The organism is Mesorhizobium sp. M1428 (assembly GCF_040317515.1).
Classification (GTDB): domain Bacteria; phylum Pseudomonadota; class Alphaproteobacteria; order Rhizobiales; family Rhizobiaceae; genus Mesorhizobium.
In genome coordinates this window covers 1-115,343 of the sequence record NZ_JAMYKT010000016.1, presented here as the reverse complement: position 1 = coordinate 115,343, position 115,343 = coordinate 1, and the positions used below count along the sequence as shown (strand labels likewise).

General features: G+C 61.1%; 100 protein-coding genes, 1 tRNA gene and 7 pseudogenes (1 of these 108 running past the window's edge). 54 read left to right on the top strand and 54 right to left on the bottom strand.

Annotated features, from left to right (window positions below; genetic code table 11):
• Nucleotides 1-251, bottom strand: the 5' end (the start) of a protein-coding gene (locus tag NKG60_RS22105) for an Nramp family divalent metal transporter (protein WP_352669684.1). The gene continues 1,117 nt to the left of window position 1, outside the view; the window shows 251 of its 1,368 coding nt (coding positions 1-251); its start codon is at nucleotides 249-251; its stop codon lies off the left edge, out of view.
• A gap of 236 nt (nucleotides 252-487) precedes the next feature.
• Between NKG60_RS22105 and mntR the strand changes: the two genes are divergently transcribed.
• The 3 genes from mntR (at nucleotide 488) to NKG60_RS22090 (ending at nucleotide 3,502) form a co-directional block, all read left to right on the top strand.
• The gene (gene mntR / locus NKG60_RS22100; RefSeq protein WP_352669641.1) at nucleotides 488-943 is read left to right on the top strand and encodes a manganese-binding transcriptional regulator MntR; all 456 of its coding nucleotides are present in this window, start codon (nucleotides 488-490) and stop codon (nucleotides 941-943) included.
• Between the two features lie 223 nt (nucleotides 944-1,166).
• Nucleotides 1,167-2,084, top strand: coding sequence for a KPN_02809 family neutral zinc metallopeptidase (gene ypfJ / locus NKG60_RS22095; protein WP_352669643.1), 918 nt, complete (start codon nucleotides 1,167-1,169; stop codon nucleotides 2,082-2,084).
• Between the two features lie 149 nt (nucleotides 2,085-2,233).
• The gene (locus tag NKG60_RS22090; protein WP_352669646.1) at nucleotides 2,234-3,502 is read left to right on the top strand and encodes a TCR/Tet family MFS transporter; all 1,269 of its coding nucleotides are present in this window, start codon (nucleotides 2,234-2,236) and stop codon (nucleotides 3,500-3,502) included.
• A 55-nt stretch (nucleotides 3,503-3,557) separates the two neighbouring features.
• Here the strand turns inward: NKG60_RS22090 and carA are convergent, their stop codons facing one another.
• Nucleotides 3,558-4,775 (bottom strand): glutamine-hydrolyzing carbamoyl-phosphate synthase small subunit, encoded by a 1,218-nt coding sequence (gene carA, locus NKG60_RS22085; RefSeq protein ID WP_352669649.1) that lies wholly within the window; start codon nucleotides 4,773-4,775, stop codon nucleotides 3,558-3,560.
• A gap of 320 nt (nucleotides 4,776-5,095) precedes the next feature.
• On the opposite strand from carA, the gene NKG60_RS22080 reads away from it, so the two are divergent.
• Nucleotides 5,096-5,545 carry a GatB/YqeY domain-containing protein gene (locus NKG60_RS22080; protein ID WP_023678304.1) on the top strand — a complete coding sequence of 150 codons (450 nt, stop codon included), beginning with the start codon at nucleotides 5,096-5,098 and terminating at the stop codon, nucleotides 5,543-5,545.
• A 52-nt stretch (nucleotides 5,546-5,597) separates the two neighbouring features.
• Nucleotides 5,598-6,155 (top strand): GNAT family N-acetyltransferase, encoded by a 558-nt coding sequence (locus NKG60_RS22075; RefSeq protein WP_352669652.1) that lies wholly within the window; start codon nucleotides 5,598-5,600, stop codon nucleotides 6,153-6,155.
• A 2-nt stretch (nucleotides 6,156-6,157) separates the two neighbouring features.
• Here the strand turns inward: NKG60_RS22075 and NKG60_RS22070 are convergent, their stop codons facing one another.
• The 3 genes from NKG60_RS22070 to NKG60_RS22060 all read right to left on the bottom strand — a co-directional run bounded on the left by NKG60_RS22070 (nucleotide 6,158) and on the right by NKG60_RS22060 (nucleotide 9,477).
• Nucleotides 6,158-7,339, bottom strand: coding sequence for an MFS transporter (locus tag NKG60_RS22070; protein ID WP_352669654.1), 1,182 nt, complete (start codon nucleotides 7,337-7,339; stop codon nucleotides 6,158-6,160).
• A 128-nt stretch (nucleotides 7,340-7,467) separates the two neighbouring features.
• Nucleotides 7,468-7,677: a DUF2061 domain-containing protein gene (locus tag NKG60_RS22065; RefSeq protein ID WP_292658743.1), complete on the bottom strand. Its 210-nt coding sequence runs from the start codon at nucleotides 7,675-7,677 to the stop codon at nucleotides 7,468-7,470.
• A 135-nt stretch (nucleotides 7,678-7,812) separates the two neighbouring features.
• Complete coding sequence (locus NKG60_RS22060) at nucleotides 7,813-9,477, bottom strand: Na/Pi cotransporter family protein (RefSeq protein WP_352669657.1); 1,665 nt, start codon at nucleotides 9,475-9,477, stop codon at nucleotides 7,813-7,815.
• A 378-nt stretch (nucleotides 9,478-9,855) separates the two neighbouring features.
• On the opposite strand from NKG60_RS22060, the gene NKG60_RS22055 reads away from it, so the two are divergent.
• The 5 genes from NKG60_RS22055 to NKG60_RS22035 all read left to right on the top strand — a co-directional run bounded on the left by NKG60_RS22055 (nucleotide 9,856) and on the right by NKG60_RS22035 (nucleotide 15,728).
• The gene (locus tag NKG60_RS22055) at nucleotides 9,856-10,245 is read left to right on the top strand and encodes an RcnB family protein (RefSeq protein WP_352669659.1); all 390 of its coding nucleotides are present in this window, start codon (nucleotides 9,856-9,858) and stop codon (nucleotides 10,243-10,245) included.
• A 158-nt stretch (nucleotides 10,246-10,403) separates the two neighbouring features.
• Nucleotides 10,404-12,350, top strand: a complete 1,947-nt coding sequence (gene dnaG / locus NKG60_RS22050) for a DNA primase (protein ID WP_352669661.1) — start codon at nucleotides 10,404-10,406, stop codon at nucleotides 12,348-12,350.
• A 374-nt stretch (nucleotides 12,351-12,724) separates the two neighbouring features.
• On the top strand, nucleotides 12,725-14,746 hold the full coding sequence (gene rpoD, locus NKG60_RS22045; protein ID WP_352466688.1) for an RNA polymerase sigma factor RpoD: 2,022 nt from the start codon (nucleotides 12,725-12,727) through the stop codon (nucleotides 14,744-14,746).
• Between the two features lie 206 nt (nucleotides 14,747-14,952).
• Complete coding sequence (locus NKG60_RS22040; RefSeq protein ID WP_352669663.1) at nucleotides 14,953-15,246, top strand: GYD domain-containing protein; 294 nt, start codon at nucleotides 14,953-14,955, stop codon at nucleotides 15,244-15,246.
• Nucleotides 15,247-15,347: 101 nt separating this feature from the next.
• The gene (locus NKG60_RS22035; protein WP_352669666.1) at nucleotides 15,348-15,728 is read left to right on the top strand and encodes a thiol-disulfide oxidoreductase DCC family protein; all 381 of its coding nucleotides are present in this window, start codon (nucleotides 15,348-15,350) and stop codon (nucleotides 15,726-15,728) included.
• 58 nt (nucleotides 15,729-15,786) lie between these two features.
• Here NKG60_RS22035 and NKG60_RS22030 read toward each other — a convergent pair whose 3' ends face one another.
• Complete coding sequence (locus NKG60_RS22030) at nucleotides 15,787-16,017, bottom strand: DUF2798 domain-containing protein (protein ID WP_352669686.1); 231 nt, start codon at nucleotides 16,015-16,017, stop codon at nucleotides 15,787-15,789.
• 301 nt (nucleotides 16,018-16,318) lie between these two features.
• Here NKG60_RS22030 and NKG60_RS22025 point away from each other — a divergent pair, with 301 nt between their 5' ends.
• Both NKG60_RS22025 and NKG60_RS22020 read left to right on the top strand, forming a co-directional pair.
• Nucleotides 16,319-16,999, top strand: a complete 681-nt coding sequence (locus NKG60_RS22025; RefSeq protein ID WP_352669669.1) for a PadR family transcriptional regulator — start codon at nucleotides 16,319-16,321, stop codon at nucleotides 16,997-16,999.
• Between the two features lie 113 nt (nucleotides 17,000-17,112).
• On the top strand, nucleotides 17,113-17,403 hold the full coding sequence (locus NKG60_RS22020; protein ID WP_023678291.1) for an HlyU family transcriptional regulator: 291 nt from the start codon (nucleotides 17,113-17,115) through the stop codon (nucleotides 17,401-17,403).
• A gap of 8 nt (nucleotides 17,404-17,411) precedes the next feature.
• Here NKG60_RS22020 and NKG60_RS22015 read toward each other — a convergent pair whose 3' ends face one another.
• The 3 genes from NKG60_RS22015 to NKG60_RS22005 form a co-directional block, all read right to left on the bottom strand.
• Complete coding sequence (locus tag NKG60_RS22015; RefSeq protein ID WP_352669672.1) at nucleotides 17,412-19,988, bottom strand: polynucleotide kinase-phosphatase; 2,577 nt, start codon at nucleotides 19,986-19,988, stop codon at nucleotides 17,412-17,414.
• Nucleotides 19,985-21,367 (bottom strand): 3' terminal RNA ribose 2'-O-methyltransferase Hen1, encoded by a 1,383-nt coding sequence (locus NKG60_RS22010; RefSeq protein WP_352669689.1) that lies wholly within the window; start codon nucleotides 21,365-21,367, stop codon nucleotides 19,985-19,987. Before NKG60_RS22010 ends, NKG60_RS22015 begins: the two co-directional genes overlap by 4 nt.
• A 130-nt stretch (nucleotides 21,368-21,497) precedes the next feature.
• On the bottom strand, nucleotides 21,498-22,142 hold the full coding sequence (locus tag NKG60_RS22005) for an FMN-dependent NADH-azoreductase (RefSeq protein ID WP_352669673.1): 645 nt from the start codon (nucleotides 22,140-22,142) through the stop codon (nucleotides 21,498-21,500).
• 110 nt (nucleotides 22,143-22,252) lie between these two features.
• On the opposite strand from NKG60_RS22005, the gene NKG60_RS22000 reads away from it, so the two are divergent.
• Nucleotides 22,253-23,209, top strand: coding sequence for a LysR family transcriptional regulator (locus NKG60_RS22000; protein WP_352975546.1), 957 nt, complete (start codon nucleotides 22,253-22,255; stop codon nucleotides 23,207-23,209).
• Here NKG60_RS22000 and NKG60_RS21995 read toward each other — a convergent pair.
• Nucleotides 23,142-23,768 (bottom strand): TetR/AcrR family transcriptional regulator, encoded by a 627-nt coding sequence (locus NKG60_RS21995; RefSeq protein WP_352975544.1) that lies wholly within the window; start codon nucleotides 23,766-23,768, stop codon nucleotides 23,142-23,144. The genes NKG60_RS22000 and NKG60_RS21995 overlap by 68 nt on opposite strands.
• Nucleotides 23,769-23,834: 66 nt before the next feature.
• Between NKG60_RS21995 and NKG60_RS21990 the strand changes: the two genes are divergently transcribed.
• Entirely contained in the window at nucleotides 23,835-24,260 is a 426-nt protein-coding gene (locus NKG60_RS21990; protein WP_352669675.1) for a VOC family protein, read from the top strand.
• On the opposite strand, the gene NKG60_RS21985 is transcribed toward NKG60_RS21990, so the two are convergent.
• The gene (locus tag NKG60_RS21985) at nucleotides 24,257-25,207 is read right to left on the bottom strand and encodes a S1C family serine protease (protein WP_352669676.1); all 951 of its coding nucleotides are present in this window, start codon (nucleotides 25,205-25,207) and stop codon (nucleotides 24,257-24,259) included. The two genes, NKG60_RS21990 and NKG60_RS21985, sit on opposite strands and share 4 nt — an antisense overlap.
• 169 nt (nucleotides 25,208-25,376) lie before the next feature.
• On the opposite strand from NKG60_RS21985, the gene NKG60_RS21980 reads away from it, so the two are divergent.
• From NKG60_RS21980 to NKG60_RS21970, 3 genes are all read left to right on the top strand, one after another.
• Nucleotides 25,377-26,246 carry a S1C family serine protease gene (locus tag NKG60_RS21980; protein WP_292658775.1) on the top strand — a complete coding sequence of 290 codons (870 nt, stop codon included), beginning with the start codon at nucleotides 25,377-25,379 and terminating at the stop codon, nucleotides 26,244-26,246.
• A 7-nt stretch (nucleotides 26,247-26,253) separates the two neighbouring features.
• Complete coding sequence (locus NKG60_RS21975) at nucleotides 26,254-26,889, top strand: helix-turn-helix transcriptional regulator (RefSeq protein ID WP_352669677.1); 636 nt, start codon at nucleotides 26,254-26,256, stop codon at nucleotides 26,887-26,889.
• A 116-nt stretch (nucleotides 26,890-27,005) separates the two neighbouring features.
• Nucleotides 27,006-27,872 carry an SDR family oxidoreductase gene (locus NKG60_RS21970; RefSeq protein WP_352669678.1) on the top strand — a complete coding sequence of 289 codons (867 nt, stop codon included), beginning with the start codon at nucleotides 27,006-27,008 and terminating at the stop codon, nucleotides 27,870-27,872.
• A gap of 55 nt (nucleotides 27,873-27,927) precedes the next feature.
• Here the strand turns inward: NKG60_RS21970 and NKG60_RS21965 are convergent, their stop codons facing one another.
• Nucleotides 27,928-28,443: a TIGR00645 family protein gene (locus NKG60_RS21965; RefSeq protein WP_352671271.1), complete on the bottom strand. Its 516-nt coding sequence runs from the start codon at nucleotides 28,441-28,443 to the stop codon at nucleotides 27,928-27,930.
• Nucleotides 28,444-28,683: 240 nt separating this feature from the next.
• On the bottom strand, nucleotides 28,684-29,943 hold the full coding sequence (locus NKG60_RS21960) for an OmpA family protein (protein WP_352875454.1): 1,260 nt from the start codon (nucleotides 29,941-29,943) through the stop codon (nucleotides 28,684-28,686).
• Here NKG60_RS21960 and NKG60_RS21955 point away from each other — a divergent pair.
• The 3 genes from NKG60_RS21955 to NKG60_RS21945 all read left to right on the top strand — a co-directional run bounded on the left by NKG60_RS21955 (nucleotide 29,929) and on the right by NKG60_RS21945 (nucleotide 32,187).
• Entirely contained in the window at nucleotides 29,929-30,864 is a 936-nt protein-coding gene (locus NKG60_RS21955; protein ID WP_352875455.1) for a hypothetical protein, read from the top strand. The two genes, NKG60_RS21960 and NKG60_RS21955, sit on opposite strands and share 15 nt — an antisense overlap.
• 292 nt (nucleotides 30,865-31,156) lie before the next feature.
• Complete coding sequence (locus tag NKG60_RS21950) at nucleotides 31,157-31,603, top strand: YcgN family cysteine cluster protein (RefSeq protein WP_023678278.1); 447 nt, start codon at nucleotides 31,157-31,159, stop codon at nucleotides 31,601-31,603.
• Between the two features lie 224 nt (nucleotides 31,604-31,827).
• On the top strand, nucleotides 31,828-32,187 hold the full coding sequence (locus NKG60_RS21945) for a hypothetical protein (protein ID WP_023678277.1): 360 nt from the start codon (nucleotides 31,828-31,830) through the stop codon (nucleotides 32,185-32,187).
• Nucleotides 32,188-32,318: 131 nt separating this feature from the next.
• Here the strand turns inward: NKG60_RS21945 and NKG60_RS21940 are convergent, their stop codons facing one another.
• Nucleotides 32,319-33,029, bottom strand: a complete 711-nt coding sequence (locus NKG60_RS21940) for an SIMPL domain-containing protein (RefSeq protein ID WP_352671264.1) — start codon at nucleotides 33,027-33,029, stop codon at nucleotides 32,319-32,321.
• A gap of 178 nt (nucleotides 33,030-33,207) precedes the next feature.
• Between NKG60_RS21940 and NKG60_RS21935 the strand changes: the two genes are divergently transcribed.
• Nucleotides 33,208-33,283, top strand: a tRNA-Ile gene (locus NKG60_RS21935).
• A 21-nt stretch (nucleotides 33,284-33,304) separates the two neighbouring features.
• On the opposite strand, the gene NKG60_RS21930 is transcribed toward NKG60_RS21935, so the two are convergent.
• The 4 genes from NKG60_RS21930 to NKG60_RS21915 all read right to left on the bottom strand — a co-directional run bounded on the left by NKG60_RS21930 (nucleotide 33,305) and on the right by NKG60_RS21915 (nucleotide 39,444).
• On the bottom strand, nucleotides 33,305-34,522 hold the full coding sequence (locus NKG60_RS21930; RefSeq protein ID WP_352566044.1) for a tyrosine-type recombinase/integrase: 1,218 nt from the start codon (nucleotides 34,520-34,522) through the stop codon (nucleotides 33,305-33,307).
• 670 nt (nucleotides 34,523-35,192) lie between these two features.
• On the bottom strand, nucleotides 35,193-36,506 hold the full coding sequence (locus NKG60_RS21925) for an HlyD family type I secretion periplasmic adaptor subunit (protein WP_352566043.1): 1,314 nt from the start codon (nucleotides 36,504-36,506) through the stop codon (nucleotides 35,193-35,195).
• Nucleotides 36,484-38,256, bottom strand: coding sequence for a type I secretion system permease/ATPase (locus NKG60_RS21920; protein ID WP_352671274.1), 1,773 nt, complete (start codon nucleotides 38,254-38,256; stop codon nucleotides 36,484-36,486). Before NKG60_RS21920 ends, NKG60_RS21925 begins: the two co-directional genes overlap by 23 nt.
• A gap of 396 nt (nucleotides 38,257-38,652) precedes the next feature.
• Nucleotides 38,653-39,444: a calcium-binding protein gene (locus tag NKG60_RS21915; protein ID WP_352450736.1), complete on the bottom strand. Its 792-nt coding sequence runs from the start codon at nucleotides 39,442-39,444 to the stop codon at nucleotides 38,653-38,655.
• Between the two features lie 436 nt (nucleotides 39,445-39,880).
• On the opposite strand from NKG60_RS21915, the pseudogene NKG60_RS21910 reads away from it, so the two are divergent.
• A pseudogene (locus tag NKG60_RS21910) lies at nucleotides 39,881-40,309 on the top strand (transposase domain-containing protein); the annotation flags it as partial.
• A 29-nt stretch (nucleotides 40,310-40,338) separates the two neighbouring features.
• On the opposite strand, the pseudogene NKG60_RS21905 reads toward NKG60_RS21910, so the two are convergent.
• From NKG60_RS21905 to NKG60_RS21865, 9 genes and pseudogenes are all read right to left on the bottom strand, one after another.
• A pseudogene (locus tag NKG60_RS21905) lies at nucleotides 40,339-40,605 on the bottom strand (hypothetical protein); the annotation flags it as partial.
• 31 nt (nucleotides 40,606-40,636) lie between these two features.
• Nucleotides 40,637-41,587, bottom strand: coding sequence for a LysR family transcriptional regulator (locus NKG60_RS21900; protein ID WP_352975539.1), 951 nt, complete (start codon nucleotides 41,585-41,587; stop codon nucleotides 40,637-40,639).
• 67 nt (nucleotides 41,588-41,654) lie between these two features.
• A complete protein-coding gene (locus tag NKG60_RS21895) occupies nucleotides 41,655-42,443 on the bottom strand; it encodes an ABC transporter permease (protein WP_352450738.1) in 789 nt (262 codons plus the stop codon).
• Nucleotides 42,444-42,446: 3 nt separating this feature from the next.
• Nucleotides 42,447-43,358 carry a nodulation factor ABC transporter ATP-binding protein NodI gene (gene nodI / locus NKG60_RS21890; protein WP_352457037.1) on the bottom strand — a complete coding sequence of 304 codons (912 nt, stop codon included), beginning with the start codon at nucleotides 43,356-43,358 and terminating at the stop codon, nucleotides 42,447-42,449.
• A 55-nt stretch (nucleotides 43,359-43,413) separates the two neighbouring features.
• Nucleotides 43,414-43,647: pseudogene (locus tag NKG60_RS21885) on the bottom strand (carbamoyltransferase N-terminal domain-containing protein); the annotation flags it as partial.
• 35 nt (nucleotides 43,648-43,682) lie between these two features.
• On the bottom strand, nucleotides 43,683-44,279 hold the full coding sequence (gene nodS, locus NKG60_RS21880; protein ID WP_352450799.1) for a nodulation methyltransferase NodS: 597 nt from the start codon (nucleotides 44,277-44,279) through the stop codon (nucleotides 43,683-43,685).
• Nucleotides 44,280-44,359: 80 nt separating this feature from the next.
• Nucleotides 44,360-45,685, bottom strand: coding sequence for a chitooligosaccharide synthase NodC (nodC, locus tag NKG60_RS21875; RefSeq protein ID WP_352457036.1), 1,326 nt, complete (start codon nucleotides 45,683-45,685; stop codon nucleotides 44,360-44,362).
• 14 nt (nucleotides 45,686-45,699) lie between these two features.
• On the bottom strand, nucleotides 45,700-46,359 hold the full coding sequence (gene nodB / locus NKG60_RS21870) for a chitooligosaccharide deacetylase NodB (protein WP_352457035.1): 660 nt from the start codon (nucleotides 46,357-46,359) through the stop codon (nucleotides 45,700-45,702).
• On the bottom strand, nucleotides 46,356-46,949 hold the full coding sequence (locus tag NKG60_RS21865; protein WP_352483781.1) for a NodA family N-acyltransferase: 594 nt from the start codon (nucleotides 46,947-46,949) through the stop codon (nucleotides 46,356-46,358). The genes nodB and NKG60_RS21865 overlap by 4 nt, the downstream gene beginning before the upstream one ends.
• Before the next feature lie 266 nt (nucleotides 46,950-47,215).
• On the opposite strand from NKG60_RS21865, the gene NKG60_RS21860 reads away from it, so the two are divergent.
• Complete coding sequence (locus NKG60_RS21860) at nucleotides 47,216-48,145, top strand: LysR family transcriptional regulator (protein ID WP_352591353.1); 930 nt, start codon at nucleotides 47,216-47,218, stop codon at nucleotides 48,143-48,145.
• A 307-nt stretch (nucleotides 48,146-48,452) separates the two neighbouring features.
• On the opposite strand, the gene NKG60_RS21855 is transcribed toward NKG60_RS21860, so the two are convergent.
• The 4 genes from NKG60_RS21855 to NKG60_RS21840 all read right to left on the bottom strand — a co-directional run bounded on the left by NKG60_RS21855 (nucleotide 48,453) and on the right by NKG60_RS21840 (nucleotide 51,626).
• Entirely contained in the window at nucleotides 48,453-48,638 is a 186-nt protein-coding gene (locus NKG60_RS21855) for a hypothetical protein (protein ID WP_352591356.1), read from the bottom strand.
• Between the two features lie 61 nt (nucleotides 48,639-48,699).
• The gene (locus tag NKG60_RS21850; protein ID WP_023678260.1) at nucleotides 48,700-49,731 is read right to left on the bottom strand and encodes a LacI family DNA-binding transcriptional regulator; all 1,032 of its coding nucleotides are present in this window, start codon (nucleotides 49,729-49,731) and stop codon (nucleotides 48,700-48,702) included.
• 302 nt (nucleotides 49,732-50,033) lie between these two features.
• Complete coding sequence (locus NKG60_RS21845; protein ID WP_352591359.1) at nucleotides 50,034-51,362, bottom strand: dicarboxylate/amino acid:cation symporter; 1,329 nt, start codon at nucleotides 51,360-51,362, stop codon at nucleotides 50,034-50,036.
• 54 nt (nucleotides 51,363-51,416) lie between these two features.
• Nucleotides 51,417-51,626 (bottom strand): hypothetical protein, encoded by a 210-nt coding sequence (locus NKG60_RS21840; RefSeq protein WP_156937379.1) that lies wholly within the window; start codon nucleotides 51,624-51,626, stop codon nucleotides 51,417-51,419.
• Nucleotides 51,627-51,899: 273 nt separating this feature from the next.
• Here NKG60_RS21840 and NKG60_RS21835 point away from each other — a divergent pair, with 273 nt between their 5' ends.
• The 4 genes from NKG60_RS21835 to NKG60_RS21820 all read left to right on the top strand — a co-directional run bounded on the left by NKG60_RS21835 (nucleotide 51,900) and on the right by NKG60_RS21820 (nucleotide 56,648).
• Nucleotides 51,900-52,115, top strand: coding sequence for a hypothetical protein (locus NKG60_RS21835; protein WP_352591362.1), 216 nt, complete (start codon nucleotides 51,900-51,902; stop codon nucleotides 52,113-52,115).
• A gap of 253 nt (nucleotides 52,116-52,368) precedes the next feature.
• Nucleotides 52,369-54,141: a nif-specific transcriptional activator NifA gene (gene nifA / locus NKG60_RS21830; RefSeq protein WP_502912322.1), complete on the top strand. Its 1,773-nt coding sequence runs from the start codon at nucleotides 52,369-52,371 to the stop codon at nucleotides 54,139-54,141.
• Between the two features lie 235 nt (nucleotides 54,142-54,376).
• Complete coding sequence (gene hisC / locus NKG60_RS21825; RefSeq protein WP_023678255.1) at nucleotides 54,377-55,516, top strand: histidinol-phosphate transaminase; 1,140 nt, start codon at nucleotides 54,377-54,379, stop codon at nucleotides 55,514-55,516.
• A 91-nt stretch (nucleotides 55,517-55,607) separates the two neighbouring features.
• The gene (locus tag NKG60_RS21820) at nucleotides 55,608-56,648 is read left to right on the top strand and encodes an LLM class flavin-dependent oxidoreductase (RefSeq protein WP_352975535.1); all 1,041 of its coding nucleotides are present in this window, start codon (nucleotides 55,608-55,610) and stop codon (nucleotides 56,646-56,648) included.
• A 607-nt stretch (nucleotides 56,649-57,255) separates the two neighbouring features.
• Here NKG60_RS21820 and NKG60_RS21815 read toward each other — a convergent pair.
• The 17 genes from NKG60_RS21815 to NKG60_RS21735 form a co-directional block, all read right to left on the bottom strand.
• On the bottom strand, nucleotides 57,256-59,151 hold the full coding sequence (locus NKG60_RS21815; RefSeq protein ID WP_352975533.1) for an ABC transporter ATP-binding protein: 1,896 nt from the start codon (nucleotides 59,149-59,151) through the stop codon (nucleotides 57,256-57,258).
• The gene (locus NKG60_RS21810) at nucleotides 59,151-61,019 is read right to left on the bottom strand and encodes an ABC transporter ATP-binding protein (protein WP_352975531.1); all 1,869 of its coding nucleotides are present in this window, start codon (nucleotides 61,017-61,019) and stop codon (nucleotides 59,151-59,153) included. Before NKG60_RS21810 ends, NKG60_RS21815 begins: the two co-directional genes overlap by 1 nt.
• Before the next feature lie 73 nt (nucleotides 61,020-61,092).
• Nucleotides 61,093-61,998: an SIR2 family NAD-dependent protein deacylase gene (locus NKG60_RS21805; protein ID WP_352975529.1), complete on the bottom strand. Its 906-nt coding sequence runs from the start codon at nucleotides 61,996-61,998 to the stop codon at nucleotides 61,093-61,095.
• A 38-nt stretch (nucleotides 61,999-62,036) separates the two neighbouring features.
• Nucleotides 62,037-62,249, bottom strand: coding sequence for a putative nitrogen fixation protein NifT (gene nifT, locus NKG60_RS21800; RefSeq protein WP_023678250.1), 213 nt, complete (start codon nucleotides 62,247-62,249; stop codon nucleotides 62,037-62,039).
• Nucleotides 62,246-62,566 (bottom strand): nitrogen fixation protein NifZ, encoded by a 321-nt coding sequence (locus NKG60_RS21795; RefSeq protein WP_352450751.1) that lies wholly within the window; start codon nucleotides 62,564-62,566, stop codon nucleotides 62,246-62,248. The genes nifT and NKG60_RS21795 overlap by 4 nt, the downstream gene beginning before the upstream one ends.
• Nucleotides 62,567-62,665: 99 nt before the next feature.
• The gene (locus NKG60_RS32310) at nucleotides 62,666-62,860 is read right to left on the bottom strand and encodes a 4Fe-4S dicluster domain-containing protein (protein WP_023678248.1); all 195 of its coding nucleotides are present in this window, start codon (nucleotides 62,858-62,860) and stop codon (nucleotides 62,666-62,668) included.
• 32 nt (nucleotides 62,861-62,892) lie between these two features.
• Nucleotides 62,893-64,371 (bottom strand): nitrogenase cofactor biosynthesis protein NifB, encoded by a 1,479-nt coding sequence (gene nifB, locus NKG60_RS21785; protein ID WP_352975526.1) that lies wholly within the window; start codon nucleotides 64,369-64,371, stop codon nucleotides 62,893-62,895.
• A gap of 238 nt (nucleotides 64,372-64,609) precedes the next feature.
• Nucleotides 64,610-66,373, bottom strand: a complete 1,764-nt coding sequence (nifA, locus tag NKG60_RS21780; protein WP_352975524.1) for a nif-specific transcriptional activator NifA — start codon at nucleotides 66,371-66,373, stop codon at nucleotides 64,610-64,612.
• A gap of 176 nt (nucleotides 66,374-66,549) precedes the next feature.
• A complete protein-coding gene (locus NKG60_RS21775) occupies nucleotides 66,550-66,849 on the bottom strand; it encodes a ferredoxin family protein (RefSeq protein ID WP_352457020.1) in 300 nt (99 codons plus the stop codon).
• Nucleotides 66,850-66,860: 11 nt separating this feature from the next.
• Nucleotides 66,861-68,168: an FAD-binding protein gene (locus tag NKG60_RS21770; RefSeq protein WP_352975570.1), complete on the bottom strand. Its 1,308-nt coding sequence runs from the start codon at nucleotides 68,166-68,168 to the stop codon at nucleotides 66,861-66,863.
• Nucleotides 68,169-68,177: 9 nt separating this feature from the next.
• Nucleotides 68,178-69,287 (bottom strand): electron transfer flavoprotein subunit alpha/FixB family protein, encoded by a 1,110-nt coding sequence (locus NKG60_RS21765; protein WP_352975521.1) that lies wholly within the window; start codon nucleotides 69,285-69,287, stop codon nucleotides 68,178-68,180.
• Between the two features lie 18 nt (nucleotides 69,288-69,305).
• Nucleotides 69,306-70,157: an electron transfer flavoprotein subunit beta/FixA family protein gene (locus NKG60_RS21760; protein ID WP_352975519.1), complete on the bottom strand. Its 852-nt coding sequence runs from the start codon at nucleotides 70,155-70,157 to the stop codon at nucleotides 69,306-69,308.
• 188 nt (nucleotides 70,158-70,345) lie between these two features.
• Entirely contained in the window at nucleotides 70,346-70,726 is a 381-nt protein-coding gene (nifW, locus tag NKG60_RS21755) for a nitrogenase stabilizing/protective protein NifW (protein ID WP_352503026.1), read from the bottom strand.
• The gene (gene nifV, locus NKG60_RS21750) at nucleotides 70,723-71,931 is read right to left on the bottom strand and encodes a homocitrate synthase (protein WP_352975516.1); all 1,209 of its coding nucleotides are present in this window, start codon (nucleotides 71,929-71,931) and stop codon (nucleotides 70,723-70,725) included. Before nifV ends, nifW begins: the two co-directional genes overlap by 4 nt.
• A complete protein-coding gene (gene nifS, locus NKG60_RS21745; RefSeq protein ID WP_352975514.1) occupies nucleotides 71,928-73,145 on the bottom strand; it encodes a cysteine desulfurase NifS in 1,218 nt (405 codons plus the stop codon). Before nifS ends, nifV begins: the two co-directional genes overlap by 4 nt.
• Entirely contained in the window at nucleotides 73,096-73,341 is a 246-nt protein-coding gene (locus NKG60_RS21740; protein ID WP_352503029.1) for a NifU family protein, read from the bottom strand. Before NKG60_RS21740 ends, nifS begins: the two co-directional genes overlap by 50 nt.
• 264 nt (nucleotides 73,342-73,605) lie before the next feature.
• Complete coding sequence (locus NKG60_RS21735; protein WP_023678237.1) at nucleotides 73,606-73,926, bottom strand: HesB/IscA family protein; 321 nt, start codon at nucleotides 73,924-73,926, stop codon at nucleotides 73,606-73,608.
• Nucleotides 73,927-74,514: 588 nt separating this feature from the next.
• On the opposite strand from NKG60_RS21735, the gene hemP reads away from it, so the two are divergent.
• Nucleotides 74,515-74,619: a hemin uptake protein HemP gene (hemP, locus tag NKG60_RS21730; protein ID WP_352975512.1), complete on the top strand. Its 105-nt coding sequence runs from the start codon at nucleotides 74,515-74,517 to the stop codon at nucleotides 74,617-74,619.
• A 32-nt stretch (nucleotides 74,620-74,651) separates the two neighbouring features.
• The gene (locus tag NKG60_RS21725) at nucleotides 74,652-75,719 is read left to right on the top strand and encodes a hemin-degrading factor (protein ID WP_352975510.1); all 1,068 of its coding nucleotides are present in this window, start codon (nucleotides 74,652-74,654) and stop codon (nucleotides 75,717-75,719) included.
• Here NKG60_RS21725 and NKG60_RS21720 read toward each other — a convergent pair.
• Both NKG60_RS21720 and NKG60_RS21715 read right to left on the bottom strand, forming a co-directional pair.
• Complete coding sequence (locus NKG60_RS21720) at nucleotides 75,704-75,781, bottom strand: hypothetical protein (protein ID WP_352594714.1); 78 nt, start codon at nucleotides 75,779-75,781, stop codon at nucleotides 75,704-75,706. The genes NKG60_RS21725 and NKG60_RS21720 overlap by 16 nt on opposite strands.
• A gap of 67 nt (nucleotides 75,782-75,848) precedes the next feature.
• Nucleotides 75,849-76,061, bottom strand: a complete 213-nt coding sequence (locus tag NKG60_RS21715; RefSeq protein WP_352975509.1) for a hypothetical protein — start codon at nucleotides 76,059-76,061, stop codon at nucleotides 75,849-75,851.
• Nucleotides 76,062-76,581: 520 nt separating this feature from the next.
• Here NKG60_RS21715 and NKG60_RS21710 point away from each other — a divergent pair.
• The 9 genes and pseudogenes from NKG60_RS21710 (at nucleotide 76,582) to NKG60_RS21670 (ending at nucleotide 85,637) form a co-directional block, all read left to right on the top strand.
• Nucleotides 76,582-77,799, top strand: a complete 1,218-nt coding sequence (locus NKG60_RS21710) for a cytochrome P450 (protein WP_352494971.1) — start codon at nucleotides 76,582-76,584, stop codon at nucleotides 77,797-77,799.
• A 40-nt stretch (nucleotides 77,800-77,839) separates the two neighbouring features.
• Nucleotides 77,840-78,040: a ferredoxin gene (locus tag NKG60_RS21705; RefSeq protein ID WP_352491466.1), complete on the top strand. Its 201-nt coding sequence runs from the start codon at nucleotides 77,840-77,842 to the stop codon at nucleotides 78,038-78,040.
• Between the two features lie 323 nt (nucleotides 78,041-78,363).
• Nucleotides 78,364-78,975, top strand: coding sequence for a nitrogen fixation protein NifQ (locus tag NKG60_RS21700; protein WP_352517095.1), 612 nt, complete (start codon nucleotides 78,364-78,366; stop codon nucleotides 78,973-78,975).
• 854 nt (nucleotides 78,976-79,829) lie between these two features.
• Nucleotides 79,830-81,263 carry a hypothetical protein gene (locus tag NKG60_RS21695; RefSeq protein ID WP_352517096.1) on the top strand — a complete coding sequence of 478 codons (1,434 nt, stop codon included), beginning with the start codon at nucleotides 79,830-79,832 and terminating at the stop codon, nucleotides 81,261-81,263.
• A complete protein-coding gene (locus tag NKG60_RS21690; protein ID WP_352517088.1) occupies nucleotides 81,256-82,074 on the top strand; it encodes a hypothetical protein in 819 nt (272 codons plus the stop codon). The genes NKG60_RS21695 and NKG60_RS21690 overlap by 8 nt, the downstream gene beginning before the upstream one ends.
• On the top strand, nucleotides 82,074-83,387 hold the full coding sequence (locus tag NKG60_RS21685) for a coiled-coil domain-containing protein (RefSeq protein ID WP_352975508.1): 1,314 nt from the start codon (nucleotides 82,074-82,076) through the stop codon (nucleotides 83,385-83,387). Before NKG60_RS21690 ends, NKG60_RS21685 begins: the two co-directional genes overlap by 1 nt.
• A complete protein-coding gene (locus NKG60_RS21680; RefSeq protein WP_352517090.1) occupies nucleotides 83,384-84,424 on the top strand; it encodes an OmpA family protein in 1,041 nt (346 codons plus the stop codon). Before NKG60_RS21685 ends, NKG60_RS21680 begins: the two co-directional genes overlap by 4 nt.
• A 58-nt stretch (nucleotides 84,425-84,482) precedes the next feature.
• Nucleotides 84,483-84,629, top strand: a pseudogene (locus tag NKG60_RS21675) (DUF4236 domain-containing protein); the annotation flags it as partial.
• Nucleotides 84,630-84,755: 126 nt separating this feature from the next.
• On the top strand, nucleotides 84,756-85,637 hold the full coding sequence (locus NKG60_RS21670) for a hypothetical protein (protein WP_352975577.1): 882 nt from the start codon (nucleotides 84,756-84,758) through the stop codon (nucleotides 85,635-85,637).
• Nucleotides 85,638-85,666: 29 nt separating this feature from the next.
• Here the strand turns inward: NKG60_RS21670 and NKG60_RS21665 are convergent, their stop codons facing one another.
• A complete protein-coding gene (locus NKG60_RS21665; protein WP_352975507.1) occupies nucleotides 85,667-86,494 on the bottom strand; it encodes a thermonuclease family protein in 828 nt (275 codons plus the stop codon).
• Between the two features lie 538 nt (nucleotides 86,495-87,032).
• Here NKG60_RS21665 and NKG60_RS21660 point away from each other — a divergent pair.
• The 5 genes from NKG60_RS21660 (at nucleotide 87,033) to NKG60_RS21640 (ending at nucleotide 98,547) form a co-directional block, all read left to right on the top strand.
• Nucleotides 87,033-92,621, top strand: a complete 5,589-nt coding sequence (locus NKG60_RS21660) for a DUF3320 domain-containing protein (RefSeq protein ID WP_352975506.1) — start codon at nucleotides 87,033-87,035, stop codon at nucleotides 92,619-92,621.
• A gap of 70 nt (nucleotides 92,622-92,691) precedes the next feature.
• Nucleotides 92,692-93,951, top strand: a complete 1,260-nt coding sequence (locus tag NKG60_RS21655; RefSeq protein WP_352517742.1) for a metallophosphoesterase family protein — start codon at nucleotides 92,692-92,694, stop codon at nucleotides 93,949-93,951.
• Nucleotides 93,948-97,418: an ATP-binding protein gene (locus NKG60_RS21650; protein ID WP_352975503.1), complete on the top strand. Its 3,471-nt coding sequence runs from the start codon at nucleotides 93,948-93,950 to the stop codon at nucleotides 97,416-97,418. The genes NKG60_RS21655 and NKG60_RS21650 overlap by 4 nt, the downstream gene beginning before the upstream one ends.
• Before the next feature lie 278 nt (nucleotides 97,419-97,696).
• Nucleotides 97,697-98,311 carry a hypothetical protein gene (locus NKG60_RS21645; RefSeq protein ID WP_352975502.1) on the top strand — a complete coding sequence of 205 codons (615 nt, stop codon included), beginning with the start codon at nucleotides 97,697-97,699 and terminating at the stop codon, nucleotides 98,309-98,311.
• A complete protein-coding gene (locus tag NKG60_RS21640; protein WP_352517740.1) occupies nucleotides 98,311-98,547 on the top strand; it encodes a hypothetical protein in 237 nt (78 codons plus the stop codon). Before NKG60_RS21645 ends, NKG60_RS21640 begins: the two co-directional genes overlap by 1 nt.
• A 742-nt stretch (nucleotides 98,548-99,289) precedes the next feature.
• Here the strand turns inward: NKG60_RS21640 and NKG60_RS21635 are convergent.
• The 3 genes from NKG60_RS21635 to NKG60_RS21625 all read right to left on the bottom strand — a co-directional run bounded on the left by NKG60_RS21635 (nucleotide 99,290) and on the right by NKG60_RS21625 (nucleotide 102,611).
• Nucleotides 99,290-100,516, bottom strand: coding sequence for an MFS transporter (locus NKG60_RS21635; RefSeq protein ID WP_352975501.1), 1,227 nt, complete (start codon nucleotides 100,514-100,516; stop codon nucleotides 99,290-99,292).
• A gap of 57 nt (nucleotides 100,517-100,573) precedes the next feature.
• Nucleotides 100,574-102,010: an RNA polymerase factor sigma-54 gene (rpoN, locus tag NKG60_RS21630; protein ID WP_352975499.1), complete on the bottom strand. Its 1,437-nt coding sequence runs from the start codon at nucleotides 102,008-102,010 to the stop codon at nucleotides 100,574-100,576.
• A gap of 67 nt (nucleotides 102,011-102,077) precedes the next feature.
• Nucleotides 102,078-102,611, bottom strand: a complete 534-nt coding sequence (locus NKG60_RS21625) for a peroxiredoxin (protein ID WP_352975498.1) — start codon at nucleotides 102,609-102,611, stop codon at nucleotides 102,078-102,080.
• 1,678 nt (nucleotides 102,612-104,289) lie between these two features.
• On the opposite strand from NKG60_RS21625, the gene NKG60_RS21620 reads away from it, so the two are divergent.
• The 11 genes and pseudogenes from NKG60_RS21620 to NKG60_RS21570 all read left to right on the top strand — a co-directional run.
• Nucleotides 104,290-105,492: a cytochrome P450 gene (locus NKG60_RS21620; RefSeq protein ID WP_352975496.1), complete on the top strand. Its 1,203-nt coding sequence runs from the start codon at nucleotides 104,290-104,292 to the stop codon at nucleotides 105,490-105,492.
• Between the two features lie 94 nt (nucleotides 105,493-105,586).
• Entirely contained in the window at nucleotides 105,587-106,876 is a 1,290-nt protein-coding gene (locus NKG60_RS21615) for a cytochrome P450 (protein ID WP_352975567.1), read from the top strand.
• Nucleotides 106,860-107,003, top strand: a pseudogene (locus tag NKG60_RS21610) (ferredoxin); the annotation flags it as partial. The gene NKG60_RS21615 and the pseudogene NKG60_RS21610, both read left to right, overlap by 17 nt.
• Before the next feature lie 168 nt (nucleotides 107,004-107,171).
• Nucleotides 107,172-108,014, top strand: coding sequence for an SDR family oxidoreductase (locus NKG60_RS21605; RefSeq protein ID WP_352975564.1), 843 nt, complete (start codon nucleotides 107,172-107,174; stop codon nucleotides 108,012-108,014).
• The gene (locus tag NKG60_RS21600) at nucleotides 108,014-109,357 is read left to right on the top strand and encodes a cytochrome P450 (protein ID WP_352975495.1); all 1,344 of its coding nucleotides are present in this window, start codon (nucleotides 108,014-108,016) and stop codon (nucleotides 109,355-109,357) included. The genes NKG60_RS21605 and NKG60_RS21600 overlap by 1 nt, the downstream gene beginning before the upstream one ends.
• Before the next feature lie 154 nt (nucleotides 109,358-109,511).
• The gene (locus NKG60_RS21595; RefSeq protein WP_352975562.1) at nucleotides 109,512-110,504 is read left to right on the top strand and encodes a polyprenyl synthetase family protein; all 993 of its coding nucleotides are present in this window, start codon (nucleotides 109,512-109,514) and stop codon (nucleotides 110,502-110,504) included.
• Nucleotides 110,505-110,651: 147 nt separating this feature from the next.
• Nucleotides 110,652-112,202: a hypothetical protein gene (locus tag NKG60_RS21590; protein WP_352975492.1), complete on the top strand. Its 1,551-nt coding sequence runs from the start codon at nucleotides 110,652-110,654 to the stop codon at nucleotides 112,200-112,202.
• The gene (locus NKG60_RS21585; RefSeq protein WP_352975490.1) at nucleotides 112,199-113,101 is read left to right on the top strand and encodes a terpene synthase family protein; all 903 of its coding nucleotides are present in this window, start codon (nucleotides 112,199-112,201) and stop codon (nucleotides 113,099-113,101) included. Before NKG60_RS21590 ends, NKG60_RS21585 begins: the two co-directional genes overlap by 4 nt.
• An 85-nt stretch (nucleotides 113,102-113,186) precedes the next feature.
• A complete protein-coding gene (gene fni / locus NKG60_RS21580) occupies nucleotides 113,187-114,236 on the top strand; it encodes a type 2 isopentenyl-diphosphate Delta-isomerase (RefSeq protein WP_352975489.1) in 1,050 nt (349 codons plus the stop codon).
• Nucleotides 114,237-114,778: 542 nt separating this feature from the next.
• Nucleotides 114,779-114,973: pseudogene (locus tag NKG60_RS21575) on the top strand (transposase); the annotation flags it as partial.
• Nucleotides 114,974-115,047: 74 nt separating this feature from the next.
• Nucleotides 115,048-115,343 (top strand): annotated as a pseudogene (locus NKG60_RS21570) (IS110 family transposase); the annotation flags it as partial.

Genomic DNA, 115,343 nt, shown 5'->3' with positions numbered 1-115,343 from the left:
ATGATGAACAGCAGCGTGTAACCGAACTGGGCCCCGCCGGCGAGGTCGGTCGCCCAATTGCCCGGATCCATGTAGCCGACCGAAACCATGTAGCCCGGCCCCATGAAGGCGAACAGCCGGCGAAGCCAGATCCCCGAGTGCGGCACCGCGATCGTGGCGTTGACTTCGCGAAGGCTGGGCTGCTCGCCGTCCTCCGGGCGGGCAAATCGCCACATGGACCGGGGGGCTGAGGTGGCTTCGGCTTCCGACATGAACTGGCTTTCCACTGGAGCGATCGACATTCTCTCCTTATGTATGCCACGGCTGAACATTATGCAATATGCTATATTTCATTGTCTGAGCTTTTTCGTGTAGCCGCTTGGCCGTGAGGCCGGCACGGCAGTGAACGCCGGTTGCGCCGACCACCGAATGGAAATAAACGGCCAGAACCAATAGGGTTCTGTGCTATGACTGCAATGCCGATTCAAACTGCCGGGAGGAGCGCGTATTGGCGCTGAAGAAAAGACCGGTTCCTCGCGAAAAGCCGCTGCCTGAAGCAGAAATTCACTCGGAAGGCTTCCGGCAGACGCGTGAAGCGCGCCGCAGCGCGCTGGTCGAGGATTATGTCGAGCTCATAGCCGACCTGATCGAGGACGGCAACGAGGCGCGCCAGGTCGACATCGCGGCACGGCTCGGCGTCGCCCAGCCGACGGTAGCGAAAATGCTGACGCGGCTGTGCGCCGACGGGCTGGTTTCCCGGAAACCCTATCGCGGCGTGTTCCTGACCGATGCCGGCCGCAAGGTTGCGGAAGAGAGCCGCATTCGCCACCAGACGGTCGAGGCCTTCCTGCGCTCGCTCGGCGTCAGCGCCGAGACGGCGCGCATCGACGCCGAAGGCATCGAGCACCATGTCAGCGCCGAGACGCTCGAAGCCTTTCGCAAGGCAATAATCGCAGCCCGCTGAAAAGCACGGCCAACGCATCTCGTCGCGCCACTCGCTTCTCACGGGTAGGGTGAACGGCACAGACCTTGCGATGTCTCGGCCAGAGCAAACAAGCGTCAGCAAGCATTGCTTGTTCGCACGAAAAATACTGTGACTTGGCGTAACCGTTGAGATAATTGTTGTCGTGTCCGATCGAACCGCGACACGGCCCGATCGGCCGGAAACTTGCATCACGGGTGTTGCCATGCTCTGGAAGGGCCGTCGTCAGAGTGACAATGTCGAGGACGAGCGCGGCCAGAGCGGCGGGCTTGGTGGCGGGCCGGGGCAGTTTCGCATCCCGATCGGCGGTCGCGCCGGCGGCGGCGGCATGTCGGGCATCATCATCGTAGGGTTGATTTTCCTGGCAGGGTGGTATTTCGGCTTCGACCCGAGCCAGATCCTCGATAACAGCGGCTTGCAGCCCGGCGGCGGCGAGATCACCGACAATAGCGGCGAGCAAGGCGGCGGTACCGGTGCGCCGGCATCCGACGAGATGAAGCAGTTCGTGTCGACCGTGCTGGCCGAAACCGAGGATACCTGGACCGGTATTTTCCAGTCCGAGGGCCTGACCTATCAGGATCCAAAACTGGTCCTGTTCAGCGGCCGGATTCGCTCTGCCTGCGGTTCTGCCTCGTCGGCGGCCGGGCCGTTCTACTGTCCCAACGATCGCAAGGTCTATCTCGACACCACCTTCTTCCAGCAGCTCGATCAGCAGTTCGGCGCGTCCGGCGATTTTGCACAGGCCTATGTGATCGCGCATGAGGTCGGCCATCACGTGCAGAACCTCGTCGGCATCCTGCCCAAATTCAACCAGATGCGGCAGAATATGAGCGAAGCCGACGCCAACCACATGTCGGTGCAGGTCGAGCTGCAGGCCGACTGCTTTGCCGGCATCTGGGCACATTTCACCGGTCAGAAGGGCATCTTGGAACAGGGCGACATGGCGGAGGCACTGAACGCCGCCAAGCAGATCGGCGACGACACGTTGCAGAAGAAGATGCAGGGCTACGTCGTGCCGGAAAGCTTCAACCATGGCACGTCGCAGCAGCGGCAGACCTGGCTGGCGCGAGGCTTCCAGAACGGCAAGCTTTCGGACTGCGACACGTTCAACAACCCGATCTGAGCTGACGGTTTCTCGTAATCCGAGAGACTGGATCGCAGTCAGGGGATGTCAGGATGAAAACACTCTGCCCGTTCCCTCATTGTTCCCAGCGATGTGCTCGCCTATAAGGTGTGTTCCCGTTCGCTCGGGCGGCCCGAGGAGATACCATCATGATAGACCCCAAAACCGCCAGGCGGGGCCTTGCGCTTGTTTTCACCACCCTGCTGCTCGACATCATCGGCTTCGGCATCATTATGCCGGTGCTGCCGGCCTATCTCAGGGAATTGACCGGCGTCGGCATCAGTGAGGCGGCCATCGAGGGCGGCTGGCTGTTTTTCGTCTATGCGGCGATGCAGTTCGTTTTCGCACCAGTGATGGGCGGGTTGAGCGACCGGTTCGGACGGCGGCCTATCCTGCTTGCCTCGGTGCTGACGTTCGCTATCGACAATCTGATCTGCGCTATCGCCTGGTCCTATCCGATGCTGTTCATCGGCCGCGTGCTGGCCGGCGTTTCTGGCGCCAGCTATTCCACGACATCGGCGTTTATCGCCGACATCTCGACCGACGAAAACCGTGCGAAGAATTTCGGGCTGCTCGGCATCGCTTTCGGTGTCGGCTTCGTCATCGGGCCGGTTCTGGGCGGGTTGCTCGGCACGTTCGGGCCACGTGTGCCGTTCTATTTCGCTGCCGGGCTTGCTTTCGCAAACTTTCTGATCGCGCTGTTTCTGTTGCCGGAAACGCTTGATAACAAGCACCGTCGCCGCTTCGAGTGGAAACGCGCGAACCCGGTCGGCACGCTCGTCCAGATGCGCAACTACGAAGGTATCGGCTGGATTGGACTTGTCTTCTTTCTGATGACGCTTGGGCACATGATGTATCCCGCCGTCTGGTCGTTCGTCTCCAGTTATCGCTATGGCTGGAGCGAACAACAGATCGGCTTCTCGCTCGGCGCCTTCGGCCTGTGCGGGGCGATCGTCATGGCGACAGTCCTGCCGCGTGTGATCCCTAAACTTGGCGAGTGGAAGACGGCGGTAATCGGTCTGGCATTTACCGCACTCAGCGCCTTCGGCTACGCCTTCGCGTCACAAGGCTGGATGATCTACGCGGTGATCGTCGTCGGATGTCTCGAGGCGTTGGCCGACCCGCCGCTCAGAAGCCTGGCGGCCGCCAAGGTGCCACCTTCCGCCCAGGGCGAACTCCAGGGCGCGATGACCTCGATCTTCTCGATCACCTCGATCATCACACCGCTGCTTTATACGGCGATCTTTTCCTGGTTCACGGGGTCGAGCGCGCCCGTAGTTTTCGGCGGTGCCCCGTATCTGCTCGGCGCGATTTTCCTCACGCTGGCGCTCGTCGTCTTCGTCACCAGGGTGGCCAAGCCGACGCCGAAGGAAGTCAAACGCATGCACGCGCAGGAAGCGGTGACCGACGGGGCTTGATCGGCGCCGGGAGCCCGGCCGGCGCCGTCAGTCAAATCCGTTGGTTACGCATGCGCTAGACACGCTCGGCCAGTGCCGGCTCGCCGCGCTTTTCGCGGATGAGATTGACGAAGCGGCGAAACAGATAGTGCGAATCCTGCGGGCCGGGCGAGGCTTCGGGATGATGCTGGACCGAGAAGACTGGCCTGCCGGTGAGCGCAATGCCGCAATTCGAACCGTCGAACAACGAGACATGCGTTTCCTCGACACCGCTCGGCAACGAGTCGGCGTCGACGGCAAAGCCATGGTTCATCGAGACGATCTCGACCTTGCCGGTGGTGTGGTCCTTGACGGGATGATTGGCGCCGTGGTGGCCCTGATGCATTTTTGCGGTCTTGCCGCCCAGCGCCAGCGCCAGCATCTGGTGGCCGAGGCAGATGCCGAACAGCGGGATTTCGGTCTTCAACAGATCCTGGATGACCGGAACGGCGTAGTCACCGGTGGCTTCCGGATCGCCTGGGCCGTTGGATAGAAAAATGCCGTCGGGCCGCATCGCTAGGATCTCCTCGGCGCCGGTTTTTGCCGGCACCACGGTGACCTTGGCGCCGAGGCCGGCCAGCAGGCGCAATATATTGCGTTTGACGCCGTAGTCGACGGCAACGACGTGCATCGACGGATCGGCCTGTTCGCCAAAGCCCTCGTTCCAGACCCAGGGCGTCTCGCGCCAGACCGAGGACTGGCCGGAGGTGACCTCCTTGGCGAGATCAAGCCCGATGAGCCCCGACCATGCGGCGGCGCGGCGCTTGAGGTCATCGACGTCGAAGATACCGTCGGGCGCGTGCGCGATGACGGCGTTGGGCATACCCTTTTCGCGGATCAGCGCGGTCAGCGCCCGCGTGTCGATGCCTGAAAGTGCGACGATGCCGCGCTTCTTCAGCCACTGGTCGAGACCGGTTCCGGCGCGGTAATTCGACGGGTTGGTGACATCGGCCTTGAACACGGCGCCGACGGCACCGGCGCGGGCCAGCGGATTGAGGTCCTCGATGTCTTCGTCATTGGTGCCGATATTGCCGATATGCGGGAAGGTGAAGGTGACGATCTGGCCGGCATAGGACGGGTCGGTGAGTATCTCCTGATAGCCGGTCAGCGCAGTGTTGAAGCAGACCTCGGCGACGGCGGAGCCGGCGGCGCCCAGACCGCGACCCTCGATGACGGTGCCGTCGGCCAGCACCAGCAGGGCTGTCGGCCTCTCGGTGGCCCAAGGGGGGGTCGATGCGGCGGTCATCGTTGCCATGGCGGCACTCCTAAAGGCTGCGCCCCTCAATCGGCGCAACAAAAGGCGCGAAGCGGCAATCTCACAGCCTCGGCGCGCTAACTTTTCACTTGTGCATGTCGTTGCCCAAAACCGCTACGCACTTTTGGGCGACGTGCACTAGAATTCAATTCATGCAAGGCCCAGTACATAGGGGAAGGCGCCAAGGCGGTCAATGATGCCGCACCGTGCGAGCCTGGATTTATTTCGTCGAATAATATCAGCGGTTTGCCGGACGCTATCGAGTTTGCCTTGAGCTATCGGCATGACTATTGTCCGCCGCATTCGAAGGAGAAAGCACCATGCGAGGAAAAATCGCCGAATCCCTGAAGAGCGCGATGAAGGCGCAGGACAAGCGCCGGCTGCCGACATTGCGGCTGATCCAGGCGGCCATTCATGATCGCGATATCGCCAATCGCGGCGCCGGCAAGGAGCCGGCCAGCGACGACGAAATCCTGCAGATCCTTGCCAAGATGGTGAAGCAACGCGAGGAATCGGCCAAGGCCTTCGATGACGGCAAGCGACCGGAGCTTGCAGCGCAGGAGCGCGACGAGATGGCCATCATTCGCGACTTCCTGCCGACGCAACTGGGCCAGGCCGAGACGGAAAGCGCCGTCCGTTCCGCCATCGCCGAGACCGGCGCCAGCGGTGTCAAGGACATGGGCAAGGTGATGGCGGCGCTCAAGGAGAAATATGCCGGGCAGATGGATTTTTCCAAGGCGAGCGGCATCGTCAAGAGCCTGCTTCAGTAAGCTGCGGAAGGGCCTTGCCGTCGCGCCCGCAATCCGGCAAAAGCTCGCGCCCGTGATCGAACTCGTCAAACCGGCGTTTGAACACCTGCCGTCCTACAAGGCGGCCCTCGAGCGCGGCTGGTCGCCGGACAATGTGCGGCTGCTCGACGCGACGCGCGAGCAGCTTGCGGCTATAGAAAAGGATCCAGCGACTTTCCTTGCCGATCTCGACGATCCTGATGGCAAGGGACCGCCGATCACCTTGCCGGACGGTTCGACGGTGCCGCGGCTGCCCGGATTCCGGCGCTGGATCTGGGACGAGGAAGTCGCAGGCTCGATCGGCTTGCGCTGGCAACCCGGCACCGCGGCGCTGCCGTCGCACGTGCTCGGTCACATCGGCTATGCGGTGGTGCCGTGGAAACGGGGACGCGGCTATGCGACCGAGGCGCTGCGGCTGATGCTGGTGGAGGCGAGGGCGGTTGGCCTGCCCTTCGTCGAAATCACCTGCAAGCCACACAATGTGCCCTCGCAGAAGGTCGTTCTGGCCAATGGCGGCCGGCTCGTCGGGCATTTCTTCGAGGATGCTTCCTACGGCGGTGCGGAAAGCCTGCGCTACCGGATTGATCTATAGCCCTATTCGGCGGCAGCCGGCAGCGGCGGCGCAGCCCGGCTTCGCCATTCCCAGACATGCGAAGCAAGCGCAACCGCGACCGCGACCAGCATGGCGATCGCGCCAACCACCGGCAGGCTACGATAGCCATAGCCGGCATTGAGCATGGCTGCGCCAAGCGATGCGGCGAGTGCGATGCCGACATTGAAGCCCGACGGAATGAGTGACGAGGCGAGGTTGGAGGCGTCCGCGGTCCAGGTCAGGATGCGGGTCTGGATCGGCGTGCCGATGGCAAAGTTGAGGCCGCCCCAGACGAAGATCGCTATCACCATCGGCAGCGGGTAAGGGCTGACAGCGTAGATCAAGGCGAGCATTGCCGCTTGCAGGAAAAGCATGGCGATAAGCGACGGCATCAGCTTCCAGTCGGCGAGCCGCCCGCCGACGAAGACGCCGATCGTTGCGCCGACCCCATTGAGCAGGAGCACCCAAGGTACCCATTTCTCGTCGAGGCCGGTGATCTCGAGCAGCGTCGGCGTGATGTAGGTGAACAGGCCGAACTGGCCGATCATCAGCATCAGCATAATAATGAGCGAGGTCCAGACCTGCTGGCGTGCGAGCACGCGGACCTCGCTGCCAAGGCTCGCTGACGGGCTCGACGATCCCGTCTTGCGCGGCAGCAAGGCGCCGATTGCCGCGAAGGCCACCACGCCGAGAGCGCACATCACCCAGAATGTCGCGCGCCATCCCCAGATGTTGCCGATTGCCGTGCCGGCCGGAACGCCGATGACATTCGATACGGTGAGGCCGGACAGGATCAGCGCCACCGCCATGCCGCGCTGGTCTTCGCGCACGAGGCCGACGGCCACCACCATGGCAACGCCGAAATAGGCGCCATGCGCCACGGCCACGGCTATCCGCAACAGCAGCATCGAGGCGAAGTCGGGCGCCAGCGCGCAGGCGGCCTGGCCGATGGTGAAGGCTGCAGTCAGTCCAAGCAGCAGGGCCTTGCGGGAGAACCTTTTGGTGGCGAGCGCCAGCAGCGGGCCGCCGACTGCAATGCCGCCGGCATAGCCGGAAACGAGATAACCGGCGGTCGGGATCGCGACGCCAAGGCCACCGGCCACCTGCGGCAGCACGCCGGCGATGACGAATTCGGTGGTGCCGAAGGCGAAGGCGGCAATGAACAGGGCAATGAGGGGGAGCATGGCGGAAAGGCGATCCTCGGATAAGGTCGCCTCAAACCACGGATGAGGGCAGCGGGCAATCCAGAAATTGTCGACGCCGCTTTAGCTTTTCTTGATCGCCGGTCAGGCGCCCGCCGCTAAGACAAGAGCTAGGCGGCTGCCTTCCTCCCGTAAGGAATTTTCAGCCACGCCCGTTCGTGAAGATAGTAGAGCAGCGACTTGGTGACGACCTCGGTCAGGCCGATGGCCGCGGCGAGCTTGATGCTTCCGGTCACGACGAGCGAAATGATCATCGTGTCGATGGTACCGGTGATGCGCCAGGAAAGCGCTTTGGCGAAGCTGCGCGAATGGGTGTCCATCGACTTTCCTCCCGGTAGATATTGGACGACCCTTTAGCCGACAGACGGGAAGCGGCGCAAAGATAATTTTTGCGCCTTGGCCCACAGCAATTTTCATAGGCGATGTTCTGAAGCTACCCGGCCTGTGGATGCAATCTATCCAGCCTTCAGCCGCGAACCGGTGAGCAGGCCGCGCTCTTCAAGCACGGGATAGGCCATCGAGGCGAGCAGCGAGTTAATCTGCTTGAGGTCGCGAATGGTGTCGAGATGGATGGAACTGGTCTCGACACTCTTGGCGGTGCCGTCGCGCAGCCGCACGAAATGGCTCTGGCTGGTTTCCTTCTCGCGGTCGCGCAGCCGGTCCTTTTCCAGCACCAACTGGCGAGCGGTCTCCGGATCGCGGGACACCAGCACGTTGAAGGCTAGCCTGGCATTGGCAAGCACCAGGGCATGGAAGGCGCAAAGCTCGCGCCAGCCTTCCGGCGTGAACTCCAGTCCGCGCTCGAATTTCTTCTTCACGTGGACCAGCATGTTGCGCACGATGATGTCGCCGACCTGCTCCAGCTTGACGCAGGCGCCGATCAACTCCTGGCAACGCAGGGCCTCGTCCTCGCTCAGCGGGTTCTTGGTGACCTTGGCGAGATAGAGCTTGATCGCCGCGTGCTTCCTGTCGACACGGTCGTCGAGTGCGGCCAGCGCGCCGATCTTGTCGGCATCGGCGCTCTCATAGAGCTCGATGATCCGTTTCAGCATGATCTCGACCGTCTCGCAGACCCGTACCACCTCGCGGGTGGCGTTGGCCAATGCCTGGCTGGGCACGTCGAGCGCACTTTCGTTGAGCGCCGAAAGCTCGACGACGTCGAGCGCATTGGCGGGCTGCGGCTTGGTGCCCAACGCCACGGTTCTTTCCGAGGCACGATAGACCAGGCTCGCCAGCGGCAGGCCGGCGATCAGGATCAGGATGTTGAAGACGATGTGGGCATTGACGATCTGCTCCGGCACGGTGCTGCCCAAGAAGGCGACCGGCGGCTTGAACGTCAGGAACAGGATCAGCATGATCAGCGAACCCATGCCGCGCATCAGGAGATTGCCGATCGGAACGATACGAACGCCGGGTTCTGCGTTGCGGGTTAGAAGCGGCGCGATGATCGAAGAGCCGAGATTGACGCCGAGCACCAGCACGATACCGAGTTCGGGCGGGATGAAGCCGCGGCCGGCCAGCGTCACCATCAGCAGCACCGCGGCGATCGAGGAATGGAACAGCCAGGTGACCAACGCCGCCAGAAGATAGGCGGTGACCGGATCGCCGGAGAAGTAGTCGACGATGAGCGGCATCAGCGTGCTCTGGCGCAGCGGCTCCGATGCCTGGCCGATCATCTCCAGCGACAGAAGCAGCAGGCCGATGCCGACCAGGATGCGGCCGAACTGGCGCCAGTCGCGCCGCTCGGTGGCCATGAACATGACGGTGCCGGCGACCAGGCAGACCGGCACCAGCAGCGACAGATCGAAGGTAAGCAGCTTGACCACGAGCGCCGAGCCGATCTCGGCGCCGCGCACCGCAAGCTGGCCCGACATGCCGCTGACAATGCCGGAGCCGGCGAATGAGCCGACCAGCAAGGTGACGGCGGTCGAGCTTTGCAGTGCGACCGCCAGGCCGCAGCCGGCCAGAACCGCCATGAACGGATTGCGCATGGTGGCGCGCAGCTTGTGGCGCAGCACATCGCCATAGGCGCGCTCGACGCCGGTCTTCACCAGACGGGTGGCAAACAGCATTAGTGCCACCGCACCGGCAAGGTGCAGCAAAACGACGGAGCCACTCATGCCAGGCCCCGCAACGCGACAGGTGCCAGCGACGCGGGCGCGGTGAAGTCAAAGGGGCAAAGGTGGGCGCGAATCGTGGACATTGCAGAGGTTGATGTTACTCCGATTTATTTTAGCCGAATAATAAATTTTGCCCGGCTTGGACGAGTGTTGCCACGCGACGGGGCGTGTCGGAAATGGATGGCTGACAAAATGGTTGCATTGCCGGCTGGGCTGCGGAGGGTCACGCAGCCCAGGCGGAGTGATCGCTTTAAAGGTAGTACTCAATTAGGCGGCCTAAATATAAGTAATCATTACGAAAACGTAATCTGTGTGTTCAGTTTCGGTTCATCCTTCCGGCTCCTGTCCGTAGGCATCGACAACCAAGGAGTACCCGCCATGAAACGCATCGTTCTTTCCGCCATTGCCTTCTCGATGCTGGCTGCAACCACCTTGCAGGGCCAGGCTGCACCTCTGAACACACCAAACGCGCCGCAGTCGAACTACAGCCAGGTCGACTGGCAAAAGCCCGGCAGGCATGTCGAGGTGAACAAGCATGTCGACGTGAACAAGCGCGTCATAGTGAAGAAGAAGGTCGTGGTGAAGCGCAGCCATTGGCGCAACGGCCAGAGATATTCGAGCTGGAAACGTCACCAGCCGATCCGCGACTATCGCCACTATGGCCTGCGCCGTCCGGGTCCCGGCCAGGAATGGATACGGGTCGGCAACGACTATCTGCTGGTGAGCGTTCTCTCCGGGCTGATCTTCGGCGCCATCGCCGCGCAGTGAGCCCGGAACGGCTGACGGGCGCTGCGCCGGCTTAGATCGAGAAGGCGGCCCGCGGGCCGCCTTCTCTTTTTGGCCTGTGAAAACCGGGTATGGTCGCCATTAGGAGTCGTCGGACTTCGCCCGTGTGATTATATGGAGGCCAAACGAGCTGTCCCCCAATGCGCTTTCCGCCTGCTTTCCTTGACGAGATCCGCGACCGCGTACCGATTTCTTCAGTGATCGGCCAGCGCGTCGCGTGGGACAGGAAGAAGACCAACGCGCCGCGAGGCGATTATTGGGCGTGCTGTCCGTTCCATGGCGAGAAGAGCCCATCCTTCCATTGCGAGGACAAGAAGGGCCGCTATCACTGTTTCGGCTGCTCAGTTTCTGGCGATCATTTCAAGTTCTTGACCGAACTCGATGGGATGAGCTTTCCAGAGGCAGTCGAGAAGATCGCCGACATGGCCGGCGTGCCGATGCCGGTTCGCGATGCCCAGGAGGAGCGGCGCGAAAAGGAACGCGCCAGCCTGACCGATGTCATGGAGATGGCGACGGTGTTCTTCCAGGAGCGGCTGCAGGGACCGGAAGGGGCAAAGGCCCGCGCCTACCTGCGCGACCGGGGGCTGACACCGGCGACGCAGCAGTCCTTCCGCCTCGGCTATGCCGCGGACAGCCGCAACACGCTGAAGGAGCACCTTGCCGCCAAGGGTGTCCCCAAGACCGACATCGAGGCGTGCGGGCTGGTGCGCCATGGCGACGACGTCCCGGTTTCCTACGATTGGTTCCGCGACCGCATCATGTTCCCGATCCCGGATTCCAGGGGCAAGATCATCGCCTTCGGGGGGCGGGCGCTGGCGCCGGATGCGCTGGCCAAATACATGAACTCGCCCGATACGGAGCTCTTCCACAAGGGCAACGTGCTCTACAATTTCGCCCGCGCTCGCAAAGCGCTGGCCAAGGGCGGCACCGTCATTGCCGTCGAAGGCTACATGGATGTGATCGCGCTGGCGCAGGCCGGCTTCGAGAATGTCGTGGCGCCGCTCGGCACTGCGCTGACCGAAAACCAGCTCGAACTTCTATGGCGCATGGCCGGCGAGCCGGTGCTGTGCTTCGACGGCGACCACGCCGGGTTGAAGGCAGCGTGGCGCGCCGCCGACATGGCGCTGCCGACGGTCCAGGCTGGCCGCTCCGTGCGCTTCGCCCTGCTACCGGAGGGCAAGGATCCCGACGATCTGGTCAAGGGTGATGGACCGGATGCGTTCCGGGCCGTGCTTTCCGAGGCACGGCCGCTGGCCGACCTCTTGTGGATGCGCGAGACCGCCGGCGGCATCTTCGACACGCCGGAACGGCGGGCGGAGCTCGAAAAGACACTGCGCGAACTGACCAGCCGCATCCGCGACGAGAGCCTTCGCTATCACTACCAACAGGAAATGCGCGAGCGGGTACAGAGCTTCTTCGGGGCCCAGCGCGGACGCCAGGGACGTCAGGACGGACGGCCAGGTGAGCGCTTCCCGGGCAGGGTCTCCGCACCGGGCGGACAGTTTGCGCGCGGCGGCAATGCCGGTGGGCGCACCGCGATCACCGAAAGCCTCGGCCGCTCGGCGCTGGTCAAACGCGGTAGCGAGGGCATGTCGGTGCGCGAGGCGACGATCATTGCGGCCCTCGTCAACCATCCCGTGCTGATCGACGAGAATTTCGCCCATGTCGAGTTCCTCGATCTCGCCAACTCCGATCTGAAGCGGCTGCATGCGTCCATCCTCGACGCCATGGCGCATGATATGGCAAACGACCGCAACGCAGTGATCGCGACGATCGAGCGGGCTGGCTGCGGTGAGATATGGCAGCGCGCGGTGGCGCTGATCAAACGTGCGCGGCAATGGCCGGCCCTGGAAACGGCAGCACTCGACGATGCTCGCGATGCGTTCAGCCAAGCTCTCCACTTGCAGCGCAGCGCGCGCACCTTACATAAGGAGCTGAAGCAGGCGGAAGCAGCGCTCGCCAGCGATCCCACGGACGAAAATTACCGGCACCTGGTCGAAATCCAGGCGCAATTTCGTGATGTGCAGGCAACGGAAGCGCTGATCGAAGGGTTTGGCGTATCGTCGGGCAGAGCTGGGCGCGTTTAGATCGAAGCCTCCAGAAGACTGAAATGTAAGGACGTGCTTGCGCGTTGAATCAAGCGTGCGGTGCTCTAAGTCGGGTAATTGATTCGCTTTTTTCATGCGAATCATGCGAGAGGCGCTTGACCTTCCGACAGAATGGCGGAATCAGGTCGATTCGAAACGTTAACCCGCCCCGGCATCGACGGGAATGCAGCGATGTAAGGTACTGATCACTGGACAGGCAGTCAGCTTGCCACAGATATCAGGGTTAATCTGGACTTAACGAGAGATGCAGTTACTGGCCCGGTAAAGCGCGTTCTGGAAGGAGCGCATCCAATTTGACCGGACCGGCAGCTTACGCGGCTTTGATACTCAGCCGCTTGGAGAAAATAAAGACTATGGCGACAAAAGAAAAGGAAGAAGTCGAGACCGAACGCGAGGCCGCGACTGATGGCCCTCTGCTCGACCTTTCCGACGATGCTGTCAAGAAGATGATCAAGGCCGCCAAGAAGCGCGGCTATGTCACCATGGACGAGCTGAATTCGGTGCTGCCCTCGGAGGAAGTGACTTCCGAGCAGATCGAGGACACGATGGCCATGCTTTCCGACATGGGCATCAATGTGGTCGAGGACGACGAGCAGGGCGAGGAGCCCGAAGCCGCCGATACCGCCGCTGATGCCGAGGAAGATGCCAACGAGCTGGCCGAGCAGACCGGCACCGCCGTCGCCGCCACCACGACCAAGAAAGAGCCGACCGACCGCACCGACGATCCGGTCCGCATGTATCTGCGCGAGATGGGCTCGGTCGAGCTTCTGTCGCGCGAGGGCGAAATCGCGATCGCCAAGCGCATCGAGGCCGGCCGCGAGACGATGATCGCGGGCCTGTGCGAAAGCCCGCTGACTTTCCAGGCCATCATCATCTGGCGTGACGAGCTCAACGAATCGAAGATCCTGCTGCGCGAGATCATCGACCTCGAGGCGACCTATGCCGGGCCGGAGGCCAAGCAGGCGCCGGTTGTCGAGCGTATCGAGGAAGCCAAGACCGAGGAAAAGTCGCGCCGTTCGCGCGAGGACGAGGACGACATCACCAATGTCGGCGGCGACACCCGTGGCCTGGTGGACGACGACGAAGAAGACGATGACGAGGCGAGCCTGTCGCTGGCGGCGATGGAAGCGGAACTGCGCCCGCAGGTGATGGAGACGCTCGACGTCATTGCCGACACCTACAAGAAACTGCGCAAGCTGCAGGACCAGCAGGTCGAGAACCGGCTGGCCGCCGCCGGCACGCTGTCGCCCAGCCAGGACCGCCGGCTGAAGGAGCTGAAGGACCAGCTGATCAAGGCGGTGAAGTCGCTGTCCTTGAACACGGCGCGCATCGAGGCGCTGGTCGAGCAGCTCTACGACATCAACAAGCGCCTGGTGCAGAACGAAGGCAAGCTGCTCAGGCTGGCCGAAAGCTATGGCGTGCGCCGCGAGGAATTCCTCAGGGAATATCAGGGCTCGGAGCTCGATCCGAACTGGACCCGCTCGATCGGCAATTTGACCTCGCGCGGCTGGAAGGAATTCACCAAGAACGAGAAGGACGCCATCCGCGACCTGCGCGCCGAGATCCAGAACCTCGCCACCGAGACGGCGATTTCGATCCAGGAATTCCGCAAGATCGTCAACCAGGTACAGAAGGGCGAGCGCGAAGCCGCAATCGCCAAGAAGGAAATGGTCGAGGCCAATCTGCGCCTCGTCATCTCCATCGCCAAGAAATACACCAATCGCGGCCTGCAGTTCCTCGACCTGATCCAGGAAGGCAATATCGGCCTGATGAAGGCGGTCGACAAATTCGAATACCGCCGCGGCTACAAGTTCTCGACGTACGCGACATGGTGGATCCGGCAGGCGATCACCCGTTCGATCGCCGACCAGGCGCGCACCATCCGCATTCCGGTGCACATGATCGAAACGATCAACAAGATCGTGCGCACCTCGCGCCAGATGCTGCATGAGATCGGCCGTGAGCCGACGCCGGAAGAACTGGCGGAAAAGCTCGCCATGCCGCTGGAAAAAGTGCGCAAGGTGCTGAAGATCGCCAAGGAGCCGATCTCGCTCGAAACGCCGGTCGGCGACGAGGAGGATTCGCATCTCGGCGATTTCATCGAGGACAAGATGGCGATCCTGCCGATCGACGCAGCGATCCAGGCCAATTTGCGCGAGACGACGACGCGCGTATTGGCCTCGCTGACGCCGCGCGAAGAGCGCGTGCTCAGAATGCGCTTCGGCATCGGCATGAACACCGACCACACGCTTGAAGAGGTCGGCCAGCAGTTCTCGGTCACCCGCGAGCGCATCCGTCAGATCGAAGCCAAGGCGCTGCGCAAGCTCAAGCACCCGAGCCGCTCGCGCAAGCTGCGCAGCTTCCTGGACAGTTGAGGCCGGTGACGGATAAGCAGTTCAAAGGGCGCCGGTGGCGCCCTTTTCCGTTTTGGCATAGGCGATCACGATTGGACGCGCCGCTCTTGCGGGTCGTGCCCTACGAGAGGATAATTCCGCGACGGACGCATTCTCTGGGCGACAAACCCGGATGCCCGCCCCGGCGGTTGGACGCCGTGCTCCGCGGCACCGGAGGGAGGTGTGCCATGACAACTTACATCGTGCTGATCAACTGGACGGACCAAGGCGCCAAAAACGTGCGCGAGTCGCCGAAGCGGCTCGATGCCGCCAAGAAGCTGCTGGGAGACATGGGCGGGTCCTTCAAGGCATTTTATCTCACCATGGGGGATTGCGACATGGTGGCCGTGCTCGAAGCGCCCGACGATGCCGTCCTGGCTCGCTTCTCGCTGATGCTGGCGGCGGGCGGAAACGTCAGGACGCGGACTCTCAAGGCTTTCCCGGAGGATGCCTATCGCGAGATCATCACCTCGCTCGGGTAAGTTGCGCTCCAGGCCTGGCTGGCCATTTCGCGGGTTTCGTGTTGCGTTGCGGCGCAATGGCGTTTGCCGGATAGTCGGTGCGCGTCCCTCTGGTTCGAAACATGAGCAAGCCGCTGCTGACCGTCTGGTATAATACGCGCTGTCCGGTCTGTGATGCCGGTATCAGCCGGCAGAAGCGGCGGCTGATCGAGGCAGTCAAGGCCGGGCGGATCGAATTTCGCGACATCAATGCCGAACCGACGGCGCTGGCCCGCTACGGCATAAGGCTGGAGGATATCCGGCGCCGGCTGCATGCGACCGACGCCGGTGGCAAATTGCTGGTCGGCGCCGATGTTGCCGTTGCGGTGTGGCTGATAACGCCGGGCGAGGGCTGGTTGGCGACGCTGTTCGGCAATCCTGCCGCACTGCCTTTGACGCGCTATGCCTATGATCGTTTCGCCGATCTGCTCTACGCCTGGAATCGGCGTGAAGGCCGCTGGTAACGGTGCACGTTCACTTGGCAAAGGCCCGGAGATTGTTTCCGGGCCTTCGCATGGGCCGCTATTGAGCCGCCGGCTCGCAAAGCCAGCCAACGATGTGGCGCACCGCCGGCAGCACCAGCAGCAGCGTCGGAAATGCCACCAGCCAGGACAGGGCCCAGGCCGTCAGCCATGTGGCCGGCAGATCGGGCTGGAAGCCAAGGCTTTTCAGCGTCGAGATAAACGACACGATGAACGTCATTAGCAACGACAGCACCAGCGGGCTGACGATGGCGGCATAGTGCGCTGGCAGCTTTCTGCGCGAGGTTTTTCACAATCATCTGGGATTTTCCCTGAAGCATCCGGTCCGTCGCCTGGCATCCATTCGCCGGTCTTCGGCGTAACTGCCCGGAACGACCGGGGGTGGATGCGTTGCTTCACGTCAGACGCTTACGGAGTGGTGTTCGGCCCTCACGCGCTTCCTAGCCGCGCTTGCCGGCGAAAATCAATCCTGCCGGGCGCTATTTCCAGATACATCGTAAGATATATCTTGACTGGGTCGCTGTGGATGTCTAATTGAGATATATCTTAAGACATAACTCAAGGAGCAGACGATGCACAAAGGCAATCATTTCGGGCGTCATCGTTTCGGCGAACACGCCGAGCGCGTTTTCATGCATATGGCCGGCAAGTTCGGCGGACGCGGCGGCTTCAGACCGTTCGGGAATGGCATGAGAGGCGGCGGACGCGGCGGGCCGGGCGACATGTTCCGCGCCGGGCGCATGCTGGCCGACGGCGACCTCAAGCTGATCACGCTGTCGCTGCTGGCCGAGGCGCCGCGGCACGGCTACGACATCATCAAGGCGCTGGAGGAGCGCACCAGCGGCTTCTACAGCCCGAGCCCCGGCGTGGTCTACCCGACGCTGACCTTCCTGGAAGAGGCCGGCTATGCCGTTTCTGCGGCGGAAGGCAACAAGAAGGTGTTTTCGATCACCGAGGCAGGGCAGGCGCACCTCAACGAAAATCGCGAGATGATCGACCACGTGCTCGACCATCTCGAGCGCTTCGGCCGCAAGATGGCTAAGGCGCGCGACTGGTTCGGCTGGAACGATGACGGCGACGGTGGCCGGCGCGGCCGCGGCCGCTCGGAAAAGCGCGACGAGTTTCGCGCCGTGCGCCACCGGCTGCGCGCCGCGCTCGGCGAAATCGTCGATGCACCTGAAGCAAAGCAGACCGAGGCAATCAGCATATTGGAAGCTGCCGCAGAGGCCTTGGAAGCGTTGTCGCGCGACTGACCTCTGGCCGCCATGCCAGTTGCGGCCCTTGCCCGCTCGGCCAAGGACCGGTACTGAAAATCATCCTGCACCGCGCTATGTGGTGCAGGATGATTGCCGTTGGAGGATACCCCATGTCTTTTCTGAAGCGTCTTTTTGGCGGAGGCAACGAAGCCGCCGAGCCAAAGACAGCGGCACCGGCAAAGCAGATCGAGCACAAGGGATTTTTGATCAGCGCCACGCCCTACAAGGCGGAGGGCCAGTACCAGACCTGCGGCGTGGTTTCAAAGGAGATCGACGGCGTGATGAAGGAGCACAAATTCATCCGCGCCGACCGCTTCGCCGGGCTTGATGACGCTGTCGACATCTCGATCAAAAAGGGCATCCAGCTGGTCGATGAGCAAGGCGAGAAGATCTTCGGGTAGATCGGCTACTACAGCCTTGGGTCGATTGGCTCGCTTTCCAACGCCAGCACGCCGAAGACACACTCGTGAACCCGGCGAAGCGGCTGCCTGGCGACAAATCGCGTTAGCGCTTCGTGACCAAGCGCGAATTCTCTGAGCGCCAGGCTGCGCTTGCCGGCCAGGCCGCGTTCTCGGAGGCGGACGAGATTGTCGGGCGCATCATATTCGGGACCATAGATGATGCGCAAATATTCCGGGCCGCGGACCTTCAGCGCCGGCTGGATGAGCCCCTTCTTGCCACGGCTGACGAAGTCGCGTGGTTTGACCACCATGCCTTCGCCGCCCGAGCCAGTCAGCGCCTCCCACCAGGCGACGGCCTCGGCACACGCGCTGCCGTTGGCCAGATCAACCATACGCCATCGAGTCGGCGTGACCACGCCGCCACGGGCAGCCAGACGGTCCGCGAGCGACATGTGCCAGACATGGTCCTGGTCGAACCAGACACGGCCCTCGCTGGCCAGCAGGTGGAAAGGCGCGGCCTTAAGGTCCTCGACGCCCGAAACTGGCCATACGTAGGGCGCCCAGGCGGTGGCGTATTTGGCTGCGCGGGCGGCACGGTCTTCAAGGCGTGCGTTCAGGCCGGCTGCATCGACGCCGCGCGCCATCGCACGGGCCAGCGCCTCACGGCTGGCTTTGAATCCGGCGGCAGAAGATATCGCCACCGGCGCATATTGGCTTTCGATCAGACTGCCGGCCTTGGCTGACCAAGGCATTATCTCGGCGTCCAGCAGCAGCCAGTCGCTGTTCAATTGCTTCCACAGGTCCGCCGCGTCGACCTCAGTGCGAAGACGGGCGAGCAGGTCCTCCGTCATGGCACTGTCGTTGAAAAAGGAGCGTCCGGTGCGGGTCCAGATTGCGCCGGTTTCGTCGCCCGGGATTCCGAAGCGGCTGCGTGCCGCCTGCGCGTTCCGGCAGAGCGCGATCAGTGCCCGGGAACCCATGTGCTTCTCCTCGCACACGACCTGGGCAACGCCACGCTCGCGGAAATAAGCGAAGGCATCCTCCGGACGTTCCAGCCAGCCGTCCTGGCTGCTGGTCTCGGACGGCGACATGGTCGGCGGCAGATAGACCAGCCATTGCGGCGAGAGCGCGAAGCGGCTCATCACCTCCAGTGCCGCCGACGCGTTCTCCTCGGCCACGACAATCCGGCCCCTCAGTCCGGTCTCGATCCAACGGCGACCGGAGACGTCCTGATAATCGAGCACGCCGTCGGCGTCGGCCTGCGCCGATTTGTCCTGACCGAGCCCGCCCAGCGGACGTATCGGCTCCGACCAGGTCTGGATTGCCGGCACCTCGACCAGTTCGCGTTCCGGCCAGCGCAAGGCCGTCAGCTTGCCGCCGAATACGCATCCGGTGTCGATGCACAGGGTGTTGTTGACCCATTCAGCCGATAGCGTGGGCGTATGTCCATAGATAATGGCCGTCTTGCCACGATAGGCCGCGGCCCAGTCGGCGCGGACGGGCAGCCCGAACTCGTCGGTCTCGCCTGTGGTCTCGCCATACAGAGCGAACTCGCGCACGGCGCCGGAACCGCGTCCGATCATCTCTTCCTTGAGGCCGGCATGGGCGACAGCGAGGCCTCCGCCATCGAGCCAGACATGGCTGCGCAGGCCGTCCAGAAAGGCGGGCAGCGCCTCGCGCAAGCCTCGGTCCTGTGCACTTAGCTGGTCGATAGTCTGCTGGAGGCCGTGGGCGACCGTGACCTTGCGGCCTTCTAGCCAGCGGCTGAGTTTGCGTTCATGGTTGCCCTGGACACAGTAAGCCGTTCCAGCCGCGACCATGCTCATGGCGATGCGCAGTACGTCGGGCGAGTTGGGGCCGCGATCGACGAGGTCGCCGACAAAGACGATCTTGCGGCCCTCTGGTGGAACCACGGTGACCGTTCGGTCGCCCTGATGCTCGGACCAGGCGATGCTGTAGCCCAATCGAGCGAGCAGGATATGAAGCTCATCTGAACAGCCGTGGATGTCGCCAATGATGTCGAACGGGCCATGGTCGTCGCGCTTGTCGGTCCACAGCGGCTGTCGCGACACCTCGGCAGCGTCGATGCCGGCCTCGCTGGTAAGCTTCCAGACCTGGCGGAAGCCCTCGCGTTGCAGGCCGCCAAGACCCTTGCGGATCTCGGTTGTCATGCGCTGGACGACCCCGGCGCCAAACGGCCGGTCGGCTCGCACCGCATTGCGGGCGACGCACACCTCGACGCCTGGATCGAGGACCACGGCGACGGGCAAAGCGTGCCACTTGCGCGCCAGCTCAATCCAGGCCTTGCGGTCGGCGGCTCGCACATTGGTGGCGTCGATGACGGCTAGTCTGCGGTGTTTAAGCCGTTTGTCGGCTATTTCGCGAACCAGATCGAAGGCATCCGCAGAGACGTCCTGGTCGGTTTCGTCGTCGGAGATCAGCGCCCGGCACTGGTCTGAGGAAATAATCTCGGTCGTCAGGAAATGCTTGGCGGCGAAAGTCGACTTGCCCGATCCGGTCGAGCCGATCAGCACGACGAGGGCGAAGTCAGGAATGGTGAGGTTGGTCTTGTCGGGTTCTCTCATCGAGTGAACACCGCCATCTGTGTGGGGGCGCCGAGGGTCGGGTCCTCGGCTCCGATACCGCTGAAGGTGGCCGAATAGCCATAGATCTCGCCGATTTTGGCCGCCCAGGCTTGGAACTGAGCCCGGCTCCATTCGAAACGGTGATCGGGATGGCGAAATGCGCCAGGGACCAGTCTTGGAAACAGAGCGTTGTAGTCCGCATTCGGAGTGGTCACGATGACGGATTTGGGCGCCGTCTCACCGAAAACGATGCGTTCGACCAGGGGCAGCCTGTCCTCGTCGAGATGCTCGATGACCTCGACCAGAACGGCGACATCGGCTGCGGCCCAGCGGCTGTCCCGGTAGGTCAGCGATCCATGCAGCAGCGTGACCCGGCCCTCGGGCGGCCCGCCGAATTCGTTCAGCTTGAGACGCTTTGCAGCCCATTCCAGTTCGCGTACCGCCGGATCCAGCCCGAACAGCTTATGAACCCATCGCTCGCGCACAAGCCGATCGAGCAGCTTGCCTTCGCCGCATCCCAAGTCCGCAACCGAGGCTGCTCCCGTCGTCCGGATGGCCTGGACCACAGCTTCCATGCGCAGATCGTTGAGCCGGATCGGCGTCTCCAGCGCTTCCTCGGGCGTAACGCGCCGCTCGGCAGGTTCTGCCTCGCCGGCCGTCTCGGGAGCCAGCCGCTCCAGGGCGATGCGGGCCAAAGCCCTGCGATTGCCAAGATAGCGCCGCACGATCAGGTCTTTGGCCGGATGGTTTTCCAGCCAGCCCTCTCCCTTGGACAGCAGCTTGTCGATCTCTGCTTCGCCGACCCAGTAATGCTTGGCATCGTCCATCACCGGGATCAGCACATAGAGGTGATTCAACAAGGCGCTGAGCCGGCCCGTGCCGGTCAGCTTCAGATGGCCATATCGGGGCTCGCCTGCAGCACCCCCGATTCCTTCGATTGGCGTCAGATCGACTGTCCAGCCCAAGGATTCGAACAAACTTCGAACCAGAACCTCACCGCCGCGCATTGGCAGTGGCGTAACCACGGCTTCCAGCGGCAGTTCGCTGTCGGCTAGTTCCTGGCGCTCCTTCGATATACCGGTCGTCGCCGTCCGCAGCATTTTGTTCAGCGCCACCGACAGGAAGGATGATGCAGCGTAAGGCCGGTCGTTCACATATTGGTCGAGCAAGCCTTCCGCCAGGCCCTTCCCCCGCACCAGCCCCACCGGGTCGACGTCGAGCAGGAGTGCAGCCTCGCAACGGTCTTCGTTTGCCTCGGGATAGAACAGCCAAGCCTTGCCGAAAGACAGGTCGGTCTCGTGCAGACGATCCGGATGCTTGTGCAGCAAGAAACCGAGATCGGTGGCCGGACGGTGCGTTGTGGCAACAGACAGGAACATCCGCGACCGATAGCGCAGACAAGCGGAATAACCAATGGCGGTTGTGTGGCCCACCACAGGCTGTCGCTAACGAGAAACAAGGACAGGCGCCGGGCGCCTGCCCTTGTACAATTCAGACGCTGCTGACGCTTTACGCCGCGATGGCGACACGCTCGGCATTACCGGTCGCGGCCACAATGGCGTCGACCTTGGCCGAGGCCTTGGCCAGCGCTGCTCCCACCGCATCGGCGCCCATCCCGACTCCTTCAATGCGGATGACCTCGACATCGGTCATGCCGAGGAAGCCGAGCACGCTGCGCAGGTAGGGAATGGCGTGATCGAACTGCACGGCCGCACCTTCGGAATAGATGCCGCCCGAAGCCAGCACGACATAGACCTTTTTGCCGGTGACGAGGCCCTTAGGGCCGTTCTCGCCATAGGCAAAGCTCCTGCCGGAACGGGCAATGTGATCGACCCAGGACTTCAGCGTCGAGGAGATGTTGAAGTTGATGAAGCCGGTGGCGAGAATCACCGTATCGGCGGCGAACAGTTCATCCAGCACGACATCGGAAACGCCAACGACTTCAGCCTGGCGCGAGGTGCGCGCTTCGGCCGGCGTGTAGATGCCGGTCGCATAATCGGCATCGATGTGCGGCAACGGATTGGCGACGAGGTCGCGCACGACAAGCGTGTTCGACGGATCGGCGGCAACAAGCTTTTCAGCGAATTCAGTAGCAATACGGGTCGAGTGTGAGGCAGCGCCGCGCGGGCTCGATGTGACAAGAAGGATAGACATAATGGGGTCTCCAGGGTTGGATCAAAATCTCCCGGCAAATATGTGTGCGCAGACCCATTTGAAAAACTGGTATATTTTGTATATTATCCATCTAAATTGTGGATTGAACGATGCAACCGAACCCGACGCTTGACCAACTGCAGATCCTGGTTGCGGTGGCCGAGACCGGCAGCTTCTCGGCCGCCGGGCGCAAATTGAACCGCGCGCAATCGGTGATCAGCTACGCCATCGCCAACCTCGAAGCGCAGCTCGGGCTGAAGCTGTTCGAGCGCGAGGGCACGCGTGAACCGCAACTGACCGATGTCGGCAAGGCGACGTTGGAAGATGCGCGACGCATGGTCGGCGTGCTGCAACGCATCCGCTCGCGTGTCGACGGATACCGGCAGGGATTGGAGGCGGAAGTTACGCTGTCGGTCGATGTGACGCTACCGTCGCCGGTGCTGGTTCGGGTGCTAAAGGCATTCGAGGCGCAGTTCCCGGCAGTGGCGCTGCGTCTGCATATCGGCTCGCTTGGCCTGATCCTCGATCATGTTGTCGGCGGACAGGCCGATCTCGGCATCGGGGGGCTTCTGGGTGAGACGGACGTGAATCTGCTTCGCATCGGCTTCATCTCCCTGGTGCCAGCCGCAGCGCCTGATCACCCGCTCGCGCTGCTGCCGGGACCAGTGGCACTAGAGGATGTCCGCGAACATATCCAACTGGTCGTCTCGGATCAGTCCGAGCGTACGCGCGGGCGTGACTATGGCGTCTTCGCCTACCGCACCTGGCGGCTGACGGATGTGCGCACCAAGCACGTGCTGATGCGCGAGGGGCTGGGCTGGGGCGGGCTGCCGCGATGGCTGATTGCCGATGATCTGGCGAACGGCCGGCTTGTCGAACTCGATCTCGAGCCTTACAGCGAAGTCCGCTCGCCGCTCTATGCCATGCACCGCCCCGATCGTAGCCCGAAACCGGCGGCCGCCTGGCTGATCGACCAGTTCAAGCGCCAGCTCGGCTGCTTCAACGAGTTCGAGCCGGGTGAGATGCCTGCGGAGGAGCCGGAGACAGGCCGTCGATCAGCGCCATGAGAACGGCGCGATAGTCCTCGATCGATGCTCCAGCTTCAATGGCGAGTGCTGCGCGGTCGAAGGCGGCGGCGAGCAAAGCGGTCAGTGCTTCTACAGGCAGTCTCGTCATGGAATGCGAGCGCATCGCGGCAACAAGGCCCTCGCGCAGCGAACGATTGCCATGGCGGTTGTCAATCACATCCATGGCGGCGCGGCCGAGCACGGCCGGGCCATCAAGCAGCAAGAGCCGCGTGCGGCCAGGGGCACGCATGGCGGCAAGATAGGCATCCGAGCCGGCAATCAGCGCATCGCGGGCAAATAGCGAAGGCGGCGACGCGCGTTCGATCTCTTCCGAGACGGCTTGCGCCTCCTGTTCGACCACAGCGGCAAACAATGCCTGCTTGTCGGCAAAGTGATGATAGAGCGCGCCGCGCGTGACGCCGGCAGCGGCGACGATCTCTGGTGTGCCGGTCTCGGCATAGGATTTGTCGGTGAACAGTTTGCGAGCCGCGGCGATGAGCTCGGCGCGCGTCGCCGCGGTGCGATCACGGTTGGAGCGACGAGCAGATCCCTGTTGCATACATTCAGCCTGTATGTTAATGCCATTTACATGCAGACTGTATGTTATTCGCCGGGAGAAGGAAAGATGAGGACGACGAGCTATTATCCGGTGCTGATGACGAGCGACGTTGCCGGCACGGCAGCCTTTTATGTTGCGCATTTCGGCTTCAAGCCGCTGTTTGAGGCCGACTGGTACGTACATCTGCGCTCAGCCGAAGACCGCCGCGTCAACCTCGGCATCGTCCGGGGCGATCATGAGACGATCCCGGAGGAAGGGCGGGGCCGCACATCTGGCCTGCTGATCAACTTCGAGGTCAGGGATCCGGATGCCGTCTATGAGCGGATCATCGCCGCCGGCCTGCCGATCCTGCGAACGCTGCGCGACGAACCCTTCGGCCAGCGTCATTTCATCACCAGGGATCCCAACGGCGTGCTGATCGACGTGATCAGGCCGATCCCGCCTAGCCCAGAATTCCTGGCGCAATATGCGCAGGGTGCTGCGGCGGGCTAACTTGCCCGCGCCAACGGCATTACCGTGACCTGAGTAATGCCGGAGCGGCGCACCACCGTGCATAGTGTCTCGCGGCCGATGCGCTCGGCGTCGAGCATGCGCACCAGATCGTCGACGCCGGTGACCGGGCGGCCGTCGATGGCGGCAATAATATCGCCTTCCCTGAGGCCGGCTTTGTCCGCCGGGCTGTTCTTCTCGACACTGCGCAGGCGCACCGCCGTGCTGCTCGATACTTGCGACAAAAGGGCTGCGCGGCGCGGCAGGTTGGTGGTATCGGCGGAAACGCCGATGAAGGCACGGCGCACGCGGCCGAAGCGGATGATTTCCGAGATGACGAAATTGGCCGTGTTGGAGGCAACCGCGAAGGCGATGCCTTGCGCACCGTGGATCATCGCGGTGTTAACGCCGATCACCTCGCCGGCCGAAGACACCAGCGGTCCGCCGGAATTGCCGGGGTTGAGCGCGGCGTCGGTCTGAATGACGTCGTCGATCAGCCGGCCGGTGGCGGCACGCATCGAGCGGCCGAGCGCTGAGACAACGCCGGTGGTGACGGTCCATTCGAAGCCGAGCGGGTTGCCGATGGCAATTGCAATCTGGCCGCGCCTCAACCGCTTGGAATCGCCAAGCGGCGCAACGTCGGCAAAGTTGCCGTCGGCGCGCACCAGCGCAATGTCGGTGTCGGGATCGCGGCCGAGCACGCGGCCTTCCCTGGAGGCGCCGTCCGGCATTGATACGCGCACGCTGCGCGCATCGCCGACGACGTGGAAGTTGGTGACGACCAGCCCGTCCGGCGCGATGACGAAGCCTGAGCCATGGCCGCCCGGGCCACCGACGCGCTCGATGCGGCAGACGGCGGGCCCGATACGGTCGACGGCGTCGGCGACCGTCGCCGAATAGGCGTCGAGAAGGCCATCGTCATATTGCAATTGCTGGGCGGGCAGGGCCATCTGAGGGCTCCGTTTTGAACAAGATGAACAATGCCTATATGTGCGGAGCGGCCAGACCGGCCGCGACCTGACCAGATGGCCAGTCAAACGCCCAACTAGCCGTCAGGCGAGTATCCGCCAACGCCCTGCCGGGCGATATCTGGGTCACGAAGAACCCAGGAGATAAATCATGAGCGATTTCAATCTGAGCACGTTTTCCGACGCCATTGCCGACATCGCGGCAGCCGCGGCCCCAGCGACGGCCAGCTTCGCGACGCATCACCGGACGTCAACTGCTTTCCACTGGCGGGACGGCTATTTCGTCACTGCCGAGGAGGCGGTCGAGGCCGGCGAGGAGATCGAGCTGACGTTTTCTTCGGGCGAAGCCGTCAAGTCCGAACTGGTCGGCCGCGACCCGTCCACCGGAACGGCCGTTTTGAAGCCGGCCGGCGCGCCGAGCGTGCCGTCGCTGGTAAAGGCGGATGCGGTGCGGCCGGGCAACCTGGCGGTCGTGGCGGGCAATAGCGACGGCACCTCGCTCGCTACCTTCGGCACGGTCGGCGAGGTCGGCCCGGCCTGGCGTTCAATGCGCGGCGGCACGATCGACCGGCGCATCAACCTTGCCGTCAATGCCGGCGGCCGTTTCGAGGGCGGCCCTGTGCTCGACGCCAAGGGCGGACTGATCGGCATGCTGCTGTTCGGGCCGCGCCGGCGGGCGCTGGTCATGCCTTACGAAACGATCGAACGGGCAGTCACGACGCTGCGCGAGAAGGGTCATGTGGCGCGCGGCTATCTTGGCGCCGGCCTGCATCCGGTCCGCAATGGTGATACACAGGGCGCCATGGTGATGAGCCTGGACGATAACGGGCCGGCGAAAGCAGCCGGTCTCAGCCTCGGCGACATCATCGTATCGTGGAACGCAGAGACGGTGCATGGCCCGCGCGAGCTGATCCGCAAGCTCGGGCCGGACAGCGCCGGTGCCTTGGTGACACTCGGCGTGGTGCGCGGCGGCGAGAACCGTGAGGTTTCCCTGACCATCGGTGAAAAGCCACTGAGCTGAGGGATAGATGGTAAGCGGTGAGGTCGCTGGCAGACGGCTGACGGTGCTGATCGCGCTCGGTGACGCCGAGCGCGCGCGAAGTCTGTCCGCCGTTCTCGCCGCGACCGATGATCTGCGGCCGGTTCTGGCGGGCGAAGCCGACGGGCGTGACGCGGCGGATGTCGCCATCGTCGATGATCATGGGGCGCAAGGCGGGCTCGTCGACGCGGCGATGCCTCGCGTGTTGCTATCGTCGCGAGCGGCCCGCGAACGGCCGGCCGATACAGTGTTTGCCGTGCTGCCCGTGCAAGCGGACGAATTGCTGATCGCCGCCGCCGCGCGGCTGGCGGCTGCGGGCTACCGGATTTCGCGTGACAGCCATGCTCTATCCGATCGGCATCACGATTTGACCTTCCACGACAGCGGCCGGTTCGAGGAGGAACCGGCCGACGAGCAGATCGTCCGGCCGATGCTTTCGCCGCGCGAAGGCGAGGTGCTGGCGCTGCTGGCCGAAGGCGCGCCCAACAAGGTCATCGCGCGGCGGCTGAACATCTCCGTGCACACGGCGAAGTTCCACGTCGCGGCGATCCTGACGAAGCTCGGTGCCGCCAACCGCACCGATGCGATTGCCATCGCCATGCGGCAGGGTCTGGTGCTGGTCTAGCTCTGATTGCCTCAAGGCCGACGCAGCGTAACCCGCATCCGGTGGGTTTGGCCTTGCGCGGCGCTTCTCGGCCGCGCAAGGATCGTCTCTTTTTGATGTTGCAGGGAGGCGCAAGGATGTCGCTCAAGGGAAAGACGCTTTTCATCTCCGGCGGGTCGCGCGGCATCGGCCTGGCGATTGCGTTGCGCGCCGCGCGCGACGGCGCCAATGTGACGATCGCGGCCAAGACCGCCGAGCCACATCCGAAGCTGCCCGGGACGATCTACACGGCGGCGCAGGAGATCGAGCAGGCCGGCGGCAAGGCGCTGCCGGTGCTGTGCGACATTCGGGATGAAGCACAGGTCGCCGAAGCCGTCGCCAAGACCGTGGAGAGGTTCGGCGGCATCGACATCTGCATCAACAACGCCAGTGCCATCCAACTCGCCGGCACGCTGGAGACTGATATGAAGCGCTACGATCTGATGCACCAGATCAATACGCGCGGCACTTTTCTCGTCTCCAAAATGTGCATTCCGCACTTGAGGTTGGCGGAAAATCCTCACATCCTGAATCTGGCGCCGCCGCTCGACATGAAGGCCAAGTGGTTCAAGAACCATGTCGCCTACACGATGGCGAAGTTCGGCATGTCGATGTGCACGCTGGGCATGAGCGCCGAGTTCGCCAGGGAAGGCATCGCGGTCAATTCGCTATGGCCGATCTCAACCATCGACACGGCGGCGGTGCGCAACCTCCTGGGCGGAGCGACGGTGGCGGCGATGAGCCGTTCGCCCGACATCATGGCCGATGCCGCACACGCTATCCTGGTCAGGCCCTCGCGCGAGGCAACCGGCAATTTCTACATCGACGAAGAAGTGCTGCGTGCGGAGGGCGTCAGCGATTTCTCGGCCTATGCGCCGGGCGCGACTGGCCCGCTCGCCGGCGACTTTTTTGTGCCGGACGAGGTGTTCGGCCGGACAGATACCAAAATCAAAGGTATCTACTGACCGAAAGTATCTAGCTACAGAAGTATCTCTCAAAAAGACCGGCACAGACGCGTGCTTATTCCTCGGCTTTCTTGGCTTTGCCAAGACCCATCAGCCGGTCGATATAGGCAAGCATCAGTGCCGAGAGAACGAAGGCCAGATGAATGACGGTCAGCCACATCAGCTGGTCGGTCGTGTAGGAGACCGAGTTCAGGAACACCTGCAAGAGGTGGATCGAGGAGATCGCTACGATTGTCGAGGCGACCTTGACCTTCAGCGAGCCGACATCGATCGTGCCCAGCCAATGCACCTTGCCGTCATTTTCATCGAAGCGGCTGACGAAGTTTTCGTAACCCGAGATGATCACCATCACCACCAGTGAGGCGACCAGCGCGGCATCGATGAGGCCGAGCATTTTCAGGATGATGTCGGTGTCATCGAGCGTGAAGGCCACGGGAACGAACTCGAACAGCTTCTTGCCGAAGGACACGGCATAGATGGCAAGCGCCGCGCCCAGTCCGAGATAGAAGGCGACCAGCAGCCAGCGCGAGGCGAGAATGATCGATTCGATGGCGAGTTCGAGGCGCTTCATGCGGCGGTTCGGGCTCCGTTGTCGGAGTGCCGTATTTCGGGCAGGCTGCGGCGGTTTGCAAGGTTGCAAAAAAACGAAACCCCGCCGGGGAGGGGAACCGGCGGGGCTCGTGTGTCCCGCGGGAGTCGGGACAGGGCAGGGAACGCCCTTGCCAGAATCTGGGATGGGTAACCGCGCGTTTCAAGATTGATGACCGCGCGATTCAATAGTTGATCAAATCGCGCGGTTTCACATTCCGGTTTATTGGGCGCTGGCCACCGGCGCCACCAGCGGGGTAATCCGGCGGATGGCGACGCGGCGGTTCTCGCGGTTGGGTCCCGACGTGTTGACCTTGAGATACTCCTCGCCATAGCCCTGCGTCGTCAGGTTCTCCGGCGGGATGCCAAACGCGTTGGTCAAGGCTTCGGCGACCGCCTCGGCGCGGCGGTCGGACAGAGCAAGGTTCGCTTCCGGTGTGCCGACAGCGTCGGTATGGCCCTCGATCAGGAAGCTCTCGGCCGGGTTTTTCTTCAGCAGCTTGTCCATGGCGTTGGCAACACCCTCCAGCTTCTGGACTTCGGTGTCGGAAATCGAGGCCGAACCGAATTCGAAGTTGAGCGTGTCGAGGTCGATGCGGCGGGCGATGTCGCGCACGCGGGCCGAGCGTTTGACCTCGTCGATCGAATAGAGGCGCTGGACCCTCTCGACCGGCGGACGTTCGAGGAAGGTGTAGTAGTCGTCCGGATCCTCGACCTCCTCGGAATCCAGAATGTATTCCTCCTGCGGGATGGTAAGGCGCATCGGCGGCAGGTCGTCGCCCGGGTCGCGCCAGTCTGCATCATAGTCATAGTTCCGCTCGTCAACATAGCTCAGCACATATTCGCGGCCGTCGGGCGCGATGCGTGAACGCTGGATGACGTCGCCGTAGCGGTTGCGGATAGTGACGATCCGGACACCATTGTCACGCTCGACGATTTCCCGGGTGCGATCGCCCGACAGGTCCTCATAATAGACATTCCTGGCGCCACGATGCATGCGCGGGGCATCGCTGCTTTCGACGAACGTCTGGTTGTTGAACTGGAGGATGACGCGGTCGCCGAATTCCCTGACGACGTTGGCACCCTGGGGACGCGGACGGCGGCGAACATCCTCGATGTCGGGCGCACGCTCGACACGCTTGCCCTTTTCCTCCGTCACCGGAACGATCTTTTCAGGCTTGATCGCCTGCTGGGCCGCCTTGTCGTCGGTAGGTGGCGGTCCCTCCTCGACCGGAGCCGGCTTCGGGGCTTCCACCTGGTTCTCGCCCTGCTGGGCGGGCTGGTTGCCCTGCTGCTTACCGGCATTTTGGCCGCGCTCTTTGCCACCCTTGCGCTTGCGCAAGACATCCTTCTGGCTGTCCAGAACAGGTGCCTCGTTCGGATTGGCCTGGGCTTCACCCTGGACCGGATTTTCACCCTGGACCGGCGCCGCCTGGCCAGTCGAAGGCTGTTCGCCGGTTGAGGGCTGTTGCTCTCCTGTCACCGGCTGTTCGCCGACAGGCCTCTTGCCACGTTTCTTGATCTTGTCCTGGGGCTGTTCGCCCTGGACGGGAGCGGCCTGCTGCTCGGTCGGAGCCGGTTGGGCCTGTGGGGTCGCTTCCTTATTGGTCGGCGCCGGCTGGCCTTCCGGCTCCGTGGCGGGTCCGGTCAATTCAGCAGGCTTCTTGCGCTTGCCCGGCTTTTGTCCCGGCTCGACAGTCGGAGCCTGTTCTGCCGGGGCGGCCTCGATCTGCTGGTTCTGTCTTTGCTTCTTCTTGCGCGGATTGACGTTGGGCTGGTTGTCGTTTGCCGGCGCTGCCTGCTCGGCCGGTTGTTCCGATGGGGCTGCTTCGATCTGCTGCTGATTGCGCCGCTTCTTGCGGGGCTGTTCGGTCTCGGCCGGAGCGATCTGCTCGGTGGGAGATTCCGTTTGCTGCTGCTGATTGCGCCGCTTCTTGCGGGGTTGCTCGGTCTCGGCCGGAGCGATCTGCTCGGTGGGAGCAGATTCCGTTTGCTGCTGTTGGTTGCGCCGCTTCTTGCGGGGCTGCTCGGTCTCGGCCGGAGCGATCTGCTCGGCCGGAGCGGATTCTGTTTGCTGCTGCTGATTGCGCCGCTTCTTGCGGGGTTGCTCGGTCTCGGCCGGAGCGATCTGCTCGGTGGGAGCGGATTCTGTTTGCTGCTGCTGATTGCGCCGCTTCTTGCGGGGCTGCTCGGACTCGGCTGGAGCCGCCTGCTCGGCCGGAGCGGATTCCGTTTGCTGCTGCTGGTCGCGCTTCTTCTTTTTGGGCTGCTCTGCCTGCTGGCTTTGCGCGCAGGCCTCCGCCGACTCGCCCTCGGCGCAATTCGATTGCACTGGGATGAGCGGCGCTGCGGTGCGTTGCACGGGGCTGAATGCGGCATTGCCTTGCAGCGGGAACGCGCCTAACGGCGCGGACGCCATCAACAGGCCAAGCGCAGTGCCTGCCAGAATCCGTGGTTTCATCATAAACACTCCTTGTGGCGTCCCATCCCTGCCCAAACTTTCAGCAACCATGTTTGGTTCCTGTTTGTAGGTTCTAGCTGTGGCACAGGGCGATTGACCGGCGTTTTGAAGGCGACTTCATGTCATTCGTATGGTCCTGGCATATATTCCGGCGTATGGTCCCGGCGTATCGTTCGGACCAGGGTGCACGGTTACAGTGCTTGACCTTGAAGCGTCCGAGGGCCACATGCCGACGATGGAAAAGCCGTTCTGGAAAACCAAGACGCTCGAGGCGATGACCCCGGCCGAGTGGGAATCACTCTGCGACGGCTGCGGCAAATGCTGCCTGTCCAAACTCGAAGACGAGGACACCGGAGAGATATATTGGACCAGCGTCGGCTGCCGGCTGTTCGACGCTGGAAGCTGCCGCTGCTCCGACTATGCCAACCGGCTGGCGCGTGTTCCGGATTGCGTCGGGCTGACGCCGCAGAATGTGCGCACCATCAGCTGGCTGCCCAAGACCTGCGCTTACCGGCTGGTTGCCGAGGGTCGCGATCTCTATTGGTGGCACAGGCTGGTGTCGGGAAGCGACGAGACCGTGCACGAGGCCGGCATCTCGATGCGCGGCCGGGTCAGCGCCAGCGAGACCGACCTTGCCGAGCCGGACGACTATTTCGACCATATGCTCGCGGACGAGCCTTAGGATTTCCTCCGGTAACGAAGACCGGGGACCATGGCAAACGGTACGTTCCCCATTTGCCCTGCATAGAACGGTTCCAGAAACGCAGAGACTAAACGGCTGGCCAATTCTTGCCGCATGAACGGGGGATGAATAGCCGGTTCGCAAAAAATTCAGACAGGCAGGTGCATTCTCCTCCCATCGGTTCGACGAAAACGGGTGGAAACCCTCAACAAGGAGAGAAGACAATGTTCAACACCATCAAGACTGCGGCTCTTTCGGCTCTTGTCGGCCTTGGCACGCTTGCTGCCATCCCCGCTCATGCTGACAGCATCTATCTCGGCTTCGGCAACAACCAGGATCCGCGCGTCGGCGTCTATACCGGCGACGAGGATGATGGTTACTATCGCGAACACCGCCGTCATGGCGGCTGGCGCCGGTCCTGTTCGCCGGAGCGTGCCATCGACAAGGCCGAACGCATGGGCCTGCACCGCGCCCGCATCATCGACATCAACCGCCGCACGGTCAAGGTTGCCGGCCGCCAGTATGGCGATCGCGTCGTGATCGTATTCGCCAACGAGCGCGGCTGTCCGATCATCTATCGCTAAGCCCGTCGGAGCTTTGCGGCCGGCGATCTTTCAGCCGGTAGAGTAGCGGAGTCCCTTTCCGCCAGAACGGAAGGGCGCGGCTCGAAAACCCCGGAGGATCGATCCTCCGGGGTTTTTCATGCGATCGACGACTACTTCAGTTCGAAAGTCACCGTCACCTGCGCGGTGTAGGAATTTTCGCCGGCTTGCACCGGGACCGACGCGCCAGCGGCATCGAATGCCTTGGCGTTGATCGGCATCGGTGGCGGTGCGAAATTCTGGTCGGTGATTTCCAGGACCCGGCCGATGCCGACGCCCGCCGCTTCGGCCAGCGTCTTGGCCTTGGCCATCGCATTGGCGACGGCCTTCTTGCGGGCCTCGGTGACGGCTGCCACCGGATCGTCGTTGGAGAAGGAAATGCCGCCGCCCTGGTTGACGCCGAGCGACACCGCCTTGTCGAGAATGTCGCCGGTCTTGTCGATGTCGCGGATGCGCACCGACAGCGTGTTGGTCACCTGATAGGCGACAAGCTCGGCCTCCTGGCTGCCGTCGGGCTTGTTGGTGTAGTTATACCGCGGGTTGATCTGGAGGCCCGCGGTCTGCAGGTCGCGCTCCTTGATGCCGGACGATTTCATCGCAGCGATCACCGCGGCCATGGCGTCATTATTGGCATCGAGCGCCGCACGTGCCGTTTTGGCTTCGCGCATGACGCTGAGCGTCAGCAGAGCCAGATCGGGTGCTATCGCCGCCTCGCCTTCACCGGTGACGACGATACGCGGTGGCGGTGGCGAATCGGCGCCGGCCGCGATCGCTGGAAATGCGATTGCGGCGGCAATCGCCAGGGGCAAAATACGTCTGGTCATGAAATCTCCTCGATCTGCGATCCCAAGACAGCCGAGTGGGGCGTCCGGTGGGCGACGTGCAATAGGTTATCAATATGGGCTGATTTGGGCGATCTCTGCCAGCCCCTGGAACGTCTGCTCGGAAAGCCCCAGGGAAAGCCTTGTGCGGTTCAGGGAAAAACACTAATCCAGCGCCGTGGGGCCTGTAGCTCAATGGTTAGAGCCGGCGGCTCATAACCGCTTGGTTGGGGGTTCGAGTCCCTCCGGGCCCACCATTGGATTTTGTGGCCGTTGATTTAATTGGATTTTTTGGCCATTTTTGTCCCACCTCTTTCAACCCCCTCAGAAAGTGGGACAATTTTGTTCTCTTTTCGATCGATAACCAGCAGGTATTTCGCCGCTCTCGCTACCTTCCGGCGACGCGCTTTCTTGATGTAGTGGTCGGGCTGCTGGTACGTAGTCCACCCATATATCGCCTTCAGCTGCTCGTGCGTCGCGCCGTTCTCAGCGGCGATCGTCGCGCCGGCCTTCCGAATTCCATGAGCACTGCAGTGCGGCAGCTCAGCTTGATCACACCACTGGCGCATCTTGTTGCCCAGACCGTTCTCCGAGAACGGGCGACCATACTCATTGACCAGGAAGGTCATCTGGTCGGAGGGCGTGTGCTCAAGTTCCGCCTCTAGTTCGGGCAGAAGCGGGAGCTCCACCAACACCGCATCCTTGTTACGACTGGTCTTCCCAGGCTTAATTCTGATCCACTTCTCCCACTGCTCGGTCTCCTCGTTGTAGACGAGCGTGATGTGCTGTCGACCGAAGATCGCGACGTCGGACAACCGCAGGCCAGTAAACATGAAGATCGAGAGCGCACGTCTGGCTGCGGTACCCAGCGGATGCCGCTTCTCATATTGAACGATCTCCGACACGTCCCATGGGTGCCAGCCGTCGCCGCTCTTTAGCCGTCTGATGCCGCGGGCGGGATTGGAGTCGACGCCCGGAATCTCTGTGTCCTTTGCCCACTCAAACATCGCGCTGATGGCTTTTACGATATTGTTTGCCGCGCCCAGGGCGTCGAGCCTGGTGTCCCTGATCTCCTTAACATGAGACCGTTTCATACCGGCGAATGGCAGAGATCCCTTGGTGGGATACTGAGGATCCGGGTCACCTTCGAGGGGATGAGGTAATTCGCATACGCGCTCCAGAATTGCTCGTCGGCGCGCCATAGTGTCTTGGGTGATTTCCGTGCCGCCCCGACGGTAATACTCCTGGCAAAGCCACAGTAACGTGCCTTTCTTCGCTGGCTCGGAAGGCTTGGGGAGGCGCCGGCAAATCTCGGGAAGAGTGCCGGGCCGAACATAAGAGACCTCGGCGCGTGCGCAGCGCAGTTCCTCGAGGAACTCGTCGCTGCCGGTCGGTTCACGGAGCCGGACCTTCTTCCGACCCGGTGCGCGAAAATAGTACCGATCATTGCCGTGGCGATCAGTGTCCTTCACTACGCCCTTAAGATCGATTTTCACGGGCTCATCCGTCATGTTCGTGGTTTTCGATCCCAAGGATTGTCTAGTGGCGGCGAATCTTCGTCAAGCTTTGGTGCTCCTCCGATTTGGCGGTGAGGGAGCTTTCGAAAGGCCAATACAAGTTCCTCGACGTCCCAAACAATGCGCCCCTTGCTCGGCATTCGTGGCTGCGGCATCCGGCCGTCCTGGACCATTTCATCAAAGGTCGTTGAGCTTACGCCGATGAACGTCGCAGCCTGCTCGCGATTGATTCCTACCGGCGGGAGCGAGGGCGGCAAGACGCTCGGGGTGCGTAGCATCGGTTTAGCGCGTTGAAAGCGCGTTTTTGACGCCTGCCTGTCTTCCTATGTACCTGTCCGAATATTGCAGACGCTCAATCATGTCCTAGCCCTGTGCTTGCAGGCTCACCCTAGGTCTCCAGACCTAGGATCGCTCAAGACACCGGACTCTTTTCCAGCCTTTGTGTACGATGATGGGTATCTTAATGCGCTCGAGGCCAAGAACTGAATGGTCGGCGACTTGGAAGGGCAAAATGACCGCGGAACCACGAATCTGAGTCAGAGGCGGAATCCAACTGAGGAAAGCATGGCTGTGTTTTCAGACGGTTATGACTCTCATGCATGCGTAACAACCAACAAGAATACAAACAAAATATTTCTGTGGATTACTTTCATTCCTCATGGAATGCGCGACTGATTTGGTCCGACAGCGGCTTCACAAAATAAGAAAGCGCCGTACGCTCGCCCGTCTGGATCATCGCTTCGGCCGGCATGCCGGGCACGAGCGTCAGGTCCTTGAGCTTCGTCAGTTCCGCATGCGGAACCGACAGACGCACCAGGTAATACGAAACTCCGTTTTTTTCGTCCGTCGCCAGATCGGCTGCGATCCGGCTGACATATCCGTTCAATACCGGCGTGGTCCTCAGATTGAAGGCTGACATGCGCAGCACGGCCTTGTGACCAAGCTGGATTTGGTCGATGTCCTTCGGGGTGATTCGTGCTTCAAGCGCAAGATCGTCGCCTTCCGGCACGATTAGCATAATCGGATCGGCGGGCGTGATCACTCCTCCGACCGTATGAACTGCGAGTTGTTGAATGGCGCCTGACTGCGGCGCGACAATATCGATCCGTCGCAGTTCCTGTTCAGCCGCCACCTTGCGCTCAACATACTCCCCAACCTGCGCCTGAACCTCTCTGAGCTCCTGGCCGACTTCCGTCTTGAAATCCGGATCGATCTGCAGGATCTGGAGGCGCGTTTCGGCTATGCGGGCTGCCGTCTGTGCCTGATGTGCAATCTTCTCACCGCGTTCGCCGCCGAAAGTGGCAACCTGCGTCTTCAGGCTGTTCAAGCGTTGGTCCGAGACAATGCCTTGGTCGCGCAGCCCACTCAGGGCAGCAATTTCCTTTTGGAGAATCTCGGTGCTTTTCTCAGAAGCGATTTCCTGCGCCTTGAGCCCCTCGATCTCGTGCTCATATTGAGTGATGCGTTCCGCTAGCTGCGCCTGCCTTCCGTCGCGGGATTGTCTGCGGAATTCGAACAGCCGCGTCTCGCCATGTACTGCCGAAGCTACGTCCGGAACATCTCTGCGGGCGAGCAGCCAGTCCGGGAAGGCGATCTCCGCCAGATCGTCACGCTCAGCTTCGAGTCGTGCCAGGTTGGCGGCCAGCTCATCGAGCCGCTTGGTGACTACAGCGAGAGTGGCGCGCGTCTGGGTGGCGTCGAGCCGCATGAGGATGTCGCCGGCTTTTACTTTATCACCTTCGCTCACCAGGATTTCTCCCACCACCCCGCCGGTCGGGTGCTGCACCTTCTTCACATAGGAATCGACGACAAAGTGTCCGGACGCGACAACCGCACCGGAGAGATTCGTGAAGGCCGCCCAGGCTCCGGCTCCTCCAACAAAGATCACGCTCGCCAGAAGGCCCGCCACCAAGTGCCGGCGAATGGAGCTGGAAACGTCATTATTCTGATGAATGCCGGCCACCGGGATCCTCCATGTCAGCGCGCTCTCCCACGTTATCCTGTGTAGACTCGATGGCGTTGACGCCAGCGCCTGGTGCCATCGCTGCCCTCTTCAAGACTTTGGAAAGCGCTTCATCACGCGCACCGAATGCTCGCTGCCGTCCACCTTCCATGACCAACACAAAATCCACGGCGCGGATGGCGCTCGGCCGATGGGCGACGACAACCGCAATGCCCTTGCGCCCGCGCACGGAGGCGATCGCCTTGACGACCGCAGCCTCGCCTTCCGCATCGAGATTGGCATTGGGTTCATCCAGCACAACAAGGAAAGGGTCTCGATAAAGAGCACGGGCAAGACCGATACGCTGGCGCTGCCCGGCGGAAAGTGCCGATCCGGCCTCACCAATCGGAGTTTCGTAGCCGTGCTCAAATCGGAGGATCAGTTCGTGCGTGCCCGCTGCTTTCGCCGCGGTGACAATAGCCTCAGGGTCAGGATTATCTTCAAAACGAGCGATGTTTTCGGCAATGGTGCCGTCGAACAGTTCAACACCTTGCGGCAGATAGCCGATATGACGGCCTAGCGCTTCCCGGTCCCATTGATCGAGGCTTGCGCTGTCGATGCGAACCTTTCCGGCGACCGGCGTCCATGCGCCGACGATGGCGCGCGAGAGTGTCGACTTGCCCGAACCCGATGCACCGATGATCCCGAGTGCGCTTCCCGCCTGAACGGCAAACGCAAGGCCGGTCACGGTCGGCTTCCTTTCGCCGGGCGGAACGATTGTCACGCCTTCGAGGCGGAGTTCGCGTTCAGGTGCAGGCATTGGCATAACAGGAGCGGTTTCAGGAACCTTTCCCAGGAGGTCCTCCAGCCGCGCCCAACCCTCGCGCGCCATGAGGAAGGGTTTCCAGCTTGAAATGGCCAGATCGACCGGAGCCAGCGCACGCCCCATCATGATCGAACTGGCAATCATGACCCCGGCCGTAGCCTCCTGCCTGATCACAAGGTACGCGCCGACGGCAAGAATGGCCGATTGCAGCAGCACGCGCAGCGACTTTGAAATGGCACCCAGCCCACCTGCCACGTCCCCGGCTTTCCGGCTGGCGGCCAGATACTTGGCATTGGCCTTGTGCCATCGGGCAGCGATCCGCTTTCCGAGACCGAGAGCTTGCACGACCTCGGCATTGCAACGCGCTGCTTGCAGTAGACCATTGCGTGCCATGTTGTGGGCAATGGTATCGCGTATCGGTCGTTGCGAGAGAGTGTTGGCAAGAAGTGTCAGAGATGTGAGACCGATCGCCCCGACAAGTGCCGTCATGCCGATCCAGAAATGAAAGAGGAAGCAAATGCCAAGATAAAGCAGCATCCATGGCAGATCGAAGAACGCTGTCGGGCCGTTTCCACCTAAGAATCCGCGAACATTGTCGAGATCGCGTAGCGGCTGCAAGCCGTCGCCCGGCATGCGCGTTGAAAGCGGAAGGCGAACGATCGCATCGTGAACGCGTCCGGAAAACTGTTCATCGAAACGCTCGCCAATCCGCAGCAGCACGCGCGCGCGCAAAATGTCGAGCAGGCACTGGAACGCATAAAGCCCTGTAGCAAGCACGACGAGCCCCACTAGCGTCGATACGCTGCCACTTGCCAGAACGCGGTCGTAGACCTGAAGCATGAACAGCGGCGAGATCAGCGCAAGCACGTTCACCACGCCGCTGATCAACAGAATTCCCCAAATAGCGGAACTCAGAGGGAAAGGTCTCAAAGCTGAATCCTTCAAGGAATGGTTACTCACGTAGGTCTCCGTGAGGATCTGGCGACCCAGCTCCCCATATTGCTCCCCGAGCGGCGACCGACTGCATCCGCTCGCTGCTTCAGGATCAGTGCTCCCGCCGAATATGTTTGGTTTGGCATCTAATGGAGCGGGTCAACAACAACACCGTCCGGCTGAAGGTTTGGAAGGGCAACGTCATCGTGGCCGGCCGCAAGGGCCCGAACAGGCTTCCGCCTCCACGCCTTCAGGGAGATTTCGGTGTACGACCAGCGCGACGTGCAGGGCTTCGTCAAGCTGTACACGCTGCGACTGCTCCCGGGCGCCCCGGCCCATCGCACGTAGCGGAAACGGAAAGCGCCCGCCCCCGGGGGGCGGGGCGGTGTTCCGTATGGGTTTTCTGGATCAAACGAAGGTGAAGTCCGACGCGGTCAGGCCTAGGTCGGCCACGGTGACCACACCGCCCAGGTGGACGAACTCATGCGCGCTGTTGTCGGCGGTGACATAGGCCAGAGTTGCGACTCTGTCGGTGTAGCTGCTTTGGTAGACAATGATGTCGCCGGCGTGCTCGCCGGAGATCGCACTCGCGGCTTCAGAAGCAGAGTTGAAAGATTCGCCAGTGATTACCACGACGTGTTCGCCGTTCGCACCCGAGGCCGCACCACTGTAGAAGCTGCTCACCGGGTAGCCGGACTGTATGCTGGCGTTGTTGACGAAGTTCGCGCCAAAACCGTCATTGTAGAGGCCCACCGCATCGAAGGCGAACTTGTCCTCCGCCGGGTTGAAATCGGTGATAGTGGTAATGTCCGACTTCGACCCGACAACCCCAGGCACCGGATTGTGGAACTGGAACACGAACGTGTCACTGTCGGTGCCCCCGGTCAACGTGTCCTGGCCGTCACCCACGTAGAGGACATCCTGGCCGGGACCGCCGCTGAGCCTGTCATTGTCCTCACCGGAGACGCGCGGGTTGAAGCGGCCGTTGTCGCCGGAGAGATCGTCCCAGCCATCTCCGCCGAAGATGCGGTCGTTACCCTTGCCGCCGATGAGTCGGTCACTGTCCGGGCCACCCGAGATCTCGTCGTTGCCGCCACGACCGTCAATCCAGTCACCGCCCTGGAAACCCTCCATCCAATCGTCAAGCTCGGTGCCGATGAGTGTTTCGGCACCCGGGCCACCCTCGATAATCTTTGCCATCGAAAATACTCCTAATGATGCACCCTGCCTGACGCGTTCATATTGCTCATCGGATAATTAGAGAAATCGATTGCTTGGATAGACACACATTTACGAAATGGATGCATTCACGTTCACTTCGCCCTTCTGCTGAGCAGTTGCGGGCTCGCTGGCGGCGGGGACGCTGGTCGCCCAAGCAATCGATGAAGATTCGACACTCAAACCGGGACCAGGACGAACTTCGTAACGGGGCCGTCCTGGTTGGGCCCCAAACTTCTCTCTGTTTGCTCGACGTCGGCATACCCGCACCGTGAGCGCTGGACGAGGACAAGTTCCGCTGGCGGAGAACGGCGTGATCGGCTTGCCGCGCCGAAACTGATGGCGCTCGTCGAAGGCATGGACTGGACACGCGTTCGAGCCGAACGGCGACGGCGTCCGGCCGGAAGGCGGTGGCGAAGTGACTCAGGCGCAAAAGGCGGGCTTCAGGCCGTGCACAATAAGCTTCTGTCGGCGTCATGACGAGAAGCGCTTCGGCCCGTCCCCACGAAATCGATACGCTCAAGGCGATGTTCGTCGCCATGGCGGCGGAGAAGGCCGAACTGCAACAACTCCGGAGCGAAACACTCAAGGCCGAGATCGTCCGGATGGCGACACTCAACGAGCCTGCCCAGGAGCGGATCGCCGACCTTCATGGGATCGTCAAGCAGCTGGAGCGCGCCGCTTCGGTCGCAGCTCCGAGAAGCTCGAACGTGACCAGCAGGCCTTCGCCTTCGACGAAATCCAGACCGGGCTCGGCGCGATTGAGTCCGAGCTCGAGGCCGCAAGACCGACAGGCGAGCCGCGACGTGCTGCGCGACCGCGCAAGGCGTTCCCGGCGCATCTGGAGCGGGTCGAGATCGTCATCCAGCCCGAGCCATGGGGGAAGAAGCGCTCCCGCAGCCAATCGTCCAGTCCGTCAAACGCGGTCGGCCGCACAGGCTTGCGAAACGGAACAGTCCCGCCCTCGCTTAGATACCGAGGCACCGTGTTGCGCGCGCACCCGAATTCTTTCGCCCGTCGGTTCATTCCCCAGCCAAGCTCATGCAGCCGCAGCATCGCTGCCACCTGTTCATGCTGCAGGATCTGCTCTCCCTGCATCGTTCTCGACAATGCAGGAATCGCCCAATCCCAATCGCCATCCATGCCTCCTCTCATAACCGAGGGAGTCAGTTTCTCAATTCGGCCGACAACTGAGACGTCCGGTGCTCTTAGGCGGGGTAATCATACGAGATGCCTCCTGCAACATCATTTCCCGCATCCATAGGCTTGCCGGATCATTATTGTGAAGCGCAGGCCATTGGACGGCCTCCGTGAATGCGGCAGGAAGTGGCGGCGGAAGTTCGATAATCCGCAGGGGTGTTAATTTTGCGAAATGCTGCGCCAGCCGTAAGGGCATTGTCCCGATGCGGTTGGTGCCTGATAGAAGGGGCGGGATCATGCTAAAGCCCCGTACGACGACCTCGATACGTCTCTCGAAACCGTTCTCGAGCAAATACCATTCCTCGATGGAGGGCTGCCGGGTGTCCCCGAATTTAAGCACAACCTGCCCCATCGACAAGTATCGGTCGAATGTAAGTGGCTCTGACAGCTGCTTGTTCGTGCCGCAGCCTACGCATACGAGCATATCTTCGAACAGGGCTGCGCGAGGATGTTTCGACATGAACACTTCCGGCATAATCAGAAAATCAACGTCGCCGCGCCGGAGAAGCTCCTCGGGGTCGTCGGAAATAGGCAGACATTCGAAGCGGACGGCGGGAGCTTCCCGCGCAGCACGCTTTACGATCTTCTTAAAAAATACGAGTGTGAGGTAATCGGAAAGGATGATGCGGAAGCGACGATCCGATCGGGCCGGGTTAAAGGCGTCCCAGGAAATAATCGATAGCTGGATGTGCAGCAATGCCTCCCGGACTGCTGTGGCGAGCCCCTCCGCGCGCGGTGTCAAAATGAGTTCGCGGCCGTTCATCGTAAATAGCTCATCGCTGAAATAGGCGCGTAACCGACCGACGGCGGCGCTCATGGCCGGCTGACTCAGGTTAATACTGCGGGCCGCGGCGGTGACTTTACGCTCCCTGATCAAAGCGTCCAGCACAACGAGGAGATTTAGATCGAGTCCCTTAAAACGCATGTATTGACCTATCCGACGCGTGGATGGGTATCGCCAAAACGATCAATTTTACGAATGGTGAGTAGCGTCAACGCATCAGCCGACGACGAAATAGAGCAACCGATAGGAAGAACGGCAAAACCGTGTATATGCAAAGCGCGCCGATATGCAGGCCCATGCTGCCGGCCGGACGGCCAAGCATCGCCGGACGAATGAGGTCAATTGCATGTGCGAGCGGCAACAAGGAGGCGACGTCCTGAAAAGCGCCGGGCAATTGGTTGACCGGAAACATCGCGCCGCAAAGGAACAGCATGGGTGTTATAACAAGCGTATTATAAAATATGAAATATTCATAACTGGGCGCAAGCGCCGTGACGACCATCGCTAGACTCGCGAAGGCGAGGCCACTGAGAGCGATGACTGGCAGCAAGCAGAGGATGGATGGCCACGATGTGTAGCCGAGCGTGGTGGCAACAATAGTGATTGCTGTGCCCGCCATCAGGGCCTTGGTGGCTGCCCACGCCAATTCGCCGAGTAAGATATCGCCGAGCGTCAGCTGAGTGCATAGCATTCCTTCCCAGGTGCGCTGGTTGTCCATGCGGCCAAAACTCCCGTAAACCGTTTCAGCGGTCGCCGATGCCATCGCGCTTGTGGCAACCATGCCAGCCGCGAGAAACGCAATGTACGAAGTGCCCTCAACAGGACCTATCATTGTTCCGATGCCAAAGCCGAGACCGAACAGATAGATCATCGGATCGGCGAGGTTGCCGAGAACCGATGCAAGCCCGATTTTCTTCCATCCAAGATAGTTGCGGCGCCAAACCGCGACCCAATTCCACGCATTGGCGGGCATGGCCGCCGCATAACGTTCGCCCATTGTTCAGTCCTCCATCTCGCGCCCGGTTAGCCGCAAGAACACATCCTCGAGATTGGGGGGACGCTGCAGAAGGCGCAGACCCGCGCGCCCGCGTAGCTGCACCAGCACCTGCTCCGGATCGGGTGCATAGCAAAAAAGCGTCTCACCGCTCACCTCGATGCGCTGTGCGTACGGCCGGATCAGCGCACCCAGTTCATGCGGATTGCCGCCGTAGACCTCGACCACGTCACAGCCGATCTGCTCGTCAATGAGTGCGGACGGGCGGCCTTCGGCGATCTTGCGCCCCTCCTCCATAACGCACAGCCGATCGCACAGCCGCTCGGCCTCTTCCATGAAATGGGTAGTCAAAAGAATAGTCTTGCCCCGCGCCAGCAGCGATCGCAGCCGTTCCCAGATCAGGTGGCGGGCCTGCGGATCGAGGCCGGTGGTCGGCTCGTCCATCACCAGCAAGTGCGGGTCATTGATCAGCGCACGCGCGAGCGTCAGGCGCCGCTTCATGCCGCCGGACAGTTCGGCGACGCGCGCATCCGCTTTGTTCTCGAGGCGGGCGAACTCAAGCAGCGATGGTATGACCGCTTCGATCTGGCGTCTGCTCATCCGGAAGTAGCGCCCGAACACCAACAGGTTCTCGCGCACAGTGAACGCGGTATCAAGATTGTCGAACTGCGGGACCACGCCGATGCGCATACGTGCCAAACGGGCGCGCGCCGGCACTGGAGCGCCGAGCACAGTAATCTTCCCCGCATCAGGCGATGTCATGCCGAGGACCATACGCGCAATCGTGCTTTTGCCCGCACCGTTCGGTCCCAAGAGCCCGAAGCATTCCCCCGCCGCAACGCGGAACGACAGTCTGTCGACAACGAGCTTGTCATAAGTTTTGCTTACCTCAGTAAGATCGATCGCTACCGTGGACATGGGTTCATTTTACCTAGAGGGTCGCCTCGACCGGCGGTTGCTCGGTTGCCTGCCGGACCTGAAACTGTGACTCGTCTTCGCCATCCCAGCCGTCGATAAAGAACTGATCGACATCACAAGGATTTAGCCCCTGTTCCGCCAAAGCGGCGACAATTGCGTCGAGATTATCGATGGTTTGGTAACGCGGATTGTTGTGCCGCTTTTCCTGCTCAACGCAGAAGACGAGCCGTCCATCCTCGACAAGGGCGATCGCCCCATCATGGGTCAGCTTGGTACCACAGATGCGCATAGTGTCTCCACGTTAACGGCGATAGATTCGATTCATCAGGAAGCGGAAAGCGGGTTCCGGAAACGGACGAGCAAGCAGTCTTCGTTGACCGACTCGCCCCGACACTCAAGACGCTCTACCTCGATCAACGTTTCGTTCAGCATGGCGATGACCGGCTCAGCACCAGCGGCGTGACCCCAGCGACGGCAATTAGCATCCCTTGCCGATCCGAAGATCAGATGCCCGCCTGGCGCAAGCACCCGCACCAGGTTTTTGACGGCCGCGCGCATCTCGGCTATGTCTTCGAGGTAGTATAGGACCTCCGCCACAACGATCAGGTCAAACAACTCGTCGGTCGAAAACTGTTGAACATCGGAGACTATCCAGTTGATGCGCGACGGCTCCTTTATCCGTTGACGTGCTCGAGCAATCGCTTGCGCCACGACATCGATGACGGTGAGCCCTTGGCAGTAGGGAGCTAGCTTTTCCGTGAATGCGCCGGCAGCGCACCCGACTTCGAGGGCATTTGTAATGGAGCCTTGGGCAAGCGCCAGCTGGAGCATTTGCGTGTGGCGCTCCCGCTCGAACGGATTGCCGTCGAGGCGCCACGGATCGTCTGCGGCCAATTCCCGATCGAGCAACTGATGATTCATGTTCTGGGTCAAACTCGTCCACCTCTCGTCCACCTAGGTAATTAGCGATCACTCGTCGCCGCAGATGTTGCTCGACAGCGCTAATCCCGAAGAATCCGCGCAAGATTGAGCCTGCGAAGCGGAGCCGCATGCGGTGAGAATTCTGCCCTGCTTGATCCAGTGATCGGAGTTTGGGTGGGGGCCTGTTTTCCCCCAGTGTTCGATGTAGCGACAGCAGAGCTTCGCGACAGCCAATCGCTATTGCTCAATGTACACAGCGCGTAGGCCTTCAAGGGAAGTAAGAGAAAGATGTTGATGAACGTGTGCAGGGAAAAGCCCAGAAATCGAAACTGTCGAGCACGAAATGCTACCACGCAGCATCGGAGCATGGTCATGGACACAATCATCAGTCCTGTCCACCAAGGCACAGTGCCTGTCAGTGCGAAATGTGCGAGGCCCGTTAGTACCGATAGGGCGAGGAGTAGCGGCCCGAGATTCTGTCCGACCACGTCCAACGTGAGATAGCTATTGAGGCCGGGCAGCAAGCGCAGCCCAAGCAGCGTGTCCCGGAATGTGCTTCGTGCCCAACGGAGTTGTTGGCGCAGATACGGTCCGAGTCTGTTCGGAACGACTGTGGCCGCGATGGCGCCCGGAACGTACTCGGTTCGAAAGCCTGCTTTCAGCATGAGGATAGTGAGATGGCGATCCTCCCCGAAGTCGCTTGGCTTGCCCCGAAAAAATTGCGACTCGTACTGGTCCAGTAACAAAAGGAGCGCAGACCGGCGGTACATGGCACATGGGCCGCAACAGCACATAACGGCACCGAAGCGAGCCTGTGCCGCGCGCTCCTCGTTGCAAGCCAGCCAGTACTCCATGTCTATCAGCCTTGTCAGCCAGCTCTCGCTCCGGTTACTGGCAATCAACTGACCCATGACTGCGCCGACCGCTGGATCTCGCATCTTCGGTACAAGCTTGGTGATGACGTCGGACGCGAGTATCGTGTCTGAATCAACGTTAAGCACCAAATCCCCGGATGAGCGGCGTATCGCGGCGATCTGCGCCTTGCGCTTTCCAACATTCTCGGGAAGCAAAATGATGTCGAACCTAGGGTCGCGCGCGTAGGTTTCGTGGACAGTTCCTACGGCTTCGCGATTTCCAGAACCGTCATCAACCACATAGACCCGAAGTCTTCCGGCGTATTCTTGGTCTGCAATGGACGCCAGGCACTCTGAAAGCGTGCGCGGATCCTCGTTGAAGCAGGGGACGATGACATCCACGCTGGGCAGTTGATCGGAGCCGACGAGATCCTCCAACGCCGATGAGTCGTTTGTCGGCAGAGCATAAATCCCCTGCATGCTCTTATAAGCAGTCGAGAGCAGTGCATAAAGCGAAATGGCCACAGTGCTGGTTGTACCAAGAAGAGTCATGGGATCTCGTTTGTTCAGTGATGTTGAGGAAGTGAGCGGATTACAAATCCGCGCTCATGAAGTGCTGGAATCAGCCGGGACAGCGCCGTGACCGTCTGGTCGCGCAGACCGGCGTGAGCGCCCTGGCTCAACTCGCCGGGAGGGCATCCGTCGTGCAAGAGTACGATTGCGCCCGGCCGGACAGAGGCGAGCACGGTATCGATAATCGCGTCGACCCCAGGGCGAGACCAATCTCGAGGGTCGACGGACCAATGGAGGGCCGTCAGCCCGGCGATCTGTGACGCTGTGAAGACTTCTTCGCTCCAGGCCCCGTAGGGCGCGCGAATATAGCGCACCGAGGCCTGAGGGCACGCCCTCATGATGGCGCCGTTCGCTTCAAAGATCTCACGTTGCACTTCGCCGAAGCCGCATTTGTACAGATCCGGATGAGTCATCGTGTGGTTGCCTAGCTCGTGCCCTTCTGCAAACATTCGTTGGATTAGATCCGGGTGCTCTAAGGCGTAGGCGCCGATGACGAAGAAAGTCGCCGGCACCCGCTGCTCTGCCAGCACATCCAGAATCTCCGGTGTGAAAAGTGGATTGGGACCGTCGTCAAACGTCAGATAAACGCTGCGACGGCCGGTGCCGTCAGAGCACTCACGGCGCACTTCGTACAAGCAATCGGGACGGCTCATAGCTCTGGTCCGTTCCGATCGATCATCGTGCCCGTGGGCCATTCGCTGATCGGCCGTCCAACTGGCAGAACAATGGTGAGTGCGTCATCAATGCGTGTGGGCGGCAGGTCGAGGCGCGCCTCTGGTCGGGTGGAGCGCACGCGAATTCCCGACAAGACGGCCAAAGGGCTGTATCGCCGCCCGAACCTCTCAACATGATTCCGCAGCGCGTGCCGGACGGTTCCGAAAGCGAATGGAACGCCAAGCTCCTGCAGTATTGGAAGCACGACATGGATTGAATGGGCGATTCCGAGACTCTCAAGATCCGGACGTACCCCGTACAGGCCCAGCTCAGCCACCAACAGATCGACCGCGTCAACCTTGATGAAACGGCGCAGTATGCCCATGTGAGCCGCTACACCGTTCGAATCATAGGCGATTGCGCGGAGTTCAGGCCTGGCGCCGGCCCAGCTTCGACTACCTTCGAACGGTTCTGCGTTGGACGCCCCAGTCGGCCCGTAGGTATTACGAAAGAACTGGGCGAGCTCGACGTGGTCCGAGAGCTGCAACTCGTTTTCCCAGCACAATTTCCACTGCACCTGAGGGCGCATTCAGGACCTCTCTTCAAAATAGTTTCTTGCGGGCCGCATTACCCGGCCAAAGCGGCGGCGTTGTTGGCTGCACTCAACCGTTGTCGTTAGCGAAGGTGAGCCAGCCGGTGGGGCTCGCCAATGAGCTCTCTCGATGTTCCCGCCCGTCGCGGCGCCGTCGATTTGAGCTTGACGTCGGTCATTTACGTTCCTCTAATGCATGGTTCGTAAATTCGTAAAATTGATTGTTTAGATGATGCCCATCCACACGCTGGATAGATCAGGATATGCGGTTTAAGGGGCTGGATCTGAATCTCCTCGTTGTGCTGGACGCTCTGATCAGGGAGCGTAAAGTCACTGCCGCGGCCAACAGTATTAACCTGAGCCAGCCGGCCATGAGCGCCGCCGTCGCTCGGTTACGCGCCTACTTCAGCAATGAGCTATTTACGATGAACGGCCGCGAGCTCATTTTGACACCGCGCGCGGAGGGGCTTGCCCCAGCAGTCCGGGACGCATTGCTGCACATCCAGCTATCGATTATTTCCTCCGACGCCTTTAACCCAGCCCAATCGGATCGTCTCTTCCGAATCATGCTTTCCGATTACCTCACGCTCGTGCTTTTTAAGAGGATCGTAGAGCGTACTGCGCGGGAAGCTCCCGCCGTCCGCTTCGAATGTCTGCCTATTTGCGACGACCCCGAGGAGCTTCTCCGGCGCGGCGACGTTGATTTTCTGATTATGCCGGAAGTGTTCATGTCGAAACATCCTCGCGCAGCCCTGTTCGAAGATATGCTCGTATGCGTAGGCTGCGGCACGAACAAGCAGCTGTCAGAGCCACTTACATTCGAGCGATACTTGTCGATGGGGCATGTCGTGCTCAAATTCAGGCACACCCGGCAGCCCACCATGGAGGAGTGGTATTTGCTCGAGCACGGTTTCGAGAGACGTATCGAGGTCGTCGTACAGGGCTTTAGCCTGATCGCGCCCGTCCTATCAGGCACCAACCGCATCGGGACCATGCCCTTACGGCTGGCGCAGCATTTCGCAAAAACAACACCCCTGCGGATCGTCGAACTTCCGCCGCCACTTCCTCATCCCGCATTCACGGAGGCCGTCCAATGGCCCGCGCTTCACAATACTGATCCGGCAAGCCTGTGGATGCGGGAAATGATGTTGCAGGAGGCATCTCGCCTGGCGCCTTTGCTTGAAAGCTATTGAGCGTCTCGGGCTTCCCGGAGGCGGTCGCGATCGCGTAGGAGCGGTTGCCATTCGGGCGTCAGGCCTTTGGCTCGGCAGAGCGGCGCAGTTCCTTGCTGAGTACGAGGGCCAGGAACGAGCAGAACACATGCCCGGGTTGGTGCTGAGTTGACTGCCGCCTCCGATTTCGCGTGCGAAGTCCCAGAAGATGTCTAGCCCCACTCAAATGCCAACTTTGCCGGCCTTGCCGCGGCTTTTCACGCGCGGCCAGGCGAGGAGATGCCGGTCGACGAGGTCAATCCCAATGGACTGTGCCGGCCTCGCTCGGCTACTGGCGTGAGGCATCCTTGACGACACCGCCCTGGACCGACAACGTCGAGATGTTGGCAATGAAGCCGGTCGCGACCTCGCGCTTCCGCCTGAACGCGTGGCCGATCCGCTCACCAATTGGCGCTTCATCCTGGGCCGCGGCTGAGGCCTGTGGGGTGCGGCTACCCCGCGTGGATGGGATCATCAATCAACTTTCTCTCATTTATGAAAGGAAACTTCCCCGCTTACGATAGAAGCCATCAGTTTCATATATTTTCCGGCAGATGAATATCGAACGGCAGAAATGTCTGTCCTGGTGTTTCAGCAGTGCCGGTCTCGATAGCCCGCGTCATCAGCGTTATCAGCTCCTGGGAAAGCCGGCGCATTGGCGTGGCGACCGCCATCGTGATGATGTTATCAGCGAGTGCCGCCCGAGATTCCGGCGTGATTTCATTCACGATCGCGACGAGATCGCGACTTTTACCCTCTTCCCGGACCGCGGAGATGGCGCCCTCCATGCCGCCCCCGGCGACATAGAAGCCGACGAGCTCGGGTTCCCGCTGCATGAGATCAAGCGTTGCCTCGTAGGTGACCTGCCGTTTCTCCAGGTTCACAAGCGGATCGAGCACCTCGAACGTCGGCGCGTTCTCACGGCAATAGGAGCGAAAGCCGACGTCACGGAGCTCGTGCCCCTGGAAACGATGGCTACCGACAAACACCGCCACCTTGCCGGGCCGTTTTGCGACCTTGGACACCATCCAAGCGGCCGTGCGCCCCACCTTGCGGTTGTTGAGGCCGATATAGCCCTGTCGCACGCCGGCGGCGAAGTCGGAAAGCAGCGAGAAAACCGGAATGCCTTTGGCCTTGAGGTCCTCAACCGCTGCTGTAATTTTTGGGTGGTCCGGTGCCACCATCGCGATCGCATGGCAGCGTGCGCCCAAATCCTTGAGCGGTGCGATTAGGTCGCTCGGCATATGTGACGGGGCGAATTGGATGAGCGGAATGCCGTGGAAGGACTGGGCCAAATTGACCGACGCTTCGACCTCGCGCGCAAAGTCTTGGTAAAAATGCTGGGCCGGTTTTCTCAAGATGAAGCCCAGACGGTAGCACGGTAGGTCTCGCCGCAAGCGCTGCTTGATGAGCCCGGCAGCATGATAGCCGATCGCGTGGGCGGCGTCGTGGACCCGCCGCGCGGTCTCCTCGCGCACCGGATGGCGGGCGTTCAGAACCCGATCGACCGTTGCTACGCTGACTCGGGCTTCGCGGGCGAGATCGGCAATTGTGGGGCGCTTGGTCATGGGTCCTATTCTGATTGGTTTTTGACGCAGGCTGGCTCTCTGTCACCTAGCGCGATTCGACAATGGTTTCGGGTGGGCAAAGTGAAGACGCCCGCATACTGAATGATCGACAGCGTATTGGACTACTCCAGACGTAGACCGGCCGGGTATAACAGAAGGTTCATTCGCTTAGGGCGGCGACGATTTGCACTCACACATTTAGCGCTTCTGATACATGGTCCGTGAGGCGCCGTTTAGAGCCTGCGAGTCGATCGTTCAGGTCATGTGACCAGCTTGGCGAAACCGGTCGCGGTGCGTCGCCCTTACTCGGCGGAGGATAGCCGGTTTGATGCCTCGGCAAGCTGATGACCGGAGAAGGCGGCTTTCATCTGCGCTCGGTCCAATTCTCCTTCCCAGCGGGCAACGACGAGGGATGCCACTGCGTTGCCGACGCAATTCGTCAGCGCCCGGCATTCGGACATGAAGCGGTCGATGCCGAGTATCAGTGCCATCCCAGCAACGGGAACACTCGGAACTACGGCGAGCGTAGCAGCCAGGGTGATGAAGCCCGCACCTGTTACACCTGCAGCGCCCTTGGAGGAAAGCATCGCAACGAGCAGCAGCAGCACCTGATCGCCGATTGACAGATCCGTGTTCGTCGCCTGCGCGATGAAGAGGGCCGCCAGGGTCATGTAGATATTCGTGCCGTCCAGATTGAACGAATATCCGGCCGGGATGACGAGACCCACAACCGAACGCCTGGCGCCCGCCTTCTCCATCTTCTGCATGAGCGAGGGGAGCGCGGCCTCCGAGGAGGACGTTGCGAGGACAAGCAGCAGCTCTTCCTTGATGTAGCGAATGAGAGAACAGATCGAAAAGCCGTTGTAGCGGCAGACCGCGCCGAGAACCCCGAACACGAAGAGGAAGGCGGTGAAATAGAACGTCGCGACCAGCATCGCGAGGTTGACGACCGAACCGATGCCATATCTGCCGATGGTGAAGGCCATTGCGCCGAAAGCGCCGATCGGCGCGGCTTTCATCAGAATGCCGACGAGCTTGAAGACAGGCGCGATGAGCGCCTGAAGGAAGGAAACGACAGGCTTGCCCGTCTCTCCGGCCATCGCGAGCGCCATGCCGAACAGAACCGAGAAGAACAGCACCTGCAGGATGTCGCCTTCCGCGAAGGCGCCGACTATCGTTGGCGGGATGATGTTCATCAGGAAGCCGGTGACCGACTGCTCGTGGGCCTTTGCGGCATAGGTATTCACGGCCTGGACATCGAGCGAGGCCGGATCGATGTTGAGGCCGGCGCCAGGCTGGACGACATTGGCGACGATCAGGCCGACGATCAGCGCGAGCGTCGAGAAGGTGAGGAAATAGACCATTGCCTTGCCGGCGACCCGGCCGACCTTGTGAAGATCGTTCATGCCGGCAATGCCGGTCGCAATTGTCAGGAAGATGACAGGCGCGATGATCATCTTGACCAGCTTGATGAAGGCATCACCCAGCGGCTTCAGGCTCTCGCCGGTTCCCGGATAGAAATAGCCAATTGCGACGCCGAGGGCGATGGCGGCAAGCACCTGCGCGTAAAGCTTGGCATAGAAGGGTTTGCGGGGCGCGGGACTCGCGCCGCGGACTTGTGCAGCTGACACTGTTTCTCTCTCCCTGACCGGATCGAGGTGGCGTGACTTCTCCCGGGCTTCTCCCTATCGCGGCGCTCCGGTCGAACGCTGCACCAACGCCGCCGCAATACCCATGCCAAATGGATCCGCATGACCTGAACTGACGTTGGGCTCGCCAATGATGGGATGAATGCGGTGGCACAAGACGGGAATGACAAGGCCGCCGTCCAGCACGCGCTTGATGTTCTCCGGCAGATTGCCGGTCGATCTCTCTGGCTTGCGGTTTTGCTGCACATCGTGGTGGGCTCCTCGGTTTGCCGACTTTGGGAAGGGCCGCATCGCTGGCACCAGAGCGGAGAATTGCCGTGTTCTTTGCCGCGCTGCCGCTGCAGCGACAGCTTGAAAGCGACGTCGAGACGTAGGGATTGACGCCGCTGGTGCTGACCGCGACGATGCGGTTCAGAAGTTCCGAGCACCGCCGAGAAAGCCGCGCTCGACCGCCACCTTCGCGCCTTCACACGCGACGCCGCCGCCTTATCTGTGTCATCAATATCGAGGAAATGGCGGTTGCCGCGACCGACCAGTGTCGTCGGCAGTGATTATCGCTCCCGCCCCTGGTTCGCAAGCGCTGGTGAATGGCACGGCCCGGCAATTTATACTCGGCGCGGTCAGCCGCTCAGGCACCGCATCGCCGGCGCCGTATTTCTGTCGTTCAACATCGCCGACAAAAAATTAGAACTGATGAATTCTATCATAGGCCGCGAGGTTTCCTTTCACGAATGAAAGAAAGCTCGATTGACTATCCCGCCTCGCTCCAGTCTTTTGAAAATCAACGTGTGGTTGCCCCCGTGCAAGCCGAGAACGTGGCCAAGCTTCGTGGAGGGAGAGCCAAGCGATGCGTCAGGGGTCGACCCGCTTTGCACTCGACCACACGGCGGTGGCACGAGTTCACGTCAGAGCATTTTCGCGCTTGCCCGCGACGTCGCGGGCGCACATGCCGCCGGCATGCATTTCATGGCGCGAGATCGAGGATCATATGCACCACAACATTCCCAAATCAGAACAAAATGCCAGCGAGTGCCGCATTTCGCTTCCGGATGCGAAAAGGGCTTACCCAAAGTCCGAGATGAACACCGCGGTCCCTTTTGTGCCATCGCACGAGCACGCGCTTATCGGCATCTTCGAAATATCGAAAGTACTCACCGACCCCGCCCGGCTCGAAGTCACGTTGGCCAAGGTCGTCGATCTCCTGCCCTCGTTTGTGCAGATGCGGCACGGCATCATCGCTCTCTTCGACGCTGAGGGCGCACTGGACATCACCGTAGTCACCGGCTGCGACGAGAACAGCGATGAGCGCTCCCGGATGCGCCTGCCGCGCAAGGCAATCGATCTGATTGTGACGACGGACACGCCGCTCGTCGCCGAGAACATAGCGGTGCATTCGGCCTTCACTGCCGCTGACATAGAGGTGCTTGGGGCCTCCGACCCCGTGTCGTTCATTGGCGTTCCCATTCGTGTTGATGGGAACGCCGTAGGCACGCTGACTATCGACCGCGCCTTGGACAGCAGGTCAACGTATCGGCTCGATTATGATGTCCGGCTGCTCACCATGATCGCCAACATGGTGGGACAGACAGTCAAGTTGCACCGCTTCTCCGCGGGCGACCGCGAACGACCGACAGAGGTGGAAGATCGGCTGCAAACGCAATTCTCTGATGTCAAGCACCCTGCACCGCCGCGCAAGAAGGTTCACGTCAAGGGGATGATTGGCGATAGTCCGGCGCTAAGCGCGCTGCTCGAGAAGATCGCAGTGGTAGCTAAGGCAAAGACCACGGTTCTGTTGCGAGGCGAATCCGGTACCGGGAAGGAGCTGGTCGCCAAGGCAATTCACGAGTTGTCGCCGCGCGCCAAGCGGCCCTTCATCAAACTCAATTGTGCAGCGCTGCCAGAGACAGTCCTGGAATCCGAATTGTTCGGTCATGAGAAGGGTGCCTTCACAAGCGCGTTCAATTCCCGCAAGGGTCGCTTTGAGCTCGCCGACAAGGGGACGTTGTTTCTGGATGAGATCGGCGAGATCTCGGCCTCCTTCCAGGCAAAGCTACTGCGCGTGCTGCAGGAGCAGGAGTTTGAGCGCGTCGGCAGCAACCAGACCATCAAGGTCGACGTTCGCGTGATTGCCGCCACGAACAGGAACCTTGAAGAGGCGGTTGCAAGGAATGAGTTCCGCGCCGACCTATATTATCGCATCAACGTGGTTCCCTTGCTGGTGCCGGCATTACGCCAAAGGCGCAGCGATATTCCGCTCCTCGCAGCTGAGTTTCTCAAGAATTTCAACGATGAGAACGGCCGTACGCTGACCTTCGATGCGCGTGCAATTGAAGTACTGATGAAATGTGAATTTCCCGGCAACATTCGCGAGCTTGAAAATTGCGTGCACCGGACAGCGATCCTGGCGGAGGGACGATCAATCGGGAGAAACGACTTTGCGTGCTCCCACGACCAATGCTTTGCCGAGGCGCTGCGGAAGAGCAGATCGGGCAAGGCCGCGCTGCAACCAGCGCCGATCCTCCCAGAGGCAGTGAATCCGGCCACGCCGCCGGATGCGGCCGCTCGTTCGGCCGCCACCACAGTCCCGCCTGCCGGAGCAACCCACTCATTGGGCGCGAGGACCACCGACGCCGAGCGCGTCATTGCTGCCATGGAAAGATGTGGCTGGGTGCAGGCAAAGGCGGCGCGCCTGCTTGGACTGACCCCGCGCCAGATTGGCTACGTGCTGAGGAAATACGGCATCGAGGTCAAGCGTCTGTGAAAGCATGACCCAGGCGGATTAGCTGAGACCGCTTAGCGGCTTGGCCCGCGCAGGGATGCAGATCCGCGTCCGCGTCAAGTCGATTCGACCGAGGACAGCCTGGCCGAATTCCCGTGGCAGCCGGCGTTGCGACCATCTTGTGAAAGGCGACGCTGCCATCGTCAATCCGTCCGCCATGTTGCTCTCGTTGCGAGCTCATACGGATGCCCCTGTGCGACTGAAACGGAGATAAAATATGTCCGATGCAAAACTGCAAGCTGTGCTTTCGTCTCTTCCGCAAGGGACGCGACAGTTAGATGCTCTGCCGTCCAACGGACCAGCGCCGGACAAAAGTTTTGTCAAGCTGAATACGAATGAGAACCCGTTTCCGTTGCCGCCAATCATAATGCAAAGTGCAGTGGCGGCCCTAAATCGCCAGTATCTGTATCCGGACGACGATAACATCAGCTTGAGGGAAGCAGCGTCCAATACCTATGGGGTATCCACGGATCAGGTCATCGCAGGCAACGGGTCGTCTGAACTGCTCGGACTCATCTACAGAGCTTTCCTCGCCCCTGGCGACAAGGTGGCGATGATATCGCCAGGGTTTTCGTTCAACCGCAAACTTGCCATGTTGCATGGTGCTGAGTTTCTCGAGATCGGATGTCAAACTCATTCGCTGCCAATGGAGCAATTGCTTTCCGGTCCGGCAAAAGACGCCAAGTTCATTCTGGTGGCCAATCCAAACAATCCGACCGGAACATTCCTCTCGATAAGCAATATCGAACGCCTCGTGGCACAATCGGATCGCCTGGTCGTCCTTGATGAGGCCTATGTCGACTTTGCACCCGATCACGGGCTGCGCCTCATCAACCGATATTCGAACCTTCTGATCTTGAGAACATTTTCGAAGAGCTATGCCGCCGCCGGCATTCGCGTCGGTTTCGGTTTCGGTCACCCTGAGATTATTGGCAGGCTGCGCAACATCCAGAACGTCTTCAACATGAACGTGATCGGGCATGCGGTTGGTATCAGCGTGCTTGCGCATCGCGGCGCCTACGCAGAGAACCACAAGCACATCAGACATGAACGACAGCGAGTGACAGCCGCACTGTCGCAACTTGGATTTTCCGTAACGCCCTCCCACGCAAATTTCTTGCTAGCCCGTGTGCCAGCGGGACAGGACGGCTCATGGTGGCAAGCAGCCTTGGAAAGGCAAAAGATACTCGTTGCCTACTTTCCGGACAATGGTTTGGAACATTGCATCCGCGTCAGCATCGGCACAAAAGAGCAATTGGATGCATTTCTTGCTGCCGCTCGCGATATAGTTGGAAGCTTAAACATACCAAGCACCACGGGCAGGGGAGCGTCAGGCTCTGCTCGTTCGGTACGCTGACGCTAATCCGATATCACACATTGCTATCTTTAGGCTTGCTTGGTCACCCAAGCACGACAACATTTTTCTTTAAAATCGGGGACAATATCGAGTGACAAACGTCTTTCCTTCAAACCTAGCCTTCGGCATCTTCGATCATCTGGACGAGGACGGCCTCGATATCGCCCGGCAGTACGAAGATCGCCTGATATTAGCAGAGGCGTGCGATCAGCTAGGGTTCTATGCCTATCATCTCGCAGAGCACCACTGTACCCCTCATGGGAGAGGTCCATCGCCGAATCTGTTCTTATCGAGCGTCGCCCAGCGCACCCGGCGCCTGCGTCTCGGACCCTTGGTGATGCTGCTTGCGCTTTATCATCCGCTGCGTGCGTTCGAAGAGATCTGTATGCTGGACCAGTTGAGCGGTGGCAGGCTCGAACTGGGCATAGGGCGCGGTGCTCTCCCGATCGAATTGGGTTACTTCGGGATTGGTGCGGACGCGGTGCCGGGCCGCTATGCGGAAGCCAGCGAAATTCTTGTTGAAATACTTGTTAATGCGATGAAGGTTGGCACGCTGTGCTATCAAGGCCGCCATTTTGAGCTCAATGACGTTCCTTTGACGCTAAGACCTCATCAGCGTCCACATCCGCCGACATGGGTCGCCGCCAATCGACCCGAGTCCGCAGCCTGGGCCGCTGCGAATGGAGCAAACATCGCGTGTGTAGGGCCTTCCTCTTCTGTTCGCAAAACTACAGATGCCTTCCGCGCCTATCGAGAGGACAACACTGACACGGGCGATCGAGCGCTATTTATTGGATTGCTCCGAATGGTGGTGGTTGGGCGTTGTGACACACATGCCTATTCGCTCGCGGCACCTGCTTACGAACGATGGCTCAAGAGCTTCCAATTCCTTTACGAGCTTAATGCCATCCCGACTCCACCAAACCTGCCGCTGACCTTCGATGAGGCAGTAGAGCGTGAACTGTGCGTGGTAGGATCAGCAGAATCTGTGCGAAAAGCTCTGTTAGATCAGTTGGAAGAGGCAGGTGCCAACTACCTGCTTTGTCAACTGGCATTTGGAAATCTGCCGCTAGATGCTTCCCTGTACACCGCGACGACCATTCAATCCGAAATCATGGCTCGACTTGTCTGACCGTGAAATTGGCGGTCTGATCTGAATTAAATCGTAGTAACAGCGCTCCCTCACATCCACGTGCTCGAGCGTGCAAGTGGTGGGGGCGGGCAATCGGGAGGGAGGCCAAACTGACGACGAGCCGGCGGCACAGATTACCAGGTTTGTGCGTTGGCTGGCGTCTGGGCCATCGTGTGAACCTGCACGATCCTAAGGAGATGATGGCCGAGCGCGTCACGATGCGGGCGCGTCTGCTCGTCGCGCTCGCGCTAGTCGTTGCCCATAGCCCGCCGCAGAGGTTCTTCTCGCCAGGGGCGGCGCCGGTGCGGCCCCCAGATCCAGCTTCATCAGCAGCTCGGCGGTAGCAAAGCCGTCACTCGCTACGGCGCTGTTGAGGGCGCGCTCGCGAGCGGCTTTGCTACGCCGAGCGACACCACCTGGAGCGAGTTCGCCCGATGTCGCGGGTGCACCGCGGTCGGATAACGATGCTGGAGGAAATCGTTCGCAGCCGGTCTTCACGATCTGCGCGAGTGCTTTGCATGAATGCTGCCTGCTTCCTCGTCTGCGGCGGCCTTGTGTCCGCCGGCACGCCCGAAGTCAATGCCAGTACCACAAGGCCGCCAAGACGTCAGGTCTGGGAGCCGGCTTGTACGGTCGTATCGTGTTCGGGAATATCGTCGAAGGAGGCGTAGTTGAGATTGTAGAGTTTTGAATACAGGCCCCCCATGGCTATTAGCTGATCGTGGTTGCCAGTCGCAATAACTTGGCCATTCTGAAGCACGATGATGCGGTCGGCACCCCGGATCGTGGCAAGACGGTGGGCGATGACGAGGCCAGTGCGCCCTTCAAGCAGCTTTATCAGAGCCTTCTGAATCTGCATTTCCGTGTAGCTGTCGATGTTGGCGGTAGCTTCGTCGAGCACGAGGATCTTGGCGTCGGCGACTAGGGCGCGGGCGAAACTGATAAGCTGGCGCTGGCCGAGAGATAAGTTGTCGCCGCGTTCGCCAAGTTGGGTCTCATACCCGTCGGCGAGGCTCATGATGAAGTCGTGGGCGCCGACCGCCTTGGCGGCCTCGATCACCTTGTCGCGCGTGGCTTCCGTCTTGTGGTATCGAATGTTCTCGAAGACCGTCCCGGTGAACAGGAACGGCTCCTGCAGCACCATGGCGACCTGGCGGCCGAGCGATTCCTGGGTGAGATCGCGCACATCATGTCCGCCGACCAGCACTTGGCCCTGCTGAACATCATAGAAGCGGTGGACCAGGGCCATCGCGCTCGATTTGCCGGAACCGCTCGGCCCGACCAGTGCGACCGTCTCGCCGGGATTGACCCGGAAGGAGACATTTTTCAGCACCGAACGGTTCGGATTGTAGCCGAAGGTGACGTCCCTAAACTCGACCGAGCCGTCCATTTCGGGCGAAAGCACCTCGGCATTGGGTTTGTCCTGAACATCGATCTTGACGTCGAGCACATCGGTCAGGCGCTTGCCTGAGGCCATGGCGCGCTGCATGACCGAATATTGCAGGGTGAGTGAGCGGATCGGGTCAAAGAAGCGCTGGATGTAAAATAGGTAGGCAACCAATACGCCCACATCTATTCGGCCATTCATGACCATCGAGCCGCCGACCACAATAACGGCGGCCATGGCGAGGCCGGTGAGGCCATCGACGATAGGCACCATGACCAGTGCATATTTGGCAGCGATCAGGTGGGTCCTGAGGTTGGCATGGGCCTTGTCGTCAAAAAGGATGAAATTCACCTGCTGGCGGTCCATGGACTGGACGGTGCGCACGCCGTGAATGGCTTCGGCCAGCGCGCCGTTGACGACGGAATTAGTCTCGTGTGCAGCCATGAAGGCGGCGCGGGCACGCGGCAGCCAGACAATGCGGACGATCACCAGGACCGGCAGAACCGAGAGCGTCAGGAGGCCGAGGCGGAAGTCGAGCCACAGCATTACGAAAACGATGCCGAAGAGAAGCGCAACATCGCCTACGGAATATACCGAGGTTTCGAGGAATTCCTGTATGGAGTTGACGTCGCCTTGCAGGCGCGACATGAGGCGTCCGACCTCGGTCTTGTCCATGAAGGAGAGCGAAACCTTCTGCAGATGGCCAAACATGGCGCGGCGGATGTCGAACAGGACAGTTTCGGCCACTTTCCCAACCACGGTTTCCTGCATGTAGCCGGCAGCGAAATTGACCAAAATCGCCAAAACGAACGCGCCGACGGCCGCGAGCTGGGCTGAGCGATCGGTCCTTGCCGGGTTCATGCCCTGGTCGAGCGCGTAGCGGATGATCAACGGGATGAGAAGCTGCGTCCCGGTGAAGATCAGCATTGCTGCAATCGTGATGACTACCCTGGCTCGATAGGGACGGACGAAAGCCCCGATGCGCCGGAGGATGCTCTTGTCGAAAGCCCGGCCGAACATCTCCTCCTCGATGCGGTGCGAGCCGACAACCGCGCGCGGAGGGCGTCTACCGTCGTCACGTTCGGCTTCGACTTCGCCGGCGCGGCCCTGCGCCATCAGCGGGCGCCCCCATACTGGGTCATATTGTCATCACCCGGGCGCGTCTGGAGATCGTAAAGGGCCCTGTAGCGTCCCCGCTTCGCCAAAAGCTCTTGATGCGTGCCGCGTTCTACGATTTCGCCGTTATCCACAAAAAGGATCTGATCGGCATGCACAAGCGCACTCAGCCGGTGCGCGATGATGATCGTCACCCGATCCTTGGCGAAGCGCCGCATCGCCGCGCGGATGCGCTGCTCGGTGCCGGCATCGATCGCGGCCGTTGAGTCGTCGAAAACGACGACGGAGGGGCGCAGCATCATGGTGCGAGCAATCGTGAGACGCTGGCGCTGGCCGCCAGAGAGAGAGACGCCGCGTTCGCCCACGACCGTCTCGTAGCCTGCTGGGAGCCCGAGGATGTAGTTGTGGAGCTGGGCGAATTCGCCAGCGCGTTCGATTCGCTGTCTCTTCGCCCAGGGATCGCCATAAGCGATGTTGTTCTCGATCGTAGTGGTGAATAGGAATGCATCCTGCTGTACGACGGCGACCGCCTTGCGAAGCGTCGCGAGGGTGACATTGCGTACGTCCTGGCCGTCCAGCGTGACGGCGCCACCGGTCACGTCGTAAAAGCGGGGGACCAGATGAGCCATCGTCGATTTGCCCGAACCCGGCGGACCGACGATCGCGATCGTCTCGCCTCTACGGGCCTCAAAGCTGAGGTTCTTCAAAATGGCGCGGTTTTCGGCGCTGGGGTACGCAAACGAGACATTGTGGAAGCGCAGAGTGCCGTCGCTTATCTCGAGCGGTCTGGCCTCGAGAGCATCCCTGATTGTGATCTCCTGGTCGAGGAGACCGAAAAGCCGCGAACCGCAGCTAGAAGCGCGGGCAAAGGCATTGACCATGAGGCCGATCTGGCGGACTGGCATTTGCAGGATTGTCATGAAGGTCAGGAAGGTCGCCACCGTTCCGACGCTGATCTCGCCAGCGACGAGCTTGCTGCCACCGATCCAGAGCACCAATCCCATTGCGAAAAAGAAGGACAAGGTCATCGCCGACGTGCTGGGCACGTAGATGTCAACGCGGTCGTGGGCGAGGTCGAGCGCGTTCTTGGAAGCGCCGTCGAACTTCAGCATCTCGTAGGCTTGAGCCGCAAAAGCGCGGACCACGCGGATGCCTGCGAGATTTTCCTCCATCACGCGGCTCAGTACCGAAAGCCGCTCATGCAGGTCGAGCCAGGTGGCGCGCAGCCTAAGCTGTGTGGCCGATGAGCGCCAGGCGACAAAAGGCACGAAGCTCAGCGCGACCAGGCCGAGCATGGGATCGGTCGAGATCATCATGTAGGCGCCGATCCCGATCAGCATGGTGAGCAGGAGCACGCGAACGAGCGCGGTGGAAAAATACATCCGCACGCCTTGGAGATCGAGCATTCCGATGGTGATCAGATCGCCTGAATGGACCCGGTCGTGAAAGGAAAAGCTGAGACGCTGGATCTTGTCGTAGTAGGCGAGCCGCAGTTCGTACGCGACATGATGCCCGACGGCTTCGGCAAAATAGTTCTGCGCCATCGTGAAAAGGCCGCGTAGCGCGCTGACGGCGAGCAGCAGGAGAGCCGGGGTCCAGAGCGCTTGTCCTGCCGCCGTCCCCGCGACACCGCCCCCGATGGCTGTCTGGGTCTGGTCGACAGCCCGGCCGAGCAGCTGGGGAATGAGCAACTGGAGGATTGCCGCCATGATCGTCGAGCCCATAGCGAAGGCGACCTGCCAGGGATGCCGCAAATTCATACGCGTGATACGCAACAGCGTACTCAAATCCCTGCCCCAGCGCGCCGCTTCCACATGGGTCAACGAATTCAGAGCGTTCGTTGCGCTGCCGATAGCATCACTGCTCACGGGTGTATTCCCGACTGCATTTTGCGCCTTCGAGGCAAGCCGAAGGACCAATCATCAAAGGGGCCCGCCATTGTTAATCCTGTCCACCACCTGCAGCAGTGCCCGTTCCTATAAGCCGAGCCGCGGCTTCACTTACTGGCATGTCGATCACCGTGATTCCGCTTGCCGCAAGGAAACGCGCTTCGTTTCTGGTCAGCGTTTCCGCGTCCATTACCGCGCAATGTGGACCTCGGGAGCGCTTCATGATCTGCCTGGCGTAGGTGCGCAGCATCTGATCGTTGAAGCGGCAGCCAACGAAGAAAAATCCACGGGTGATGCGCCGTTCCTTCACCACGTCTGGGAGCGGTGTCTGGATATCGATTTCGGTCAGGACTTCGACATAGTCGGAATCTGCGACGAGAAAGTTTTGCGCCGGCCTAATACTCCCGTGAGGTGTATAGAGAACCGTCTTTGCCCCCGATCGGGGGTCGAGTTCCCTCCCGGACAAATCGTAGGTTTTCGTCCAAATGTCCCGGATTTCGTTCGCCCGCGTTACGCCCTGGATCTCGACGACGTCCGTTCGGCCGGTCTCTACGAGAGCCGTGCGCATCGCGCCGTCGTACCAGCTGTCGACGATGAGGGAGAGCGGCAGCCTTGCGAGCCAGGCGTGGAGGAGGGTAGGCGCCATCGGCGCTGCGAATATGTCGGTCATCCAAGCTTGAAGCGTCCGGCGATGCCGGCGCTGTTCGATGAACTGCGCAACCGACCACATATTGGTGCGGATCCTGGAAGGGGCTGGCGCCCGTGCATTGAGTGCCGCGGCAACGACCTCGGGCGTATGCGGCACAGGCGGTTCCGCACAGTTGAACCCAAGAAGACCCGGACCGAGATAGGGGATCACCTCATCGGCGGCGAGCGCTTCCTTCGCCAGGTCAAGCAGCTTTTCGGCAAAACTGTCCCGCACGATGACCAGGTGGCCCGATGTCAGGATCGTGTTCATGCTCGTTTCCTCGCGACGCACCTTATGAACGGGCAGCATCAGTCCTCTTCGGAAACCTTCCTTGCCTCGACGGTGATCGGCAGACGCGTATCCCGTGGAAGATCGGGTAGGAGGAGCCGCCACCCGTTCCTGAGCGTCACAGTTCCGCCCCACAACTCTTCCTTCTCGAGCTTGATGATCGGCTCTTCGAGGTCCTTCTTCGGGACATACGCCGACAAGCCAGCATCGGTCCTGCGGATCATGACTTTCATCTGGCCGTCCCTTCATTGGTATTGCTATCAGCACTGCAGGGCACCTCGGCTTTGTCGAGGCTCATCAGTTCACGCGCTCGCATGCCGACGACGGTGCCACGGTCGATCCATTCGACCGCATAGATGAAGAACTGCTGGAGAAAGGTGCCAATGTCGCGCACATATCCCTCGTCGCCCTTCCGCACGAGATTTTCGCCGATCTCCCTGCCAGGATAGGTGCCGTCATTTTTTATGTGGCGAGTGGCACGTACCCGCTCTCCCGGCATGAATCGTGGAGGCCTGCGGATTTCGACCTCCTCTTCGCGTCCGAGCGACATGTCCGTTCCCTGATTTCTCTTGAGGCTGCAGATTGTGAACAAAGGCGTTCCAGGCGTCCTGCGAAGGCATCCCCGACCATGTCGGCAGCCCAATGTTCGTCACGCAGGAACGCAGGTCTTCGGCACCGGGCATACCGAGGCACATTGCTGCGCATCGAAGACCCCCTCGCACTCGGTGCACTTTTGCGGCTCGATCACATAGCTCTCGCCTTTGAACTTGATCGCGCCGGAGGGACACTCGAATTCGCAGGCGCCGCATTGGGTGCATTGGGATGCGATGATCTTGAAAGCCATTTTAACTCCTGGTCCGAATGGATGAGACGCGCTCAGGCCGTCGCCGCGAGTGCGGGGGTCCCAGACGCGGCCGCGTAAATCGCGCTGATTGCGGTCTCGATATAGTCGTGGGCATATGCGTCGGTGGCTTGGATTCCAGCGTCGGCGAGCTGATCCTGCGGGCAGTTTCCGATCTTGGCGCACAGCACGACATCTATGCCCTCAAGCGCAGCGATGACGCCATCCAGGGCGGCTTCTGCGCCCCAGCCGCCGAGACAATACTGCTCGACCTTGCGATGCCCGACAAAGCTGATCCCTCTCGGCGAGGCTTCGTAAACCTGGAATTCCTTCGCATGGCCGAAATGTTCATTGACGCGGCCGCCGCCCTTGGTCGCCACTGCGAAGAGAAGGGACTTGCCGGGGCTCGCTGCCTTGACCAATCCGGTCGCTTCTCTCCTAGCCGCCACGTGATCACGGCGCTCCTCCGCGAGCAGCTCCCGATAGGCCTTGCGATTGCTGGCATCGTAGGTGACCTCGCCGGGAATTCGGTCGACTGTGAATTCCTGGCCACGATCCTCACCGAGCAGGCCGACGGCATCTGCCCGGCACTGCCGGCAGTGGCGCATCAACTGGGCGCCGCCTTCGACACGATCCTGAAGAGCCTTCATCTCCATTGCGTTTGGGCCGCGTTGCCCGCTCAGTCCGTAGTGCGTGCCGTGCGCCGGGTCCGAAATCAGCGGCATGAGGTTGTGCAGGAACGCGCCTCGCTCCTTGACCCATCTATTCACCTCGATCAGATGCTCATCGTTCACGCCGGGGATCATCACCGAATTGATTTTGGTGAGGATGCCGCGCGCGGTCAGCATCTCCAGACCCAACATCTGCCGCTCGTGCAGGATCCGGGCGGCTTCGATGCCGACGTAGCGGCGATGGTCGTAAAAGATCCAAGGATAGATCTTTGCACCGACCTCAGGGTCGACCATATTGATGGTGATCGTCACGTGATCGACATTCATGTCGGCAAGCTCATCGACATGGTCCGGCAGCGCGAGCCCATTCGTGGAGATGCAAAACTTGATGTCTGGGATTTCCCTGGCGACTCGTTCGAACGTTGCCTTCGTCTTCTTCCAATCGTAACAGGCATCGCCAGGTCCGGCGATGCCGAGCACGGAAAGCTGCGGCACCTCGTTGGCGACCGCGATCACCTTGCGTAGCGCCTGGTCGGGCGTCAGCTTTTCGGAGACCACCCCAGGCCGGCTTTCGTTGGCGCAGTCATATTTGCGATTGCAGTAGTTGCACTGGATATTGCAGCCGGGCGCGACCGCGACGTGCATGCGCGCGAAATAGTGATGCGCCTCTTCTGAAAAGCAGGGGTGATCCTTGATCTTCTCCCAGATAGCCGGATCCGTGTCGTCCGGCTTTATCGACGAGCCGCAGGACGAAGACGCGCAGCCCCCGGCTTTCACGGTGGCAAGCAACTGGTCACCGAACGTCGTGCTGAGGCTCTCAAGCGAAATTGCCGGTGCGGACATCGAACGGCTCCGTTGCTGGGTGAATGTCGCAGTTCAAACCGCAAGAGCTATGCCAGCTCAAAGAGCGGTTTTGGTTCACGATTGTGCTTTCGTGTCTGATTCCGTCGGATTGCTCCGACACACCTTTGTCGGGCTTCCGACAGTGGACAAGCAAATCGGGTCGCGAAGGTTACCAGCCTTGGGCGCGCAGAGTGTGAGGGAGACTACTCCGGGCTTACGTTTGACGTCATCACGACGTCTAGAATTTCTTCACCTCGATGCCATGTCGGCGCAGCGCGTAGCCGATTTGCCGCGGCGTGAGGCCGAGGATACGAGCCGCCCTGGCCTGAACCCAACCGGCCTTGTCCATCGCGTCGATCAGCCGGTCGCGTTCCGTCAGACGCGGGGGACAAGCGGGATCGTTCGGATCGCCGGCCGCAAGGGGAGATACGTTGCCTGCGGAGGCACCGATGCAACTGGCCGGCAGCCGCAGTCCGGCCGGCACTGCGTTGACCCGGGCGAGATCGTCGATGGCATTGCCGCCATTCGAGCGGTCGGCTCGTTTCCAGAGGAGCCAGGAAAGGCACTGGCTCTTCTTACAGGCGAAATCGGATGGCGTGATCGTCCTTGAACGCGCAAGTGTGGCCGTCCTTTGGACGCAGTTCTCCAGCTCGCGGACGTTACCAGGGAAGTAGCATTGCGAGATCAGGTCAAGCGCCGACGGCGCGAAGGCGAGTGCGCGATCGTTCTCCTTGTTGAATCGATTGAGGAAGGCGTTCGCAAGGCGTGGAATATCGCCGGGTCGCTCTCTGAGCGGAGGCAGGATAATTGGCACCACATTGATGCGGTAATAAAGGTCGGCCCTGAACTCCCCTTTTATGACGGCCGTCTCGAGGTCCTTGTTGGTGGCGCATATGAGGCGCACGTCGACCTGTAGCGTTTTGGTGCCGCCGACTCGCTCCAACTCGCCTTCCTGCAAGACACGCAACAGCTTGGCTTGAAAGGCCGGCGAAATCTCGCCGATTTCATCAAGTAGCAGCGTTCCCTCATTTGCCAATTCAAAACGACCGGCGCGCTGGGAGATAGCACCCGTGAAAGCGCCCTTTTCATGCCCAAACAGTTCTGACTCAAGAACGCTTTCAGACAGTGCGGCGCAGTTCAATTTGACGAAAGACTTCTTCCTCCGACGTGAGAGCTTATGGATGGCTTGCGCAAAGAATTCCTTGCCGGTGCCGCTTTCACCCCGCAGTAGCACGGTGGAATTGGTCCCTGCTACGACCGAGACGGTTTCGAGCACCTGCTTGAGTGCGGGGCTTTCCCCGATGATCCCGTCGATTTTGACATCCGCATGCCGGGCAGGGTCGTAGGTCCTCCCCTCGTTGGGCGATTTCTCCGGTCTCCATTGCTTATGGACAGACGGCTGACGATCTGTACTCAGGATGCGATGGAGACGGATGGTCCGGCCGACAAGGTTGGCGACCATCGTCAGGAAGTATGTGTCCTCGTCGTCGCGAAGGTCGGTGGCACCGTTTCCGGGGCGGTCGATCGACAACGTCCCAAGGATCTTATGCTCAGCCTTTAGCGGGATACCGATAAAGGCAATCGGGATGGTGCCGCTGCTCGAAGACGTTTGAAGGTCATTCTGAAATAGTTGGGACTTGCTGACGTCCGGTATCAAGAGCGGCGTCCCCGTGGCGACGATTTGGTCTGTTACGGCGTGTGGTATGACCCGGCGAGTGCCTGGTTGAGGTGCGTGGGTGTTGCCGGCAGTTGCGGCAATCTCCGGCTCTCCTTCAGCGTCCAGGACGACGATTGCTCCGTGACGCATCTGCAGAAACGAAGGCAGGATGTTCACGACATTGGCGAGCGTAATCTCCAGCTCGCTGGGGGCGGTCAGCACCTTCGATATCTCGTAGAGTCCCCTGAGCGCGATATCTGCTTGGGGCATGCTTTTGATGGGCGGTTCAGGGCGGGTATCCCGAGGTCCTACCTCGTCGACCCGATCTTGCGGTACGTGAGCCATGGAAACACCTCAGGGGTTGTCGTCCAGAGTGCTCCTCCTTTTGTATCTGGGTCTGAATTCTGAAAGCACAGTATTCACGAGATTCTCTTCGTTTCGATTCAAGAAAAGATAGACTTGGCGTTGGTCGCGACCTCAGGTGCACCAAGACTAACCCTCTTGATACGTGCGTGCGTCGGTCATCCGAATTTGAAGAGGACTCCGAAACCGCCGCGTGGATAGTTCCACTCGATCTCGCCACTGGTCTCACACAAAATCCGGCAGGTGCCGCACTCCATGCAGCCGTCGGCAGTGATCTCCACTTGACCTTTGTCGTTCAACTCATAACATTTCGCGGGGCAGACGTGGGTCAGCGCGAGCAGGTTCGCGCTTGGCCTCTCGTGCGGTCGCACTTTGATATGCGGACGGCCGGAATCCACCAAGTAGCGGTTCTGGTAAAGCTTGTCCTCGACACGTGACTTCGTCACTGGGATCGTCATTTCGTCTCCCCTCAGCGCCACGCCAATGCAAGGCGGACCGCGTCGCTGACCAGCCCCCAGCGCGAGCGCGCCTTGATGAAGGCCGCCGTGGTCGCCTTTTCCTTCTCGATCTTCGGCGTGCCGTCGACACGCATGAAGTTCTGCGCGGCTTGCGACATCAACCGCGGATAAGTCGTGAAGTAATTGCAGGAATTGGTGTGGAGCAAGGCCGGCATGTCTTTGTATTTCCTTAGGTCCTTGACCACGAAGGACTTGTCCAGCATGGCTTTGTAAAGGGCGAGATTCCGTTTGCTCATAGGACCGTTGCGGCTCTTGACCTCGATGATTGCCTCAGCCGCGATGCGGCCGGAGGTCATGGCGAGGTTCGAGCCCTCGCGGTGAATGGCGTTGTTCAGTTGCGCGGCATCGCCGACCACGACCCAACCGTCGCCAAAGAGCTGCGGAATAGCCTTGTAGCCGCCTTCGGGAATGAGATGCGCGGAATATTCTTTCACTTCCGAGCCGGCAATCAGCGGCCGGATCGAAGGATGGGTTTTTAAGGCGTCGAGGAGGACGTAAGGGCTCTCGACCATCGCGGCGAAATCGGAGACGAGGCAGCCAATGCCCAGTGAGATCGACTCCTTGTTGGTGTAGAGGAAGCCGAGCCCGGCCATGCTGCGGGAGGTCGTGCCCACCGCCTCGATCACGCAGCCTTCATCGCCTTTGAGGCCGAACCGCTGCTCAATGACCTCTTCGGGCAGGAAATGCATTTCCTTGACGGCGAGCGCCACGGTTTGCGGCTTCGGCATCTCGCGCAGGCCGGCCCGCGTGCCAAGCAGTCCGCAGACACCTTCTGCGAGGACGACCACGTCTGCGTAGATGGCTCCGCCGGCCCGGTCTGTGCGGACGCCGATCACCCTGTCCTTGGCGTCACGGATGAGTTCCGTCACGGTCGTCTCGCACAGAACCGTCGCGCCGGCCTCGCGCACCTTACGCGAAAACCATTTATCGAACTGGGCACGGATGATCGTGTAGCGGTTGGGCTTCGCCTCATTGAAGTCGTCCGACCGATAGTGAATCCCGGTGTGGGACGTGTCGTCCATCACCCAAAGCCGCTGTTCAACCAAATGCCGCTCAAGAGGCGCATCGTCCCGGAAATCCGGGATGATCTTCTCCAGCATGTTCGCGTACATGATGGCACCCTGGACATTCTTGGACCCCGGATATTCACCCCGCTCCAACTGCAGCACCTTCAGGCCGTGGCTGGCCATGGTGTAAGCAGCTGCGTTTCCGGACATGCCGGCCCCAATAACAATGGCGTCGAATTGTTCCTCAATCATGTCCATCCCTTAGCTCGCAAGCTTGTCGCGACTGTGGGGCGACAGCCGCCGGGTGAAGGCTTCCGTCAGTGCGGGCAGGAAGCGGATCGCGTCGGTGACGATCCCGAGGTGAGCGAAATCGAAAATCGGCGCGTTCGGGTCGGTGTTGATGGCCACGATGAGATCCGCCCCCTCGACGCCAACCCGGTGCTGGACGGCGCCGGAAATCCCAGCCGCTATGTAAAGCTTCGGCCGGATGGTCTTGCCAGTTTGGCCGATCTGCCGATCAGCTGGCATCCAGCTCTTCTGGACCAACGGGCGCGAACAGCCATGCTCGGCACCAATTGCCCGCGCGAGATTCTTCACAAGCTGCAGGTTCTCCGCCGCTCCAAGACCGAGGCCTCCCGCAACCACGACGTCGGCATAGGCAAGATTTGCCTTTGCCGACTGACTATCCGGCAGGAAGCCCAGGACTTTGGTAACGATCTCGTCCTCGGCTACCGAGAGCTTGTGCCGGATGACACGCCCGACCGGTTTATCCGTTCGCTGCGGCATGGGCATGACCCTCGGTCGCACTGTCGCCATCTGGGGTCGGAAATTGAGCGTATAGATCGTGCACAACAAGGAACCGCCGAAAGTCGGACGGGTGGCGGCGAGCGAACCGTCGGTATCCACATCGAGTTCGGTGCAGTCGGCCGTGAGCCCTGTCTGCAAGGTCGTCGCCACGGAGCCGGCAAGATCCCTGCCGAGTGTGGTGGCACCAAGAAGAAGGATCTCGGGTTTGTGGGTATCGACCAGATCCGTCATCGCCTTGGTGAATGGCTCGTTCCGATAGTCGGCGAGCAGCGGCGCCTCGACGATATAGACAAGGTCGGCGCCATAAGCGAACGCTTCGGCGACGGCGTTCCCGATGGCCTCTCCCGGCGGTCCAAGCACGACGCCCGCAAGCTGGACCTGAAGCTTGTCTGCTAACTTGCGGCCTTCGCCGAGCAGTTCGAATGATACGGGATGGACCTGGCCGCGTTCGAGCTCGATGAAAACCCAAACGTGCCGGTAGTCCTTGAAATGCGCGGGCAGCTCCTTCTTTATGCCGGCACGGCCGGCGGCAGGGCGAGGCGTTTCTCGGTTCGCGTTCGACATCGTCTGATCCTTGCCCTCTCACGCGCCGCCGTTGAAGGCGAGCTCATGTTCCAATGCCGGCTGGCGGGTGAAGATTGCCGTGATGAGTTCGTCAGCGACATCGCGCAAAGCCATCTCGGCGGTGTCGATTTTTGCCGCCTTTTCCGCCCGCGCAGGAGGGGCGAAAACGCGCTTGACGACCGTCGGTGAACCGCGCAGGCCGCATTTGGTGAGATCCTCAATGCCGGCGTCGGCGGCACTCCATTTCAAGACCTGGCTGCGCGCGGCGCACAGGGCGTCCTGGATCGAGCCCCGGCGGATCTCGTTTGTGCCTTCCAGCATGGTGATCAGGCAAGGGAGCCTGCTCTTCAGCATCTGTGTGCCGCCTTCGGAGCGGCGCTCAGCCTTGATCTCGCGCGCACCAAGGTCAATAGAGGCGATCTTCGCGACATAGGTCAACTGCAGGAGTCCGAGGCGCTTGGCGATGCCGGGCCCGACCTGGGCGGTGTCGCCATCGATCGTCTGCTTGCCGGTGAAGACGAGGTCTGGCGTGCCGAACGTCTCGCCAACCTTCGCGATTGCCTGGGAAAGGGCGAACGAGGTCGCCAGCGTGTCGGAGCCGGCAAAATAGCGGTCGGTCAAGAGCACCGCTCGGTCGGCGCCGTAACCGAGCGCCTTGCGCAGCGCGTCCTCTGCCATGGGCGGACCCATAGTGAGCACGGTGACTTCGCCACCATAGGCGTCGCGCAGTCTGAGGGCTTCTTCAAGGGCGAACAGGTCGTAAGGGTTGATGATAGTCGGAACACCCTGGCGCATGATCGTGTTCGTCACCGGATGGACCCTTATCTGTGCCGAGTCCGGCACCTGCTTGATGCAGATTACAATGTGCATTGGCGGTTTCTCCAGGCTCCTGTCCGGATGCGGGCTTGGCGGTTATCTCTTTGGTTTGCATCATTCATGCCAACTGTTTTGCGCTGCCCCCAATTCCTAGAACTTCGCTTGGTTGCTTCTGAGGGCGCCGTGGTGATGACCGGATTTGTCGGCTTCTCGACATTGTCGCGTCGCAGCCCGTGTCGCGGTCATTCCTGTCCGAACCGCTTCAGTACGGAGTCGAACGGGACAAAGGTGCGGCCCGGCGTGGCAGGTTTGTTCGGATCGTGGTCTTTGAGCACCTTGAAGACCCGATGGGTGAGCGGCGAGGAAACCGCGAAGTCCTCGTAAGCGCGTTCGAGCGTCGCGCGCACCCGCGCGGCAATCACCTGGTCGGGCAGACCGGAGAAATCTTCTTCGGCAAGGTATTGGCCCACGCGCTTCATGATATGGAGCCGCGAGACATTCAGCACCTTCGGATCATAGGAGACGCCAAGGACTGCGAAGAACTCCTCCGCAGCCGACAGGCGCTTCAGTCGTGCGAGGATGTCGGTGACATCGATGGGGCGGCTGTCAGCGGAACAATTCATTGCATTCTCCCTGGTCGGAAAACTGTCGTGTCGGTGCGCTCGCGCACGGCTGACCTGGACCCGCACAGCTCCGCGAGGGATGCCTCGCTGCACATTCCATCGTAGAGCTCGACCAGTTGAGTTGCAGTGACGGTCGATTTGGTCTCGGCCGCCTCGCGCCGGACGCGGGCCACCATCGCCGCTGCCAGATCCGGGTCGAGATCGCGACCGCTTTCGCTCAGCACATGGGCAATCGCAGTGGCGCCGGAATGCTTGCCGATGACGATACGCCGGCAGCGGCCCACGAGAGCCGGATCGAGCCCTTGATAAGTACGCGAGTCCTTCAGCAGCCCTGCGACGTGAATGCCGGATTCGTGGGTGAAAACATCGGCGCCGACGACCGGCTTAATGGCCGCGGTCTGCCGGCGGGCGGCCCAAGCCACCTGGGCGGCGAGGTCGGGCAATGCGGTCAGCTCGATGCCGGTGTCCGCGCCGTCGAAGACCGCCATCGCGGCGGCCACCTCTTCCAGCGCGGCATTGCCCGCACGCTCACCGAGCCCCAGGACGGTGACGGACGCATGGCGCGCGCCTGCGCGGATCGCGGCCAGCGTGTTGGCGGCAGCAAGTCCGAGATCGTTGTGCGCATGAAATTCAAGGTCGATTGGAGACTGCGCCACGAGCTGGGCGACAAGTTCGAAGGTCGAAAACGCATCGAGAACGCCGACTGTGTCGGCTAGCCTGACGCGGCTTGCGCCGGCGCGTGCAGCCGTCTCGATGACGCGGGCGAGATGATCCCGATTGGCCCGCGAGGCATCCTCGCAGCCCACCGCGACGAAGAAGCCGGCGGCGGCTGCGCGCCTGACCATATGTTCGATGACCTGGAGCGCTCCCGCCTTATCGAGGCCGAGCTTGGCGGCAAGTTGGATGTCCGACGCAGGCAGCGATAGATTGACGGCATGGACGCCGCTCTCGATCGCTGCATCGAGATCCAGCGACGTCATCCGGCACCAGGCCATGAGCCGAACCGGGAGACACCGCGCGACCACGGCGCGAATTGTTTCGATCTCGTCGGCGCCCATGACCGGCGTGCCGATCTCGATCTCTGTGACGCCGGCCGCCGCAAGAGACTCGGCGATCTCCAGCTTTTCCGTCGTGGTAAAGGCGACGCCGGGCGCCTGCTCGCCATCGCGCAAGGTCGTATCGTTGAGAAAGACATGACGGGTCATGAACGGTAGCCGGTTCTGCTGCCGCTCAGGCATAGACCGGATTGAACGTCTTCGGAGCTTCGCTTACCCGGCCCAGAACTGGGAAAGCCACGCAGCTTCTCCACGATTGCCGGCATGACCTCGAGCACCCGGTCGACGTCCGCTTCGCCGTTGTCCCGCGCCAAGGAGAAGCGGACTGCCGCGTGTGGCGTTTTCATCGCGCTCAGGACATGGCTCGGTTCCAGAGAGCCGGAGGTGCAGGCAGAGCCGGAGGAACACGCGATGCCCACGCGGCTGAGGAGGAGTGGAATTCCATCACTTTCGACATGTTCGAAGGAGATGTTTGCGGTGTTGGGCAACCGTTCCAGGGGATCACCAGTGACACAGGTGCTTGGGATGCGCTGGAGAATTCCGTCCTCTAAACGGTCGCGGAGCGACTTTACCCGTGTGGTCTCGTCGTCCATGAATTTCAAGGCGAGTTCGGCCGCCATGCCGAGCCCGACTATGCCGGGCGTATTCTCGGTGCCAGCACGCCGGTTGTGTTCTTGGTGGCCCCCCTTGATCAGCGAGTGGAAATTGACGCCACATTTTACGAAAAGCGCGCCGATCCCTTTCGGCCCGTGCAGCTTGTGGCCGGAGAGCGACAGCATGTCGATTGCGGTCGACTTCAGGTCCATCGGAAGCTTGCCGACCGCCTGCACAGCATCGGTATGGAAAAGCGCGCCCACTTCCTTGGCCAACTCGGCAAGCCTGGCCACGGGGAAGATCACACCAGTCTCATTGTTCGCCCACATTATCGAGACGATTGCCACCTGTGGGGTGAGGGCGGCCATATAGGCGTCGAGGTCGAGCCGGCCATGGCAATCCACCGGGATCCTGTGCACCTTGACGCGGCGGGTCTTCTCAAGATGCGCGCAGAGCGTCAGCACGGCGGGATGCTCGACCGCGGACGTCACGATCTCGGTTCGGTTGGGCGCCGCCTCGAGCGCCGAAAGAAGCGCTGCATTGTCGCTTTCTGTCCCACCCGAGGTGAAGGTGATCTCATCGTCGAACTCCGCGCCGATCAGAGCTTGCAACTGCCTCCGCGCCTTTCTCACCGCTGCACTGACTGAGGCGCCAAGAGCGTGCGCCGACGAAGGGTTGCCGAATTGATCCCTAAAGAACGGCAACATCGCTTGCACGACCTCAGGATCGACCCGTGTGGTTGCGTTGTTGTCGAGGTAGACAGGTTTCATGTGCGATCCTCAGTTGACCGGAATGACGCGAGCGCGCGACCGCCTCATTGAGCCTCTGGCGTATGCCGTTGATGATGATGGGCCCGAACTGGCAGCCGGCGCAGACGCCCGAGAGTTTGACGTAGACCGGATCGGCGTCGACATGGACAAGTCCGCAGTAGCCGCCGTCAGCCCGCAGGTAAGGACGCCCGAACACGACAACATTATCGATAAGCCGAATTTGGCGCAGCGGCGCGATTTGGCCGCCAGCAGCTTGGGTGCCACCAGGAACCGAACTGTTTCGGGAGGCGACGTTCTTTGCATCCTACCTGAAGCGATTGCCCGTCCCAAGATCGGCTTCGACCTTGCCTTGTTCTTGAGGACAGGGACATCTGTTGTGCCGGCCATATAAGCCTCCTCTGCCGCAAATGAGTCCGTCGGCGGCAATCGCTTCATGGACCCGCACAGGCGCTTCGGGCGATCAACTGAAGGACTTGCCGCAGCCGCACTTCTCGCGCGCGTTGGGGTTATCGAAGACAAAGCCGGAAGATTCGAGCCCGGTGAGGAAGTCGACGGTCATGCCGGCGACATGCGGTTGGGAGCCCGCGTCCACGAACAGCTTGATCCCATCTGTCTCGGTGATCGCGTCGCCCTCGCGCGACACGCTCTCCAGGCCCATTAAGTATTTGAAGCCGGCGCAGCCGCCGGCCTGGACCATGATGCGAAAGCCTTCCGCCGGCTCGCTGGCGCGGGAAAGAGCAGTCTTGATGGCGGCAACAGCGTTGTCGGTGAGCGTAATCATGGCTCCATTCTCCTCAGTCCGGGACCTGCTTGCGCATCACATTGCATGCACCGTGCCAAAGCGAAAAAACGTTTCAACACAGCGCGGCATCTCTGACACTGCTGTGGTTCTTGTGAGTCCATTGCTGCGAAGGTGTCGGCCAACCGACACGTACTGTCGGGTTTGTCGGGTCCGCCACGCCGGATGTTGGGCCTGAGTTGTTGGCTGAACTCACATTAAACCAATGACCATTACAGAAGACTTCTTCTGAGCTTGCTTCGGCGCAATTGGCACGGTTTTTGAAGCTCCACTGGCGAGGCGGCAAGAGACTGCCGATCCACAATCGTGTCGTGGGTGCCCTCGCGATCGATGGGGCGAAGCAAGGGAGCAACATGTCAGGACTGGGTCAGACACGCTTTGTTTGGCGAAGCAGCGCCGCCCGTGGCATCCGAATGACCGATTGGCCGATTGCGACAACACCCACAATCGCTCACCACCGCCCGGTGGCCACCGACCGGCTCGATGTGATTCCATCGGCATGTGCCTGCTCGTGTCACTCGGGTCTCGCCGCTCCGATAGCACCCCCGGTTTTCGCGCGGGTGCGACGACGTGCGCACGCTCTCCAGCGACACTTTGTTCACGGGCCAGCGGCAGATCAGGGTCGAGCATTACGGCGCGCCCTATCGGCTGAAGATTCACCGGCAGGGCAGCTGATCCTCACACGTAGGTGGAAGCAGGGGTAAGACATGGACCAGCGCGAGAAACCGTCGCCGGACGAAATCCGGCGGGCGTGCGAAGACAATCCGAAAATCCGGGAGCATGATCTCGCCGCTCGATTGTGCATTTCGGAAGCCGAATTGGTCGCGGCGCATTGTGGTCACGGCGCGGTGCGCATCGAGCCGCGCGTCGATGATCTGCTGACCGGCCTCGAAGCGGTCGGCGAGGTGATGGCGGTCACCCGCAACCAAAGTGCCGTGCACCAAAAGATCGGCGTGTACGACAAAGTGGTCACCGGCAACCCGCATGCCATGGTGCTCGGCGACGAGATCGACCTGCGCATCTTCCCGAAAGCGTGGGCGTATGGCTTCGCCGTCGAGAAGCGCGAGGGAGCCGAGATCCGCCGCAGCCTGCAATTCTTTGATGCCACCGGCGAGGCGATGCACAAAGTACATCTCAGGCCCGCCTCGAACCTGCACGCCTATCAGAATCTGGCGGCAGAGCTCGTATCCTCCGACCAGGAGCCGATCATATCGGTCGAGGCGAGCGGGGCGCGCGATAACGCAGTGAGTCCAGACCAAGCCGCCACGGTCGACGACCTACGCGAGCACTGGAGCCGGCTGAGCGACGTGCATCAGTTCTACCATATGTTGAAGACACTGAAGCTCAGCCGCTGCCAGGCGATGCGTATGGCCGACGAGGATTACGCCTGGCTGCTCGACAATGATGCCGTTGGCGCCCTGTTCCAACAGGCGGCCGAAGACGAGATGCCGATCATGTGCTTTGTCGGCAATCGTGGTTGCATCCAGATCCATTCCGGCCCGATCAAGTCGGTCAAGCAGATCGGGCCGCGGATCAATGTGCTCGACGAGACCTTCCATCTGCATCTTAGGACTCATCACATCCGCGAGGTCTGGGCCGTGCGCAAGCCGACGAGGGACGGTCACGTCACGTCCGTTGAAGCCTATGGCGCCGACGGCAAGATGATCATCCAGTTCTTCGGCAGGCGCAAGGAAGGCGAACGCGAGGGCAGCGACTGGCGGTTTCTGGCCGAGAGTCTGCCACGTGTTCCCGGTCCGACCTACAGGGATGTGTAGAGTGCCGACAGGCCCCTCGGATTGAACCGGCCGCCATAGGACTCGGCACCACGTTGCGACAGCGGCTGCGAGGTCGTAGCGCATACGGACGGTTAGGTGTGCACGCCGGAATTGACCGCATCGATACAGTCAAGCTCGTCGCCGGCCGGACTGCTGCGCACGAGTGCATCGCCGTCTGACCGAAAATCCTTGCAGCGCCTGCGAGCGATAAAACCCATACGCCACCAGGACCGAACCGAAGCGCGGCTCGACCTTGTTGATATTTCCGATCATCGCGCGCAAGCGCCGACGGGTCTTGTCGGACCGCACCCGATCCTTGCGCTGGATCGCGTCGTTGCTCAATCCGGGCCGTGCGAGCGATCTCCTCGCTCGTCGACCGGAAGGCTGTGCAGCAGCAGCCAAGCCGAACAGCCCGATGTCGCGGACACGACAAAACCGACCACGGATGTCGGTTGTCGGACGTTGTCCTAAGAATGATGGACAGGTGATCATCAGCGGCGGGCCCAGTGCAGGCTGGCATTGCTTGGTGCAGCGCCATGGGTACGCCTATCCGGCACGCGACTTGCTTCGACAATTTGATCAGCAGGGCATCAGCAGTGCGTCACGGTGCTCAGATGTGATTGATCAGCCTCTCAACCCTAACGGGGATAAGCGGCGGCTTTGCTTCATGACCGGAGCGCGGCGGAGATGCCCCTTCTGATCGACTTCGCAACCGATCTCATCCGCGCTGGTGCAGGTGGGCTGTATCAGGCGACAGAATCTAGAAGGCGCCCGACAAGAGACGTGCCCATGCTGGAAATCGACTTTATGAACAGCGGTGCAATCTCAATCGAGCCATGAACGCCAATGTAGAGAAAACAAAATGGCGACCAACCCCGTTCCAGATCATGTCCCGCCCGAAATGGTGAGGGACTTCAGCCTGTTTACATCGCCAGGGATGCCACCAACACCCAACGGGGATCCACACGCAGCTGTCGCTTGCGTACATGACGGGCCTCCGATCTTTTACTCCCGCTACAACACGCAAGATGGCCGGGGTACCTGGGTCATCACCCGTGCCGCGGACCAGCGGAAGGTGCTGCAGGACGCAGAGACTTTTTCCAGCCATCGCAGCATCTTCTCCTCCATACTGGGTGAAAACTGGCCGACGATCCCGCTTGAGCTCGATCCACCGGCCCATGGCGTCTTTCGCTCACTGCTCAGTCCGCTGCTTTCGCCAAAGCGGGTGAGGGTGTTGGAGCCGGCTGTCCGCGAACAAGCGATCATGCTGATCGATAGAATTGTCGCATCGGGCACAAGCTGCGACGCGATGAAGGATTTTGCCTTTCCTTTCGCGGTGAGCACCTTTCTTCGCTTTCTGGGGTTGCCCGATGACCGACTCGATACATTCGTCGGCTGGGGGAAAGATCTGCTCCACGGCGACGATAAGGAACGACCTGTGGCTGCCCGGACGATCGTGGCATTCATCGACGAACTTGCAGCCATGCGCCGCCAGGAGGCGGTTGACGATTTCATGACCTTTATCGTGCAGGCACAGGTCGAGGGCCGCCGGCTGACGGACACCCAAGTCCGCGGCATCGGCGTGCTTGTCTTCGTCGCTGGGCTCGACACGGTCGCAGCAGCTATAGGCTTTGACTTGGCGTACCTCGCGCGCAACCTCAAAGATCAGCAATTGCTGCGGAGCGAACCGGACCGCATCCCGCTCGCAACCGAAGAATTGCTGCGGGCCTATCCGCCCATTCAGTTGATCCGCGTGGCTACGAAAGATATCGACTTCGAAGGCGCGCCGATCCGGAAGGGGGACTATGTTTCCTGCGCCACGATGATTGCCAATCGTGACCCGGCGGAATTCGAATGCCCCAACACGATCGATTTGGAGCGGGAGGACAACCGCCACGCAGCGTTTGGCTATGGTCCCCACCGTTGCCTTGGCTCACACCTTGCCCGGCGGGAGATTGTCATTGGCCTGGAGGAGTGGTTGGCGCGCATCCCGGCTTTCAGGATCAAGCAGGGTACGGCACCGATAACTTCTGGCGGCCATGTGTTCGGGATCGAAAATTTGATCCTGGACTGGTCTTAGGCCCGCCCCGACCCGGGGCACAGACAATGGAGGCAGCGCCATGCGCATCATCGTCCAAAAGGCCAAATGCCAGGGTCACGCGCGATGCGCGGCGCAAGCGCCGGACATCTTCAAGCTTGATGACGAGGGCTACATCCTGCCTGGTGACATTGAAGTTGCGGAAGGGGAGGAACTGCCTGCATCGCGGGGCGCGCGATCCTGTCCTGAACGTGCGCTGGAACTCACCCGCTGCGCGCTTTGAGGACTCATTCAACCGAGAGTCTGGCGGGCTTGAACCATGTGGCCGCACTCAGCACGCGACCTCTGTCCCGCACGGTTCACGTCCAACTCTGCAGGGGCATTTCCGGCGCCAGTGTTCCCCGTGAGGCGCAAACGGCAGGGCAGGGGTTCGCGAACACCTCTTCCAATCACAGAATTTGCGTCAGAGCCGATGGACCAGACGAGAATTGCCGAACTACTCGACGCGAGGCGACCCGGAGTGCCATACCGAAGAACTGCCCGACCCATGTTGCGGCAGGCCGGGTCTCTGCATGATTTGATAGGACGAAACCAGGAGAACGCACCATATTTGCCCAACATCATGCCCGGCTCAGCACCGGCCAATGGCCGCACATCGAGCTGGAGAGGAGGTTCGACCAGCATGTGCTTGCCTGTGTGCTTTCACGCGCGCTCGAGGAGATCGAGGCCGGCGAGGCGACGGCGACGGAGGCAACCGGACTTTCGCGCGCCGAGTTGCGCGATGTCCTGGTCCGCTGTTTCCCTGCTTTTCCTATCAACGCGTTTGCCTTGAAAGAGGTGAGCGAGCCCGAGCCGGATCTGGAAGAAGAACTTCTGCATGGACTGCTGCTGGCGCATGCCCGACATGGCGACCCGGCGAGCGCCCGCTTCGCCAAGATCATCGCCCGGCGTGCCATGCGCAATGACCACCTCTGGCAGGACCTTGGCCTTTTTAATCGAACCGACCTCGGCCGCCTGCTCGCCTCGCATTTTCCGACGCTGGCGGCCGGCAACACCCAAAACATGAAATGGAAAAAATACTTTTACCGAAAGCTCTGCGAGGCCGAAGGTTTTTCGCTGTGCAGCGCCCCCAGTTGCCGGGACTGCAATGATTTCGAAAGCTGCTTCGGCCCGGAGGAAGGCGAAAGCCGCCTCACACGGACCAAGGACAACGCCTAGGATTGAGAGCCGCTTGCGTCAGTCGTACAGCGTCAGCGCTCGCGCCGCGCCATATGTCTGTTGTCAAATCTCGACGGACGCCATCGTTGAGACGTCCATTTCGGCAGCGATAGCCCTCTTTTCGGCCTCCTGGGCAAGATGACTGGCCGCGACCTGCGAATGGCCCCTGCGGCAAGCAAGGCGCCATAAATAACTGCACCCAGCAGAACCAGTCGGCAAGGACGAACGGAACTGGCCACGTGGACGGGTATATCGAAGCGTCCATTGTTGACGTCAGCATTATACCTGGTAACGCCAGACTTCGACCGATTTTCAGCGGGCCGATAAGAAAGGCGCTCGAAGAGAAGGCGACTTTCGACCTGAACCGGAAATTGCAAAGCTGCAAGCCCAGTTGGAGCAGCAGTTGGCCCGGTTGAAGGATGCAGAAAAGTTGGCGATCAAGCTCAAGACTAATTCTGTTGGCCTCAAACGAATCAACGTCGCCGACGAAGCAATCGAGGTCGTAGACGGTTTCACAGGACGGCGGACATTGCGGTCGGCAGTCTAGTCCCAGCCAAATAGGGCGCGCGCTTCTGCTACTGCGCAAACGCCTCTGGAGTCGATTTTATCAGCTCATTGGCGTGATCTTCAGTTCCTTCGCCACAAAGCCCGGCGGAGAAGAGTATGCTGCCTGGCCTATTCATTCGCCCAAGCCCGCTTGCCACGGCAGCTATCGTTGTCATTTTTACATCAGACGATCGTCTCGTGAGCAGTGGACCGCAGAGTTGCGAAGACGCAGTTGCCCTTTGCTTCTACTGTGCATAGAAGCCATTTGTGCGGGCAGAGGTACAAAATCTGGGTGCGGTGCTGTGGGAATAAAATTCGAAAAGCTAAATAAACTGCGAGAGTCTCTGCTAGAGGCAAATCACGATTTCCGCGCCAGCACCCAATTGTTCAATAGCTTGGATGTCGCGAAAATTGATCGCGAAATGGATCTTGGAGATCGCGGAAAGCAGCGGGGCGAGGCGAACCAACCTCCGAAGGCGGCCAAGAATTTCGACGACGTTGAGCATGCAGTCATCGAGAGGGTCGAGGACGAAAAAAAGGCGGCACACCACACCCTCGAGGATAGCCTGCAGCTTCTCTCCGGACGTTTGGCGGGCCTCGACTTTGAAGAGCAATTTGGTCTGATCCGTCAGGCGAACGCCGCCAGTGTTTCTGATTTCAAGGCCTCGATCGCGGTAGGCCTGGACGAACTTCACGGATTGCGAAAATCGCTCAACGACGCGGAGAAGGAGCACGCCTGGTTCAAACAGAAGCACGGGCTTGTCCGCGCCGTTAGGATTCAGCACGGAGCAGCCTACGTTTTCCGAATTTCCTTGCTGATTTTCCTGTTTCTGATTGAAACGGCGATGAACGGAAATTTCCTTGCCAAGGGAAATGAACAGGGATTCTTTGGCGGGCTCCTCGAAGCCGCCGCGTTCTCGTTTTTGAACATCGGCGCCGCACTGCTGTTCGCAATATTCTGTGCACGCCTGGTGACTCACAGATCGGTTTTTGTGAAGTTGATCGGCGCGCTGTCGATAGTGGCCTATGTTGGCTTGGCGTTGACCATAAACCTAGCGCTTGCGCATTACCGCGAAGTCAGCGGATCCTTTGTAGACGGAGCCGGCGTCGAGGTCGTGCGCAGCATGCTCGCCAATCCCGCCGGACTTATGGACGTGAAATCCTGGCTTCTGTTCGCGATCGGCCTCATGTTTTCGATCTTTGCGTTTATCGATGGCTGGTTCGTTCTAGATCCATACCCGGGCTATGCGGGTGTCGAAAACAGATTGGTCGCTCGCAGGGAAGACTACATCGAGCGCAAGAGCGAGCTCATCGAGGCTCTGCAAGAGGTGCGCGATGAGCACAACGAGAAGGTGGAGGACATCGTCAAGCGGCTGGGGAGCAGACGCAGGGAGCATCGGGCGATCATCGATCATCGGTCGAGGCTGCTGACGCTCTTTGCGCAGCATCAAGACCAGCTAGAGCGAGCCTGCAACCAGCTTCTCGCAAAGTACAGGGAGGCCAATATCCAGGCCCGCACAGAGCCAGCGCCAAGACATTTTGCCACGCCCTCCAGACTCGAGCGCATAAAACCCCTGATATCGTCCGACGATGAATGGAGCGAGAAGGACCTGAGCGCCTCAATTCGTGACGCGCAGGAAGAACTCAACGCTCAGGTGCGGCTCATCGGGCTGGAATGCGAGCGCGGGATCGAACAGTACCGAGATCTCGACAAGCTTCATCCGGACAGCGTGAATGGCTAGGCGGGGCCGCAGAAGAAAGAAAGGCAGTGGCGGCACCATTGTCGCAGCCGTCGGATTGGCCGTGCTGTCGGCTGCGATGCTGGCCGGTTTTGTTTGGATGTGGTCGAGATCCGGGAAGGACCAAATCGACGCCAGCACGAATTGCCCGTTGGGCGGTCCTGTAAGCCTGACGGCGGTCTTGATCGACGCCACCGACCCGATTTCGCCAATAACCATGGCGGATCTGAAGAATGAATTCCGCAAGACCATTGGGCGCGTCGAGCCTGGCGGCTATCTGAAGATATTGACGCTGGGCGCGACGCCCGGCGACCTGACTGTGATGTTTGATGGATGCAATCCGGGCGATGGCTCGACGGTCGATAGCTGGACGAACAATCCGTCTCGGCGGCAGAAGAAATGGGAAGATGCGTTCGAGGACCCGTTGACGAAGCTTCCCGACCAGATTCCCAATGGAGAATCCGCGAGCCAATCTCCGATCATGGCGGGAATTCAGAAAATCAAACTGTCGCTATTCGATAGCGGTTTGGCGAAAGAGAAGACCGCAAAGCGAATAATAGTCGCGTCAGATATGATTGAACATACGGCGCTATACTCACAATATCGTTCGGGCCTCGATTATCAGAAGTACCTTGATAGCGCGGCTGACAGGACTTACGGGACATCGCTTGATGGCGTTGGGGTCACGTTACTCTACGTCGACAGGGCGAAGAAGCCATTTGGCTCTTACGAACATGCAGAGTTCTGGACCCGGTGGGTTCAAAGCCATCATGGTGATTTTGAGAAGCTGGTAGGATTGGAGGGGTTAAACTGATGGCCAAGAAGCGAGGGGAGTCGTTCTTAGGACATCCGAGCCTGCCCCTTGTCGTCTTTGCGACGCTAACCCTGGGTGGCTGCGTGTTCATCGCAATAGCCAAGCTGTCGGGCGTAGACCCGATAATGGCGGCGAGCGCACCGGTGTGCCTGATGCTCATCTATCTTGCCGCGTCCGTCTTCACCGGCAAGCTACGGCTCCACGATGAGCAAACTGGCGACAATCTCTACTACATGGGTTTCCTGTTTACGTTGACGAGTCTCGGCGTATCGCTGTTTCAGTTTGGGTCCGAAGGATCCACTGACACAATCGTGCGGAACTTTGGCATCGCCGTGACGTCGACGATCACCGGCATTGCTCTACGGATCTTTTACAATCAGATGCGCCGCGATCCTGCCGACATCGAACGGACGGCCAGGCACGAACTCGCGGATATGACGCGGCGTGTAAGAGCTGAGATGGAAAGTGTAACCAGGGAATTCGCTGACTTTCGCCGCGTCAGCAATCAGATGTTGGAGGAGGGTTTTGCCGAAATTGCCGTCCAAGCGGAGCGGAACGGAGAGCACATAAGATCGGCACTGGATAAAATCGCGATGGAATCGATCAAACCGGTTCAAGAGGCCTCGGGAAAGCTCAGCAACGCTTTGAGCGATAATTTTGGGCAGATCGAAAGTCAGTTCTCCTCGATCGCACAGCGCCTCGAGGCGGCAGCCGATCTGCTCGACAAAGCCAACAGCTCAATGTCCTCTTCAGTTCGCAGACTGGGTGAACAGGCCGACAGCGTAGCCACCAAGTTGGAAAAGGTTGTCGTCCCCGATGAGGTCCTTAAGAACGATCTGGCGCCGATGGTAAAACTCCTTGGCAGCGCGGTCGCTCAGTATGCTGTCAAAACAGAGACGGCTTCGCAGGAACAGCAAGGCCGCATGGCTGGCATCGTGGATGCTGTGGCTAAAGTGGCCGCAGGTGTGGAAAGGGCTGTGGCAGCCGCAGAGCAAACAGCGGAGAGCGTTCAGGCACAACAGCGCTTGACCCAGGCGCTTGCTGCAGTGGTGCAAAAGCAAAGCAAGGACACCGGAGACCTTGTCGCAACCTTGGCAGGAAGAACCCTTCACGCGCCGAGGCCTGTTCCCCCTCTCAACGCTCCTATCGCGGTCGAACAGCACCTGGCAGATCTGGTCGCAAATGACACCGTCGAGAGCGCACCGATTAGGGTCGAGCCTGCGCCCGAACCAGACGCTTTCCAATCTCTGGGAAGCGAGCCTCCCGCCGAACGAACGGAACCGCCTAAGCGAACCAGTTGGTGGGGCAGGTGAGCGACGCTGGTGGGACTTCGGTCGCCTTCGAGCGCAAGGGTTACGGCCGCGGTTTGATACTGGGCCTGACCATGGCCGAGACGATGCTGCTTTTGGTGTTCTGCCTGCTGCTAGCAGCCGGTGCTATCATCACGAAAAAGCAGAGAGAGACCGATGAGGCACTCCGAGCCGCTCAATCAAACAAGGAAAACGTGCAGAGGCTCGAAGCCGAAAACAAGCGGCTTCTGGCTCAGATAAAAGCGGTGTTTCAGCCCGCGAGCGGAGGAACCGTTCCCGACGAAGAATGGCGCGAGCTGGTCCTGGCCAAGGATGCTGTTAGGTCGGTCAAGGAAGCAGGTATTTCCCTGGAGGAGGTCGTGCGAAATGCCCCTGTCGCGAAGGTCCTTGCGAACAACGACATAAGCGTTGACCAGGCTAACGCCATGATAGATGCGGCGAAGGTCTTGAAAGAATTTGGTTACATCGGCTCCGACAAAGGGCTGCAGGATCTGACTGACGCGCTCAAGAAGGCTGCAGAGCAGACGCAAGCAGCAAAACCTCACGACTGGCCGCCGATAATTAGTCTTAGCGAACTGGATGGCTATAATTTCGATACCGGAAGCGCAGAGCTTTCGGATCCGTTCAAAACAAAGTTGCGCGATCTTGCGAAGACAATCGCCGGCACTGCGACCTCTTACGGTGTCGACGTGATTGAGGTGATTGGACACACGGACGAACAGGCAATGGCGGGCGAATCCTCCAACATGGACAAGGGGCTCCAACCGGTCCTGTCAGGGAAAGTGGAAATCGGCTCACTCCATCCCGCCGACAATGCCGGCCTTGGGCTGGCGCGCGCGATTTCAGTTACAAGTGTGCTCAGTGACATGCCCGCATTAAAGGGGTTTACGATTTTGCCGATGTCTGGTGGTCAGCTCATCCTTCCCGGCGATCATCTCACCGACGGAGCGCAGATGGGCGATGTGCGGGCTCGAAGGCGCATCGAGATTAGGGTGAGGCAGCGATCAAAATTGGCGCCGGTTGGTGGCGCCAAGCCATGAATGGGGACGAGAGACTGGCGCCTTAGCCGGTACGGCAGTTGAGTTGGGGGATTGGGCTATGGGGTTTTACGTTCGAAAATCGATCAGTGCGGGACCATTCCGCTTTAACTTTTCGTCCGGCGGGGTTGGCGCTTCCGTTGGCGTGAAGGGCCTCCGCATCGGCACTGGGCCACGAGGTCACTACATCCACGCCGGCGTCGGTGGGCTCTACTATCGTGGCACTTTAGGCAAGGCTAGCGCCAAGAAGGTAGTCCAGCTCTCTCAAACCCCATCCGCGCCGCAACCCCGTCCACAATCGTCGCCCCCGGAGTACGTCTCTGACGGCGTCGTAATGAGGGAAATCGAGTCCCGCGATGTGGTGGAGATGCTTGATGAGACATTTGCCAATGTGCTCGATGAAATCAATGCAAGGCAATCGCAGACGCGGCTGTCCGTAGCACTCGCGGTTCTGTTCGGGATTGCAGGTTTCCTTGTGGGGACCAAGCTCGGAGGTGCCGCACCGGCGCTGGGCGTCGGTGCCGTTGTGCCGGGTATGCTCATTGGCAAATGGTTTGACAGCTACCGCCGGGTAAGCGTGCTCTATTACGATCTGGAAAAAGACGCGGAGGCTGCCTACGGGCGACTTGTCGGCGCGTTCGAAACTATCACTGGCTGCGCAGGGAAATGGCATGTCGCCGCCGGCGGCAAAATAGAGGAACTGACGGCTTGGAAGCGAAATGCGGGCGCGACGATGTTGGTCGACAAAAAGCCGACCACGCTTGAAAGCTCCTTGCCTAAAATTGTTCGTAGCAACGTCACTCCACCTTCGCTCCATGTCGGCCGGCAAGTCCTTTATTTCATGCCAGACCTCGTCTTGGTGAAGGACGGAAACCGATACGGCGCAGTCGGATATGCCGATCTGCAGACCCAATTCGCCCCGAGTAATTTCATCGAGACCGGCAAAGTTCCATCTGATGCGGAGATCGTGAGCTACACCTGGGCTCACCCAAACAAAAACGGCGGGCCCGACAAGCGCTTCAAAGACAATCGGCAGATCCCTGTCTGCCGCTACGAAGCGTTGCGGTTTTCTAGCCCGTCCGGACTTAACGAGCTGGTGGAATTTTCCAAGACAAACGTCAGCCAGCCCTTTTGCCAGGCTCTATCGGCACTCGCGCAATTGCATCGAAGCTCCGACCGCCAATCCATAACGCTGAACGCGCACTCAAGGGACTGATAGTGGCGATGGCTCAAAGCATGGCCAGGTCAGCAAACGCCTTCGCATGGAATCCCATCGCTATCTCGATCCAACTTGCTCCCCCATGAGCAGTTGGCGAGATACCAACGCGCTTCTTCGCAAGATGAAATCTCCGTGCAAAAGCGGCGAGGTTGGCATGAGTAGCTCTGTGCTACTTGGCGACGGCTGACAAGCCCAAGGGGGCTTTTGGTTGGGCTCGCAGATTCGGCATGTTGTTCGCGCCAATCCCAAGGGTTGTCAAAAGTCCCAATCCAGATTCCAACCTTTGCGGTTTCAGCATTAGTTTGCTGTTGCGCATAGGCGCCGTGGCTATAGCGGGGCCAGTCCAAGGCTCGGCCATGTTCGACCATCCAGGACGCGACGCTGACACCGTCCGCGCGCCGACAATCACCGACGAAGCGACGGTACCGATCCCATGAAACAAATGTGCATTGGACAGGCTGCGAAGCCGCAAGGAAATTCGCCAGTGCTTCGGCCGCCTGGCGCCCGCAGGGGTATTGATGTGCGCTAGCGTCATTGCAGTATTGGCGGCTTTCGGGTGCATCGATGCCGTTGAAGCGGACGCGCTGCCCGTGGATCTCTATCGTGTCTCCATCAATCACCGATGCTATGCCTACAATCGGCGCCGGTCTCGACCCGGTCGAGTTTGCTATATCCAGACCGCGTAACTGGTCGCCCGAGCCTGTAAAATAGTGGGTCGCGTAAGCAGCCAAGGCCACCACCATCACCAGGATCAGAGGCAAGGGCACATCTGGAAAGAAACGTCTGCGGACGATTGGTTCCGCGCCGCGCCTTGGTCGCGCGCGGCGACGATGAGAATAGCGATTGTTATTCAATTTCCGATCCTTTGCGAAACGCAGGCTGCATGATTTCTAACGTGCCTCTGCACGCTTCGTAGGCGCCTTTTTCGCTGGCGCTGGTTTGCCTTGTAGTTCGGCGCTTTGAACACCATGGTGCCTTCGCAGATCAGCCCGAAGTCACGACTTTGTAGTTGCCCTTTTCGTGAACACGACCATCTTTCCGCGCTGGAGCCTACAAGTTTTCTCGGAATGCGATTAGGAGGGCCGATTGAAAAAGAAGTCGGCTTGTGCGCCAGTTGGTCGTGGCCGGCGAGGCAGATGCCAGAGCTGCCAACACCTCGTCCAGAGGTATGATGGCATTTTGTCCGAAAGGGAACCTCGAGATCAAGGTGGGGATGCGAAGTGTCCGGAACATTAAACAAACATCCGCAATTTTTCCACTAAGCCGCGGTGCTCACAATACTAAAACGATTGAAGTGTTGGTGGCAGCCATTCGAAGTTGAAAAACGAGCATTTTATGTTGCGGACAGCCCTTGTGTAGGCTCTATGTGTCCAGCCTATCAGGGGGGTGTGAGTGTCGGAAGTTGAAAAATCGGTCTTCCAAAGCGATCTGCCTTTAAAGGAAAAGCTCGAGCGAGCCAGGATGGAATTGCTCGACCTTTCTGCTCGCAACCGACTTTTGAATGTGCCACGGTTTTCAAAGAGCGCGAAGACGATCGATATTGTCGACGAGAGGTCGTCTGAGATCTATCGATTGCTGGTGAGCGAAGGAAAGGCTTTTACCTTCCTGGCCGGCAAGCCGGATCGGCCGAAGGCAGGCCAGGTTGAAAGCAGCCCTCCAGACGAGGAAATCGACTATTCCCCCGTTGCTCTTGCTCAGCCTGAGGACGAAGGATTCGACGATAGAGGGGTATCTGCGCGACATTCTGACACCAAGCTTCAGACGAGGATGACCCCAACGGGGCTGCAGCGCCGGCTCCTTGATCTCTACCACGATGCCCGCACACTTGAGGAAGAGCAGGGCGTCAATATCCTCTTTCTGGCCCTTGGCATGCTGAAGTGGATTGACCCGAACAACAAAGAAAACATCCGTCAGGCTCCTCTCATTTTGGTGCCGGTACGGCTTGAGCGAGGGGCCGCTGGAGAAAAGTTTCGGCTGCGAGCTCGTCCGGAAGATCTTACCGCAAACCTCTCCTTGGAACTCTATCTCGACCGTATCCACAAGCTCGCCCTGCCGCGTTTTGAAGTAGGAGACGACTTCGACGTCTCGGCCTATCTCGATGCCGTTGCCGAAGCAGTGTCGACCAAAGAGGGTTGGCAGGTGCTTGCCGATAATATGGTGCTCGGCTTCTTCTCGTTCGCTAAGTTCTTGATGTACCGTGACCTGGATCCGGATCTCTGGCCGGATGGCGCAAAGATTATCGAACAACCGAAGATCCGCTCGCTTCTTTCAGATGGTTTCGAAACACGCGAACCGCTGATGTCGGACGACATTGCGATTGATCCGCATATTGCGCCTGCCGAAATGTTGCATATCGTCGACAGTGACAGTTCTCAGACGCTGGCGATCCATGATGCAAGAAAGGGTCGCGACCTCGTTATCCAAGGTCCTCCCGGGACAGGAAAATCGCAGACGATCGCGAACATTATCGGGTCGGCCGTTGCCGACGGAAAGACCGTGCTGTTCGTTGCGGAAAAAATGGCCGCACTTGAGGTCGTGAAGCGACGGCTTGACACTGCGGGGGTGGGCGACGCCTGCCTCGAGCTCCATAGCAACAAGGCAAACAAGCGCATGATGCTGGAGGAGTTGCGGCGCACCTGGCAACTCGGATCGCCTCGCGGACAGCTGGCTTCTTCTCTTACTGAACGCCTGCTGGAGGCTAGGGATAAACTCAATGCACATGCTACAAGGATGCATGTTCCGTATGGAGCCTCCGAACTCACCGCTTATCAGGTTCTAGGTCAGCTGACCCGCCTAAGGCAGGCCGGTCAGAAACCCGTGGACATCGAACTTACGGACGCCACAAGCTGGACAAATGATGGCGTTTCGCAACGTCGCAAATTGCTCGATGAGGTCTCTCAACGGATCAACGAGATCGGCTTGCCCATCCACCACCCATGGAGGGGAGTTGGCCTGGATGTCGTTCTTCCAACGACCATTGAGAGGCTCGTCCCACGCATCGCGGCGTTGCTGGATCAAGCCAAGGCGCTGCACGCCAAACTGGTCGATATTGCTGAGCGGATCGAGGCCGAGCCTCCGCAAATTCTCAGCGACAGCGGTGAGATAGAAGATCGCGCTGAACTTCTTGCGTCCGCGCCTGGGCTTCCTGCCGAGGCGCTCGTCTCGCCGGTATGGGATGAGCGTCCGAAAGACACTTCATCGCTTCTCTGGTCAGGAACGGATTTCAACCGCAAATCCGAGGAACTGTCGGAGCAGTTGGTGGCGACGGCTATCGACACGCCAATCGAAGGTCTCGAGACAGAGCTTGCTAAGCTTCCTTCAGACTTTCCGAAAGATGGTTTCGTTCGTGCGCGCCAGCTAACCGTGTTGCTCCCACGCTTATGGGAAGAAGCTGAGCGGCTAAATCAAGAACTGGGGTCTACGGTTTTACCGGACACGCTTGCAGGACTCCTCAGGCTAGTGATGACCGGCGAGAGAGTTGCGGCAGCCCCCGATGCGAGCCCTGAGGCATTCGCAGCCACAGTTTGGGACTCCGGGCTGGAACAGGCTGGTGACCTTGCCGACAGCGTAGCAACGCTAGAGACTGCTAGAGCCGAGCTTCAGGGCAAGGTTGTTGATGCCGCGTGGAGTACCAACGTGGGCGCGGCGCGGCAAGCGCTCGCCACGCACACGGGAATATTGAAAGCATTGAATGGCGACTACCGTCGCGCCACTGCACTTGTGCGGACTATTTTGGTAGCCCCTAGCGCGCCTGCGGCGAAGATAGTGGGTCTCCTCGACATTCTGATGAAGGGCCAGGCGGCCGCAGCAAAAGTGCGCGAAGGCGACGCCTTTGGCCGTTCCGCCTTCGGAGCCGATTGGCGCGGGGAGAGATCGTCTTCGGCACCACTCCAGGCCTTAGTGGAGTGGATGCGCACGCTGAGGGGACTTGGCTCGGAACCGCGAATTATAGCCGGGCGGATGGCGGAGCGCTCTGAAGCGGGCGCGCGTGCGGTCCGAGTTCGTAAGGTGATCGACATCGGTCAGCCGATTATCGAGGGGTTCTGGAACGATTTAGGCCACCTTGCGTCATCCATGCTAGGTGACGTGGCTTCCGCCGAGCGGGCCTCGCTGCAACTGATGGAAGCGAAGGCAAGCACTGTAGCTCAAGCCGATGACGCGTCACGACAGGTTCTGACTGACGTTCCAGATCTGATCAGTGAGCGGGTGGAGATACTGCGCCGACTAGGCAGACTACAAGCGCTTGCTCAAGAGATCGACGACGGGGAAAGCCTTGGCAAGTTCGCATTCGGCTCGTCGTGGCTCGGTCGAGGATCCGATTGGGCCGCTCTCGCGCAAGCCGAACTTTGGCTGAGAGAAAATGGCTCAATCCGGCATTTGGCTGCGCGGTTGCCTGAAAGAAAAGAGATCGCAAACTTGGCGCGTTCAGCGCGTGAAGCGGCCCAAGCGGCAGCGCGGGAATTGAAGGCGCTTGCAGGGGATTTGAAAGCCGATGCTCCCTCCTTGTTTGGAGTAGACGATTTTCCAGACGTCGCGATAGTCGAGGTTGTTTCTCGACTGGCGGGGTGGCTCGATCATCAGGAACAGCTCTCGAAATGGGTTGCCTATGAAGAGCGATCCGAAACGGCCCGAAAGGCTGGACTGGGACAGTTGATAGACGGCCTAGCCGACGGCCAGATTACAACAGGATCGGCGCGATCAGTCTTCGATATGGCCTACTACGAACGAATGTTTCTAGCGATGGCGACCGATGAGCCGGAGCTGGCAAGGTTCGACGGGGAACTGCATTCCAGGGCTGTACGTGACTTCGCGGATCTGGACCGACAGAGGATCAAGGCCGGTGCCATTGAAGTTGTGACGGCTCATCACCGAAAAATTCCCTCAAGAGACGGCGGAGCTGGACCAGTCGGACTGCTTCGTTCTGAGATGGCGCGCAGACGGGGCCACATGCCTATCCGGCAGTTGATGCAGAAGGCAGGGCCTGCCATCCAGGCACTCAAGCCAGTGTTCATGATGAGCCCGCTTTCGGTGGCCCAATTCCTGTCGCCCGGCAGGATGTCCTTCGATCTGCTTGTGATGGACGAGGCGTCTCAGATACAGCCTGTGGACGCGCTTGGCTCGATCGCCAGGGCCAATCAGGTGGTCGTTGTTGGCGACGAACGCCAACTGCCACCCACGACATTCTTCGCGAAGATGACAGGCTCGCAGTCTGAAGATGACGAGGGTGAGGGCGCGCAGGTCGCCGACATCGAAAGCATCCTCGGCCTGTTCACGGCCCGCGGCTTGCCGCAGCGTATGCTCCGCTGGCACTACCGTAGCCGTCACCAATCTCTGATCGCCGTATCGAACAGCCAGTTCTACGAGAACCGGCTTTTCATCGTGCCAAGCCCCTATACCCAAGAGGCAGGCATGGGGTTGCGGTTTCATCATGTGCCGGAGGGGGTCTTCGATTCCGGTGGCACAGGAGCCAATCCGGTAGAGGCGAGAGCAGTAGCCGAAGCGATCATCCGTCATGCGAAGGTGAACCCGCAAGAGACTCTAGGCGTTGCAACATTTTCGGTTAGCCAACGCCGCGCGATCCAGGATGAACTCGAAGCGCTGCGGCGACTAAATCCCGATACGGAGGAGTTCTTTCACGCGCATCCCAGCGAGCCATTCTTTGTCAAGAACCTTGAGAATGTTCAAGGCGATGAGCGCGACGTGATCATGATCTCGGTGGGGTATGCCAAGAATGCGCAGGGATACATGGCCATGCGTTTCGGCCCTCTTGGTGCGGAAGGCGGCGAGCGTCGGCTCAACGTCCTCATAAGCCGAGCCAAGCGCAGCTGCGAAGTATTCGCGTCCATCACAGACGAAGACATCGACCTGGAGCGTGGCAAAGGGAAAGGCATCTTCGCCTTCAAGCTCTTCTTGCACTACGCGAGAACAGGGCGAATTTCGCTTGCCCAGGCCACGGTTCGCGAAATGGATTCGATCTTTGAAGAACAGGTAGCCAACGCGCTGATCGAAAAAGGTTATCAGGTTCATGCTCAGGTGGGCATTGCCGGTTTCTTCATCGACCTCGCGGTTGCGGATCCAGAGAGGCCAGGCCGGTATATACTCGGCATCGAATGCGATGGTGCAGAATATCATTCGTCGCGCTCGGCCAGAGATCGAGACCGGCTACGGCAATCCGTCCTTGAGGATCATGGTTGGATTATTCATCGGATCTGGAGCGCTGACTGGTTCCAACGACCTCATGAGCAGCTGGAGCGAACCATACTAGCGATTGAGGCTGCCAGAAAGGAACTCGATGAGCGGGCCGAATTGGGGGTTCAGAGAAATCGTGCTGTAGCCGTTCAGGTTGTTATGGTCGACCGGGGCAACGTGACGGAAATCGGTCTCGAGAGCACAAACGGATCCGAGACTCCCAATCGAGCCTACGAAGAGACTCAGCTAAGGCGACCGGGATCGTTCGAACTCCACGAGACGCCCAGCGGAATCATGGCCGGGCTGGTCGAGCAGGTCGTGGCTACAGAAACACCAATCCATGTCGACGAAATAGTTTCGCGTATTCGGGACGCGTGGGGTCTGCAGCGGGCCGGTGGCAGGATTCAGGATGCAATCGAGCGAGGTGTAGGCATAGCACAGAGAGGTGGTGCAGTAGCCCGTCGAGGCAACTTCTGCTTCAAGCCGGGTGCTCCTGTTCGTCTTAGAGAACGCAGTGCGGTCGTGTCCCCTGGATTGCGTAAGCCCGAAATGATTGCGCAGGACGAGGTCGCCCAAGGCGCTATGGAAGTCGTGAAATCCAATCTCGGTGCGACAGAGGAAGAAATTGCCACAGGCGTTGCGAGGATGCTGGGCTTCAAAGCCACAAGCGCACAATTGAAGCAGCTAATTTCGGCCGCGGTCGCCGATTCAGTTGCCAAGGGATTGTTACGGTCCCAAGACGGCTTGTTGGTGGTCGGCGACTGCACGAGCGAGAAATTAGCCGAAGTGTAATGGGGCGTTGCAGCGACCTCGCTGCAATTTCAGTCGAGCTCAGAACACCTCTTTCCCTGGCGGAGGCCGAATGGCATTTCGATTCGTACACACGGCCGATATTCATCTCGACTCGCCGCTTCGTTCGCTGGCGATGCGAAATCCCGATCTTGCCGGGCTCGTGGGCGACGCCAGCCGCCAGGCATTCGTTTCGATAGTGGATCTCTGCCTTGAGGAACGAGTCGACGCGTTGGTCATTGCTGGCGACCTATACGATGGCGAGCAGACCTCGATGAAAACTGCGCGGTTTCTGGCATCGCAAATGACACGCCTGCACCAGACCGGCATCAGGGTTTTCAAGATCCGCGGCAATCATGACGCCTTGTCGCGGATTTCCAAACAGCTGGTGTTTCCCGACACCGTTACCATCTTCGGCGGTCGTGCTCAGTCGGTATTGCAGACAGCCGGCGGTCTGGACATCGTTTTCCACGGTTTGAGCTTTGCGAACCCAAAGGCCCCGGACAGCCTGCTGACCAAATATCCGGCTGCTCGTGAAGGGGCCGTCAACATAGGCATCATGCATACCAGTCTGGCTGGATCGCCCGGTCACGACGTTTACGCGCCCTGCAGCATCGCTGACCTGCACGCCCACGGTTTCGACTATTGGGCCCTCGGCCACATTCATGTTCGTCAAGTCTATTCCGGCGCAAGCACCGTGGTGATGCCGGGAATACCTCAGGGGAGGGATATTAACGAGGCGGGTGAGAAATCAGTCACCCTGGTGACGGTGCGCGACGACCGTTCGGTGGAGATCGAGGAACGGCTGACCAGCGTTGCGCAGTTCGAACGGGTGAGCGTCGACCTTACCGGGGCGGTGGAGTGGCCCGAGGCCGTCGCGCGTATTCGTTTCGCGCTCGAAGAGATGCGGGCCACCGTCCGATCGCGTCATGCTGTGGCCCGCGTTGGCCTGAGAGGGACGTCACCATTGTTATGGGCGCTGATCCGCGACAGGGACCTCCTTCTTGCCGAAGCCGAACAGGCTGCGGAACAGCTGGGCCATACGTGGGTGGAGAAGCTCGAGCTTGACCTCGCGCCGCCTCGGACGGAGACCGCCGAGGATATTGCTGATCCGATTTTCGAACTCGGGCAATCAATGCGTGCCGATGCCACCTCGGAGGCCTTCCGCGCTGAGGCGAGGGCGTTCGTCCAAAAGATGGTCGCCGACCTTCCGGCTGACGGACGGGATTTTGCTGGGAAGGACGAAGCCGGGCTGGAGCAGTTCCTCGATCAGGTGCTTTCCAAGGGTGCGGACTTGGTCACTGCCCGCCTTAAGTCCGGTGGATCGTCATGAGGTTGCGGCGACTTGACCTCATTCGCTATGGAAAGTTCACCAATAGTACGATCGACTTCGGACCCAAACCGGAATCCGGACCTGACCTGCATATCGTGTTCGGCCTGAATGAGGCCGGCAAATCGACCGCGCTTTCCGCCTACTTAGACTTGCTGTTCGGCATCGAGGAACGGAGCCGCTACAACTTCCTGCACGAGTACAGCGCCATGCGCATTGGCGGCGTGCTGGAACTGGCCGGCTCCGAGCACACGTTCACGCGTACGAAACAGCGTACTAATTCGCTATTGAACGCGACGGGCCAACCGGTGAGCGACGTGGCGATCACGGCGCATCTCGCCGGACTGTCGCGTGACGCTTACACGACGATGTTCTCACTCGATGACGAGACGCTGGAAGCGGGCGGGAAGTCGATTCTGGAGTCGCGGGGCGACCTCGGCAAGCTCCTCTTCACGGCAAGCGCCGGTCTTGGGAACGCAAGTGATACGTTGAACACCCTCGAGGCCGAAGCAGACGCTCTGTATCGGAAGCAGGCGCATGGCACCGAACTGGCGCTCCTGAAGAAGCGCCTTGTTGACGTGAAGTCGCGCAGGGATGCGATCGATACCCTTGCATCAACCTACGAGGGCCTGGAGGCCGAACGTCTCGATGCAGCGCAGCAATACGACCGGACCATCAGTGACCGAGCGGTGCTGGTGGCCAGGCTGGATACCATTGCTCGTTACGTGCGTGCTGCGCCGATGCGGGCGGATATCCGGCGCAAGATTGCCCGGCTGAATGAGCTGCCGGACATCGCCTCCCCAGCTCGCACGTGGACGGGTAGTGTCACCGGACTCATCGATGACGATGCCAGCCTCAGAACGCGGCTGTCCGCAAACATCGACGAGGTCCAGCGCTTGGCGGCAAAAGTCACTGCGGTCGATGAGGATGAATCGATCCTGTCGATTTCCGAACGAATCCGCGGGCTTGCGGAGAGCAAAGTGCGCCATACCGCGGCTGGCTTTGACTTGCCCACTCGCAGGATGGGGCTGCAAATCCTCAACAACACCGTGGCAAGCTGCCTAGCCGCCTTGGGTCGATCTTCCGAGCCGGATCCTGCCGCGCTGCTTCTGCCTGCCGTCACCGTTGGCGTCGTTCGCGCTATGGTCGAGCAGAGGTCCGGGATTGCTACCGGGGTGCGCGCCGCCCGCGACGAGGCGGCGGCAGCACTCGATGCGCTGCAGGCGGCAAGGCAGCGGGTCGGCGAGGAAAGGGCAGTGCCCGAACCTGCCAGGGCAAGGCTGGGCTCGGCTTTGTCGAAAGCGCGAGCAAGCGGACACCTGGCGGAGATCAGGACGGCTCGCGAGGCAGAAGATGCGGGAACAATTCGATGGGAGGTGTCGCTCGCGCGCTTGCGTCCATGGAGAGGAGATGCCCTTGCTCTCGCCAACGTCGCGGTTCCGAGCGCCGGGCACATTGCCGCCTGGAAGACAGTAGCGTCAGAACTGGCAAGAAACACCGCCGTACTTGCCGAACGCCTCGCCGAATACGAGGGCAACCATGCCATGCTCAAGGCTGGATTGGATGCCCTTCGTGCCTCGGTCGACGTTGTCGACGATGATGGGGCTGCCGCGATCCGCCGTGTCCGCGATGATGCGTGGGCAACGCACCGCGCAGCGCTGACCGGTGACACCGCTGACGATTTCGCCGTGGCACTGGCGCGCGATGACATTGCCAGCGCGGGCCGGCTGGCCGGCGCGGCGGATCTTGCCGAGATCCGGGCAACGACTCGCGAACTGGCCGAGGTCGCGGCCAACCTGTCACGCAACGGCATCCAACGCACACAGCTCGGCAAGGATGTGGATACCCAATTGTTGGAAATCCGCGCGGCCGCCAGAGACCTGCTCGGAGACGCCGTGGAACCTTCGTCTGAGCGCCTGATCGAAAGGATCGAGGATCAGATCGAGGCGCGCAGCGATGCGCTCGCTGCCTGGGAGCAGATCGAACTTCTCCGCAGGAAGGCGGAGCGAGCCGCTGACGCCGGCGAGCAGATACGCTTGGAAATGAGAGCAGCGCTGGAAAGCGTCGGCATAGTATCAGAGCCCGGCGACACCCTCGAAGCAATCATGGCCATCGCTGAGCTGTTTCTGGATCGGCAGCGCAAGGTGGACGCAGAGTATGCCGAGGCGCTCAGAATGGTGGGCTCCAAGGAAGAGGATCTAGCGGCCCGACGGGTTGCCGTAGGCGTGGCGGAGCGTCGCGAGGAGGAATGGCTGGCCGGCATTGTCGAAGCACTCAAGGGAACTTGGCTCGAAAGCGGGCTCTCAGCATCCGGCGTCGGCACTGTGCTCGATCAATTGGCCGAACTGTCAAGAAGCCTGCAGGAACGGGACGATCTGCAGCTGCGTATCGACAAGATGGCGGCCGACAGGGCTAATTTTCTGGTCGAGGTCATCGCCGTAGCGGTTGAAGCCGACGAGCCGACGGAGGATGGCGAGCCGGAGCAGTTGGCCATCCGCGTTGCCGAGCGCCTGGAGCGCGCCGAGCGGACACGCGAAACGAAGGCAAGCCTCGGCCACGACCTGAAGCGCCTGCAGGAGGCGCGCGACATCCTCGACAATGAGATTTCGGCGCACGAACGCCGCAAGAACGAAGTGCTGGGCGTTTTTGGCGTCGCCACTTTGTCCGAGGTAGTCGAACGCGATGAGCTGCTGCGCGAGCGGGATGGATTGCGCGCTGCCGTCGCTGACCTTGAGGAACGGGTAGTGGCGGAACTTGCAGTCGACGGATTCGAGGAGGCACGCTCGATCCTGGACGCGATCGATTTCGACAGCCTCACGGTCGAGAAGGCTGAGGGCGAGCAGCGGCTTCGCCAGTTCGATGAGATGATCCAGCAACAGCTGATCCGGCAGACACGCGCGGCCGATAAGCTGGACGCCATCGGCGGCGACAGCGCGGTTGCACACCTGGATGCCGAACGGCGCACAACCCTGTTGGAAATCGAGGAGAAGGCCGTTCGTTACATCGAGCTGAAGCTCGGCATCATGTCGGCTGGAAATGCTTTGCGGATCTACCGTGAGAACCACCGTTCGGGGATGATGGCGCGTGCATCAGACGCATTCAAGCTAATGACCCGTGGGCAGTATTCAGGCCTTACAACCCAGCCCGTGAAAGGCGGGGAGGTTCTCATCGCGGTGCAGCGCGACGGGCAATCCAAGCTCGCTGACGCGCTTTCGAAGGGCGCGCGCTTTCAGCTCTACCTGGCACTGAGGCTCGCCGGTTATTACGAGTTCGCGCAATTCCGGCCCTCGGTTCCCTTCATCGCCGACGACATCATGGAAACCTTTGACCATATTCGCTCGGAGGAGGTTTTCAGATTGTTTGGGGAGATGGCGAACACAGGTCAGGTCATCTATCTCACGCACCACAAGCACCTATGTGAAATCGCCAAGGCTGTTGTGCCACAATCTACCATTCACCAGCTGGATTAGGCTCGATTAGAATTCGCCTCAAAACGGTTCAACTAACCAACTCGTCTGACATAGGAACTTTCGATCGAATCCGTCATGACGTCCCATAGAGGTTGAGAAATGCCTATTTTGTTCTGCAATGTTGCGTGGATGAACGACTACGCCGGGCGGAGCGCGGATGACCCGCCTCTCGGTGGCGGGGCATTTCCGAGTAAGCAGGGTTATTGCGCGGAAGAATGCAACTTTGTTGCAGCCGATGACGGGTACGTTTACGGCGCTTCGAGACGATTAAGGGCGAATTGGATCGGCAGGTCCGCATCCAGAATCTGGGTTCAGGCAAGCACGACGAATTTGTCGACGGGATCGACATCGTTTGGACGGCTCCGGAGGAAGGCAAAGATCCGCGCGTGGTGGTCGGGTGGTATCGCGGTGCGCGACTGTATCGCCACCGCCAGCACTTCAAGGGGCGTAACCCTTCCGCCCAGCACTACAAGGATAAGATCAGGTCGTTCAGGGCTAGGACACTCGCCGAAAATGCATTCGTGCTGCCCCCGGAGGATAGGCACCGTGGCAAAGGGTGGAGTGGCCAGGCAAGCTGGTGGTATGCGAACGATACGACAGATCGATCCGCCAGAGCATTCGTCAAGAGAGTAAAGGCATTTATCGAAGGCGAGCCAGTCGCTCCCGTCGGGGCATCGCCCGATCATGATGGAGGTCGTGGCCGACCGGCTGGAGCGGCAGCGTCCGACGTCTACAAACGGTATGTGCGGAAGTACGAGATCAATGTCCATCCTCAGCATGACAGTCTGCACAAACAGTTCGTAGCGTTTCTCAGCGAGCGATATCCGCGGATTGATTTTCCCGCTTGTTTTCGCGACGACCTTCGGTTGCGGTTGACGCAATGCCGGAAGTGATGGTCGAGATCAAGCCTGCTGATGCGGCTACGATGCGCTTCGCGATTCGCGCCGCGATCGGCCAGTTGCTCGACTACCGCCAGCATCAGCGGTGGACTGGCCGACAGGTAATTCTCGTCGGTGCGAAGGTGACGAGCAAGAACGATCTAAGTCTGGCGTTTGACAACGGCTTTGGCCTGGCCTGGCCCATTGGAACCGGCGGATTCGAGATCCGCTGGCCCGACGGCGCTGGTTGATTGGCAAGCAAGCGCCGAACGTCCGGAGGCTAAAGCTCAGGGTCGCGATGGATCGGCATTGCTGCTTTCGGTGCCGAACCCAATCTCTCATGTGGGGATATCGCAGTCCTCCAAACGATGCTCAAGTCGGTAGTAATGGTCCCTCATGCTTCGCAATCGTGCAATCAGTCCTTACTCGCCGGCGCGCAGAGCTGTGACGAACTCGTTTTCCTCCGCGAACCTGCTTGAGATCGTATCGCGTTACGTACGACATCGATGTTTGCGCCAGCTCAGTGCGGCCAATTTTGTACGATTGCTCGAATTCAGCGTATATCACGCCGTAGATTCAATCAGTCTGCTGCGCAGTTCGATGAACACTGCATCGTCCGTCGATTCGGATAGTCTGGCATCCGACAGTATGTTCCTGACGTGGAGCTCAGTGACGCAGACCGCTGATATAGCACTTGTGTCAACGATCAACGCCAAACCGAGAGGCTTTCTTATCGTCTTGCATTTTGGGACATCTCTACCCTTGAGTGTCTCAGATGCGTATGCGCGAGCCTCTAAGGTCGCTGTACGTTGGCTTTAACGGTGCGGCAGATGCCGCGCACCGAGGTGCTTTGTCGACAACCGGTGTCGGTCGCGTGGCCCGGAGGTGAAGCCGGCGAGGCGCTTGCGCTGGTCCATGCGTAATCGTGCGGAGGACCGCGCCGCGCCGTGAATCGCATCTCTCGTGCCGCTTGCGCTGCTGAGGCCTCTTCTGTCAGGCGGTCTGGGTTTCGCGCTTCGGGCCGAGCAGGAACACTGTCAGGGCGGCGGCGAACGTGGCAACAGCACTGTAGGCAATGGCACTGGTAATCCCGGCATTGTCCACCAATACTCCGCCGAAAATCGCGCCGGCTGCGATTGCCACTTGGAATGCTACGACCATCAGCACACCGGCGCTTTCGGCCTGCTCGGGAACGGCCCGCCGCACCATCCACGTCTGTAATCCCACCGGCACGGCGCCGAAGGCAAAGCCCCACCCGGCAACCGCAATCGCCGAGGCGAAGGCCGATGCTCCCGCCATCAGCAGCGAAACAGCGGCTATCGCTATGAGCAGCGGTGCAAGGGCCGCGACTGCCTTGAGACTGTACTCGGCCAGAAGCCCGCCGGCCAAATTGCCGAAGAATCCCCCGATGCCAAAAGCAAGCAACACAAGCGAAATCGTCTCGACGTCCAGAGCGGGAACCTTCTCGAGGAAGGCGCGGATATAAGTGATTCCGGCGAAGTGGCCGGAACCGACAAGCAGGACGACCACAAGCGCGACCTTGACCATCGGAATCTTAGCCACATCCAGCAGGCTGCGGAAGCTAGCCACTCCAATCGGAGGCAGTCTCGGAATGGTTATGAGTTGCACCAGCAGTGTAGCCGCGCCGCCGACTGCGGCGAGCATGAAGGCACTTCGCCATCCCCAGATATCGCCGACATAAGCGCCGATTGGAGCTGCGCAAACGGTAGCCACGGAAACGCCGGTGAGGATGATCGCCATAGCGCGCGGCAGGAGGTGGCTTGGAACGAGCCGCATCGCCAGTGCTGCCGACATCGACCAGAAGCCTCCGAGCGCTATGCCGAGCACGACGCGTGCAGTCAGGAGAACCGCCAGCGACCACGCGCCGGCCGCCAGAACGTCCGACAGGATCAGCAGCAGCGTCATCGCCCACATGACGAGCCTGCGGTCCAGGCGCTTTGTGATGATAGCCACCGTCGGCGCCGAGATCGCCCCGACGATAGCGGTCGCCGTCATCGCCTGTCCAGCCGCTCCCTCGGTGATGCCGAGATCATGTGCGAGCGGCGTGAGCAGGCTAACAGGCAGAAACTCTGCGGTCACCAGCCCGAAGGTGCCCAAGGAAAGCGAAATGACCGCACCCCATGCCGGACCAGACGGTGGGACGGGCTTTTCTGGGTCGTGCAGAACAGCGTCCACAACGCCTGCCGCGGATTGGGTCATGAACGAAGTCTCCACTTTGATGCAATGCAACCTGATGTTGGCTGCCTTGACCCAAATTTAAAAACACAAGCGCATTTCCCGGCGGCGTTGCACGGAGGAGGGGATGTTCATTGCTTCGCGATATTTTGTGACGGTGCGGCGCGCAACATCGATGCCGGTTTCCTTCAGCCGGGCAGCGATGTCCTCGTCGGAAAGCACGTCACCGTGAGATTCTGCGGCAATCATCGCTTTGATCCGATGGCGGACAGCTTCGGCGGAGTGCGCATCGCCGCCTTGGCAGGACGCGATTGCGACGGTGAAAAAATACTTCAGTTCAAAGACGCCGCGCGGGGTAAGCATGTACTTGTTCGAGGTCACCCGGCTTACCGTCGACTCGTGCACGCCGACCGCGTCAGCGACGGTTCTGAGATTGAGAGGCCGCAGGTGGGCGACGCCATGTTCCAAAAAGGCATCCTGCTGACGCACGATTTCAGCCGCAACCTTAACGATGGTCTTGGCGCGCTGATCGAGGCTGCGGATTAGCCAGTTCGCGTTTTGCAAGCATTCGTCGAGAAATGCTTTATCCTTCGCACTTTGGGCAGTTTGACGCGAGACTTCGGCATAGTAGCTTTGGTTGATCAGCAGCTTTGGCAGTGTGGCGGGATCGAGTTCGATCTGCCACCCCCCTTGCGGTGAGGGCGTGACCCAGATGTCGGGTATGATTGATTCAGACGCACCGGATTGGAATCGGTTCCCAGGCTTGGGATCGAGCGCCCGAATCTCATGCATCATGTCGAGAAGGTCTTCTTCATCGACTCCGCAATGCTGCTTCAGTGCCTCAAAATCGCGCCGCGCAAGCATTTCAAGATGGGCAACCAAAGCTGCCATTGCCGGGTCGAGCCGGTTACGCTGGCGCAACTGGATCTCGAGGCATTCTCTGAGATTTCGCGCAAAAACTCCCGGTGGATCAAATTGCTGCAAGGTTCCGAGAACCCGTTCTACAACAGCCTCACGGACATTCAGGCTCTCGGCCAGCTCCAAAAGGTTTGCCCGAACATAGCCAGTGTCTTCCAGATCGGCGGCAAGCTGGCCAGCAATCAGCCGCTCCTGTGGTGTGAACGCAGTGAGGGCGATCTGACGAGCGACATGGTCGTGCAGTGTTTCGGCGAGGGTGGCAAACTCGTCGAGGGAAGGGCCATTGCCCGGCGGGTTGTTGGTCGTGTTGCGAAGTGATTTCCATTGCCCGAGCCGTTCAGGCGAACCTGCCCCGGTCGGTCCTTCAACGGCGTTTGCGCCAGGGCCGACAGGCTGATCCGCTCCCGAAATCGAAACGTCGTCAAAAGGCCCGCCATCGCTTGATGCAGATTCCAAGAGCGGGTTCTTCTCGATTTCCCGCTCCACGAACTGATGCAGTTCAGTATGCGCCAGTTGCAGCAGGCGAATCGACTCAATGAGTTGAGGCGATGCGACCATGGATTGCTTCTGGCGCTGAAGCAGGCTTGCTGAGGATTGCATGGTGAGCGCGATAATCCTGTCGAGGAGCCTCTTGGGGCGGGCAATGGCACAGTGAGACGTTTCTAGGTCATGCGGCGGCTTTCAGCGTTTCGAGAACGTTTTGCGGCGATGAGACGCCATAGGGGTCGGCCTCGCAGTTGTCGGAGAAACCTTCCTCCTCGAACCACTGCTCCACCACGCCATTGTTGATCAGGGCGGCGTAGCGCCAGGAGCGCATCCCGAAGCCGAGATTGTCCTTTGCGACCAGCATGCCCATCTTGCGTGTGAACTCGCCTGAGCCATCGGGGATGAGCTCGACCTTCTGCAGGCCCAAGGACTTCCCCCACGCATTCATGACGAACGCATCGTTGACGGAGACGCAGTAAATCGCGTCCATTCCCTCCTTCTCAAACTCATCATAGAGCTCTTCGAAATTGGGCAGTTGGTAGGTCGAGCAGGTCGGAGTGAAGGCGCCAGGCAGCGAGAACAGGATGACGCGCTTGCCGGCAAAGTAGTCGTCAGATGTCTTTTCTTCCCAGCGATATGGATTTGGCCCCTGGACTGACTCATCGCGAACACGCGTCAGAAAGGTGACGAAGGGAACCTTCTTTTGAACGGTCATCAACTTGCTCCTCAGGAAAAAACTGGCGCGCCGGATTCTGGCAGAGGCTGGCGCAATACCGAGCAAAGGCTCGTATGCCGGGCATGAAATGAGGCCCTCGCGGCTCGCACCATCCTTTTTCCATCCCGATGTATGGGAACGTCTTGGCTGCTGGTCTTGGTCACCCGAACGCCATCGATCTGAGCGAGTTGGAGGCCGTCGAGCCGCTGGGGCAATCTTTCCACGGCTATGGCGCCGGAAGCGGCATCCATCGCTCGCGCTCGTGCCCGGGACAAAGTGATAGCGGGCCCGAAGTAGCCAATATCGGACGCGTGTGGAGGCCACAAATGTGACTTCACGCAAGAGACCCGCGTTACTGAGCTGGTTCGGCGTATTGTCGAAGTTTGCCAGTGACCCGCCGACCTTGGCTTCGGTGGCTCTTTGATGGGGCTCTTGGGCACTCACATGTTGATCAGAACCGGTAAACGGCAATTGCGCGAGCGCCATGTGTTGGCGTGCCGGCATCGGACCAGCCGTGCGCAAAGCGGCTGCCGAGCACGGACCTCCGGAGGAGATCATGTACCGATGTTCAGCGGGAACGGGCACCGTCTCCTCAGGCCACTGTCTAGAGCTTCGCGTGTCGGGCATGGCGCAAGTCGCTTTCATCGTGTTTTGATGGGCTCTGACCAGGAGCAGCAAGCGGCGTGCCATTTCAAATAGAGGTGCTTTTGGAGCGATCCTTTTTCTTGGGAGGACCGTGTCTTCAAGACCGGGCGCGCCTATAACCGCCTCGTCAGCACGCTCGACAAGGGTGCTGTATGGTGCGGATATGCGGCGCTTCCGCACCGGCTGGACAAAGACGAACCGAAAGCCGAGCCGATGCCCTATCTCACACCGGCGGGCACTGCAGCGATTTCGTAGCGTCTGCCGCAAACGTGTTCTTGCGTGCGCAGGCTCCGCTTTCGCGAACATGCGCCTGTCGCAGCAACCATGAGCGCGCGCTTCGGCAAGCGCCTGACTCCGTGAGGATCGAATCCCCCAATCGTGTCTATTTGCCACCCTCTTATGTTCGAAACTGGACCAGAATGTCGCAAGCCCGACCGAAAGGTCGCCGAGGCGTACTATCCGACACTGTTCTGTCGCCTTTGTTGGCCCGCGACACCGGCCTATTTCGCCGAGCTCTTGTCTGGCCTCAGGCTAACCCGATGAAAAGCAATGACAATTTTTTTCTTCTGCTGGGTCGGCCAAATTGGCACGAGTTTTGAAGCTCCTTCGTTGCGGGCCGGGAGCCGCCGACCGACCTTCATTTCGTGGATGGCACCGCGATCGATAGAACGAAGAAAGAAAAGCAAAATGTCAAATCCGCATCAGATAGCATTCTATGGGAAGGGGCCTCGGCGAAACCGCCCCTACCAAACAGGCTCGCCGCCCTTGTCGACCCTTGCGCAGGAAATCTTGATGGCCGGCTGCGGCTCAAAGGCCCGCCACGCTCGCCTTATCCTGAACTCGAAGGCGCAGGATAACGTTCTGCATCTCGCCGCGCGGTATGCCTAGGCAGTTACACGTTGGCCGACCTTGATAATCGAATCGGGCTACGCTGCGGAGGACGGTCGTCTACATGCCTTCCTAAGCCATTCGCTGCCCGCAGCGCCTGCCGGTCACCTTCCGCCCTCCCATCGCTTAGAGATCAAGTGCCACCATGTCCGAACAACCCTTGCCGACGCTGCCGATGTGGCGCGTCGATCACATCGAGCCCTCGCCCGAGATGTTGGCGCAACGCGCCAACGGTCCGATCCACCGCGTGCGCTTCCCGTCCGGGCACGAAGGCTGGTGGGTGACAGGCTACGATGAAGCCAAGGCGGTGCTGTCCGACGCGGCGTTCCGGCCCTCGGGAATGCCGCCGGCGACATTCACCCCGGATTCGGTGATTCTCGGATCGCCGGGGTGGTTGGTCTCGCACGAGGGGGGCGAGCATGCCCGGTTACGCACGATCGTGGCGCCGGCCTTCAGCAACCGCAGGGTGAAGCTGCTCGCGCAGCAGGTCGAGGTGATCGCCGCGCAGTTGTTCGAGACACTGGCGGCCCAGCCCCAGCCCGCCGACCTGCGGCGCCACCTCTCCTTTCCACTTCCGGCCATGGTCATCAGCGCGCTGATGGGCGTGCTCTACGAGGATCACGCCTTTTTCGCCGGGCTGTCCGACGAGGTGATGACCCACCAGCATGAAAGCGGCCCGCGCAGCGCGTCGCGCTTGGCCTGGGAAGAACTGCGCGCCTACATTCGCGTCAAGATGCGGGACAAGCGCCAGGATCCTGGCGACAACCTGCTGACGGATCTGCTCGCGGCGGTCGACCAGGGCAAGGCGACCGAGGAAGAGGCGATCGGCCTGGCGACGGGCATGCTGGTGGCGGGGCACGAGAGCACCGTCGCGCAGATCGAATTCGGCCTGCTGGCCATGTTCCGCCATCCGCAACAGCGCGAACGCCTGGTCGGCGATCCATCCCTGGTGGACAAGGCGGTGGAGGAAATCCTGCGCATGTACCCGCCGGGCGCGGGCTGGGACGGCATCATGCGCTATCCGAGGACCGACGTGACCATCGCGGGCGTGGATATTCCTGCGGAGAGCAAGGTGCTTGTCGGCCTGCCGGCGACGTCGTTCGATGCGCGCCATTTCAACGACCCGGAAATCTTCGACATTGGACGTGACGAAAACCCGCACCTGGCGTTCTCCCATGGGCCGCACTACTGCATCGGCGCGGCGCTGGCCAGGCTGGAACTCAAGGTGGTGTTCGGTTCGATCTTCCAGCGCTTTCCCGCGCTGCGCCTGGCCGTGGCGCCCGAAGAACTGAAGTTGCGCAAGGAGATCATCACTGGCGGGTTCGAGGAGTTCCCGGTGCTCTGGTGATGCGCGGACGCCGCCGGGAATCGCGATGTTCTCCGCAATTTGCCGGCGCGCCTGGCGCGCGCCGATCAGATCAGCCAGCCAACAGGTGATCAAGATGGACGTGCAAGAAACCACGGCAGCATGCCGGGACGCCTTCGCCGAACTGGCGTCGCCAGCGTGCATCCACGACCCGTATCCATTCATGCGGTGGTTGCGCGAGCACGATCCGGTGCATCGCGCGGCGTCGGGCCTCTTTCTGTTGAGCCGCCACGCCGACATCTACTGGGCGCTCAAGGCCACGGGCGATGCTTTTCGAGGACCGGCGCCGGGCGAACTGGCGCGCTATTTCCCGCGTGCGGCGACCAGCCTGTCACTCAAGCTGCTGGCCTCCACGCTAGCGATGAAGGAACCACCGACGCATACGCGTCTGCGCCGGCTGATCTCGCGCGATTTCACCATGGGCCAGATCGACAACCTGAGGCCGACCATCGCTCGCATCGTCGCAGCGCGCCTGGACGGCATGGCGCCCTCGCTGGAGCGCGGGGAGGCGGTGGACCTGCATCGGGAATTCGCGCTGGCCTTGCCCATGCTGGTTTTCGGCGAACTGTTCGGCATGCCCCGGGACGACATTCTCGGGCTCGTCACCGGCATCAGCGCCATTCTGGAAGGCCTGAGCCCGCACGCCAGCGATCCCCAACTCGCTGCGGGGGACGCGGCCAGCGCCAGGGTGCAGGCCTACTTCGGCGACCTCATACAGCGCAAGCGCACCGATTCCCGCCACGACATCGTGTCAATGCTGGTCGGCGCACACGACGACGATGCCGAGATGCTGTCGGATGCGGAATTGATCAGCATGCTCTGGGGCATGCTGCTGGGCGGCTTCGCCACCACTGCCGCGGCCATCGGCCATGCGGTCCTGGCGATGCTGGCGCATCCCGAACAGCGGCACTGGCTGAGGGGAGATGCCGTGGGGGTGAAGGCATTCGTCGAAGAAGCCCTGCGCTACGACGCGCCCGCCATGTTCAGCTCCATTCCGCGTATCGCCCAGCGCGACATCGAACTGGCCGGCGTGGTGATCCCGAAGAACGCGGACGTGCGCGTGCTGATCGCGGCCGGCAATCGCGACCCGGACGCCTTCGCCGATCCCGACCGCTTCGATCCCGTGCGGTTCTACGGCACCAGTCCTGGCATGTCGATCGACGGGAAGATCATGCTGACCTTCGGCCACGGCATCCACTTCTGCCTTGGTGCGCAACTGGCCCGGGTGCAGTTAGCCGAGAGCCTGCCGCGGATCCAGGCGCGCTTCCCCACGCTGGCATTGGCCGAGCAGCCGACCCGGGAGCCCTCCGCGTTCCTTAGGACGTTCCGCGCGCTGCCGGTGCGGCTGCATGGGCAGGAGGGCTGAGATGCGCGTACTGGTCGATCAGGATCTGTGCGGAACTACCGGGCAGTGCGTGCTGACGCTGCCGGGCACCTTTCGCCAGCGCGAACCGGACGGCGTGGCCGAAGTGTGCGTGGCGACGGTCCCGCAGGCGCTGCACGCCGCCGTGCGGCTTGCGGCCAACCAGTGCCCGGTCGCCGCCATTCGGGTCATCGAAAGCGACGCTGGCCATGACGAGCGCGCCAGCGCCGACCCTGCGCCTTCTCCGGCGGAGGCCGAGCGGCATGCCGCGAAAGACCAATGCAATTCAGGAGACACGATGGGACGGTTTGAAGGCAAGGTGGCCGTGGTGACCGGCGCCGGCGCCGGCATCGGCAAGGCATGCGCTCTCGCCATCGCGCGCGGGGGCGGCAGAGTGGTGGTGGCCGACATTGATGGCTCGGCGGCCATCGCCTGCACCGCGCAGATCGCGGCCGAAGCAGGCCACGCGCTGCCCATAGCCATGGATATCGCCGATGAGGAGGCGGTGGCAGCGCTGTTCGAGACGGCGGAGCGGCACTTCGGGGGGGTCGACCTGCTGGTGAACAATGCGAGCGCCATGCATCTGACCCCGCGCGACCGCGCGATCCTCGACCTGGACCTGGCGGTCTGGGATCAGACCATGGCGACCAATCTGCGCGGCACCCTGCTCTGCTGCCGGCAGGCCATCCCACGGATGATCGCCCGCGGCGGTGGCGCGATCGTCAACATGTCGTCGTGCCAGGGACTCAGCGGGGACACCGCGCAGACGTCCTACGCCGCGTCGAAGGCGGCGATGAACATGCTCTCGGCTTCGCTCGCCACCCAATACGGTCATGCGCAGATCCGCTGCAACGCCGTTGCGCCGGGTCTCGTCATGACCGAGCGTCTCCTCGCCAAGCTGGACGAGTGCATGCAACGGCATCTGCGCCGTCACCAGCTCCTGCAGCGCGTCGGCCGCCCCGAGGACGTGGCCGCGCTCGTGGCGTTCCTGCTCTCCGACGATGCTGCGTTCATCACCGGCCAGGTCGTGTGCATCGATGGCGGCATGCTGGCGCATGTGCCGACATACGCCGACGGTGGCAACAGCTGCGCCGCGCGCCCTGCCGGCGACACCGAATCGGCGGCGGCGGCGCGCTGCTGATGGACATGCTGCTCAACCCGCTCAACCGTCGGCACCGGCTGCGATGCGACATCCCGGTCATGCCTGGCGCTTTCCCCCTGGTCGGGCATCTTCCCGCCATCGTCTGCGACCTGCCGCGCCTGCTGCAGCGCGCAGAACGGACGCTGGGCAGCCACTTCTGGCTGGATTTCGGCCCTGCTGGACACCTGATGACCTGCGTGGATCCGGATGCGTTCGCACTGCTCCGGCACAAGGACGTGTCCTCGGCGCTGATCGAAGAGATCGCGCCCGAATTGCTTGGCGGAACGTTGGTTGCCCAGGACGGCCGCGCGCACCGGCAGGCGCGCGATGCGATCAAGGCGGCGTTCCTGCCCAAGGGGCTGACCCAGGCCGGCATCGGCGACCTGTTCGCGCCCGTCATCTGGGCGCGGGTGCAGGCGTGGCGCGACCACGGCGACGTAACCATCCTGCGCGAAACCGGCGACCTGATGCTCAAGCTCATCTTCAGCCTCATGGGAATCCCCGCGCAGGACCTGCCGGGATGGCATCGCAAGTACCGGCAACTGCTGCAGTTGATCGTCGCGCCCCCGGTCGACCTGCCCGGACTGCCCTTGCGGCGCGGCCGCGCCGCCCGAGACTGGATCGACGCGCAGTTGCGCCAGTTCGTCCGCGACGCGCGCGCGCATGCCGCGCGCACCGGGTTGATCAACGACATGGTGAGCGCCTTCGACCGCAGCGACGATGCGCTTTCCGATGACGTCCTGGTCGCCAATATCCGCTTGCTGCTGCTTGCCGGTCACGACACCACTGCCTCGACGATGGCCTGGATGGTGATCGAACTGGCGCGGCAGCCTGTGCTGTGGGACGCCCTGGTCGAGGAGGCGCAACGCGTGGGCGCGGTGCCGACCCGGCACGCGGACCTGGCGGAGTGTCCGGTCGCCGAGGCGCTGTTCCGGGAGACGCTGCGCCTGCATCCGGCGACCACGCTCCTGCCGCGTCGCGCCCTGCAGGAATTGCAACTCGGCCAACGGCGCATTCCCGCGGGCACCCATCTGTGCATCCCGCTGCTGCATTTCTCGACCTCGGCGCTGCTGCACGAGGCGCCTGATCAGTTCCGCCTGGCGCGGTGGCTGCAACGCACGGAGCCGATCCGGCCGGTGGACATGCTGCAGTTCGGTACCGGCCCACACGTCTGCATCGGCTACCAACTGGTATGGCTGGAAATGGTGCAGTTCTGCATCGCCTTGGCGCTGATCATGCACAAGGCCGGGGTGCGGCCGCGGTTGCTGAGCGGCGTCGAAAAAGGCCGGCGGTATTACCCGACCGCACATCCGTCCATGGCAATCCGCATAGGCTTCTCATGAGCTGGCATCGCATGCCCCGTGTGGCGAGGCAGCGGCGCCGGCGAGGCGCGGCATTGCTGCACTCAGCGCACGCGCTCGGTGCGACGCCGGCAACACCGCTGCGGCTTGGCGCTCGCTGTGGTCATCTCGTGTCAGGTACAAGGACATGAAAAACATGCAGACCGGTTCCACGCTACACGACGACCGAACTGGCGTTTCCGCGCTCCGCGGATTGGGCGCGCAGGCGCGCGGCGCATCCGGCAGGCTGCTGCCGGAGATCTGGATGCAGGACGGCGCAAAGCGGGTCGAACAGGCGCTGGCGCGTCTTCTCTGCGCCGAAGACGACGGTGAGACCGAGCTGATGGCGGCGATGCGCTACGCCACCTTGCATGGCGGGAAGCGCACCCGCGCCTTGCTCTGTCTGGCTGCCGGCGCACTGGCCGACACGCCGGCGCACATGCTTGACGACGTCGGCGCCGCCATCGAGATGATGCACGCCTGTACCCTGGTCCACGACGACCTGCCCGCGATGGACGACGACGTGCTTCGCCGCGGCCTTCCGACCGTGCACGTCAAGTTCGGCGAAGCCACTGCGATCCTGGTCGGCGATGCGCTGCAGGCGCACGCCTTCCTGACCCTGGCGAGCCTGGATGCGCCGGGCGACAACCGTATCGCGCTCGTGCGCGAACTGGCGCAGGCCGTGTCCGCCGAGGGTGCCGCAGGCGGGCAGGCCATGGATCTGTCGCTGGTCGGAAAGCACGCCGAGCTGGACAGGATCGTGGCGATGCACCGGAAGAAGAGCGGAGCGCTAGTGCGCGCGTCCGTTCGCATGGGCGCGCTATACTCCATCGCGGACGATGCCGCGCACGCTGCGCTGTACTGTGCGCTCGATCGCTACACCGCCTGTTTCGGCCTGGCGTTGCAGGTGGTCGACGACATTCTCGACGCGACAGCGGATACCGCGACGCTGGGCAAGACCCCCGGCAAGGACGCGGCGGCGCAGAAGCCGACCTGCGCGTCGATTATGGGGCTGCAGCCAGCGCGCCAGTTCGCGCTGGATTTGTTGCGCGACGCCGGGGAGGCCATCGTCCCGCTGGGGCCGCGTGCGGAACGGTTGGCGCAGATGCTGCAGCGGGCCAACGTGTATCTGTCCGCGCCATACGCATGAGCGCGTCCGTCCGCATGGACTCGCCCCTGTGCTGCTGCGATCGGCCGGCGGGCGGTGCATGCTGCACTGTGTCCGAACCGGCGGCGACGTGCGCGGCGTCTGCCCGATCCTGGTTGTCGTTAGCCCTCTGCAAAAGGAACATCCCGCTTGAACGCGCTGTCCGAACAGATCCTTTCCGAATTGCGCCACCTGCTGAGCGAGATGAGCGACGGCGGCAGCGTCGGTCCGTCCGTCTACGACACGGCGCGAGCTCTGCAGTTCCACGGCAACGTCACCGGTCGGCAGGACGCATACGCGTGGCTCATCGCGCAGCAACAGGCCGATGGCGGATGGGGAAGTGCGGACTTCCCGCTGTTCCGCCATGCGCCCACGTGGGCGGCGTTGCTGGCATTGCAGCGTGCCGATCCTCTTCCCGGCGCTGCCGACGCAGTCCAGGCTGCAACCCGGTTCCTCGAGCGCCAGCCCGATCCCTACGCACATGCGGTGCCGGAAGATGCGCCGATCGGCGCGGAGCTGATCCTGCCGCAGTTGTGCGGCGAGGCCGCATCCTTGCTGGGCGGCGTGGCGTTTCCGCGCCACCCGGCGCTGTTGCCGTTGCGGCAAGCGTGCCTGGTCAAGCTGGGGGCGGTGGCGACATTGCCGAGCGGCCATCCGTTGCTGCACTCCTGGGAAGCCTGGGGGACATCGCCGACCACCGCATGCCCGGATGACGACGGCAGCATCGGCATCAGTCCGGCGGCCACCGCCGCGTGGCGTGCGCACGCCGTGACACAGGGGAGCACGCCGCAGGTCGGGCGCGCCGACGCGTATCTGCAGGCGGCATCGCGGGCGACGCGCAGCGGCATCGAAGGTGTCGTTCCCAACGTCTGGCCGATCAATGTGTTCGAGCCGTGCTGGTCGCTGTACACCCTGCATCTGGCCGGGCTGTTCGCGCATCCCGCGCTCGCCGAGGCGGTGCAAGTGATCGTCGCGCAGCTCGACGCCCGCCTAGGCGTGCGCGGTCTGGGCCCGGCCTTGCACTTCGCGGCCGATGCGGACGACACCGCCGTTGCGATGTGCGTCCTGCGCTTCGCAGGCCGCGCCACGGCGGTCGATGCGTTGCGCCATTTCGAAATCGGCGAGCTGTTCGTCACCTTCCCCGGCGAGCGCAATGCCTCGGTGTCGACCAACATCCATGCCCTGCATGCGTTGCGAATGTTGGGAAAGCCCGCGGCCGGCACCAGCGCCTACGTCGAGGCCAATCGCAATCCGCACGGTCTATGGGACAACGAAAAATGGCACGTTTCGTGGCTGTATCCCACCGCGCATGCGGTCGCTGCGCTGGCGCAAGGCAAGCCCCAGTGGCGCGACGAGCGCGCGCTGGCGGCGCTCATGCAGGCGCAGCGCGACGACGGCGGCTGGGGCGCCGGTCGCGCGTCCACATTCGAGGAAACCGCCTATGCGCTGTTCGCGTTGCACGTGATGGACGGGAGCGAAGAACCGACAGGGCGCCGGCGCATCGCGCAGGCGGTTGCGCGTGCGCTGGAGTGGATGCTCGCCCGCCATGCGGCGCATGCATGGCCGCAGACGCCGCTGTGGATCGGCAAGGAACTGTATTGCCCCACCCGGGTGGTGCGCGTGGCCGAACTCGCCGGGTTGTGGCTGGCGCTTCGTTGGGGGCGGCGCGTCCTGGCCGAGGGAGCAGGAGCGGCGCCATGATCCAGACCGAACGCGCGCTGCAGCAGGTGCTGGAGTGGGGGCGTTCCCTGACCGGGTTCGCCGACGAGCATGCCGTGGAAGCGGTCAGGGGCGGCCAGTACATCCTGCAGCGCATTCACCCGAGCCTGCGCGACACCAGCGCCCGCACCGGCCGCGATCCGCAGGACGAAACGCTGATCGTGGCGTTCTATCGCGAACTGGCGCTGCTGTTCTGGCTCGACGATTGCAACGACCTTGGCCTGATCGCGCCGGAGCAGCTCGCTGCGGTGGAGCAGGCGCTGGGGCAGGGCGTGCCGTGCGCGCTCCCCGGATTCGAGGGCTGTGATGTGCTGCGCGCTTCACTCGCCGCGCTCGCCTACGATCGTCGCGACTATGCTCAGCTTCTCGACGATACCCGGTGCTACTGCGCGGCGCTGCGCGCCGGACGCGCGCAGGCGGCAGGGGCGGAACGCTGGTCCTACGCCGAGTACCTGCACAACGGCATCGATTCGATCGCCTACACGAACGTGTTCTGTTGCCTGTCCTTGCTGTGGGGACTGGACATGGCGACCTTGCGCGCGCGTCCGGCGTTTCGCCAGGTCCTGCGGCTCATCTCCGCGATAGGGCGCCTGCAGAACGATCTGCATGGACGCGACAAGGACAGGTCGGCCGGCGAGGCCGACAACGCGGCGATCCTGCTGCTGCAGCGCTATCCGGCTATGCCTGTGGTGGAGTTCCTCAACGACGAGCTGGCCGGCCATACGCGCATGCTGCACCGGGTGATGGCGGAAGAACGCTTTCCCGCGCCGTGGGAACCGTTGATCGAGGCCATGGCGACCATCCGCGCGCAGTACTACCAGACCTCGACCAGCCGCTACGGCAGCGACGCTGCGAGGGGAGGCCAGCGTGCGTCGGCCTGAACGCGCGGGACGCGGCGGCGTGCGCGCGCTGCCGTCGGTCCGATCCGACGCAACGCCGTCGCCCGATGCGACGGATTGAGCGAGCATGAGCGACACCGCCTTGAGCCGGCGCAAGGACGACCATCTGGAGATCGTGCTGGATCGGCGAACGGCGCCGGCCACGGTCGCCGCCGGCTGGGAGTACATCCGTTTCGAACACTGCGCATTGCCCAATTTGGACCTGACGCAGATCGACCTGCGCGCCTCGCTGCTGGGCAAGACCATGCGCGCGCCGCTGCTGATCAGCTCCATGACCGGCGGCATGCCACGCGCCGAGGCCATCAACCGGCATCTGAGCGAGGCAGCGCAAGCCTTGGGGATCGCCATGTGCGTCGGTTCGCAGCGCGTGAGCCTGCAATCCCGCAACTCGCAGGGGCTGACGCGCGCGCTGCGCCGCCTGGCCCCAGACATTCCCTTGCTGGCCAATATCGGTGCCGCGCAACTGCGCGAGGCCGACGGCCTGGACCTGGCGCGCCGGGCGGTTGATGCGCTGGAGGCGGATGGACTCATCGTCCATCTCAATCCGCTGCAGGAAGCGGTACAGCCGGAGGGCGACCGCGACTGGCGCGGCGTCCTGGCGCAGATCGCTCGCGCCGCGCGCAGAGTGGGCGTGCCGATCGTGGCCAAGGAAGTGGGTTCGGGCCTGTCCGCCTCGGTGGCCTGTGCGCTCGTCGAGGCGGGCGTGGCGGTGATCGATGTCGCCGGCGCCGGCGGCACCAGTTGGGCCGCGGTGGAGGGCGAGCGCGCCCGCGATGCCGCCGACCGTGCAGTGGCGATGGCGTTCGCCGATTGGGGGATTCCGACCCCGGCCAGCGTGCAGGCGGTACGTCGGGCGCTGCCAACGGTGAAGCTGATCGCGTCGGGCGGGATCCGCGACGGCGTCGACGTGGCCAAGGCCATCCGCCTGGGCGCCGACATCGTCGGGCAGGCGGCCGGCGTGCTGCGCGCGGCTACGGTATCCACCGAGGCGGTTGTCGCGCATTTCGAGATCATCATCCGCCAGTTGGCCGTCGCCTGCTTCTGCACCGGCTCGGCTGATCTGGCGGCGTTGCGTCAGGCGCGCTTGCTGCCCTCGGCGCATCTGCCCGCCGGTTGATGCCGGCGTCGCCCGCACGTGGCGGCGGGCGGCTGGTCTTGCTGAGTCAGAAAGTCGGGGATGCGGGGGGATTCGCGCTGGTCGGGGATTTGTGAGGGTGCTGCTTCGTGATCAGGAAATCGCCCCGCCATGCCCGACCGGACAGCCGAGAGTGGAGCCGCATTCGACGCCTATGTCGACGCCTTGATCGGGGTGATCGGTCACGCCGACCGAGCTGAGCCCCTGAAGGCGTCGGAACAAGGTGCGCCGGGAGGCCGGCATGGATTAAATGGTGCAAATCCATTGCAATGAAGGAGTACCGATCCACATTGAACGCGAGTCATGCGCGGTCGCTCGTGAGGAGACCCCTGACTTATCTGGGGTCAAACACGGCTTGTTATTGCTCGAGCAGTCCATCAGCGTCGTTTTGAGACAAAGCGATGGCGGTGGAATGGACGGTTGCGATCGAGGGCCGGAACGAATTTGGCGACACATGCCGGAAGGAGGTCCGCATAGACAAGAGCTGGGAGAGCCTGTTCCACGGGCGACATCGGCTTGTCGATCGGACTGGTAGTCCGTGGCGTGATCTGCCTGCCCTCTTCGGAAAGTGGAACAGCGTTTTCACGCGATACCGAGGTTGGGTCAAAGCCGATGTTTTCATTCGGCTTTTCGAGGCTTGCTCGGGCCAGCCGGACATGGAATACGACATGGTAGACGCCACCATCGTCAAGTTCCATCGACACGGCCAGGGCGCAAAAGATCCCATGAGGCGACGGGCGGCGGAACTCAGGTAAGGTTTCGGGGTCCGACATCCTAACCCTGGAGACGTCTCATGAACCTCTCATCCGTTGCTCTGCCGCCCGTCGACGAGAAGACTGCCACAATTTTCATGGCGCTGGAATTGAGCAAGTCGACCTGGCTTGTGGCCCTGCACTCGCCGGCGGTCGACAAGATCAGCCTGCATCGCCTGCAAGGAGGTGACACCGAAGGGCTTATGGCTCTCATTGAACACCGGCGCGAACAGGCGCAGGCCGCCTTGACGCGTCCGGTTCGGGTAATGTCGTGCTACGAGGCCGGCTACGACGGTTTCTGGCTGCATCGTTTCCTGTGCGACCGCGGCATCGACAA

Bases quoted from the DNA above. Each gene is read 5' to 3' on its own strand.
- NKG60_RS21985 (WP_352669676.1), bottom strand. From the start codon at position 25,207: ATGGCCCTGCCCGCCCAGCAATTGCAATATGACGATGGCCTTCTCGAC.
- NKG60_RS22020 (WP_023678291.1), top strand. From the start codon at position 17,113: ATGTCTTTTCTGAAGCGTCTTTTTGGCGGAGGCAACGAAGCCGCCGAG.
- nifW (WP_352503026.1), bottom strand. From the start codon at position 70,726: ATGAATTGTTCCGCTGACAGCCGCCCCATCGATGTCACCGACATCCTC.
- NKG60_RS21605 (WP_352975564.1), top strand. From the start codon at position 107,172: ATGGGACGGTTTGAAGGCAAGGTGGCCGTGGTGACCGGCGCCGGCGCC.
- NKG60_RS21980 (WP_292658775.1), top strand. From the start codon at position 25,377: ATGAGCGATTTCAATCTGAGCACGTTTTCCGACGCCATTGCCGACATC.
- NKG60_RS32310 (WP_023678248.1), bottom strand. From the start codon at position 62,860: ATGGCTTTCAAGATCATCGCATCCCAATGCACCCAATGCGGCGCCTGC.
- NKG60_RS21940 (WP_352671264.1), bottom strand. From the start codon at position 33,029: ATGACCAGACGTATTTTGCCCCTGGCGATTGCCGCCGCAATCGCATTT.
- NKG60_RS21865 (WP_352483781.1), bottom strand. From the start codon at position 46,949: ATGCGCCCTCAGGTGCAGTGGAAATTGTGCTGGGAAAACGAGTTGCAG.
- NKG60_RS21650 (WP_352975503.1), top strand. From the start codon at position 93,948: ATGAGGTTGCGGCGACTTGACCTCATTCGCTATGGAAAGTTCACCAAT.
- NKG60_RS22060 (WP_352669657.1), bottom strand. From the start codon at position 9,477: ATGAGTGGCTCCGTCGTTTTGCTGCACCTTGCCGGTGCGGTGGCACTA.
- nifA (WP_352975524.1), bottom strand. From the start codon at position 66,373: ATGGCTCACGTACCGCAAGATCGGGTCGACGAGGTAGGACCTCGGGAT.
- nodC (WP_352457036.1), bottom strand. From the start codon at position 45,685: ATGACTCTTCTTGGTACAACCAGCACTGTGGCCATTTCGCTTTATGCA.
- nifA (WP_502912322.1), top strand. From the start codon at position 52,369: ATGCACCACAACATTCCCAAATCAGAACAAAATGCCAGCGAGTGCCGC.
- NKG60_RS21770 (WP_352975570.1), bottom strand. From the start codon at position 68,168: ATGATTGAGGAACAATTCGACGCCATTGTTATTGGGGCCGGCATGTCC.
- NKG60_RS21765 (WP_352975521.1), bottom strand. From the start codon at position 69,287: ATGTCGAACGCGAACCGAGAAACGCCTCGCCCTGCCGCCGGCCGTGCC.
- NKG60_RS21975 (WP_352669677.1), top strand. From the start codon at position 26,254: ATGGTAAGCGGTGAGGTCGCTGGCAGACGGCTGACGGTGCTGATCGCG.
- NKG60_RS21615 (WP_352975567.1), top strand. From the start codon at position 105,587: ATGGACGTGCAAGAAACCACGGCAGCATGCCGGGACGCCTTCGCCGAA.
- NKG60_RS21705 (WP_352491466.1), top strand. From the start codon at position 77,840: ATGCGCATCATCGTCCAAAAGGCCAAATGCCAGGGTCACGCGCGATGC.
- NKG60_RS21990 (WP_352669675.1), top strand. From the start codon at position 23,835: ATGAGGACGACGAGCTATTATCCGGTGCTGATGACGAGCGACGTTGCC.
- NKG60_RS21600 (WP_352975495.1), top strand. From the start codon at position 108,014: ATGGACATGCTGCTCAACCCGCTCAACCGTCGGCACCGGCTGCGATGC.
- NKG60_RS21850 (WP_023678260.1), bottom strand. From the start codon at position 49,731: ATGACCAAGCGCCCCACAATTGCCGATCTCGCCCGCGAAGCCCGAGTC.
- NKG60_RS22010 (WP_352669689.1), bottom strand. From the start codon at position 21,367: ATGTTCCTGTCTGTTGCCACAACGCACCGTCCGGCCACCGATCTCGGT.
- NKG60_RS21895 (WP_352450738.1), bottom strand. From the start codon at position 42,443: ATGGGCGAACGTTATGCGGCGGCCATGCCCGCCAATGCGTGGAATTGG.
- NKG60_RS22055 (WP_352669659.1), top strand. From the start codon at position 9,856: ATGAAACGCATCGTTCTTTCCGCCATTGCCTTCTCGATGCTGGCTGCA.
- NKG60_RS21860 (WP_352591353.1), top strand. From the start codon at position 47,216: ATGCGGTTTAAGGGGCTGGATCTGAATCTCCTCGTTGTGCTGGACGCT.
- NKG60_RS21815 (WP_352975533.1), bottom strand. From the start codon at position 59,151: ATGGCGCAGGGCCGCGCCGGCGAAGTCGAAGCCGAACGTGACGACGGT.
- NKG60_RS22005 (WP_352669673.1), bottom strand. From the start codon at position 22,142: ATGTCTATCCTTCTTGTCACATCGAGCCCGCGCGGCGCTGCCTCACAC.
- fni (WP_352975489.1), top strand. From the start codon at position 113,187: ATGAGCGACACCGCCTTGAGCCGGCGCAAGGACGACCATCTGGAGATC.
- NKG60_RS22025 (WP_352669669.1), top strand. From the start codon at position 16,319: ATGCACAAAGGCAATCATTTCGGGCGTCATCGTTTCGGCGAACACGCC.
- NKG60_RS21620 (WP_352975496.1), top strand. From the start codon at position 104,290: ATGTCCGAACAACCCTTGCCGACGCTGCCGATGTGGCGCGTCGATCAC.
- NKG60_RS21585 (WP_352975490.1), top strand. From the start codon at position 112,199: ATGATCCAGACCGAACGCGCGCTGCAGCAGGTGCTGGAGTGGGGGCGT.
- NKG60_RS21735 (WP_023678237.1), bottom strand. From the start codon at position 73,926: ATGATTACGCTCACCGACAACGCTGTTGCCGCCATCAAGACTGCTCTT.
- NKG60_RS21950 (WP_023678278.1), top strand. From the start codon at position 31,157: ATGGAAAAGCCGTTCTGGAAAACCAAGACGCTCGAGGCGATGACCCCG.
- NKG60_RS21725 (WP_352975510.1), top strand. From the start codon at position 74,652: ATGGACCAGCGCGAGAAACCGTCGCCGGACGAAATCCGGCGGGCGTGC.
- nifB (WP_352975526.1), bottom strand. From the start codon at position 64,371: ATGTCCGCACCGGCAATTTCGCTTGAGAGCCTCAGCACGACGTTCGGT.
- NKG60_RS21795 (WP_352450751.1), bottom strand. From the start codon at position 62,566: ATGTCGCTCGGACGCGAAGAGGAGGTCGAAATCCGCAGGCCTCCACGA.
- NKG60_RS22070 (WP_352669654.1), bottom strand. From the start codon at position 7,339: ATGCTCCCCCTCATTGCCCTGTTCATTGCCGCCTTCGCCTTCGGCACC.
- NKG60_RS22080 (WP_023678304.1), top strand. From the start codon at position 5,096: ATGCGAGGAAAAATCGCCGAATCCCTGAAGAGCGCGATGAAGGCGCAG.
- NKG60_RS22000 (WP_352975546.1), top strand. From the start codon at position 22,253: ATGCAACCGAACCCGACGCTTGACCAACTGCAGATCCTGGTTGCGGTG.
- nodI (WP_352457037.1), bottom strand. From the start codon at position 43,358: ATGTCCACGGTAGCGATCGATCTTACTGAGGTAAGCAAAACTTATGAC.
- NKG60_RS21690 (WP_352517088.1), top strand. From the start codon at position 81,256: ATGGCTAGGCGGGGCCGCAGAAGAAAGAAAGGCAGTGGCGGCACCATT.
- NKG60_RS21945 (WP_023678277.1), top strand. From the start codon at position 31,828: ATGTTCAACACCATCAAGACTGCGGCTCTTTCGGCTCTTGTCGGCCTT.
- NKG60_RS21640 (WP_352517740.1), top strand. From the start codon at position 98,311: ATGGTCGAGATCAAGCCTGCTGATGCGGCTACGATGCGCTTCGCGATT.
- NKG60_RS22015 (WP_352669672.1), bottom strand. From the start codon at position 19,988: ATGAGAGAACCCGACAAGACCAACCTCACCATTCCTGACTTCGCCCTC.
- NKG60_RS21635 (WP_352975501.1), bottom strand. From the start codon at position 100,516: ATGACCCAATCCGCGGCAGGCGTTGTGGACGCTGTTCTGCACGACCCA.
- ypfJ (WP_352669643.1), top strand. From the start codon at position 1,167: ATGCTCTGGAAGGGCCGTCGTCAGAGTGACAATGTCGAGGACGAGCGC.
- NKG60_RS22090 (WP_352669646.1), top strand. From the start codon at position 2,234: ATGATAGACCCCAAAACCGCCAGGCGGGGCCTTGCGCTTGTTTTCACC.
- NKG60_RS21915 (WP_352450736.1), bottom strand. From the start codon at position 39,444: ATGGCAAAGATTATCGAGGGTGGCCCGGGTGCCGAAACACTCATCGGC.
- NKG60_RS21655 (WP_352517742.1), top strand. From the start codon at position 92,692: ATGGCATTTCGATTCGTACACACGGCCGATATTCATCTCGACTCGCCG.
- nifS (WP_352975514.1), bottom strand. From the start codon at position 73,145: ATGAAACCTGTCTACCTCGACAACAACGCAACCACACGGGTCGATCCT.
- NKG60_RS21710 (WP_352494971.1), top strand. From the start codon at position 76,582: ATGGCGACCAACCCCGTTCCAGATCATGTCCCGCCCGAAATGGTGAGG.
- carA (WP_352669649.1), bottom strand. From the start codon at position 4,775: ATGGCAACGATGACCGCCGCATCGACCCCCCCTTGGGCCACCGAGAGG.
- NKG60_RS21595 (WP_352975562.1), top strand. From the start codon at position 109,512: ATGCAGACCGGTTCCACGCTACACGACGACCGAACTGGCGTTTCCGCG.
- NKG60_RS21970 (WP_352669678.1), top strand. From the start codon at position 27,006: ATGTCGCTCAAGGGAAAGACGCTTTTCATCTCCGGCGGGTCGCGCGGC.
- NKG60_RS21625 (WP_352975498.1), bottom strand. From the start codon at position 102,611: ATGACCGTTCAAAAGAAGGTTCCCTTCGTCACCTTTCTGACGCGTGTT.
- NKG60_RS21685 (WP_352975508.1), top strand. From the start codon at position 82,074: ATGGCCAAGAAGCGAGGGGAGTCGTTCTTAGGACATCCGAGCCTGCCC.
- NKG60_RS22065 (WP_292658743.1), bottom strand. From the start codon at position 7,677: ATGGACACCCATTCGCGCAGCTTCGCCAAAGCGCTTTCCTGGCGCATC.
- NKG60_RS21805 (WP_352975529.1), bottom strand. From the start codon at position 61,998: ATGAACACGATCCTGACATCGGGCCACCTGGTCATCGTGCGGGACAGT.
- NKG60_RS21670 (WP_352975577.1), top strand. From the start codon at position 84,756: ATGAGGGAAATCGAGTCCCGCGATGTGGTGGAGATGCTTGATGAGACA.
- rpoD (WP_352466688.1), top strand. From the start codon at position 12,725: ATGGCGACAAAAGAAAAGGAAGAAGTCGAGACCGAACGCGAGGCCGCG.
- hisC (WP_023678255.1), top strand. From the start codon at position 54,377: ATGTCCGATGCAAAACTGCAAGCTGTGCTTTCGTCTCTTCCGCAAGGG.
- NKG60_RS21900 (WP_352975539.1), bottom strand. From the start codon at position 41,587: ATGCGTTTTAAGGGACTCGATCTAAATCTCCTCGTTGTGCTGGACGCT.
- NKG60_RS21760 (WP_352975519.1), bottom strand. From the start codon at position 70,157: ATGCACATTGTAATCTGCATCAAGCAGGTGCCGGACTCGGCACAGATA.
- NKG60_RS22035 (WP_352669666.1), top strand. From the start codon at position 15,348: ATGAGCAAGCCGCTGCTGACCGTCTGGTATAATACGCGCTGTCCGGTC.
- NKG60_RS22040 (WP_352669663.1), top strand. From the start codon at position 14,953: ATGACAACTTACATCGTGCTGATCAACTGGACGGACCAAGGCGCCAAA.
- nifV (WP_352975516.1), bottom strand. From the start codon at position 71,931: ATGACCCGTCATGTCTTTCTCAACGATACGACCTTGCGCGATGGCGAG.
- NKG60_RS21995 (WP_352975544.1), bottom strand. From the start codon at position 23,768: ATGCAACAGGGATCTGCTCGTCGCTCCAACCGTGATCGCACCGCGGCG.
- NKG60_RS21855 (WP_352591356.1), bottom strand. From the start codon at position 48,638: ATGATCCCATCCACGCGGGGTAGCCGCACCCCACAGGCCTCAGCCGCG.
- nodS (WP_352450799.1), bottom strand. From the start codon at position 44,279: ATGAATCATCAGTTGCTCGATCGGGAATTGGCCGCAGACGATCCGTGG.
- dnaG (WP_352669661.1), top strand. From the start codon at position 10,404: ATGCGCTTTCCGCCTGCTTTCCTTGACGAGATCCGCGACCGCGTACCG.
- NKG60_RS21775 (WP_352457020.1), bottom strand. From the start codon at position 66,849: ATGACGATCCCAGTGACGAAGTCACGTGTCGAGGACAAGCTTTACCAG.
- nifT (WP_023678250.1), bottom strand. From the start codon at position 62,249: ATGAAAGTCATGATCCGCAGGACCGATGCTGGCTTGTCGGCGTATGTC.
- nodB (WP_352457035.1), bottom strand. From the start codon at position 46,359: ATGAGCCGTCCCGATTGCTTGTACGAAGTGCGCCGTGAGTGCTCTGAC.
- NKG60_RS21965 (WP_352671271.1), bottom strand. From the start codon at position 28,443: ATGAAGCGCCTCGAACTCGCCATCGAATCGATCATTCTCGCCTCGCGC.
- rpoN (WP_352975499.1), bottom strand. From the start codon at position 102,010: ATGCAATCCTCAGCAAGCCTGCTTCAGCGCCAGAAGCAATCCATGGTC.